This window comes from Micromonospora sp. NPDC005172, from assembly GCF_040608555.1.
Taxonomy (GTDB): Bacteria; Actinomycetota; Actinomycetes; order Mycobacteriales; family Micromonosporaceae; genus Micromonospora.
Window position 1 is genome coordinate 115344 of record NZ_JBEXIL010000003.1, and the last position, 114156, is coordinate 229499.

At 68.5% G+C, this 114156-nt stretch carries 105 protein-coding genes, 1 tRNA gene and 3 pseudogenes (2 of these 109 running past the window's edge); 71 read left to right on the forward strand and 38 right to left on the reverse strand.

Annotated elements, in window-relative coordinates; translation table 11 throughout:
* From ABZV06_RS03230 to ABZV06_RS03280, 11 genes are all read left to right on the forward strand, one after another.
* Window positions 1-1083 carry the 3' portion of a condensation domain-containing protein gene (locus ABZV06_RS03230; RefSeq protein ID WP_355618193.1) on the forward strand. It extends 813 nt beyond the left edge of the window, so 1083 of the gene's 1896 nt are visible here — the last part of the coding sequence; its start codon lies off the left edge, out of view; the stop codon is at window positions 1081-1083.
* A 2-nt stretch (window positions 1084-1085) separates the two neighbouring features.
* Complete coding sequence (locus ABZV06_RS03235) at window positions 1086-2828, forward strand: amino acid adenylation domain-containing protein (RefSeq protein WP_355618196.1); 1743 nt, start codon at window positions 1086-1088, stop codon at window positions 2826-2828.
* A 72-nt stretch (window positions 2829-2900) separates the two neighbouring features.
* A complete protein-coding gene (cmdF, locus tag ABZV06_RS03240; protein WP_355618199.1) occupies window positions 2901-4493 on the forward strand; it encodes a tyrosine 2,3-aminomutase in 1593 nt (530 codons plus the stop codon).
* Between the two features lie 52 nt (window positions 4494-4545).
* Complete coding sequence (locus ABZV06_RS03245) at window positions 4546-5943, forward strand: serine hydrolase domain-containing protein (protein ID WP_355618202.1); 1398 nt, start codon at window positions 4546-4548, stop codon at window positions 5941-5943.
* Window positions 5944-6122: 179 nt separating this feature from the next.
* A complete protein-coding gene (locus ABZV06_RS03250; protein WP_355618205.1) occupies window positions 6123-7109 on the forward strand; it encodes a class I SAM-dependent methyltransferase in 987 nt (328 codons plus the stop codon).
* Window positions 7110-7255: 146 nt separating this feature from the next.
* Complete coding sequence (locus ABZV06_RS03255) at window positions 7256-8149, forward strand: acetaldehyde dehydrogenase (acetylating) (protein WP_355618208.1); 894 nt, start codon at window positions 7256-7258, stop codon at window positions 8147-8149.
* An 11-nt stretch (window positions 8150-8160) separates the two neighbouring features.
* Window positions 8161-9213 (forward strand): 4-hydroxy-2-oxovalerate aldolase, encoded by a 1053-nt coding sequence (gene dmpG, locus ABZV06_RS03260; protein WP_355618405.1) that lies wholly within the window; start codon window positions 8161-8163, stop codon window positions 9211-9213.
* Window positions 9214-9272: 59 nt separating this feature from the next.
* A complete protein-coding gene (locus ABZV06_RS03265) occupies window positions 9273-9515 on the forward strand; it encodes a phosphopantetheine-binding protein (RefSeq protein ID WP_355618408.1) in 243 nt (80 codons plus the stop codon).
* Between the two features lie 106 nt (window positions 9516-9621).
* On the forward strand, window positions 9622-10539 hold the full coding sequence (locus ABZV06_RS03270) for an LnmK family bifunctional acyltransferase/decarboxylase (RefSeq protein ID WP_355618211.1): 918 nt from the start codon (window positions 9622-9624) through the stop codon (window positions 10537-10539).
* Between the two features lie 264 nt (window positions 10540-10803).
* On the forward strand, window positions 10804-12009 hold the full coding sequence (locus ABZV06_RS03275) for an ATP-grasp domain-containing protein (protein WP_355618214.1): 1206 nt from the start codon (window positions 10804-10806) through the stop codon (window positions 12007-12009).
* An 806-nt stretch (window positions 12010-12815) separates the two neighbouring features.
* Entirely contained in the window at window positions 12816-15296 is a 2481-nt protein-coding gene (locus ABZV06_RS03280; protein ID WP_355618217.1) for a hypothetical protein, read from the forward strand.
* 421 nt (window positions 15297-15717) lie between these two features.
* Here the strand turns inward: ABZV06_RS03280 and ABZV06_RS03285 are convergent, their stop codons facing one another.
* Window positions 15718-16545, reverse strand: a complete 828-nt coding sequence (locus ABZV06_RS03285) for a helix-turn-helix transcriptional regulator (protein WP_355618220.1) — start codon at window positions 16543-16545, stop codon at window positions 15718-15720.
* 564 nt (window positions 16546-17109) lie between these two features.
* Here ABZV06_RS03285 and ABZV06_RS03290 point away from each other — a divergent pair.
* Window positions 17110-17370, forward strand: a complete 261-nt coding sequence (locus ABZV06_RS03290; RefSeq protein WP_355618223.1) for a hypothetical protein — start codon at window positions 17110-17112, stop codon at window positions 17368-17370.
* A 716-nt stretch (window positions 17371-18086) separates the two neighbouring features.
* Here ABZV06_RS03290 and ABZV06_RS03295 read toward each other — a convergent pair.
* A complete protein-coding gene (locus ABZV06_RS03295) occupies window positions 18087-19112 on the reverse strand; it encodes a hypothetical protein (protein WP_355618226.1) in 1026 nt (341 codons plus the stop codon).
* A gap of 354 nt (window positions 19113-19466) precedes the next feature.
* Here ABZV06_RS03295 and ABZV06_RS03300 point away from each other — a divergent pair, with 354 nt between their 5' ends.
* The gene (locus ABZV06_RS03300; protein WP_355618229.1) at window positions 19467-19664 is read left to right on the forward strand and encodes a hypothetical protein; all 198 of its coding nucleotides are present in this window, start codon (window positions 19467-19469) and stop codon (window positions 19662-19664) included.
* Window positions 19665-20077: 413 nt separating this feature from the next.
* A complete protein-coding gene (locus ABZV06_RS03305; protein ID WP_355618232.1) occupies window positions 20078-21703 on the forward strand; it encodes a restriction endonuclease in 1626 nt (541 codons plus the stop codon).
* 132 nt (window positions 21704-21835) lie between these two features.
* On the opposite strand, the gene ABZV06_RS03310 is transcribed toward ABZV06_RS03305, so the two are convergent.
* Window positions 21836-22708: a hypothetical protein gene (locus ABZV06_RS03310; RefSeq protein ID WP_355618234.1), complete on the reverse strand. Its 873-nt coding sequence runs from the start codon at window positions 22706-22708 to the stop codon at window positions 21836-21838.
* Window positions 22709-22769: 61 nt separating this feature from the next.
* Here ABZV06_RS03310 and ABZV06_RS03315 point away from each other — a divergent pair.
* The 6 genes and pseudogenes from ABZV06_RS03315 to ABZV06_RS03340 all read left to right on the forward strand — a co-directional run.
* Window positions 22770-23621: pseudogene (locus ABZV06_RS03315) on the forward strand (TadA family conjugal transfer-associated ATPase); the annotation flags it as partial.
* Window positions 23618-24778: a hypothetical protein gene (locus ABZV06_RS03320; RefSeq protein ID WP_355618236.1), complete on the forward strand. Its 1161-nt coding sequence runs from the start codon at window positions 23618-23620 to the stop codon at window positions 24776-24778. The pseudogene ABZV06_RS03315 and the gene ABZV06_RS03320, both read left to right, overlap by 4 nt.
* The gene (locus tag ABZV06_RS03325) at window positions 24778-25416 is read left to right on the forward strand and encodes a type II secretion system F family protein (RefSeq protein WP_355235523.1); all 639 of its coding nucleotides are present in this window, start codon (window positions 24778-24780) and stop codon (window positions 25414-25416) included. The genes ABZV06_RS03320 and ABZV06_RS03325 overlap by 1 nt, the downstream gene beginning before the upstream one ends.
* Window positions 25417-25438: 22 nt before the next feature.
* Window positions 25439-25606 (forward strand): DUF4244 domain-containing protein, encoded by a 168-nt coding sequence (locus ABZV06_RS03330; protein ID WP_234584142.1) that lies wholly within the window; start codon window positions 25439-25441, stop codon window positions 25604-25606.
* A gap of 23 nt (window positions 25607-25629) precedes the next feature.
* A complete protein-coding gene (locus tag ABZV06_RS03335; protein WP_355618238.1) occupies window positions 25630-26034 on the forward strand; it encodes a TadE family type IV pilus minor pilin in 405 nt (134 codons plus the stop codon).
* Complete coding sequence (locus tag ABZV06_RS03340) at window positions 26031-26495, forward strand: Rv3654c family TadE-like protein (protein ID WP_355235518.1); 465 nt, start codon at window positions 26031-26033, stop codon at window positions 26493-26495. The genes ABZV06_RS03335 and ABZV06_RS03340 overlap by 4 nt, the downstream gene beginning before the upstream one ends.
* Window positions 26496-26927: 432 nt before the next feature.
* On the opposite strand, the gene ABZV06_RS03345 is transcribed toward ABZV06_RS03340, so the two are convergent.
* The gene (locus ABZV06_RS03345; RefSeq protein ID WP_355235515.1) at window positions 26928-27125 is read right to left on the reverse strand and encodes a hypothetical protein; all 198 of its coding nucleotides are present in this window, start codon (window positions 27123-27125) and stop codon (window positions 26928-26930) included.
* Between the two features lie 283 nt (window positions 27126-27408).
* On the opposite strand from ABZV06_RS03345, the gene ABZV06_RS03350 reads away from it, so the two are divergent.
* On the forward strand, window positions 27409-27627 hold the full coding sequence (locus ABZV06_RS03350; protein WP_355618240.1) for a hypothetical protein: 219 nt from the start codon (window positions 27409-27411) through the stop codon (window positions 27625-27627).
* A gap of 339 nt (window positions 27628-27966) precedes the next feature.
* Here ABZV06_RS03350 and ABZV06_RS03355 read toward each other — a convergent pair whose 3' ends face one another.
* The 3 genes from ABZV06_RS03355 to ABZV06_RS03365 all read right to left on the reverse strand — a co-directional run bounded on the left by ABZV06_RS03355 (window position 27967) and on the right by ABZV06_RS03365 (window position 31427).
* Window positions 27967-28545 carry a hypothetical protein gene (locus ABZV06_RS03355; RefSeq protein WP_355235511.1) on the reverse strand — a complete coding sequence of 193 codons (579 nt, stop codon included), beginning with the start codon at window positions 28543-28545 and terminating at the stop codon, window positions 27967-27969.
* A gap of 233 nt (window positions 28546-28778) precedes the next feature.
* A complete protein-coding gene (locus ABZV06_RS03360) occupies window positions 28779-28982 on the reverse strand; it encodes a hypothetical protein (protein WP_355235508.1) in 204 nt (67 codons plus the stop codon).
* Window positions 28983-29084: 102 nt separating this feature from the next.
* Window positions 29085-31427, reverse strand: coding sequence for a DEAD/DEAH box helicase (locus ABZV06_RS03365; protein WP_355618243.1), 2343 nt, complete (start codon window positions 31425-31427; stop codon window positions 29085-29087).
* Between the two features lie 131 nt (window positions 31428-31558).
* On the opposite strand from ABZV06_RS03365, the gene ABZV06_RS03370 reads away from it, so the two are divergent.
* From ABZV06_RS03370 to ABZV06_RS03400, 7 genes are all read left to right on the forward strand, one after another.
* Complete coding sequence (locus tag ABZV06_RS03370; protein ID WP_355618246.1) at window positions 31559-31915, forward strand: STAS domain-containing protein; 357 nt, start codon at window positions 31559-31561, stop codon at window positions 31913-31915.
* Window positions 31912-32349, forward strand: coding sequence for an ATP-binding protein (locus ABZV06_RS03375; RefSeq protein ID WP_355235500.1), 438 nt, complete (start codon window positions 31912-31914; stop codon window positions 32347-32349). Before ABZV06_RS03370 ends, ABZV06_RS03375 begins: the two co-directional genes overlap by 4 nt.
* 322 nt (window positions 32350-32671) lie before the next feature.
* Window positions 32672-35020: a sodium-translocating pyrophosphatase gene (locus ABZV06_RS03380; protein WP_355235498.1), complete on the forward strand. Its 2349-nt coding sequence runs from the start codon at window positions 32672-32674 to the stop codon at window positions 35018-35020.
* 101 nt (window positions 35021-35121) lie between these two features.
* A complete protein-coding gene (locus tag ABZV06_RS03385) occupies window positions 35122-35664 on the forward strand; it encodes a hypothetical protein (RefSeq protein WP_355235495.1) in 543 nt (180 codons plus the stop codon).
* A 191-nt stretch (window positions 35665-35855) separates the two neighbouring features.
* The gene (locus tag ABZV06_RS03390; RefSeq protein ID WP_355618411.1) at window positions 35856-36419 is read left to right on the forward strand and encodes a hypothetical protein; all 564 of its coding nucleotides are present in this window, start codon (window positions 35856-35858) and stop codon (window positions 36417-36419) included.
* Between the two features lie 335 nt (window positions 36420-36754).
* A complete protein-coding gene (gene topA, locus ABZV06_RS03395) occupies window positions 36755-39592 on the forward strand; it encodes a type I DNA topoisomerase (RefSeq protein ID WP_355618249.1) in 2838 nt (945 codons plus the stop codon).
* Window positions 39593-39670: 78 nt separating this feature from the next.
* Window positions 39671-40897, forward strand: a complete 1227-nt coding sequence (locus ABZV06_RS03400) for a CapA family protein (protein WP_355618251.1) — start codon at window positions 39671-39673, stop codon at window positions 40895-40897.
* Window positions 40898-40941: 44 nt separating this feature from the next.
* On the opposite strand, the gene ABZV06_RS03405 is transcribed toward ABZV06_RS03400, so the two are convergent.
* On the reverse strand, window positions 40942-42258 hold the full coding sequence (locus ABZV06_RS03405; RefSeq protein ID WP_355235486.1) for a D-arabinono-1,4-lactone oxidase: 1317 nt from the start codon (window positions 42256-42258) through the stop codon (window positions 40942-40944).
* Between the two features lie 226 nt (window positions 42259-42484).
* On the opposite strand from ABZV06_RS03405, the gene ABZV06_RS03410 reads away from it, so the two are divergent.
* A complete protein-coding gene (locus ABZV06_RS03410; protein WP_355235769.1) occupies window positions 42485-43084 on the forward strand; it encodes a TetR family transcriptional regulator in 600 nt (199 codons plus the stop codon).
* A 31-nt stretch (window positions 43085-43115) separates the two neighbouring features.
* On the opposite strand, the gene ABZV06_RS03415 is transcribed toward ABZV06_RS03410, so the two are convergent.
* Window positions 43116-44321 (reverse strand): amino acid deaminase/aldolase, encoded by a 1206-nt coding sequence (locus ABZV06_RS03415; RefSeq protein WP_355618254.1) that lies wholly within the window; start codon window positions 44319-44321, stop codon window positions 43116-43118.
* Window positions 44322-44638: 317 nt separating this feature from the next.
* On the opposite strand from ABZV06_RS03415, the gene tmk reads away from it, so the two are divergent.
* The 6 genes from tmk to ricT all read left to right on the forward strand — a co-directional run bounded on the left by tmk (window position 44639) and on the right by ricT (window position 50623).
* A complete protein-coding gene (tmk, locus tag ABZV06_RS03420; protein WP_355235766.1) occupies window positions 44639-46729 on the forward strand; it encodes a dTMP kinase in 2091 nt (696 codons plus the stop codon).
* A complete protein-coding gene (locus ABZV06_RS03425) occupies window positions 46729-48003 on the forward strand; it encodes a DNA polymerase III subunit delta' (RefSeq protein ID WP_355235480.1) in 1275 nt (424 codons plus the stop codon). Before tmk ends, ABZV06_RS03425 begins: the two co-directional genes overlap by 1 nt.
* A 123-nt stretch (window positions 48004-48126) precedes the next feature.
* Window positions 48127-48456: a YbaB/EbfC family nucleoid-associated protein gene (locus ABZV06_RS03430; protein WP_203122400.1), complete on the forward strand. Its 330-nt coding sequence runs from the start codon at window positions 48127-48129 to the stop codon at window positions 48454-48456.
* A gap of 1 nt (window position 48457) precedes the next feature.
* Window positions 48458-48763, forward strand: a complete 306-nt coding sequence (locus tag ABZV06_RS03435) for a hypothetical protein (RefSeq protein WP_355235477.1) — start codon at window positions 48458-48460, stop codon at window positions 48761-48763.
* Window positions 48763-49443, forward strand: a complete 681-nt coding sequence (locus tag ABZV06_RS03440) for a hypothetical protein (RefSeq protein ID WP_355235475.1) — start codon at window positions 48763-48765, stop codon at window positions 49441-49443. The genes ABZV06_RS03435 and ABZV06_RS03440 overlap by 1 nt, the downstream gene beginning before the upstream one ends.
* 340 nt (window positions 49444-49783) lie before the next feature.
* Window positions 49784-50623, forward strand: a complete 840-nt coding sequence (ricT, locus tag ABZV06_RS03445) for a regulatory iron-sulfur-containing complex subunit RicT (protein WP_355235472.1) — start codon at window positions 49784-49786, stop codon at window positions 50621-50623.
* A 130-nt stretch (window positions 50624-50753) separates the two neighbouring features.
* Here ricT and ABZV06_RS03450 read toward each other — a convergent pair whose 3' ends face one another.
* Entirely contained in the window at window positions 50754-52490 is a 1737-nt protein-coding gene (locus ABZV06_RS03450; protein ID WP_355618257.1) for a metallophosphoesterase, read from the reverse strand.
* Window positions 52491-52636: 146 nt separating this feature from the next.
* Between ABZV06_RS03450 and ABZV06_RS03455 the strand changes: the two genes are divergently transcribed.
* The 11 genes from ABZV06_RS03455 to ABZV06_RS03505 all read left to right on the forward strand — a co-directional run bounded on the left by ABZV06_RS03455 (window position 52637) and on the right by ABZV06_RS03505 (window position 60634).
* A tRNA-Thr gene (locus tag ABZV06_RS03455) sits at window positions 52637-52710 on the forward strand.
* Between the two features lie 148 nt (window positions 52711-52858).
* Entirely contained in the window at window positions 52859-53269 is a 411-nt protein-coding gene (locus ABZV06_RS03460; protein ID WP_355618260.1) for a GntR family transcriptional regulator, read from the forward strand.
* Window positions 53270-53273: 4 nt separating this feature from the next.
* Window positions 53274-54149, forward strand: coding sequence for an ATP-binding cassette domain-containing protein (locus ABZV06_RS03465; protein WP_355618263.1), 876 nt, complete (start codon window positions 53274-53276; stop codon window positions 54147-54149).
* Window positions 54146-55000 carry a hypothetical protein gene (locus tag ABZV06_RS03470; RefSeq protein WP_355618266.1) on the forward strand — a complete coding sequence of 285 codons (855 nt, stop codon included), beginning with the start codon at window positions 54146-54148 and terminating at the stop codon, window positions 54998-55000. Before ABZV06_RS03465 ends, ABZV06_RS03470 begins: the two co-directional genes overlap by 4 nt.
* Window positions 55001-55266: 266 nt before the next feature.
* Window positions 55267-55602: a hypothetical protein gene (locus ABZV06_RS03475; protein ID WP_355235458.1), complete on the forward strand. Its 336-nt coding sequence runs from the start codon at window positions 55267-55269 to the stop codon at window positions 55600-55602.
* Window positions 55603-55619: 17 nt separating this feature from the next.
* Window positions 55620-55922 carry a pore-forming ESAT-6 family protein gene (locus ABZV06_RS03480; protein WP_355049252.1) on the forward strand — a complete coding sequence of 101 codons (303 nt, stop codon included), beginning with the start codon at window positions 55620-55622 and terminating at the stop codon, window positions 55920-55922.
* Window positions 55923-55960: 38 nt separating this feature from the next.
* Window positions 55961-56320, forward strand: a complete 360-nt coding sequence (locus tag ABZV06_RS03485) for a DUF6507 family protein (RefSeq protein ID WP_355235452.1) — start codon at window positions 55961-55963, stop codon at window positions 56318-56320.
* A complete protein-coding gene (locus tag ABZV06_RS03490; RefSeq protein WP_355618269.1) occupies window positions 56317-58713 on the forward strand; it encodes a hypothetical protein in 2397 nt (798 codons plus the stop codon). Before ABZV06_RS03485 ends, ABZV06_RS03490 begins: the two co-directional genes overlap by 4 nt.
* Window positions 58710-59402: a hypothetical protein gene (locus ABZV06_RS03495; RefSeq protein WP_355618272.1), complete on the forward strand. Its 693-nt coding sequence runs from the start codon at window positions 58710-58712 to the stop codon at window positions 59400-59402. Before ABZV06_RS03490 ends, ABZV06_RS03495 begins: the two co-directional genes overlap by 4 nt.
* A 129-nt stretch (window positions 59403-59531) precedes the next feature.
* Window positions 59532-59786 (forward strand): hypothetical protein, encoded by a 255-nt coding sequence (locus tag ABZV06_RS03500; RefSeq protein WP_355618275.1) that lies wholly within the window; start codon window positions 59532-59534, stop codon window positions 59784-59786.
* Between the two features lie 155 nt (window positions 59787-59941).
* Entirely contained in the window at window positions 59942-60634 is a 693-nt protein-coding gene (locus tag ABZV06_RS03505; RefSeq protein ID WP_355618278.1) for a hypothetical protein, read from the forward strand.
* A 153-nt stretch (window positions 60635-60787) separates the two neighbouring features.
* On the opposite strand, the gene ABZV06_RS03510 is transcribed toward ABZV06_RS03505, so the two are convergent.
* The 8 genes from ABZV06_RS03510 to ABZV06_RS03545 all read right to left on the reverse strand — a co-directional run bounded on the left by ABZV06_RS03510 (window position 60788) and on the right by ABZV06_RS03545 (window position 69920).
* The gene (locus ABZV06_RS03510; protein ID WP_355618281.1) at window positions 60788-61741 is read right to left on the reverse strand and encodes a DUF6177 family protein; all 954 of its coding nucleotides are present in this window, start codon (window positions 61739-61741) and stop codon (window positions 60788-60790) included.
* Window positions 61738-62097, reverse strand: a complete 360-nt coding sequence (locus ABZV06_RS03515) for a hypothetical protein (RefSeq protein ID WP_355618283.1) — start codon at window positions 62095-62097, stop codon at window positions 61738-61740. Before ABZV06_RS03515 ends, ABZV06_RS03510 begins: the two co-directional genes overlap by 4 nt.
* Window positions 62097-66053 (reverse strand): type VII secretion protein EccCa, encoded by a 3957-nt coding sequence (eccCa, locus tag ABZV06_RS03520; protein ID WP_355618286.1) that lies wholly within the window; start codon window positions 66051-66053, stop codon window positions 62097-62099. The genes ABZV06_RS03515 and eccCa overlap by 1 nt, the downstream gene beginning before the upstream one ends.
* A 15-nt stretch (window positions 66054-66068) precedes the next feature.
* The gene (locus ABZV06_RS03525; RefSeq protein WP_355235426.1) at window positions 66069-67007 is read right to left on the reverse strand and encodes a hypothetical protein; all 939 of its coding nucleotides are present in this window, start codon (window positions 67005-67007) and stop codon (window positions 66069-66071) included.
* A 13-nt stretch (window positions 67008-67020) separates the two neighbouring features.
* Complete coding sequence (gene eccD, locus ABZV06_RS03530) at window positions 67021-68349, reverse strand: type VII secretion integral membrane protein EccD (RefSeq protein WP_355235424.1); 1329 nt, start codon at window positions 68347-68349, stop codon at window positions 67021-67023.
* A complete protein-coding gene (locus tag ABZV06_RS03535) occupies window positions 68346-68600 on the reverse strand; it encodes a hypothetical protein (RefSeq protein ID WP_355235421.1) in 255 nt (84 codons plus the stop codon). The genes eccD and ABZV06_RS03535 overlap by 4 nt, the downstream gene beginning before the upstream one ends.
* 123 nt (window positions 68601-68723) lie before the next feature.
* Complete coding sequence (locus tag ABZV06_RS03540; RefSeq protein ID WP_355235420.1) at window positions 68724-69581, reverse strand: patatin-like phospholipase family protein; 858 nt, start codon at window positions 69579-69581, stop codon at window positions 68724-68726.
* A gap of 150 nt (window positions 69582-69731) precedes the next feature.
* Complete coding sequence (locus tag ABZV06_RS03545) at window positions 69732-69920, reverse strand: hypothetical protein (RefSeq protein WP_355618289.1); 189 nt, start codon at window positions 69918-69920, stop codon at window positions 69732-69734.
* A 62-nt stretch (window positions 69921-69982) separates the two neighbouring features.
* Between ABZV06_RS03545 and ABZV06_RS03550 the strand changes: the two genes are divergently transcribed.
* Entirely contained in the window at window positions 69983-70540 is a 558-nt protein-coding gene (locus tag ABZV06_RS03550; RefSeq protein WP_355618292.1) for a DUF4240 domain-containing protein, read from the forward strand.
* Window positions 70541-70544: 4 nt separating this feature from the next.
* On the opposite strand, the gene ABZV06_RS03555 is transcribed toward ABZV06_RS03550, so the two are convergent.
* Complete coding sequence (locus ABZV06_RS03555; RefSeq protein ID WP_355235413.1) at window positions 70545-71162, reverse strand: pyridoxamine 5'-phosphate oxidase family protein; 618 nt, start codon at window positions 71160-71162, stop codon at window positions 70545-70547.
* Between the two features lie 166 nt (window positions 71163-71328).
* Here ABZV06_RS03555 and ABZV06_RS03560 point away from each other — a divergent pair, with 166 nt between their 5' ends.
* From ABZV06_RS03560 to ABZV06_RS03570, 3 genes are read left to right on the forward strand one after another with little or no spacing between them, the layout of a single operon-like run.
* Window positions 71329-71829 carry a DUF2231 domain-containing protein gene (locus ABZV06_RS03560; RefSeq protein ID WP_355235410.1) on the forward strand — a complete coding sequence of 167 codons (501 nt, stop codon included), beginning with the start codon at window positions 71329-71331 and terminating at the stop codon, window positions 71827-71829.
* A complete protein-coding gene (locus tag ABZV06_RS03565) occupies window positions 71826-72374 on the forward strand; it encodes an Hsp20/alpha crystallin family protein (protein ID WP_355235407.1) in 549 nt (182 codons plus the stop codon). Before ABZV06_RS03560 ends, ABZV06_RS03565 begins: the two co-directional genes overlap by 4 nt.
* Window positions 72375-72382: 8 nt before the next feature.
* A complete protein-coding gene (locus tag ABZV06_RS03570) occupies window positions 72383-73489 on the forward strand; it encodes a glycosyltransferase family 9 protein (RefSeq protein ID WP_355618295.1) in 1107 nt (368 codons plus the stop codon).
* On the opposite strand, the gene ABZV06_RS03575 is transcribed toward ABZV06_RS03570, so the two are convergent.
* Complete coding sequence (locus tag ABZV06_RS03575) at window positions 73479-74354, reverse strand: glycosyltransferase family A protein (RefSeq protein WP_355235401.1); 876 nt, start codon at window positions 74352-74354, stop codon at window positions 73479-73481. The two genes, ABZV06_RS03570 and ABZV06_RS03575, sit on opposite strands and share 11 nt — an antisense overlap.
* Window positions 74351-76147: a D-glycero-beta-D-manno-heptose 1-phosphate adenylyltransferase gene (gene rfaE2 / locus ABZV06_RS03580; protein WP_355618298.1), complete on the reverse strand. Its 1797-nt coding sequence runs from the start codon at window positions 76145-76147 to the stop codon at window positions 74351-74353. Before rfaE2 ends, ABZV06_RS03575 begins: the two co-directional genes overlap by 4 nt.
* A gap of 127 nt (window positions 76148-76274) precedes the next feature.
* Here rfaE2 and ABZV06_RS03585 point away from each other — a divergent pair.
* A pseudogene (locus tag ABZV06_RS03585) lies at window positions 76275-76667 on the forward strand (DJ-1/PfpI family protein); the annotation flags it as partial.
* Window positions 76668-76842: 175 nt separating this feature from the next.
* Window positions 76843-78519, forward strand: coding sequence for an MDR family MFS transporter (locus tag ABZV06_RS03590; RefSeq protein WP_355235395.1), 1677 nt, complete (start codon window positions 76843-76845; stop codon window positions 78517-78519).
* Between the two features lie 185 nt (window positions 78520-78704).
* Here ABZV06_RS03590 and ABZV06_RS03595 read toward each other — a convergent pair whose 3' ends face one another.
* Window positions 78705-79196: an NUDIX domain-containing protein gene (locus ABZV06_RS03595; protein ID WP_355235393.1), complete on the reverse strand. Its 492-nt coding sequence runs from the start codon at window positions 79194-79196 to the stop codon at window positions 78705-78707.
* 71 nt (window positions 79197-79267) lie between these two features.
* Here ABZV06_RS03595 and ABZV06_RS03600 point away from each other — a divergent pair, with 71 nt between their 5' ends.
* Window positions 79268-80902, forward strand: a complete 1635-nt coding sequence (locus ABZV06_RS03600) for a fatty acid--CoA ligase (protein ID WP_355235764.1) — start codon at window positions 79268-79270, stop codon at window positions 80900-80902.
* A gap of 186 nt (window positions 80903-81088) precedes the next feature.
* On the opposite strand, the gene ABZV06_RS03605 is transcribed toward ABZV06_RS03600, so the two are convergent.
* The 6 genes from ABZV06_RS03605 to ABZV06_RS03630 all read right to left on the reverse strand — a co-directional run bounded on the left by ABZV06_RS03605 (window position 81089) and on the right by ABZV06_RS03630 (window position 86420).
* Window positions 81089-82099 (reverse strand): NADPH:quinone reductase, encoded by a 1011-nt coding sequence (locus ABZV06_RS03605; RefSeq protein ID WP_355618301.1) that lies wholly within the window; start codon window positions 82097-82099, stop codon window positions 81089-81091.
* Between the two features lie 73 nt (window positions 82100-82172).
* Window positions 82173-82826, reverse strand: a complete 654-nt coding sequence (locus ABZV06_RS03610; RefSeq protein ID WP_355235387.1) for an HAD family phosphatase — start codon at window positions 82824-82826, stop codon at window positions 82173-82175.
* 32 nt (window positions 82827-82858) lie between these two features.
* Window positions 82859-83683 carry a hypothetical protein gene (locus ABZV06_RS03615; RefSeq protein ID WP_355618413.1) on the reverse strand — a complete coding sequence of 275 codons (825 nt, stop codon included), beginning with the start codon at window positions 83681-83683 and terminating at the stop codon, window positions 82859-82861.
* Window positions 83684-83873: 190 nt separating this feature from the next.
* Window positions 83874-84587: an FKBP-type peptidyl-prolyl cis-trans isomerase gene (locus tag ABZV06_RS03620; RefSeq protein ID WP_355235758.1), complete on the reverse strand. Its 714-nt coding sequence runs from the start codon at window positions 84585-84587 to the stop codon at window positions 83874-83876.
* Between the two features lie 101 nt (window positions 84588-84688).
* Window positions 84689-85327 (reverse strand): DUF4241 domain-containing protein, encoded by a 639-nt coding sequence (locus ABZV06_RS03625; RefSeq protein ID WP_355235384.1) that lies wholly within the window; start codon window positions 85325-85327, stop codon window positions 84689-84691.
* 70 nt (window positions 85328-85397) lie between these two features.
* On the reverse strand, window positions 85398-86420 hold the full coding sequence (locus ABZV06_RS03630) for a Ku protein (RefSeq protein WP_355618304.1): 1023 nt from the start codon (window positions 86418-86420) through the stop codon (window positions 85398-85400).
* A gap of 85 nt (window positions 86421-86505) precedes the next feature.
* On the opposite strand from ABZV06_RS03630, the gene ligD (ABZV06_RS03635) reads away from it, so the two are divergent.
* Together ligD (ABZV06_RS03635) and ligD (ABZV06_RS03640) are read left to right on the forward strand one after the other, a co-directional pair.
* Window positions 86506-87447, forward strand: coding sequence for a non-homologous end-joining DNA ligase (ligD, locus tag ABZV06_RS03635; protein WP_355618306.1), 942 nt, complete (start codon window positions 86506-86508; stop codon window positions 87445-87447).
* A complete protein-coding gene (gene ligD, locus ABZV06_RS03640) occupies window positions 87437-88354 on the forward strand; it encodes a non-homologous end-joining DNA ligase (protein ID WP_355618309.1) in 918 nt (305 codons plus the stop codon). Before ligD (ABZV06_RS03635) ends, ligD (ABZV06_RS03640) begins: the two co-directional genes overlap by 11 nt.
* A 291-nt stretch (window positions 88355-88645) precedes the next feature.
* Here ligD (ABZV06_RS03640) and ABZV06_RS03645 read toward each other — a convergent pair whose 3' ends face one another.
* On the reverse strand, window positions 88646-89572 hold the full coding sequence (locus tag ABZV06_RS03645) for an NAD(P)-binding domain-containing protein (protein ID WP_355618312.1): 927 nt from the start codon (window positions 89570-89572) through the stop codon (window positions 88646-88648).
* A 58-nt stretch (window positions 89573-89630) separates the two neighbouring features.
* On the opposite strand from ABZV06_RS03645, the gene ABZV06_RS03650 reads away from it, so the two are divergent.
* The 3 genes from ABZV06_RS03650 (at window position 89631) to ABZV06_RS03660 (ending at window position 91469) form a co-directional block, all read left to right on the forward strand.
* Window positions 89631-89999 carry a MerR family transcriptional regulator gene (locus ABZV06_RS03650; RefSeq protein WP_355618315.1) on the forward strand — a complete coding sequence of 123 codons (369 nt, stop codon included), beginning with the start codon at window positions 89631-89633 and terminating at the stop codon, window positions 89997-89999.
* A gap of 88 nt (window positions 90000-90087) precedes the next feature.
* Window positions 90088-90585, forward strand: a complete 498-nt coding sequence (locus ABZV06_RS03655) for a SigE family RNA polymerase sigma factor (RefSeq protein ID WP_355618416.1) — start codon at window positions 90088-90090, stop codon at window positions 90583-90585.
* Between the two features lie 5 nt (window positions 90586-90590).
* Window positions 90591-91469, forward strand: a complete 879-nt coding sequence (locus ABZV06_RS03660; protein ID WP_355618317.1) for a hypothetical protein — start codon at window positions 90591-90593, stop codon at window positions 91467-91469.
* Here the strand turns inward: ABZV06_RS03660 and ABZV06_RS03665 are convergent.
* Complete coding sequence (locus tag ABZV06_RS03665; RefSeq protein WP_355618320.1) at window positions 91453-92556, reverse strand: hypothetical protein; 1104 nt, start codon at window positions 92554-92556, stop codon at window positions 91453-91455. The genes ABZV06_RS03660 and ABZV06_RS03665 overlap by 17 nt on opposite strands.
* Before the next feature lie 145 nt (window positions 92557-92701).
* Between ABZV06_RS03665 and ABZV06_RS03670 the strand changes: the two genes are divergently transcribed.
* Window positions 92702-93454, forward strand: coding sequence for a TIGR03089 family protein (locus tag ABZV06_RS03670; protein ID WP_355618323.1), 753 nt, complete (start codon window positions 92702-92704; stop codon window positions 93452-93454).
* 5 nt (window positions 93455-93459) lie between these two features.
* Here ABZV06_RS03670 and ABZV06_RS03675 read toward each other — a convergent pair whose 3' ends face one another.
* On the reverse strand, window positions 93460-94122 hold the full coding sequence (locus ABZV06_RS03675; RefSeq protein WP_355618326.1) for a tetratricopeptide repeat protein: 663 nt from the start codon (window positions 94120-94122) through the stop codon (window positions 93460-93462).
* A gap of 217 nt (window positions 94123-94339) precedes the next feature.
* Between ABZV06_RS03675 and ABZV06_RS03680 the strand changes: the two genes are divergently transcribed.
* A complete protein-coding gene (locus ABZV06_RS03680) occupies window positions 94340-95209 on the forward strand; it encodes a zinc metalloprotease (RefSeq protein ID WP_355618329.1) in 870 nt (289 codons plus the stop codon).
* A gap of 84 nt (window positions 95210-95293) precedes the next feature.
* Here the strand turns inward: ABZV06_RS03680 and ABZV06_RS03685 are convergent, their stop codons facing one another.
* On the reverse strand, window positions 95294-95569 hold the full coding sequence (locus ABZV06_RS03685) for a hypothetical protein (protein ID WP_355618332.1): 276 nt from the start codon (window positions 95567-95569) through the stop codon (window positions 95294-95296).
* 437 nt (window positions 95570-96006) lie between these two features.
* On the opposite strand from ABZV06_RS03685, the gene ABZV06_RS03690 reads away from it, so the two are divergent.
* Together ABZV06_RS03690 and ABZV06_RS03695 are read left to right on the forward strand one after the other, a co-directional pair.
* Complete coding sequence (locus ABZV06_RS03690; protein ID WP_355618335.1) at window positions 96007-96234, forward strand: winged helix-turn-helix domain-containing protein; 228 nt, start codon at window positions 96007-96009, stop codon at window positions 96232-96234.
* A gap of 239 nt (window positions 96235-96473) precedes the next feature.
* Window positions 96474-96947 (forward strand): annotated as a pseudogene (locus ABZV06_RS03695) (integrase core domain-containing protein); the annotation flags it as partial.
* 120 nt (window positions 96948-97067) lie between these two features.
* Here ABZV06_RS03695 and ABZV06_RS03700 read toward each other — a convergent pair.
* From ABZV06_RS03700 to ABZV06_RS03710, 3 genes are read right to left on the reverse strand one after another with little or no spacing between them, the layout of a single operon-like run.
* Window positions 97068-97796 (reverse strand): MAE_28990/MAE_18760 family HEPN-like nuclease, encoded by a 729-nt coding sequence (locus ABZV06_RS03700; protein ID WP_355618338.1) that lies wholly within the window; start codon window positions 97794-97796, stop codon window positions 97068-97070.
* Window positions 97793-98953 carry a DUF262 domain-containing protein gene (locus tag ABZV06_RS03705; RefSeq protein WP_355618341.1) on the reverse strand — a complete coding sequence of 387 codons (1161 nt, stop codon included), beginning with the start codon at window positions 98951-98953 and terminating at the stop codon, window positions 97793-97795. The genes ABZV06_RS03700 and ABZV06_RS03705 overlap by 4 nt, the downstream gene beginning before the upstream one ends.
* A gap of 2 nt (window positions 98954-98955) precedes the next feature.
* The gene (locus tag ABZV06_RS03710) at window positions 98956-100227 is read right to left on the reverse strand and encodes a DNA methyltransferase (protein ID WP_355618344.1); all 1272 of its coding nucleotides are present in this window, start codon (window positions 100225-100227) and stop codon (window positions 98956-98958) included.
* Between the two features lie 406 nt (window positions 100228-100633).
* Between ABZV06_RS03710 and ABZV06_RS03715 the strand changes: the two genes are divergently transcribed.
* From ABZV06_RS03715 to ABZV06_RS03730, 4 genes are all read left to right on the forward strand, one after another.
* Window positions 100634-100849, forward strand: a complete 216-nt coding sequence (locus ABZV06_RS03715) for a toxin HicA (protein WP_355618347.1) — start codon at window positions 100634-100636, stop codon at window positions 100847-100849.
* Window positions 100849-101193: a type II toxin-antitoxin system HicB family antitoxin gene (locus ABZV06_RS03720; RefSeq protein ID WP_355618350.1), complete on the forward strand. Its 345-nt coding sequence runs from the start codon at window positions 100849-100851 to the stop codon at window positions 101191-101193. Before ABZV06_RS03715 ends, ABZV06_RS03720 begins: the two co-directional genes overlap by 1 nt.
* A 146-nt stretch (window positions 101194-101339) precedes the next feature.
* Window positions 101340-102068: a hypothetical protein gene (locus ABZV06_RS03725; protein ID WP_355618353.1), complete on the forward strand. Its 729-nt coding sequence runs from the start codon at window positions 101340-101342 to the stop codon at window positions 102066-102068.
* 93 nt (window positions 102069-102161) lie between these two features.
* Window positions 102162-107147, forward strand: coding sequence for a carbohydrate-binding protein (locus ABZV06_RS03730; RefSeq protein ID WP_355618355.1), 4986 nt, complete (start codon window positions 102162-102164; stop codon window positions 107145-107147).
* A gap of 180 nt (window positions 107148-107327) precedes the next feature.
* On the opposite strand, the gene ABZV06_RS03735 is transcribed toward ABZV06_RS03730, so the two are convergent.
* Window positions 107328-107699, reverse strand: coding sequence for a DUF4267 domain-containing protein (locus tag ABZV06_RS03735; protein ID WP_355618358.1), 372 nt, complete (start codon window positions 107697-107699; stop codon window positions 107328-107330).
* 88 nt (window positions 107700-107787) lie between these two features.
* Here ABZV06_RS03735 and ABZV06_RS03740 point away from each other — a divergent pair, with 88 nt between their 5' ends.
* Window positions 107788-108360: a TetR/AcrR family transcriptional regulator gene (locus ABZV06_RS03740; protein ID WP_355618361.1), complete on the forward strand. Its 573-nt coding sequence runs from the start codon at window positions 107788-107790 to the stop codon at window positions 108358-108360.
* Between the two features lie 16 nt (window positions 108361-108376).
* On the opposite strand, the gene ABZV06_RS03745 is transcribed toward ABZV06_RS03740, so the two are convergent.
* Complete coding sequence (locus ABZV06_RS03745; protein ID WP_355235330.1) at window positions 108377-110056, reverse strand: DNA repair helicase XPB; 1680 nt, start codon at window positions 110054-110056, stop codon at window positions 108377-108379.
* Between the two features lie 173 nt (window positions 110057-110229).
* Between ABZV06_RS03745 and ABZV06_RS03750 the strand changes: the two genes are divergently transcribed.
* Complete coding sequence (locus tag ABZV06_RS03750; protein ID WP_355235328.1) at window positions 110230-110454, forward strand: hypothetical protein; 225 nt, start codon at window positions 110230-110232, stop codon at window positions 110452-110454.
* A 119-nt stretch (window positions 110455-110573) separates the two neighbouring features.
* Window positions 110574-110810 carry a hypothetical protein gene (locus ABZV06_RS03755; protein WP_355235326.1) on the forward strand — a complete coding sequence of 79 codons (237 nt, stop codon included), beginning with the start codon at window positions 110574-110576 and terminating at the stop codon, window positions 110808-110810.
* A 26-nt stretch (window positions 110811-110836) separates the two neighbouring features.
* Here the strand turns inward: ABZV06_RS03755 and ABZV06_RS03760 are convergent, their stop codons facing one another.
* Window positions 110837-113317 carry a helicase-associated domain-containing protein gene (locus ABZV06_RS03760; RefSeq protein ID WP_355618364.1) on the reverse strand — a complete coding sequence of 827 codons (2481 nt, stop codon included), beginning with the start codon at window positions 113315-113317 and terminating at the stop codon, window positions 110837-110839.
* A gap of 84 nt (window positions 113318-113401) precedes the next feature.
* On the opposite strand from ABZV06_RS03760, the gene ABZV06_RS03765 reads away from it, so the two are divergent.
* The gene (locus ABZV06_RS03765) at window positions 113402-114025 is read left to right on the forward strand and encodes an HAD hydrolase-like protein (protein WP_355618367.1); all 624 of its coding nucleotides are present in this window, start codon (window positions 113402-113404) and stop codon (window positions 114023-114025) included.
* A 27-nt stretch (window positions 114026-114052) separates the two neighbouring features.
* Window positions 114053-114156, forward strand: partial view of a cold shock domain-containing protein gene (locus tag ABZV06_RS03770; protein ID WP_074316242.1) — the beginning only. Its footprint extends 283 nt past the window's final position; only the first 104 of its 387 coding nucleotides appear in the window; its start codon is at window positions 114053-114055; the stop codon falls past the right edge of the window.

Below are 114156 nucleotides of genomic sequence, written 5' to 3' on the forward strand. Positions count from 1 at the left end.
CGCTTTGATCGCCGTTCTGAACTGCCATTGCGTGCGGTGCTGTTCGCGCTGGGCCCGGAAGACCATGTTCTGCTACTTGCGGCGGATCGTAGTGCGTGCGACGAACATTCGATGCGGGTGCTGTGGCGCGATCTCAGCCATGCCTATACGGCTCGTTTGTCAAGCTATCCGCCGGTATGGGAGATCCTACCGGTGCAGTTTTCGGGATACTTGAGATGGCTGGAACAGTTCCTCGCCGCGGATTGCGGCGGCCGAAGTAACGCAGAACGCCAGATGGAGTATTGGCGGCAAGCGTTGAAAGACCTTCCAGAAGGGCTAGCGCTTCCGTTTGACCGACCAAGGCCACAGCGGCCGAGCCACCGTATGGGAAGGGTCACGCTGACGCTTCCAGATGGCCTGAATCTTCGCTTGCATTCTGTTGCCCGAAGGTACCATGCCACTGTTCGGATGGTTCTGCAGGCCGGTCTAGCTGCATTTCTTGCCCGCCTAGGCGCGGGATATGACCTGCCTATAGGCGCCGCCTCCGGCGGGCGACCAGACGCACGTTTGAATACTGTTGTGGGTTCGTTGTGTAATAGTTTGGTGCTGCGCGTCGACGCATTCGGCGATCCGAGCTTCGGTGAATTGATTGGCCGGGTACGAAAGACTGCACTGGCTGCGGATGCGCACCGGGAATTGCCGTTCGCACGAATCGCTGCGGAGCTCGGGCGCGAAAGCGTTAGTTTTGGACATCCCCTCTACCAAGTGTCGATAGAACTTGCGACAGGCCCAGCCGAATGGCTGAGACTTCCTGGCTTGTCAGTCGCGGAAAGTCAGATAGGCGCCGGGTTCGAACTCGATCTTTCTGTCACCTTCCACGAGTCTTTTGACTCCCCAGGCTCGCAAGGCAGCCTCACCGGATTGCTCAGCTACTCAGCTGACCTGTTCAACCACGATACGGCGGGCTGGATTGCTGATGGCCTAGTCCGGCTAATCGAGGCTGCGGTGGCAGGCCCGGAGCAGCCAATCAGCCGGTTGCCACATTTCCGATCCGGCACCGTCGGAGAGCGCCAAATCGAATCACACGCGAGCGTCGAGGAGTAGCCATGACCGGAGGATTACCTGACGTAGTGGTGGGTCGGGAAGAGGCTGCAGTCGGGGCTCAAGAACCGCTGGCCGCAGTGCACGAGCTCGTACGGGAGAGGGCTAGTACCCACCCCAACGCGGTAGCCCTCGACGGACTGTCCTATCAAGAGCTTGACTCATGGGGTGATCGGATCGCGTGGGGGCTGATGCAGAGCGGTGTTCGCCCCGGTACGCCCGTTGCCAGCCGGCAGCCGGCAGGGGCGGACAACGTTGCCTCCCTATTGGGGATCTTCAAAGCGGGATGCTACGTCGTACCGCTCAGCCAGACCGACCCGTTTGAGCGTTGTGTTGAGATATTGCGGGAAATCAAGCCGACCGGTCTGTTAGTGGAGCGCGGCGCCCCGGAAGACGAGCTGATTTCTTGGTACCGGACTGCCGCGTCTGGCCCGGTGCTGCAGGTGCTTGCTCGCGATGACGTCCGTCCGGAGTCTCCGTCGGCACTAGCCGCTTCCGACCATGCCATGGCAGGGCATCCGGAGCGCATTCTAGATGCCCCAGCCTACGTGGTGTACACCTCCGGAACGACTGGTAGGCCCAAAGGTATCGTTCAATCGCACCGTGGCCTAGTGCAATTGGTGCAGTGGCTGGGCGCCGAATTCAGAATGGGGCCCGATCGCCGGACTGCTCAGTGGTCGGCTACAAACTACGACGCCAGTCTTTGCGAAATCTTCGCCACGTTGGTGGCAGGAGGCACTTTGTGCCCGGTACCCGACAGCATCCGGTACGACGCGGGCCTCCTCCTAGACTGGCTGGCAACACAACAGGTAAACGTGCTCCAGACCGTGCCGAGCTTCGGTCGCGAGCTTCTGCACGCGATCGGTACGGGTGTACCAACGCTGGATCTGACGTCATTGGACCACATACTCTTCGCCGGTGAACCGCTCCCCGGTGACCTTGCAACAGGCATGGCCTCTGCGATACCCAGTGTGAGACTCGCAAATCTGTATGGAACAACCGAAATTATCCTAGCGACCTGGATGGAAGTGAGCGAGGGATGGGTGGGCACTGTTCCTGCCGGCTCGCCTATCCCGGGATGTTTGGTCCTGGTCCTAGACTCCGACGACCGCCCCTGCCCGGTTGGCGTCTCCGGTGAGATAGTCGTCTGCAGCCCGTTCCTGGCTCTCGGATACGTAGGTGACGCCCAGGAGTCTGACTCGGGTTTCGGGACGATGATGGTTTCCGTCGCAGACGGGTTAAAATCTGAGGTCCGCTGCTATCGAACGGGGGACCGCGGACATTGGCGCCCCGACGGCCTATTGGAGTTTGAGGGGCGGCGAGACCGACAGGTCAAGTTGCGCGGCGCCCGCGTAGAGCTCGCCGAAATCGAGGCCGCGTTGGTTAGCCACCCGTCCATCATCCAATGTGTTGTCGTGCCGTCCGATAGTGACGATGGATTGGTCCAGCAACTAGTCGCCTATGTCGTGCCCACATCGGGGACAGGCTCTCCGGAGATTTGGCGGGCCCATCTCCGGCGGCGGTTGAACGATCAGATGGTGCCGGACGTTTTCGTGACGTTGGAGACACTTCCACGCAACGCGGGTGGAAAAGTCGACGCGTCAAGACTTCCTGCCCCAGGCCAGGTGAGCCAGGCCGAGAGGAGCCGATCAGGCACGTCTTCCCGGTTGGGACACTTCCGATCATGGTCCGCCGGGCTCGCGCAGGTGTTAGACGAGAGCGGTGAACAAACGCGAAAGGATGAATAATCTCGACCGCTCAAAGACAGACGAGCGCTCGACGAGCGGCTCGGTACTGCACCACCTCACTGAGGAGAAGCTTTGCTGATACGGGGAGAAGGCCTTACCATCGACGACCTTTACGCGGTCGCCGTGAAGGGTGAAGCGGTCGAGCTTGACGCGGACCAGCTGAAAATGGTCGAGGACACATGCGAGCGGCTCCAGCGGTGGGGGGCTGAGGGGTATCCGATCTACGGCGTGACGACCGGGTTCGGCGAGATGGTGTCCATGAGTATCCCGGCGAAGTTCGAGACGACTCTGCAGGAGAACCTGCTGCGATCGCACGCAGCCGGCGGAGGTCCGCTCTTTGCCGACGAGGTGGTTCGCGCGATCCAGGTATCGCGGCTCAACTGTCTCATCAAGGGGTACTCGGGGATCGGACCGGATGCGCTGAAGCTGATGGGAGAGTTCCTCAACCGCGGCATTCATCCCATAGTGCCAGAAAAGGGCTCGCTCGGAGCCAGCGGTGACTTGGCGCCGTTGGCACACATGGCGTTGCCATTGATCGCGGCTGGCCGGGTTCGGTACCGCGGGCGCACTCGTATGTCGACCGAGGTCCTCTCCGAAGAAGGCCTTGCGCCGGTGCGCTTAGGGTACAAGGACGGATTGGCCCTAATCAACGGAACGTCCGGGATGACTGGTGTGGCCGCGTTGGCACTGGTGAAGGCCCGACGATTGCTTCGCCTCGCCTTATGGGCTTCAGCTACCTTTATTCAAGTCATGGGCGGGTCGACCCGGGCGTTTGAACATCGCGGACACGCCCTCAAGAATCACCAGGGGCAGAACTCGGTTGCCCAAGTTATCAGCGAACTGCTAGAGGGCAGCGAACTTACTCGTGAGCATGAAGACGTAATGCGGCTGATCAGGCAGGAGAGCGGTGACACTGGCGAAGTCATCCAGGTCCACGAATACCTGCAGAACGCCTACACGCTGAGGTGCGTTCCGCAGATTCTCGGTCCGGTGCTGGACACCATCACTTACTGCCGCCGTCTGGTGGAGGAGGAATTAAACTCCTGCAACGATAACCCGCTAATCTTCGAAACGCCCGAGACGATTTTCCATGGTGGACATTTCCATGGTCAATATGTCGCGATGGCTAGCGATTTTCTAAATATCGCAATCGCTGAAATCGGAGTGCTTGCCGAGCGGCAGCTAAATCGCATCCTCGATCCCCACTTGAACGCCTCGTACCCCGCCTTCCTCGCGCTTGGGGACGAGGGTTTGTATTCGGGCCTGCAGGGCTCGCAGTACCTGGCGACCAGCATAGCCTCGGAGAACCTGGACTTGGCCGCTCCGGCTTCAATCAAAACTATCCCGTCCAACGGTCAAAACCAGGACGTGGTCAGTATGGGTCTCATCGGTGCGCGGAAGTCTCTTCAGTTGCTCGAGAACGTAAACACCATCGTTTCTGTTCTGATTGCTGCGTGCTATCAGGCTGCGACCATTACAGGAATTCACCGTTTTAGTCCGCCGGTGCGGGGCCTGTTGGAGGAGTTGGCGGCCAAGGTGCCCGGATATCGGGATGACGACGGGATTGCTGCTGATTTCCTCTCGCGCATCCGAGAAACGTTGGATGACGATCGAGTTGAAGCGCTGTTACCCAAGATCGAGGTCGGTACCGAGGCTGCGGTATGACGGGCGGCCTGGGCTGCGGGTTAATAAGCGCCCAAGAGATGGAATTTAAATTTTGAACAGGGAATCAGCAGGATCGGGCAGCGATGTCGAACTGACTCGCGGGAGCGACGAGGAACGCTTTACAGCAGCCAGTCTGGCGCTGAAAGCCTCAGCGCGTGGCGAAGGCGTTCCCGGTGCCTCAGTTGCCGTTCTTATTGGGGATCAGTGGCGCGTGACGCACCACGGCGTTGACGACCTACGCACCGAACGCCCCCGTGACGAATCGTCCCGGCAGCATGTGACTTGCCTGACCAAGGTCCTGATCGCGTATGTTGCGATGATGCTCGTGGACAGAAAGATGATCTCCCTAGATGAGCCGCTTAACGCGTTCCTTCCAGATGCCGTGCGGCGACGAGATGGTCAAGTTGCACAAGTGACCTTGCGGCAGCTGCTGTCCCACACCAGCGGTATCGACGAGTCGTTCGAGGAATGGGCGCTCACCAAGGCTATAGACGCCGACACCGAGAAGCGGAGATTCGAAGAATATCCGCAGATTGCGGAGCCAGGCGAGATCTTCGTCTACTCCGACGCTGGCACTGCGATGGTTGCCCTTCTGATCGAACGGCTCCTTGGCCGATCGTGGCGCAAAGCCGTCAATGAAATGCTCCTGACCCCGTTGGGCATAACATGCATCCCAGAAATCGCCGATCTCGACGAACATTACGGGAGCACAATCGCCTCCGGCCACCTGTTAGACGAAACGTCGGATCAGTTTCAGCCAGTACCGGCTGAAACGCCGTCAGGGCTCGGTGACACGCTGGGCGAATACTCGACCTGCTTCACCATTGCAGACACCATGGCCCTGGCACAGTTTGCTCTGGATGATGGCGTTACACGCCAAGGCAAGCGGCTGCTATCGGTCGACCTGGCACAGCAGATGCGCGCGCGGCAGGTTAGCGTCCCCCGTCACCACTTGATTCATTCATGGGGGCTGGGCTGGTTCCACTTTGATGAAAAATCGTTCGGCTTTGAATCTGCCTGGAACGGTCATCAAAATTTCGTACAAATCTTCCCTGACGAGCGCGTAGTGCTCGTGGTGTCGGCGAACGTATACCCCTCTATCGTTGTCTATTACGACGTGCTACGTGCACTGAATATGAAGCCCTGGCGCGAGTCAGAAATCATGCCGGTCGACCCGGACCTGTGCGTCGGAACATATCTGTCAGACGGCTACCGGCTAGTGATCGCTCCGGGGCACAAGCATTTGCGATACCAATTCTTTCAGCGCGTCACCGAAGCCGAATGGCGCCAGATAGAGACGGGTGACCTCGTACCGTCCCAGTCCGGTGGATTCTCCGGCCGATCCGGAAACAAAATCCTCCGTGGCTCAATCAGCCCGATATGGTCAGGCGCCGAGCTGAGGCCAAAATTCTTTCGGTTTGCTCAGCGCGTGGTTAGGAGAAGCGACTAGGCCGAAGGGCGTCGAGAGAAATCACAAAGCTTGTGTGCGGTCGTTGCCGATTTCCGCTTCACCTCAGCGCCCGCGGCCCGTCTGACGAGCGAGCATGGAAAGGCCTGTTCGCGGCGGGGCAATTATCTTTCGCCGATGCCACCAGGAGGCAGGACGCCTCCGCTAGAGACGGGGTTGATATGCCGAGTACGGAACGTAAAGAGCTTGCCGCGGACATGGCAGCTGTCGCTGCGTTGCTCGAAGTGGCAGAACAGGTAGGAATCTCCGCCCTTCTCGATCGAGCCGAGCCTTTCGGAATCGACGACGTAATGATCACAGCCGACATCCCCCGGCCCGGGGCTGAAACTCTCCTGCAGGCGTTGGCAGCCTCCGGTCTGCTCATCGCATCCGAAAAGCCGGGCGAATTCTCCCCATGTCCCGACATGGCCGATCGCCGCTACGAGTCCGGCTATTTGGCGTGGGCGCTTAATGCCAACAGTCCTTTCATTGAGAATTCCACCGAGTTTCTTCGAGACCCTGCGTCAGCAGGAGCGCATCATCAACGAGATGGCAGGTCGGTGGCAGTTACGTCGAAGTGGATCGGCTCACAAGGCTTCTATCCGGCCGTCATAAAGGAGATCTATGCTCGGAATCCATCCCGTATAGTCGACCTAGGCGCAGGTGCCGGTGGTCTAGTTATCCACTTGTTGCAGATGCTCCCCGATGCGCGGGGGCTGACGCTCGATCTCAGTCATGCCGCCTGCGAGGAAGCAGAAAGTGCTGCTGTGCGGGCAGGTGTGCTCGGCCGAATGGAAATAGTCACTCGGTCCATCGAGTCCCTCGCAAGCGATCCGTCACCAATTCGTGGGGCAGAAGTGATCCACGCAGGATTTGTCATGCACGACATAGGCGCAAAACCGGACGTGCAAGACGCGGTCTTGAGAGCATGTTGGACGGCGATCGAGGACGGAGGAGCGCTCATGATCACGGACGCGGTGCCTTATGTGAGTGGACGTGACGAGCGTGCCTTCAGTGCGCTGTTCACCTATCTACACGCAGCGTCGATGGGGGTACGACTGCCCACCGAAGAACAATGGCGCATGGCTCTTCGGCGTGCCGGATTCAAAAAAGTCGAGTGTCAGACGTTGCCTATGCCAGGAAGTCGGTTGTTCATCGCAACGAAGTGAACTTACGCCGAGTGAAGAGATAGGCGTAATGTCTTGCAGAATGTTGAAGGCTGGCGGAGGGCCCGCTGCAAGGACTCCGCATTGGCGGCGCCGATCCTGTCCCGATAACCATCAGTTGTTATATCGCGAGGAGGTGACTAACACCCGTGAAAGCGGAGAACCGTCTGTCCGTGGCGGTCTTGGGCGCCGGACTCATCGGGGTCGATTTGGCGGCTAGAGTGGGGAGATCGGATGTTCTTGACTGCAAACTCGTTGTGGGTCGTGCCGATAATTCGCAAGGACTTCGACAGGCCCGCTCCCTGGGCATAGCGACGGCCGCAGAGGGAATCGATTCTCTCGTGGACTTCCGTGGTCCTCTAGACCTCGTTTTTGATGCTAGTAACGCGGTGTCCCATGCTGAGCACGCTGCCCGACTGGGCCCACTGGACATCATGGTTGTCGACCTCACGCCTAGCCGCGTCGGCCACATGATCGCTCCGACCGTTAATGGTGCCGACGTCTCGTCGCACCGAAACATCAGCATGGTCACCTGTGGCGGACAGGTAGCCATCCCTATTCTGTATCGTGTCGCTCAAGGTCACCAGGTGGACTACGTGGAAGTGGTGACTACCGCGGCAAGCCTGAGCGTGGGGCACTCTACCCGACTTAACCTAGACGAGTATATTTACACGACACAGGCGGCGATCCGGGCTTTTACCGGAATCGACACGGTCAAGGCAATGCTCAATTTAAGCCCAGCGCGGCCGCCCTCAACGTTTCGCGTGGCGATGTCACTAATCGGACCGAAGCTTACGGAGATCGCAATTCGCCGATCGGTGGACCTGGCCGTGCATGAAATCCAGACCTTCGCCTCAGGCGTTCGGCTAGCTGCCTTCTCCGTCGACGGCAATAGGACATTCATCTCAATCGAGGTAGCTGCCGTCGGTGGACGCATCCCTACGTATGCAGGCAACCTCGACATCATCAACTCAGCCGCGATCCGCGTCGCCGAGGGATACGCAGCGCTGCGGAATTCTATTGCTGGAGCGGAAGGGCCATGACTACAACGAATATGGAAGGTGTTCGCGGGTCGGGATCCGTCCGAATTTACGACTCGACGCTCCGTGATGGCCAGCACGCGGTTAGGCACAGTTTGAATGCACAGCAACTGCGGCGCTACGCCTCTGCGGCTGACACGGCCGGAGTGCCAACTGTCGAGATTGGCCACGGCAATGGACTCGGGGCTTCCTCCCTTCAAGCCGGGCGAGCAACGCTGACCGATGACGAGATGCTGTCAGCGGTGCGTGAGGCAATGCCGAAAAGTGAGATGGCCGTCTTCATGCTGCCCGGGTGGGGGACGGCGAATGATTTGACGATGGCGATTGGACATGGGGCTGACGTAGTGCGCCTGGGCATGCACTGCACAGAGGCCGACATCGCTGAGCGGCATCTAGGGTTCGTTCGCGATGCAGGGGTCAAAGCGCAAGCCGTCCTTCTCATGAGCCACATGGCTTCCCCGCAGCGGCTTGCTGACGAGTGCGCCAAGCTTGCAAAGTTCGGAGCCAACGCGGTGGGCATTCTGGATTCGTCCGGACATTACCTACCGCTCGATGTAATGGAACGGATCAAGACAATTTGCGAGGCGGTCGACGTTCCTGTTCTGTTCCATGGGCACAACAATCTCAGCATGGCACTCGCCAATTCGCTGGCAGCCATCCAATCAGGCGCACGGATAATCGATGCTTGCGCCCGAGGGTTTGGAGCTGGCGCAGGCAACGCGCAGTTGGAAGTACTGGTCCCTGTATTGAGCAGAATGGGATACGAGACTGGGATCGACTTGTACTCCCTGCTCGATGCGGCGGACCTTGCGGAGTCCGAGTTGATGACGGCTCCACCGAAGATTGACTCCGTTTCAGTCGTCAGCGGATTAGCCGGCGTATTTTCTGGCTTTAGACATCGAGTCCAAGACATTTCAAAAGAGTACGGGGTCGATTCGAGAGACATCTTCTTTGAGCTTGGCAGGAGACAAGTCGTGGCCGGACAGGAGGATCTCATTGTAGATGTGGCACTCGAGCTCCGCGGCATGCTCGGGAAAAATTCCGGTCGAGTTGCGCCGACCCAGTGAACGCGGAGAAACCGTTCGGCACAAGAGTTCAATGACGAGTGATAACTGTTGCCTTAACTGTGACTGGGAGGTTTGAATTGTATGAGTCTGTTAAGGCTATCTTGGTGAATGACCTTCAACTTTCTGAGATTGAGGTAACACCAAAAGCTAAGTGTGCGGATATTGGGCTTGACTCGCTCGCGGTGACCGAGTTGGCTGCCGTGCTCTGGACCCGGCTCAAAGTGGAGGTGGCCGACTACGAGCTCCTGGATGCGGCAACTGTTGAGGATGTTGTGAGATTGATTGAGGGTCGAACCAAATAGACGTTCCGCGGGTAATAGCACCATGGTCAGGTGTTAATGCTCGCGGTTATACCTTTTGAGTGGATGACAATGCTCTTTTCTCGCCTGTCAGCGCTAGGTCTCTCTGGTGGTTGAAAGATCAGCGGGTCGTCACGTTGTTGTCGCTCCTGGGATGTGTAGCGGCGGGTCACTGATTTTCGGGACGATTGGTGATTGGACCTGGGAGGCGGTGGCTGCAGCATGTAAGCTTAACGTCTTCAATGCGCGCAATTCGGTAGGGAACCCAGCATACCTCTCGTTTTATTATTATCGCGTCCGAGGTGGAGGCGTTGTTCACCCACACGGTCTTTCTTTTGGCGATGAACTACAAGTTTCGTCTAGGGTATTTGGACTCGGAGTGAGTTCTGTTTTGACCCTGCATCGACTGGCGCCCGCATGGCTGGACGTTGCCGAGACACCCTTTGAGCCGACCGAGTTCTACGATGCGCCTCATCCTGATTGCATGTACGTGGAGAATCTGAACCGCTGGGTTTCGCGATCCGAATCGGACAGTAACAGGCATCTCTATGAGGCTGCCCCGATGGAATTCTCGAATTCGCAGCTTCCAAAGATCCCAAATCAGTATTCGCCCCGCTCTGCCTTGGGACACGCGCGTGAGTACGGTAGCTTCTACGCCTCCGATGCGCCTAACTTGACGGCTGTCGGCGGAACTTTCACCACGACCTATCAGTTGAATATTGTTCGCGATTTTAATGGCGCTGGACTCTTGTACTTTGCGTCCTACTTCTCAATCTTTGATGGTGCTCTATTGGAGCTGTGGCGCTCGATGGGGCGCAGTGATAGGCAGTTTCTGGAGCGCAAGCTACTTGATCAGAGAGTCGGCTTTTTTGGCAATGCCGATTCACGTACCGAGGTCCGGATTAGCATCCGGCTTTGGCGCGACATTCGGAGACCTGCGGTCGAACTTGCTGACATGGCCATGCATGATTTAAAGACCGGCCGTCTGCTCGCGGTATCCGCTACCGATCTGGCAATCATTGGTTAGCCATCCTCACTCCAAGTGAGCGCGGCCGTGCCATGGCGCGTCGGAAGCCGAAGGCGTGAATGTCGACGGTCACAGCGTGTACGCCGTATACGCGGTTGTCTGTGGGGTCTCAGAGCATGTGGCCTGTCGCACGATCAGTTCGACGTGCGCCGGCCGGGGCTAAATTGGGTCCGGATCTGATAGTGATGACTAATTCCTGGGGAAACCATGAGCATTCTACTTATACACAGTGCGAACGTGAGCCGGCGCGGTCATCTTCTGCGGATGGCCAAGTATGCGAAAGATCGCCAAGAGCGTTTCATCCTCATCATGGCCAATCCGACCTGGGAGCAAGGGCTTGTCGACCGGGCCCTCGACGTGAACACTGCGAACCTCGACGAGGTGGTTGCGGCAGTGCGCGAGCTTGCAAGTTCTGAGCGTGACCATATTCGTGCAGTACTGACGTTTTCAGAGCACAGTGTAACGGCGGCCGCTGCGGCCGCTGCCGAACTCGGCCTGTTGTTTGTGAGTCAACAGAGCGCTCGTCTCGCTCGCGACAAGTATGCAATGCGTCGGGCGTTCGAGAACGAAGGACTTGTTCAACCTCTGTACGGCTTGGCTCGCAATATAGCCGAAGCCCGGCAGCAGGCAGAGCGCATAGGATTCCCCCTCGTCTTAAAGCCATTGATCGGTGGCGGGAGTCAGCATGTGCGCCGCATCGACAGTATTTCGGAACTGGACACCCACTTCGAATCATGTCGCATTGAATCCTGGGCTGACCTTTCATACGACCCACTCTGTGGCAGGACTATGACAAACTACGAGGCTGCCCTTCTACTCGAGGGGTTCATACCCGGCCGGGAGGTCAGCGTGGAGTCAATCGTTGACGGCGATAATACAAACGTTGTAGCGGTTCACGATAAACCGTTGCCGCAGGCTGGGCCGTTTTTTGAGGAGTATTTCTACAGCACGCCGTCTCAGCTTTCCCAAGTTGTGATAGATGGCGTCAAGGCATCCACGGCAAGTGCTCACCGGGCCTTGGGGATCACGATTGGTGCAACCCACACGGAATTCCGAATCCTGCCGGACGGCACGCCGGTCATACTCGAGGCAGCCGCTAGGCTAGGGGGTGGGCCTCTCTTTGAATCTGTCCTGCTCAGTACGGGTGTTGACATGATCGCCGCTGCTCTCGATCTTGCCATGGGTGATAAACCGGAACTGACGATGCGCCGACTGCCGACCCCGGCTGGCTTTTGTCAATTCTTCGCGAAAAAGCCGGGGCAGGTTAAGGGGATCCAGGGAGTTACTGAGGCGTTAGAAATTCCGGGCGTGCGGGACGTCGCAATCTATTGCGAGTCCGGCGACGATGTAGGTGTGCCTCCGTATGTGATGCAGGGATACGGCCATGCTGTATTTTCCGCGACAACCTTCGAGGAGTTGACGGCCGTCTTCAACTCTCTTCAGCAGCTCATTCAAGTCGAGGTTGACTGACGTGTCCTCTCGTTAGCTCACTTTATTTTCTGATCGCCGTTTCGAATTAAGCCGGTTCGTAGCGTTGTAAGCCCTTGGTGGCGCTCACAATGGTGGTGCGTTGCCGGGGCATCAGCGGGGTTGGCGAGAATTTGCCGCGCTTGATGGAGGCTAAGTTGCATTCTCCGACAGGGTGAATCTTGGGAGGTACTGCTCGCGGTCTTCTCTCGGTATCACAGGTGGTTCCTGCGCCAAAGATGTTGAACGATTTGCGTTCGTGACGCCCGGGCTTAAGTGGAAATGTCTGCGATGTTGCCACCCTGTTGCTTGGTAAGCGTGCCTTAATGGGTCGGTGGGAGGGGGCGGCTCTAATTGATCGTGGGTGCGTCCGGGAGATTGTGCGAGGCGCAACCGAATTGGCCGGATGGGATTGGAGACGGCTTGAACCTTCACGCGTAGTGGGTTGCGGTTACTGGAGTATTGCGGCTTCATGTTCATGGGTTCGTCGATTGGACTAGCTCGCCACCGAGGATCGAACGTGCGAGGCGGATGTTCGGTTGATTGCTTCTGGCAGTCTAGTTGGCGCGACCTCGAACCTGACAGTCAGTGACATCTCGTCATCACTTCGTTTGCGTCGTTGGATCTCAAAACTAGCTTCGGGATGGGAATCCGCCCTGACTCGACCGTCCTTAATGCCGGGAATCTGCTTACCTGCGTCAATTGAGGGATGTCCGCACGCTGCGGAGCTTCCGGCTGGCTCCATCGTGGCGATAATTCCGGTACCGTCCCGCTATCGTCCTGCACCGTTTGAGTGACGAGCCATCGCCTTGAGTTCCGTCATCGTGGGGTGTGCGGTCGGGTCCGATATCGCGGAAGGGGTGTCCGTGGCGAAAACTAGGCAGCCCAGGGTGGTGCTGGCTTGGGCCGACGTCGCTGCAGCGGCAGAAGATCTTGATGAAGACCTCCGCGGCCTCCTGCGAGCTCTGGTCGATGACCATCTCCTAGATCTGGGTGCGCAGGAGACTCCTGGCCCGCCAGGACCGTGGTTTCTGCGGAGCCTGGAACTTAGGGGACACGTCGGAGTTGGAGAGGTGCCTCTCGTTCTGAAGTTCCCGCCCGCGGCCGGGATTGTCGTGATTTCGGCTCGGAACGGCACCGGTAAAACGAGCGCTGCAGATGGACTCCGGCACGTGCTTAGCGGAGGTGTCTCTCGAAAGTACGAACTTGCCGAGGCGAATTTGCACTTCAGTGACCGTCTGATCAAGGCGGTCGTAAGCAATGGTCCGGACGATGTGACGATCGGCTGTCGTGGCAGCGAGAACGTCCGGTGGCAGATGCCCGACGGCACCGACCAGCCAGTGCCCCGAGACTGGAACGCCGCGTACGCCCAGTTCAACCCGGTGCTGCTCTATCCGGAGATCTCTCCGGTCATCGACAAGCCGGGCCTGCTGCACGAGTTCTTGAAGGGCGGCTTGCCGCTCGACGTGCTGACGGTGCTGTTGGAGTTGGTGGACGAGGTACGAACAGCTGGCCGCGCTGCACAAGTACGAGTCAAGGACGCCTACAACGCGACCCTCGCCCTAACCGAGGGACTCGCGGCAGCCAAGACCCTAGTTGACCTGGCGAAGTTGCATGGTTCGTTGCCGGCACCTGACCAGATCCTCAATCTGAGGTCACTCGCGGCTGCGCTGCCGCGGAGCCAAGCACCGCGCTCGCATCTACCTCGCGAGTGGGTAGTTGACGCTGACGCTGTTGAGCGACTTAGTGGTGCGATCCGCGAGCTCCAGGCTGCGCGGGTTGCGGTAGTGCCCGGTGCTGAGGCGGTACAGGCCGCACTTGCGGGCCTGGTGCACGGCGAAGGCAAGCATCTTGAGGACCTGCGGGCTGGCGATGTCTGTCCTGTCTGTGGCACTCACGCCGCGAGCTGGTTCGAGACTGCCCGCACTGCGGCCGACCGTCTTAAGCTTGAGCTTCAAGCGCTCCGCGAGGCAGAAGGCATCGTACGAGCTCAGTGGCGGCAGTTCTACGCGACCGCATTTCCTAGCCCTCTTGCAGCCGATGCCAGGAAGATGCTTCAGCAGGATTTCCCGAATGAGATCGGCGGGCTGATCAATCGGTGGGACCAACTGGCCTCCCAGGTCGCCACCGTTCAGGCGGAGACCTTGAGCACCGAAGCCCTCACAGCGTTTGCGGTTGAGTCAGCGCTGATCGCCGCTTGGTACGCCGAGGCGAAGGCTAAGGTGATCGCAAACCACGAAGAGTCCGCCGATGAATGGGCTCGGGTTCGTCAGCAGATCGACCAATGGCTTCGGATAGTCGAGCAAGACCGCGTTAGCTATGCCCGCGGATTGCACGCCGAAAGATTGGGCAAGGTCGTCGAGCAGTGGACAAGGGATACACGCAGTGCGCTCTTCGATCCAATCTCGGCGCGGGTAGTTGAGTACTGGGCCGAGTTGAATAATGACAGCGACCTGCAGGTGACGCAGGTGAAGCTAAGTGGCGGGATCCGTCAGGCCCGCAAGGTGGCGATAAGTCTTGCTTTCGGTGATACTAAAGTTGCACCAGGGCCAGATGCCCCGAAGGTCTTGAGCACAGGCCAGCGGAACGCGCTGACACTCGCGACGTACCTTCCGCGTGCGACGCAGCCGGATAGTCCTTTTAGGTTCCTCGTGCTCGACGACCCAATCCACGCTTTCGATGGAGATCGAGTCAGATACCTAGCCCGAGTGCTTGGGACGCTCTCGAAGTCGTACCAGATTATCGTTCTCACCCATGACGAGCGACTGTGGCACGAACTCCGGGCGCTCGGCGAGCACCCGCTCCACATCCGGCTCACCCGTCCTCCAGGCAGCTCGTCGACGGTCCAGGTCAAGGACGTTACCTACCCTGGTATGGGGCTCCTAGAGGACCTGGAGCGGGTGCTCGGCGCCGAGGCCAACAAGCCCCTCGGCACCGAAGCCGCCCAGGTCATCATGATCCTTACGATGTGCAGACAGGCGCTTGATACTGAGGTCGGGACGCAGGTCGAGATTCTTGGGCGAAGGTCGGGGCTTTCTTCGGAGCGGATAGCTGCTGACCGTGAGCAGGCCGGCGATACTCGTAGCCAGCTTGTACTGCTTAATAACTACGCCGCAAAGGTCGGCCTGTCTCCGTTGGTTCTTGATCAGTACGAGTCAACAATCTCTGCTCTGAATAGGGCCGCGCATGGTGGGGCGCCAAGTGCACCTAAAGCTTCTCAGCGGCGCACTTGGATTAACGATACGCGCAAGATGTTGAAAATCATCCGACGGATGGATGTGGGCTCCTAGTGGCTGGAGTCCGATGGCCGATTGCGGCCATAGGTGATCTTGTGGCGGCCTACGAAGCATGGCCAAGTCCTGCTCACGACAAGACTCTGCTGCGTGCACTAATTTTGCGCGTGCAGATTGAGCAGGTTGTAGCTTCCCTCCCGCCTAGCGTAATCGCGGCTCCGCCGGATATCGATAGCGTGGAGCGTCGTCTCATGCTGGCGGTGGGAGAACCAGGGCTTGACCGGAACGACCGGGAGCGGCGCCTTCGAGTCGTCCGTAGTGGCGTAACCAGTTACAAGCAGATCTGCGACGTGCTCCACGGCCGGAATCCAGGCCAACACGTATCTCCACAGCAACTGGAGCTTTGGTCTGCAGCAGCCCGAGACCTGGTCGATGAGTTCGTAAAGGACTGACCGGCCGAGGCTAACGTGTGTGGAAGCTATGTTAAGTCAATGTCAGGGGGCAAACTCGGAACTGCAAGGCCCATAGTCTCCAGCCAAAGCCGGTGACCCCTTAGCATATCGATTGCCCTTGCGAGATCGTTCGCCAGCATGTCTGTGCGAAGTTGGCGCGTCCGTCGCATCTCATCCTCCTGTTCGGGGATTGAAGGCTCGGCCATTCGCTTCAGTTCGGCTACTGTGTCGTCTCGAATAAGCCTGTATCTGCGCACTAGAGCGTCATGTCGTTGATACGCCGTGACTAAATCATGGGCCGACTCCCATTCTCTAGACGCTGTCCTGTAGTCCGTCTCATCGTCGACGCCCACCATGCCAGGTCCTGGGCGTGACTCGCCCACGAACCACTTGGCTGCATTCCATGTAGTGGTGGCTTGTTGCGGAGCTACTCGAGTAGCTGCTTCCTTGCCGACTGGATAGATCAGGAGAGCTGGCGGCACATTCAGGGCCATTGCTAGTACTATGAGTTCCGGCACGGTTACGCTGACTCGCCGGCCAGTCTCGACGTTGGCGATGATGTTTCGAGGGATGGGGTGCCCTACTGCCGTACAGCGGTCCGATAGCTGCTGGGCGCTGAGGCCGCGAGCCTTTCGCCAATCACGGATCTGCGAGGCTATGGTCTGATTGGTTTGTGCGCTCCAGGACTCACTCTCATCTTCATGGAGACCATGAATGCGTGGAGTGACTGCCTCAAAACTGTCCGTATTGTAGTGCGCCGCACCGAGGGGTTGGTGTGTCACGTTGACACAGTAATCGGTTCGGGGTAGTGGATCAACGCAAGAAGTGCGCAGAAATCCTCGAAACCGTTCCACGGTGACGCGAGACGGAGTTGCGCCCGACTTCTGCGGGGTGGAATGATCGGCTGAGGATCCGTGCAGCGGTTCCCGTTTATCTGTTCCGAGGAGGTGGGCCCAGCACGAAGTGGGGCTTGACCAGGAGTTTTCCGGATTCGCCGGTGCCTGGAGGGCTCCGACTGTAGTGCCCGGCGTCCCGCCGGCGTGGACGACCTCGGGTGGCAGATGGTCGATCGCGAAGGGGTGCAGCGGGCCTGGCTGCTCTCAGGCAGCAGTAGAGCGCGAGAAAAACGCGGTGGCGCAGCAGTAAGCTTGCTTACCACCGCGCCACCACCAACAAGATCTAAACCCGTCAGGATCAACTTTTCCACGAGCGGTCCTGCGGGTCCAGACAAGCCCGTTCTACCGGGCATACATGCGAGCGGTTGTCCTCGGTGCACTTCTGCGCACCGGGGCCACCGTGGTGCATGTGTGCACCACCGTACAGCAGTACGCGCGTCCTATGCCACCTTCGAGCGGCTGACCAGGGGCTCGTACGAATGCTGTCGGCCTCGGTAGAGCGGGCAGACAAGGAGTCTGTCCATGACCGTGAACCGAGCCGATGACCAGCAGGTTGCCGAGAATCAGGCAACGCTGCCGCAACCTGTCACGAACGACCTGAACTCGGTCTCCGATCCCGTCTACCTGTGGGGCCGGGCAGCTGCCGAAGACAGCGAGTGCTGGGCCGAGTTCTTCAAGGCCGACCAGGCGTGCTGCGAGCACAACTGGCCGCCGCTGGATGAGGATGACACTCGGTGCTTGATGTGCGGCCTCGACTACTGTGATTGGTCTGTCGACGACTAAAGGCGAGATCAACCGGTGGCCGGCGTGCTCCTGCATGCCGGCCACCCCTTTTGCCCGGCGATCGGTCGAGGTCTACGTGTCGGCAAAGGACACTGAGCCCTGGCCCCACGGCAGCTCAGTCGGCCGCCGGGAAGGCCCGTGGTTGGACTGCCGTCAGTTGGTCACGTTCTCGCCCTGCTCTGCAGCAGTCCTCGAGATGTTTCTCCTGTCGAGGGGTGGTGACGACTGCCCACTGGCTTGGCGGGGGCATTCGCTTCTCCCCCCATCGATCAACACGCTGAGTAGCACCTGAATTTGCCCTGCGCCGCCGCCCGCCCGCCGCAACTGCTGCTGTTAAGTGCATCTATGACCCAAGCCCTCGCTCGCACGTCGACTTGAGGCACGCCCTCCCGGGTCGTTGCCGATCTGGGCGACTTGCCGAGGTTGCCCGACGTAGGCGATCACCTGAACGCTCCCGGCGATCTCTGCGTTTCGCGGTGCGGCTGACCGGTGCGCTCCCGACGTCTAGGCGGCTCGCGCGGCGAGGTTCGGGGCCTTCCTCTGCTTCCCGCGCTCCCAGGTGGACACGCGGGAAGCCCGCGCCTGGCTCGCGAGTCCCTTAGAGACAGTTCCATCGGCGGTAGCGGGCGACATGAAGCCCATCGCATACGCCGTCGCCGCGATGAGGGTGGTCAAGCATGGACTGGGCTTCGTCAGCCCCGTCAGGCCAAGGCGGGCTATGAGTTAACGAGGTCGTCGATCACCCTCGTGACGACCCTCAACCCGTCTCGCTCGAACCCCTCAGGCAGCAGTTGCAGCGTGTGCGGGATGGCTTTGCGGCCCTTGCTGTAGTCGTCGAACGTTCCGTCGTCCCGACGGCCATCGTCCGGGGTCACCGCGTTCAGGCCGAACCGGGTGAACCAGTGGTGTCTCTCGTAGATGTCCGGGCCGATGGCCATGTGTCGGAGCCGGACCCACGCATTGACCCTGAAACCTTCTGGCGGCGCCCCTTTGTGATACCGGCACAGCATCAGCAGGTACCGGAGGTCGCGGTCCTCCAGGGCGTGAATCCAGCCGTGGGTGAACAGGCCGAGGGGCAGCGTGAAGAATTCGTCCTTCTTCTTGGCCGGCACGGTGTACAGGTCGTTGGGGCCGCTGACCCGCTTGCCGCCTTCATCGTTGAGCAGGAAACCTTCGTGCTTCCTCTTCTGGGCATCGGGGTTCGGCACCTGTAACAGGTCCTGAGTCCGCATGAGCTCCAAGGCGCTGAACAGGTGCCGAGCCTTCTTTGCAGGGACGCTCATGACCGTCTTGCCTCCCAAAGCGGGCTTCGCGTCGGTAGCCAGTAGGTCCGCCCAGGCAATCTCATTGCGCCTGCCGTGTAGTGGGCGCGGGTTGTCGGGACGCCTCCCGGGCCGCGTCCGCGTCTGAGCCTCGAACAGCGCGATGAGCATGAGCTTCAGCGCGGCACCTCGCGGGGTGACCAGCCTGCCCGCGGGCGGCCAGAACTCCTTCGGTGGCAGCTTGCGATCAGACGAGTCCTCGGGGGCGGGTTCAGGGCTGAATGCGAACGTCTCGCGGACGCGCACCTCCCCCTTCGCCACTGGGCTGTTAGGAACGCTGCGCTCGGCGAGCGCAGCAAGGTTCGCGATAGCCGTCTTGTAGGACTCCTCGGCATCTTCGAGGCGTCGTAGCCGGACCTTCAGGAGCTTGCGTTCCGCGGGAGGCAGCGGATTGGGGTCGACCGGTTCACTCGTTGCCATGGGTTGATCAGCCCTAGCGGCTCAGACGCCAGAAGTTTAGGCGTTATGTGCTGAACGTTTTGATCCGTCTGAAGCGTCACCTTGGATTTCCATATGAGGATGCGTAGATCAGGCGGATCAGAACGTGTTGACCATCGTACCTGATCCACTTGGCGAACCCCCCCATCGACGCTTTTATGGACATCAGACGGGCGATGACAGCCCGAGCGCGGCGGGATCCCGCAGCCAGTGGGCCCGACCCGCCGCAACCCGCACCGCGACCACCGTCCGCCCTACGGCGGACGGCCCCCGGGTGGCACCCCGGAGGCCGCTGGTGCGGATCAGCCCCGAGCGTTCGAGCAAGGAGAGTTCCGCGTGTCCACACTACGTCCATCCGACCAGCAGATCACCCCGCCAGCGCCGTCCGAGCCGCCCAGGCTGCCGCTCAGGTGGGCCATCATCGCGATGGTCGCTGCCGCCGCTGCCGCAGCTGCCCACTCTGCAGGCGGCCCGGTCGCGGCGATCACCACGGGCATCGCGATGATCGTCGCCGGTCATCAGGTCCTCGACTAATACTGCGCGGCAACAGGCGCGCGCCGAGTTCGGCTCGTGTTCGTTGGCCTGCCTGTGGCGGACGTTGATGTTGCCTGGCGGCACGGGAGCAGGCGGCTCATCACCGTGCCGGCCCAAGCGTGGTGCCGGCTGCCGCCCCGGCACCAACATCAAGCCTGAGCCTGCCACTGCCGGCGACACGACTAACCCTGACCAGCTGCCGTTGTACTAGGCGTGAGCCGTAGCTAGGCACTGCGGATTCGTCGGCGTTCGCGGGGGCCCTCCGAATGTCGAGTAACCGACAGTAGGACGCGAACTGTATTTTGATTTCGAGGTGCGATTGAAGAAGGTGGCGCGCTCAAACTGTCACTATCGTTTCGATCCACTCAAACCGGACGAAGGTGCTCGCGCCGGTCCCGTCTTATAGTGTTCAGGTGAGCAATGTCGAGGTCACCACCTACACTGACGACGAAAAGATTGAGGAACTCTGCAGGCTCTATTGGGCCCAGGGTGCTGACAACGAGTTTTTGCATACCGTGAAGGAGTTGGCTGGCAACTTCGGCATTGCGGCTCATCTCGTGCTTAAGCAAGTAAACGCCAATTCTCTTGCTATTGCCGTATCCAAGGTTTGCCCCCGTTGCGGGTCTGGTTCGTTGGTGCGAAGTCGGTCCGACCTGGCGCTTGTCATGCGGTCTCCAGCAAGGAATTGTGAAGCATGCCAGGGCGAGTTGGCCCGAGAGCGTGCCGAGGCACTCGCTGTAGCTGAAGCCAGCAGGCGAATGATTATCCGCGATCATTGGGCGGTTGCTGAAGGTGATGAAGTTGATCCGGCGGAGCTTGATCTTAGAGGGGCCTTTGCGCTTGCGGCATTGCTTCTCAATGACGAAGAGGCCGACGACGGGATAGTGCCCGCGCTCGACGAAAGAACCGAGCTGCTGGGCCCGACCCTGGCTTTCTCCAGCAAGCTTGTCACGGAACTATACGAGCAAGGCAGAATCGCTATCCATCCCGACAGCCCAATAGCAGCCTTTCAGTGGGACGGTGAAACAGTCCCACGGCGCTACTATTCCAGCAAGGCCCGCTTCTATATTGCTGGTTCTGGTCCTATTGAAGGACGAGCCCGTGCCTACTTGGATAAATTCGACAAAATCATAAGTGTTGGGGCTTGGCCCGAGCACTGGCTCGAGGAGCTTCCCCGCTTCTGGAAAGAGTTGGCGACTGCCGAATGTTCGGCCTACCTCGTCTTCTGTTTGAATCAACATAGTCTCGAATTTTCGCCAGGAGATAAGACTGAGGCGGTACTAGGTCGAGCGCTGGAGTGGTTCACCCTCGGGCAGCTTTTCAGCTTCATCTGGCGTGCCGCGCGTGACGCGGCAGCATATAAGGCGAGGGATCGAGTATCTAAGTCTCAGGCTGCGAATAGCGCGATCACCCGGCTGAGGACTAGTACTGAGAAAGCTTACGCTGAAGGTTGGACGGTGCCCTCGTATAAGAGAGACTCCCGACTCGCTGTGTCGACGCTATCGCATCTTTTGCTCACGCGGGCCCTCAAGATGCCGGACCAGCTTGCGTTCAACCCGCTGCTAACTGAAGGGCGATCAGCGGTTCGGCTCAAGTGGGACAAGCTTGACGCTGAAGGATTCGAGCGGCTCATCTTCAGCCTGGTCTCCGCCGCCGATGGTTACATCGACGTCGACTGGCTGATGAATACGAATGCCCCTGACCATGGGCGTGATCTTGGTGCAACCCGTATCCGCCATGACGCGCTAACGACTCAGGTGAGAGAGCGGATCGTCATTCAGTGTAAGCATTGGCTATCTCGGTCCATTAAGGACGATGACATGTACAAGGAGGTTGCCTCGGTGGAACACTGGGACAATCCGCCGGTCGACGTGCTTATTATGGCAACTAGTGGTCGCTTCACTGCGGGTGGAGTCTCATGGATTGAGCGTCATAACGCCAAGGGTGTGCGACCTCGTATCGAAATGTGGAACGATGCTCGACTCGAGATGCTCTTGGCTGAGCGTCCTCACCTGATACTAGACTTCGAGCTTCGTTAGTAGTTGTACGTCGGAGGCTTGCCTGTGTTGACTCGCTAATCCTAGTGCGGACGCTGCTCTAGCCTGGAATCGTCGCGATTTCTTCCCGCAGGCATCCTGCGCTGAGGTGTCGTAGTCCCTCGCTGATGTGTTTTATATGCGCGGCGAAATGAATCTTGCTAGGCTCTTTAGTGCGGACTTGCGTTCGCCGGGACTGAGGTAGTCGCTGCCTCTCTTGGCTTGCTGTAACAGCCTCGTGAGGTGCTTCGACGCAAGAGGATCGGGATGCCCCGTACGAACTGCAAAGCCAAGGTAGAATGCCGCGTCAAGTAGTTTGAGGATTGAGTCATCGAGAGGCGCTGGAGCAGGCGTGGGCTTGACCTCCGCTCGATGCTGTTCCGGCTTCGTCTTAAGTGCGGCTGCCTCGGCCCATCGAGGACGCGGCCCGAAGTCGTCTTGGCCGACGCAGTAGCTCGTCAGTGCCTCTGACCAGGCGCGGACGTAGGCCGAAGGACTGCGCCAGGTGACGTCGAGTTCGTTGAAGATCCCGTCCCTTATAGTCCCTGTCACGGCAAACTCATGCAACGCGCTCTGGTGCCCTCTGTGCAGGTGTGCGGCGATGAGGCGAGCAGCATCGGCGCTGATTTCGCGGTTGCTGCGGGCGGCTTGGTCGATGCTGCGTTGGATCAGTTGACAGTCGATCTTCGCTGGCTGCCTCGTCTGTAGACGTAAATCCGCGAGGTAGGCACCGGACGCACGGCTTGTGCCCTGGTCATCCTGCCAATCGATCTGCCTTGACGCCCTCGGCGTCGTAAAGCTTGGCCGGGTCGCTGCGACTCTGGCCGGGCCGAGAGCGGGTTCGATGACCAGGTCGCCGCAAGCTAGCTCTCCGACACTCCGCGGTACGAGCACATATCTCGGGCGGAGCTGGCCGGCGGTCGCGCGGGCCAACTCGCCGAACAGGTCGGACAGTTGGGCTGGGAAGGCTTCTGCGGTGTTTTCACTCCTCTGGTTGGCATGCTTCATCGGGGTTGTTCCTGCTTAAGGTTTGTCGAGGTCGGCGAGCGTACATTGGCGTGTCTGTTGCGACGACGGCTCCCCGTACGCGGACGCCCGACTCCCCGACGGCACCCGTTTGCACGCCGTGCTGCCGCCGGTGGCGACGGAAGGCCCCTACCTGTCCCTGCGGACGTTCCGGCACCGCCCGTTCACCCTCGACGAGCTGGTGCGTCAGGGGACGGTGCCGCGGCCGGTGGCACCACTGCTCGCCGCCGTCGTCGCGGCGCGGTTGGCGTACCTGGTCACCGGCGGCACGGGCTCGGGCAAGACCACCCTGCTCAACACGCTGCTCGGGTTGGTGCCCGCCACCGAGCGGATCGTCCTCGTCGAGGACGCGGCGGAGCTGCAACCGGGGCACCCGCACGTGGTCGGGCTCCAGGCGCGTACCGCCAACGTCGAGGGGACGGGCGTGGTCAGCCTCGGCGACCTGGTCCGGCAGGCGCTGCGGATGCGCCCGGACCGCCTGGTCGTCGGGGAGTGCCGGGGCGCGGAGGTGGTCGACCTGCTCGCCGCACTGAACACCGGCCACGACGGCGGTGCCGGCACGCTGCACGCCAACACCCCGTCCGACGTACCGGCCCGGCTGGAGGCGCTCGGCATGCTGGGCGGGCTGCCCCGCGCCGCGCTGCACGCGCAGGTGGTCGCCGCGCTCCAGGTGCTGCTCCAGGTACGTCGCGGTGACCAGGGTCGAGTCCTCGAATCGATCTGTCTGCTGCTGCCCGAGGGGCCGGAGCGGGTGGCCAGTGTGGTGCCTGCCTGGGTACGTGGACGCGGGCTCGGCCTGGCCGCCCGTACGTTCGGTGCGCTGTTGCGGGACCGGGGTGTGGCGGTTCCGCCGATCCTCAGCGAGCCGTGGCCGGGATCGGCGGGTCCGGCATGAACGACACGACGATGCTGATGGCGGCGTTGCCGCTGGTCGCCGCGATCCTGGTGGTCTGGCCGGCGCAGCGCATCCGAGCCCGTCGCCGCCGGGTACTGGGGTCGTCGTCCCGGGGTGCCACCGGCGTCACCCCGGACGACGCCCTGGTCGAGTGGATCAAGGAACTCGCCCGCGGCCAGGACGGGCCGACGGATGAGTTCGGCGGGGTGCCGGTCTCGGCCCACCCGGACGTACTCGCACGCCCCACGGCGGCGTCGGGGATCAGCAGCGGGCGAACCGCTGTCGCCTGGTCCACCCGGGACCTCGACGACAGCCCGGGTCGTTCGCGGGCGACCGGTGGGCCGGAGGGACCCACCCGACCGGCGGGCCCGGCACGTCCACCGGCCCGCCGGGACTCTCGTCGGCCCGCCGCCACCGTCCGACCGGAGACCCTGGCGGCCGTCGAACACCGGGACCACCTGCCGGTCCGCGAAGCCGGCGGGCTGCTCGCGGAGCGGGCGGGCGAGATGCCCGGAAGACCGCTCGCGAACCTTGCCGTACGCGCCCGACGGTCGCCGCGCCGTGTGTTGTTGCTGGTTGCTCTGGTGGGGGCAGGTGTCGGTGCCGTGGTCGCCGGGCCGGTGGCCGCGGTGGCGGTGGCCGGGTACGGCACGCTCGCCACGCGCGCGCTGCTGCGGTGGAGGACGAACCGGCAGGCCGAGCTGATTCGACGGCACTCCCTCGACCTGCTGTGTGGTCTGGCGGCGGACCTCCGGGCGGGCCTGCCCGTGCCGTCGACTCTTGAGATCGCGGCCGTCGAGGCATCGGCCTCGACCAACCGGCTACGCGACCTGACCTCGGCCGCCGTGCGCCTGGCGGATCGGACCGGCGCGCCACTGGCGGAGCTGATCGAGCGGATCGAGGCGGACGCCCGGGCGACCGACCGCGGGCTCGCCGCCGCAGCGGCGCAGGCAGCAGGCGCACGCGCCACGGCCTGGTTGCTGGCGGCACTGCCGGTCGGCGGGATCGGGCTCGGCTACGGGATCGGGGTCGATCCCTTGGCCGTGCTCCTGCACAGCACGGTCGGTGGGGTCTGTGCGGTCCTCGCCGTCGCCCTGCAGGCCGTCGGCCTGTTCTGGGCCGAGCGGCTGAGCACTGCGCCGGCCCGGGCCGCCTGATGTCCCCGGTGCTGCTCGCCGGCGGCGGGACGGACAAACGCCGACGACCGGATGCGATCCGGCTCGCGGCAGGTATGGCCGGGCTCGCCGTGGCCGTGGTGGTCGGAGGCTGGTTCGGGCTGCTCGGCGCGGTCCCGACCGCAGTTGTGCTGGACGTGCTGCTGCGGCGGATCGAGACTCCCGCCGTTCGTAACCTGCGGCTCCGGGAAGCCGCCGACCTGCCACTCGCCGCTGACCTCCTGGCGGCGGCGATGCGGGCGGGTGCCCCGGTGGACCGATCGGTCCTGGCGGTGGCCGAGGCGTTGGACGGCCCGCTGGCCACCCGACTGGCCCGGGTGGGCCGCACGCTGCTTCTCGGTGGCGGCCCGACCGAGGCGTGGTCGGCGTTGGACGGTGTGCCGGGAGCGGATCGGATGGCCGCGGCGGCGTTCCGCTCGGCCAACAGCGGCGCGGCGCTGGCCGGTGCGCTGACCCGTCTCGCCGACGACCTGCGGGCAGACCGGGCCACCGCCGCGGAGGCGTCGGCACGCCGGGCGGGCGTCCTCATCGTGCTGCCACTGGGGCTCTGTTTCCTGCCCGCGTTCATTCTCGCCGGCCTGGTGCCGGTGATCGTCGCCGTCCTCGGCGACGTGCTCTGACCCATCGAGAAAGGGAAGATCCATGCGCAAACTCATCGCCCGGCTGCGCGGCGACGACGGGATGAACACCGCCGAGTACGCCGTCGGCACGCTCGCCGCGGTGGCCTTCGCCGGCATCCTGTTGAAGGTGCTGACCTCCGGCAACGTCCAGTCGGCGCTGACCGCGGTCATCGACCGGGCGCTCAAGTGACCGGGCGCCGGCAGGCCGACCCTATGCGGAACACGGACGCTCCCGGGCGCGCGTCCGACGGCGGCCGGAGGGCCCACATCGTCGGCGGCGAGCGGGGATCCTTCACCGCCGAACTGGCGGCCGGCCTGCCGGCGCTTCTCCTGCTGCTGCTCGCCGGCCTCACGGCGGTGAACGCCGTCAGCACACAGGCGAGTTGCCTGCACACCGCCCGCGAAGCCGCGCTCGCCGCCGCCCGGGGCGCCAGCGCTTCAGCCGAAGAACAGGCCGCGCCACCGGGAACAGAGATATCGGTGTCGGTCGAGGGTGATCGAGTGTGGGCGACAGCCCGTGCCCCCGTCCGTGCGTTGGGCGGCCGGCTGCCACGGATCACGGTGGTGGCCACCGCCGTCGCCGCGATGGAACCAGGCGCTCAGGAGGTGAGCCGGTGATGCTCCGGCCGGCGGTACGGCCACGCGGCGACAGCGACAGCCATGGCATCGCTCCGGGCCGTGGTCGATTCCGTAGCCGCAGACCCGACACCGAGCGACACCGTGACGGCCGAGCAGACGCGCAGCGTGGTGGCGCGACCGTCCTGCTGCTCGCGCTGGGGCTGGTGTTCGTGCTGGTCGGAACATTCGGCGCCGCCGTCGCCGCAACCGGGATGGCGGCCCAGCGGGCATCGGTGGCCGCTGATCTCGGTGCGCTGGCCGGGGCCACCCGGGCGCTCGACGGTGACGCGGTGGCCTGCGCGTCCGCCGCGGACATCGCCCAGCGCAACGCCGGCCGGATGGTGGACTGCGTCGTCGACGGCCTGGACGTGCTGGTGGCCGTCGAGGTGACGTTCACGCCGGTTCCAGGGCTGACCCGGGTCGCGGCGTCGACGGCCCGCGCCGGTCCGGTACGCGGCTGAACGGCTTAGCCCAACTGGCGAGCGTTGGAGTTGGGCCGGTTACGACGATGCGACATCAGCCCCAAAGGGGTGGACCACACCGACCGTGGGGAGAGGGGACGCCAATCTCATCTGGGCACTGCCGCGGCCGCCGCCCGGGTGGTGGCCGTGGACATCGAGCAGGCAGCAGCCATGCTGTGGGCCGCCCCTGACGGCAGCGCTAGCGATAGCAGATTCAGCAACCGGGGGTTACGTGGTAGTCGAGCCGTGGATGCTGCTGGCCTTGGGGCTAGGCGTACCGGCAACCATGAAGCTGCTCATGCTCATTTGGGCCACGCGAGGCGTGAGCCCGAAGGAGCGAGTTGCGTCATCAAGACCCTTGCGGAACTCTTCCGCGCTGGTTCGGCGCAGCATCGGAGCGCGGGCATCGGACGAGTCCGACAGCGGCGTTAGTCAGTCCGGGATGTCGTCGGTCGGGGCTGGCCGGTTCCTGGCGATCCAAGCGCGGACGGCCTTGCCATCCCAGACGCGGCCCATGCTCAAGGTGGCGAGGGGGTCGGGGAAGCCCTTGCGGCCCACGATGATCGTGGCGCGTTGCTTGCTGATGCCTCCAAGCAAGTCGCGGATCTCATCGAGCCCAAGCAACTCCACATCTCGACCGTAGGAGCCCTTGGAGTTGAACCAGACTAAACTGGGTAGTTCAACCCCCCAGGGGGTTGCCCTCATGCAACCCCTTGTGTTGCCATGGGTGAATGACGCGACGCGTTTCTTTTGCCGAGTATCTGACGGCTGTAGCGATGACCCTGGCTCGCAGGCATAGGCCGGTGTGGTCGTGGATTAAGTGGCGGAACGTTTGCAAGTGCGGGAACGAGTTGCCCTGCCGGGCGAGGCACAAGATCCCGATCAACCGGGGTCACTGGCCAGGCGAGACCTGATGACCACGCACGGGCCGGTGCTCCCGTTGTGGCTGTGCGAGGTGTGCGACCGGGCCTGGCCCTGTTCGACGCGCCGCCTGGAACTGCTGGGGGAGTACGCCTCGTCGCCGGTAGCCCTCCGGATCTACACGGGGTCGCACCTCACCGCAGCTGCGCAGGACATGACCTGGGCGCCTGCCGACGCCGTGTGCCGCCGGTTCCTCGGGTGGGTGGCGTGAAGCCGGGAGACGTCGTGTTTATCGGGGCCACCTGTTCGCCGCAGTTCACGGGAGACCGGGCGCTGATGCTGCGCGTGATGTCCGTTGGCGAGTCCGACCTTGTTGAGTGCGGCAGCTAGTCGCCACGCGGCGGTAGCGCAACTCCAGGGAACTCGGCGGACCGGGCCGGCGGATTCGGCTCACCGGCCCGGCGGACCAAGCTGCCTCTGAGTCCCCTTTGCTCTGCTTCACCATAGGCAACACCCGGTGTCCGGATACCGGACGCCAACTGTTTCCTCGGCTGAAGCAGAGCAAAGCGCAGCGGTCGAGGGGTGGGCGGCGAAACGCCAGCAGGATGCGTCAGCGGGACTGGAGCGCGTCCAGGGCGACGGCCATGGCGATGACCAGGCGGCGGTCGATCTGCGGGTTCTGCACCTCGACCACGTACTTGTCGCGCAGGCCCCACTTCTTGATCACCGAGAAGGCGGGCTGGCCGCCGGCGAGGAAGTCGAAGTGGTACGGCAGCCAGGACAGCGAGTCGACGAACCGGCGCAGCAGCGCCACCGGCAGGCTGCGCTCCTGACCCGTCACTTGCGGCAGGCCGGCCTGCTCGACGTGCCAGGTGGAGCGGAGCAGGGACTGGGCGAAGTCCTTGCGGAACAAGCCGATCGGGTTGCCGGCCGCGTCGGTGACGTCGTACGTGGCACCGAGGTCGAGGCGCTGGCGGGCCTTGAAGCCGAGCAGGGGCTGCTGCTTGGAGTCGTCGGTGTAGATCGTCACCTGCTCCTTGAAGGCGAGCCGCTTCTGCTGCGCGAAGGCAAGCAACTCGCCCTCGCTGCCGTCGGGCGCGACCGCCCGGACCTCGTACTGGTTGACCATCATCCGCAGCCGCTGGCGGATGTGGAACTGCTGCAGGGTCTGCAAGTTGTCGAGCTGCATCTAATCTCCTCAAAGGGTGTCGCGCCGGAGTCTCGCACAGCCGGGCAACCACCGTCGGCCCGTGCCCCGACCGACAAATCCGCCGGCCACCCCGACCCTGCCAGCGTCGCTGCGGCTGGCTCACGCTGACCGGCCCGACCCGGCCGGCTCACCCCGACGCGATCGACCCGCCCAGTACACCCTTGATCAGCTGAGCTGACCGGTCCGCCCGGCCGGACCGGTCACACACGGCCTTAGCGGCCGTCCACCGTCGAGCGCAACGACCAGGTGTTGAGCACCTGGTGGATGCCGCGCAGCCGCTCGTTGATCTGCTCCAGCCGCTCTGCCTGAGCCAGCGCGGCCAGCGCGGACCCGAGCGCGATCTGCTGGTCGAGGGTGAGGTGTTCCTGGTCGATGGTGTAGAGCAGGTCGACGGTCTCGGCGATCGTGTCGGCCACGGCTTCTCCTCGGGCACGGGGGCGAACTACTACAACACAAGCATCGATGGAAGCGCTCCCACATCATTGTGCCCAGTGCAGCCGGGATTCATGCAAGATGCCTCAGGCGGGCAGATTTCCCAGCACCACGTCGAGGACCCGGATCGCGTCCGGCTTGGAGAGCGGGTTGTTGCCGTTGCCGCACTTCGGTGACTGCACGCAGGACGGGCAACCGGTGTCGCAGCCGCACTCCGCGATCGCGTCCCGGGTGGCCCGCAGCCACGCCGAAGCCGTCCCGTAGGCCCGCTCCGCAAAGCCCGCGCCGCCCGGGTGCCCGTCGTAGACGAAGACCGTCGGCGCCTCGGTGTCCGGGTGCAGGGCGGTGGAGAGGCCGCCGATGTCCCAGCGGTCGCACGTCGCCATCAGCGGGAGCAGGCCGATCGCGGCGTGCTCGGCGGCGTGCAGCGCACCCGGCACGTCGGCCGTCTGCACCCCGGCGGACGCCAGCGACCGCTCGGACAGCGTGAACCACACGGCGACCGTGCGCAGCTCCCGGGTGGGCAGGTCCAGCGGCCGGGTGTCGATCACCTCGCCGGTGGCGATCCTGCGCCGCTGGTACGACACCACCTGGCTGGTGACGTCCACCTCGCCGAGGAACATCCCGACCGGCCCGGCGTCGACGTAGGAGCGCACCGACACCACGGACAGGTCCGTGACGTCCCGGGCATGGGTTGACCAGTCCGGCTCCTCCACGTGCACCAGCGCGCAGCCGTCGGCGAGATCCAGCTCGTCGACCACGTACGAGACGCCCTGGTGCAGGTAGACCGCGCCGGGGTGGAGCAGGAAGTGGGACGAGCTGCCGTCGACCGTGCCGAGCAACCGGCCGGTGGACGACTCCACCACGCAGACCGGGGCGCCACCCTCGCCGCGCAGGTCCACCTCCGGGCGCTCGCGATGCCGCCAGTACCAGCCGGTGGGCCGCTGCCGCAGCGCGCCGGCCTCGACCAACTGGTCGATGGCCTCCTTCGCCCCGTCGCCGAAGAGCGCCAGGTCGGCCGGGGTGAGCGGTGCCTCGGCGGCGGCGCAGGCCAGTTGCGGGGCCAACACGTACGGGTTGGCCGGGTCGAGCACCGTCGCCTCGACGGGCGCACCGAAGATCGCCTCCGGGTGGTGCACCAGGTAGGTGTCCAGTGGGTCGTCGCGGGCCACCAGCACCGCGAGGGCCTCCTGGCCGGAACGCCCGGCGCGGCCCGCCTGCTGCCACAGCGACGCCCGGGTGCCCGGGTAGCCGCAGATCAGCACCGCGTCCAGCCCCACCAGGTCCACGCCCAGTTCCAGCGCGTTGGTGGAGGCCAGGCCGAGCAGGTCGCCGTGCAGCAGCGCCCGTTCCAGCTCGCGCCGCTCCTCGCGCAGGTAGCCGCCCCGGTAGGCGGCCACCCGGTCGCCGAGCCCGGGCACGGCGTCGTCGAGCGCCCGGCGCGCGTTGGCCGCCACCACCTCGGCGCCCTTGCGGGAACGGACGAACGCGAGCGTGCGTACGCCCTCGGCGACCGTGTCGGCGAGCAGGTCCGCTGTCTCGCGCAGCGCCGAGCGGCGTACCTGCCGGAGGTCGTCGTGGTCGCCTGTCGGCTGCGGGGGGACCGGTGCGGAGGTGCCCGAGTCGGGTGGCAGCAGCGGCGGCTCCCAGAGCGCGAAGGTCACGCCGCCGCGCGGCGAGGTGTCCTCGGTGACGGCGGTCACCGGCAGGCCGGTGAGTCGGCCGGCGGCGGTGGCCGGGTCGCCCGAGGTGGCCGAGGCGAGGACGAACACCGGATCGGCGCCGAAGCGGGCACACTGCCGCCGCAACCTGCGCAGTACGTGCGCCACGTGCGAGCCGAACACGCCCCGGTAGGTGTGGCACTCGTCGAGCACCACGTACGCCAGGCGGCGCAGGAAACCGGACCACTGGGCGTGCCCGGGCAGGATGCCGTGGTGCAGCATGTCCGGGTTGGTCAGCACGAAACGCGAGTGCCGGCGGATCCACTCCCGTTCGGCGCGCGGTGTGTCCCCGTCGTAGCAGGCGGGGCGTACCCCCTCCAGTTCCAGGCCCGCGACGGCCCGCAACTGGTCGGCGGCGAGTGCCTTCGTCGGCGCCAGGTAGAGCACCGTCGCCCGGGGGTCGGCGAGCAGGGTGGCCAGCGCCGGGAGTTGGTACGCCAGGGACTTGCCGGACGCGGTGCCGGTGGCGACGATCACGTGGCCGCCCCCGTACGCCAGGGTGGCCGCCTCGGCCTGGTGCTGCCAGGGCGCGACGACGCCGCGGCGGGCGAACGCCGCCCGTAGTTCCGGCTGTGCCCAGTCCGGCCAGGCGGCGGGCACCCCGACGCGGGCCGGCACCCGCTCGACGTGGGTGACCGGGTCGCCGGCGCCCCGGGCGCGCAAGCGGCGCAGCAGGTCGACCGGCGGGGAGGAAGTCACGTCCTGCACTCTCGCACTGGTGTTCGGAGATGAAAAGTCGGGCCCGGGGGTAAGGGAAAGCCTCCGCCGGTGACCGCAGGGTGTCCCGGCGGTAGTGGTTAGATGCCCAGGAGAGTTTACGGCTCTGGCGAGGAGGACCGATGGAGCTGTCGCTGGCGACGCGCACCGTGGGCGAGCACACGGTGCTCGAGGTCGGCGGTGAGGTGGACGTCTACACCGCGCCCCGGCTCCGCGAACGTCTCCTCGAGCTGATCGACGGGGGTGCCCGGCACGTGGTCGTGGACCTCGGGCGGGTGGACTTCCTCGACTCGACCGGGCTGGGCGTGCTGGTGGGCGCGCACAAGCGGCTGCGCACGGCCGGCGGATCGTTCGCCCTGGTCTGTGACAAGGAGCCGCTACTCAAGATCTTCCGGATCACGGCGCTGGACCAGGTGTTCCCGCTGCACGCCACGGTCGAGGCAGCGGTCGGTGCGGGCCCGAGCGGCGCCAACGCGTGATGGCGACGGTCCGGCTCTCCTTCTCTCCGGCACCGGTGCACGTGCGCACCGCCCGACTGGTCGGCGTGGCCGTCGCGCGGCGGGCCGGTGTCCGCGAGGACCTGCTGGACGAGGTGCGCCTGGCCATCGGTGAGGCGTGCACCCGCGCGGTCGCCCTGCACCGGCAGTACGGCCTGGCCGATCCGGTGCTGGTGGAGATGTCCGACGGCGGCACGTACGCGGTGCGGGTCGTGGACCGGGCGCCGATCGAGGCCGGCATCGGGCTGACGGCACTGCCGCCGGACGAGTTGGCCGACGAGGCGCTGACCGACGAGGCGCTGACCACAGGCGTCGGGTTCGCCCTGCTCGCGGGCTTCGTCGAGGACCTTCAGGTACGTCCGGTCGACGAGGGCATCGGCACCGAGGTGCGGATGGTGTGGCCCGTCGGGCGCTGACCCTGCAACGACTGCGCACAAGGCCGTGTCCCCGTCGGGGATGCGGCCTTGTCGTCATGGATCGGGCCCTATATCAGATTTCGTTTCATAACACAGCGATGAAGATCATCACGACACGGTGCTACCTCGGTGTGACCTCGAACACTGTGGAGGGCTACAGTACCCGGGTTGTCAGCAAGTGATCCAACGCGCAGCCAGCGGGTATGGGTGGTTATCGCTGGTCCGCTGGGGTGGGTTGGCGCGCGCTTGCGAGTCCGCATCCAGGCGTCGACCGGTGCGTCTCCACCCGTCGACGCGAGTGTTCGGTAACAGGAGGACGCAGATGTCCGAGACCTTGGCCGCCGATGGCGGCGGGCTTTCCCTTACCGGAAGCAATGTCACGTACGTCGTCATCGCCGCGGTCATCGCGCTGGTGGCGCTCGTCTTCGCGGCCGCGCTGACGAAGACGGTGCTGGCAGCCGGCAAGGGCACCACCAACATGCAGGAGATCTCGGGGGCGGTCCAGGAGGGCGCCTCGGCCTACCTGCTCCGCCAGTTCCGCACCTTGGCGATCTTCGTCGTCGTCGCCGTGGTGCTGCTCTTCCTGCTGCCGGTGCACGACACCGACGGCAGCGAGATGGCCGTGAAGCTCGGCCGCTCGCTCTTCTTCGTGGTGGGCGCCGTGTTCAGCGCGTCCATCGGTGGCGCCGGCATGTGGCTGGCCACCCGCGCGAACCTGCGCGTGGCCGCCGCCGCCCGGGAGCGACAGGGTGGCCGCGAGGCGGCCATGAAGATCGCCTTCCGGACCGGTGGCGTCGTCGGCTTCCTCACCGTCGGTCTCGGCCTCTTCGGCGCCGCGCTCGTCGTCCTGGTCTACCGGGGCGACGCGCCGACGGTGCTGGAGGGCTTCGGCTTCGGCGCCGCCCTGCTGGCGATGTTCATGCGGGTCGGCGGTGGCATCTTCACCAAGGCCGCCGACGTCGGCGCCGACCTCGTTGGCAAGGTCGAGCAGGGCATCCCCGAGGACGACCCGCGCAACGCCGCCACCATCGCCGACAACGTGGGCGACAACGTCGGTGACTGTGCCGGCATGGCCGCCGACCTCTTCGAGTCGTACGCGGTGACGTTGGTGGCCGCGCTGATCCTCGGACGGGCCGCGTTCGGCGAGGACGGTCTGGTCTTCCCGCTGATCATCTCCACCATCGGCGTGCTGGTCGCCATCGTCGGCGTGTTCATCACCCGGCTGCGCGCCTCCGACCGCAACGGTCTCACCGCGATCAACCGTGCGTTCTACATCTCCGCCGTGATCTCCGCGGTGCTGGTGGCGATCGCCGCGTACACGTATTTGCCGGCGAGCTTCGCCGACCTGGAGGGTGGCCTCACCGACGTCGACCGCAACCCGCGCCTGGTGGCCATCGGCGCGGTGGTGATCGGCATCGTGCTCGCCGCGGCGATCCAGGCGCTGACCGGGTACTTCACCGAGACCAACAAGCGACCCGTGCAGGACATCGGCAAGAGCTCGCAGACCGGTGCGGCCACCGTCATCCTCGCCGGCATCAGCGTCGGCCTGGAGTCGGCGGTCTACTCGGCTCTGCTGATCGGCGCCGGCGTCTTCGGGGCGTTCCTGCTCGGCGGCAGCTCGATCACGCTGTCGCTGTTCGCGGTGGCGCTGGCCGGCACCGGCCTGCTCACCACCGTCGGCGTCATCGTCGCCATGGACACCTTCGGGCCGATCTCCGACAACGCCCAGGGCGTGGCGGAGATGTCCGGCGACATCGACGAGCACGGCGCACGCATCCTCACCGAGCTGGACGCGGTCGGCAACACCACCAAGGCGATCACCAAGGGCATCGCGATCGCCACGGCGGTGCTCGCGGCGACCGCGCTGTTCGGCTCGTACACGGACACCCTGCGCACCGCGTACGCGGACGCCGGTGTGGGCGACGTCGGGACCGAGATCCTCAACTCGCTCAACGTGGCCAACCCGCGCAACCTGGTCGGGTTGATCATCGGTGCGGCCGTCGTCTTCCTCTTCTCCGGGCTGGCCATCAACGCGGTGTCCCGCTCGGCGGGCGCGGTCGTGATGGAGGTTCGCCGGCAGTTCCGTGAGCTGCCCGGCATCATGGACCGCACCCAGCGCCCGGAGTACGGCAAGGTCGTCGACATCTGCACCCGGGACGCACAGCGCGAGCTGATCACCCCCGGCCTGCTCGCCATCCTGGCGCCGATCGCGGTCGGCTTCGGCCTCGGCCCGGGCGCGCTGGCCTCCTACCTGGCCGGCGCGATCGGAGCCGGCACCCTGATGGCGGTGTTCCTGTCCAACTCCGGTGGGGCCTGGGACAACGCCAAGAAGCTGGTCGAGGACGGCGCGTACGGCGGCAAGGGCTCCGAGTCGCACGCCGCCACGGTCATCGGTGACACCGTCGGTGACCCGTTCAAGGACACCGCCGGCCCGGCCATCAACCCGCTGATCAAGGTGATGAACCTGGTCTCGCTGCTGATCGCCCCCGCCGTGGTGGCCTGGAGCGTCGGTGACGACCGCAATGTCGGCCTGCGGGTCGCTATCGCGCTGGTCGCGACGCTGATCATCGTGGCGTCGGTGGTCTTCAGCAAGCGCAAGGGCATCGCGATGGACGACTCCGACACCGGCGCGGGCAGCGCCGACCACCGGTCGGAGACGGTCAACGCCTGACACCAGCGGCACCGTGGTCCCCGCTCGACGCACCCGTCGGGCGGGGACCGTGGCCATCTGGACCGGTGCCACACCTGGCTGAAGGTCGTACGCTGCAACGCATGCGTACGTGCCGGGCGTCTGCCGCCGGAAAGCTCACGGTGGTCCTGGCCACGCTCGTCGTCGTCCTCGCTGGCTGCGGCGGTGGTCCCAGCCCACGGGCCTGGGCGGCGTCGGTCTGCGGCGCGCTCACCCCGTGGCGCTCCGAGATCAGCAAGTTGACCAGCAGCACCGACCAGCAGATGACGGCGCAGACCACTCCGGCACAGGCCAAGGAGAATCTGGTGCGGCTCTTCGGTGGCGCGGAACAGGCCAGCGAGACCGCGCGTCGCAAGGTCGAGCAGGCAGGCGTCCCGGAGACCGACAACGGCGAGGCCATCTCCGCCGGTTTCCGCGGGTCCCTGGAGAAGATGCGGGACGCCTACGGCCGGGCCCGGGCCACCATCGCGGGGTTGGGCACCGGCGAACCCACCGCCTTCTACGACGGCGTGCGGACCGCCGTCGACACCTTGAACAAGGAGTACGACGCCAGCGCGCTGGACACCAGCAAGCTCAACTCCGAGGAGCTGAAGAAGGCCTTCGACGAGGTGCCCGAGTGTCGCTGAACGGGCTCGGTGACACGCCGGCCGCGCAGTCGCTGCCGGCGCTGTTCCCCGTACCCGAGCCCGACCCGTCGCGCGCCGACCCGTCGGACACCCGCCCGGCGACGTCGGGCCCGAGCCGGCGGCGCGGTGATCCTGACCGGTCGGAGTCGAGCCACCCCGCGCCACCCCGGGCCGACGACGCCGGGCGGCAACTGGTCTTCTTCGGCGCGGATGCCGCCGAGCCGGTGGTCGCCGACCTGGCCGGGCTGCTCGCCGGGCCTGGCGAGGTCGTCCGGATGGGCGGCACCGCCCGCCTCGCGGTGCGGGTGGACGCCGCCTGGCGGGTGCACGTGCTCGTCGCCGAGTTGGCGCTGCGCGGGCTGGCGGCGACCTGGGCACCGACCGAGGACCAGCGACACGCCGTGCGTACGTCGTACACCCGGCTGTTGAAGCCGCTCGCGGTCGCCTGGCTGCACGGTCCGGCGAAGCGTCCGCCGGAGGCCTTCCACCTGACCGGCCGACGGCTGCGGCTCTGGGTCGCCGCCGCCGGGACGCCGGAGCCGCCCAGCGGCTTCCTGCTGGGGCTCGGCGCGGGGGACCAGGAGTCGTGGGACGCGATAGGTGCCGCGCTCACCGCCGCCGGCCTGGCCGGCACGCTGCTCGGCCCCGCCGAGGGCGGCCCGGCGTACCGGATCACCGGTCGACGCCGCCTGGCGCGGCTCGCCGAACTGGTCGGGGGACCGCCGACGGCGGCACCGGCGGACGCCTGGCCGTAACCGTCGCCGCGCCGGGCCCGAGGCGTGCGGGGGCGGCGTGGGGTGGGGTGTCCGGTGTTGGACAGCTGGGCTTGGACGGGCTGGTTGAGGGCCCGCCATCGTCACAGTGACCCGCTTCGAGCCCTACCCACGGTGTACCGTGGCGCCGTCTGGCAGTGTCGAGCACGGCGGACGGATTCGACCGTCGCGCCGCAGCGGATTGCCGCCCGCGAAACCCGAAACGCGGACGGCGCGTTACGTTGGACATCCGGATCGCCGGTGCCACGGCGGGGTCGAGAGCGGTCGCTGTCGTAGGCGCCGGCAGGCCACGAGCAGGAGTGAGGTCGGGGAGAAACGTGCCGAGCAACGCTGGAACCACCCGTCTGGTCATCGTCGAGTCACCGGCGAAGGCCAAGACGATCTCGGGCTACCTCGGCCCGGGGTACGTCGTGGAGGCCAGCTTCGGTCACGTCCGCGACCTGCCGCGTAACGCCGCTGACGTCCCGGCCAAGTACAAGGGCGAGTCCTGGGCCCGCCTCGGGGTGGACGTCGACAACGGCTTCCATGCCCTCTACGTCGTCTCCGCCGACCGCCGGCAGCAGATCAGCAAGCTGGTCAAGCTCGCCAAGGAGGTCGACGAGATCTTCCTGGCCACGGATGAGGACCGCGAGGGCGAGGCCATCGCCTGGCACCTGGTCGAGACGCTCAAGCCCAAGGTGCCGGTCAAGCGGATGGTCTTCCACGAGATCACCAAGCCGGCCATCCAGGCTGCCGTGGCCAACCCTCGCGAGATCGACCGCGACCTGGTCGACGCCCAGGAGGCCCGGCGCATCCTCGACCGTCTCTACGGCTACGAGGTCTCCCCGGTGCTGTGGAAGAAGGTCATGCCGAAGCTCTCGGCGGGCCGTGTGCAGTCCGTGGCGACCCGGATCGTGGTCGAGCGGGAGCGGCAGCGGATGGCGTTCCGCACCGCCGAGTACTGGGACATCCTGGCCACGCTCGCCGTGGCGGACGCTGGCGAGGGGCCGCGAAACTTCAACGCCACCCTGATCGCGTTGAACGGCGACCGGATCGCCACCGGTAAGGACTTCGAGCCGACCACCGGCCGCGTCCGTGCCGGCGCGGGGGTCGTGCACCTCGACGAGGGCGGCGCCCGTGGGCTGGCGGCCCGACTCGAAGGTCGGCCGTTCACTGTCACCCGGGTCGAGGAGAAGCCCTACCGGCGCCGCCCGTACGCGCCGTTCATCACCTCGACCCTCCAGCAGGAGGCGGCCCGCAAGCTGCGCCTGTCCTCGCAGCAGACGATGCGCACCGCGCAGCGGCTCTACGAGAACGGCTATATCACCTATATGCGTACCGACTCGGTCAACCTGTCGGAGACCGCCATCTCGGCGGCCCGCCGGCAGATCGTCGAGCTGTACGGCGAGCGCAGCGTCCCGCCGGAGCCCCGCCGCTACACCGGCAAGGTGAAGAACGCGCAGGAGGCGCACGAGGCGATCCGCCCGGCGGGAGACAACTTCCGCACGCCGGGCGAGGTGGCCAAGGAGCTGTCCGCCGAGGAGTTCAAGCTCTACGAGCTGATCTGGCGGCGCACGATCGCCTCGCAGATGACCGATGCGGTCGGCTCCAGCGTGTCGGTGCGCATCCGGGCGGTCTCCACCTCCCAGGAGGAGGCCGACTTCGGCGCGACCGGCAAGACCATCACCGACCCGGGCTTCCTGCGCGCGTACGTCGAGTCCAGCGACGACGAGAACGCCGAGGCCGAGGACGCCGAGCGCCGGCTGCCGACCCTGGTCAAGGACCAGCCGCTGACCGCAGACGAGCTGGCCGCGCAGGGCCACCACACCCAGCCGCCGTCGCGCTACACCGAGGCGTCGCTGGTCAAGGCCCTGGAGGAGCTGGGCATCGGCCGCCCGTCCACCTACGCGTCGATCATGCAGACGATCCAGGACCGGGGGTACGTCACCAAGCGCGGCCAGGCGATGATCCCCACGTTCCTGGCGTTCGCGGTGATCGGGCTGATGGAGCGGCACTACCCCCGCCTCATCGACTACGACTTCACCGCCAGCATGGAGAACGAGCTGGACGAGATCGCCGGTGGTGACCACGCCGCTGTCGACTTCCTCACCGCGTTCTACTTCGGCAGCTCCAACGGTGCCGGTGACCAGGACATCGCCCGTTCCGGTGGGCTCAAGAAGCTGGTCACCGAGGACCTGAGCGAGATCGACGCGCGCAGCGTCAACTCGATCCCGCTCTTCACCGACGAGGACGGCCGGGAGGTCGTCGTCCGGGTCGGCCGGTACGGGCCGTACCTCCAGCGGGCGGTCCCCGGCGAGACGCCGGCCGCTCCGCCCCAGGGCGAGGAGGCCAGCCCGCAGGGTGACAGGGCGCCGATCCCCGAGGGCCTCGCCCCGGACGAGCTGACCCCGGAGAAGGTGCACGAGCTGTTCCTGGGCGGCAGCGGCGAGCGCAAGCTCGGCGACGACCCGGCGACCGGCGAGCCGATCGTGCTCAAGTCCGGCCGCTACGGCCCGTACGTCTCCAGCGGCGAGCGCAAGTCCTCGCTGCTGCGCTCGCAGACGCCGGACTCGCTCTCCCTCGACGAGGCGCTGCGGCTGCTGAGCCTGCCCCGGTTGGTGGGCGTCGCGCCCGACGGCGTCGAGGTGTTCGCCAACAACGGTCGCTACGGCCCGTACGTGAAGCAGGGCGAGGAGTTCCGCTCGCTCGAGTCCGAAGAGCAGATGTTCACGGTCACCCTGGACGAGGCGCTGGCCCTGCTGGCCGCCCCGAAGACCCGTGGCCGGCGGGCCGCCGCACCGCCCCTGCGCGAGATGGGCGTCGACCCGCTCACCGAGAAGCCGCTGGTGATCAAGGACGGGCGTTTCGGCCCGTACGTCACCGATGGCGAGTTCAACGCGTCCCTTCGGCGTGGCCAGACTCCGGAGGCGCTGAGCATCGAGGAAGCATCCGAGATGCTGGCCGACAAGCGTGCCAAGGGTCCGGCGCCGCGCAAGAAGGCGGCGGCGAAGAAGGCACCCGCCAAGAAGGCCACGGCCACCAAGAAGACGGCCGCCGCCAGCAAGTCCACCGCCGCGAAGAAGACCACCACCGCCAAGGCGACGGCGGCCAGGAAGGCGACCCCGGCGAAGAAGGCGGCCCCGAAGAAGGCCGCCGCCAGGCCCGCCCAGGAGTGACGATCGCCACCCCTGTCCCTGTGGGTGAAATGTCCTATTTGGGACAGGCGGTTGGTGGAGGTCCCCTAACGTGAGGGGATGTTCGCCTACACTGCCCCACGTCGCCGGGTTCTCGTCGGCGCCTCGGCGGGAGCGCTGCTGCTCGCCGTGGCCGCAGTCGGCTTCTCGGCGATGGATGCCGGGAGTTCCCAGCCGGCCGGGGCCACCGCCTGGCACAATCCCCCGCAGACCGCCGCCGACGCGCCGTCCACCGGGCCGACCCGGGATCCCGCCGGCCGGCGGACCGTGCGACTCGTCGCCGCGGGTGACGTTCTGATCCATCCAGCGGTGACCGACCAGGCGCGCCGGGACGGTGCCCGTGCCGGGGGCATGGACTTCGCCCCGATGTTCGCCGGGGTCGCCCCGGCGGTCCGCGACGCCGACCTGGCGCTGTGCCACCTTGAGACGCCACTGGCCGATCCCGCCGGCCCGTTCGCCGGCTATCCGTCGTTCAACGTGCCTCCGCAGGTGCTCGACGGGTTGCGCACCACCGGATTCGACGGCTGCTCGACCGCCTCCAACCACACTCTCGACCAGGGCGCCGACGGGGTGGCCCGGACAATCCGCGCACTCGACGCCGCCGGGCTGGGGCACACCGGCAGCGCCCGCAGCGCCGCCGAAGCGGCCAGGCCCCGGATCTACCAGGTCGGCGACGTCCGCGTCGCCCACCTGTCGTACAGCCTGAACTTCAACGGGCTGAGCCGCCCTGCGGGCCAGCCGTGGCTGGCCAACCTGATCGATCCGCCCAAGATCCTCGCCGCCGCCCACAAGGCGCGCGCCGCCGGCGCCGACATCGTCGTGCTCAGCCTGCACTGGGGTACGGAGTATCAGCACCTGCCCGACGCCGACCAGCGGGCCTGGGCCCGGCAGTTGATCTCTTCGCCCGACGTGGACCTCATCCTGGGCCATCACGCCCACGCGGTGCAGCCGTTCCAGCGCTTCGGCGACAAGTGGGTGGTGTTCGGCATGGGCAACGAACTGGCCCGGCACGAGGAGCCGATCGACGACAACCGCGAGGGCGTGATGGTCCGGGCGACCTTCACCGAGACCGCCTCGGGGCGCTGGACGGTGACCCGGATGGAGGCACTGCCAACCTGGACCGACCTGGCACCGGCCCTCCGGCTGGTCGACCTGACCGCAGCGCTTGCCGACCCGGGCACTCCACCAGGTCTGCGGGGCGACTATCGGGCGGCGTACCAGCGGGTGGTCGGCTACGTCCGGGCCCTGGGTGCCGGCCCGGACCAGGTGGTGGTGTCGGGCGGTTGACACCACCGCCGGGGGCGCGGCCCCTCGGGCTCCAGCCCGCGCCGTCAGGCCCCGAGGACGTGGGCCAGGTGCGGGCTGCTGAAGACGCGGTGGGGGTCCAGCCGGTCGCGGACGGCCTGGAAGTCGGCGAAGCGGGGGTACGCCTCGGCGAGTGACGCCGCGTCGCGGTAGTGCAGCTTGCCCCAGTGCGGGCGACCACCCAGTGCCGCGGCGACCCTCTCGAAGGCCTGGAAGTACGGCTCGTACGGCATGCCGACGTACTGGTGCACGGCGACGTACGCGTTGTCCCGGCCGTAGCCGTGGGACAGCCAGATGTCGTCGGCGGCGGTGAACCGCACCTCGACCGGGAAGAGGATCTTGAACGGCAGCCCGTCCACGATCCGCCGCAGCGCGGTCAGCGCCTCGGGCAGGGCCTCGCGGGGGAGGCCGTACTCCATCTCGACGAAGCGCACCCGGCGCGGGGTGCAGAACACCCGGTCGGAGCGTCCGGTGTACCGCCGTTCGGTGAGCGCGCGGGCGGATACGGCACTGATGCCGGGCGCGAGGGCCGGTACGGCGCGGCCGAGACGGCAGGCGCCGGCGAAGACCCTGTTGGCCAGGAAGTCGTCGTCCAGCCAGCCGCGCCAGCGGGACAGCGGACGGTCGTTCGCGGGCGATCGGTCGTTGGCCTTGACCTGGACCCGGGAGGTGTAGGGGAACCAGTAGAACTCGACGTGGTCGTGCCGACCGATCAGCGCGGGAAGGTCGCCGAGCACATCGGTCAGGGCGGCGGGACGTTCGTGGGCGTGCAGGACGAAGGCGTCGACGCAGCGCAGTGTCACCTCGACCAGGACGCCGAGCGCGCCGAGCGAGACCCGGGCGGCGGCGAAGACGTCTGGGTTGTTGTCGGCGGAGCAGCGCAGCACTTCGCCGGTGCCGGTGACCAGGGTGAGAGCCTCGACGAAGGTGGAGAGGCAGCCGTAGCCGGCGCCGGTTCCGTGGGTGCCGGTGGAGATGGCCCCGGCGACGGTCTGCGCGTCGATGTCGCCCAGGTTGGGCAGCGCCAGACCGTGCCGGGCGAGCAGCCCGTTGAGCGTGTGCAGCGTCATTCCCGCCGGTACGGTGACCAGTCGGCGCGCGACATCGACGCTGACGCTGGTCTCCAGCTCGGACAACTCCATCCGCCGGTCGTCGGCGAGGGCGACGGCGGTGAACGAGTGGCCGCTGCCGGCGACGCGAATTCGGCCTCCGGTGGCGGCGGCGTCCCGGACGGCTTCGGCGACGTCGTCCGGCGAGCCGGGGCGCAGGACGGCGGTGGCGCTGCCACTCTGGTTGCCTGCCCAGTTGGACCAGCGAGCGGTGAGCGGTGCGGTGCCGACCATCTGCTCTCCCCATTCATGAATATGAACTGACTTCATATCAGGAACGTTGTCCCTGGTAAATACCGCAATTGCAGTCCGCTCGTTGTACCGGTAGTCACGGACTCGTGACGTGGAGATATGTTCATCCGTCGAAGGGGGGTGGCACCGAGTGTCCACACCAGCCGCCACGACCGGGCCGCTGCGCCGCGTACCGGTGCAGGGTCGAAGTGTCGCGCGGGTACAGCGCATGTTGGACGCCTGCGCCGAACTCGTCGACGAGGTGGGGTACGAGGGGCTGACCACGACCCTGCTCGCGGAGCGCGCCGAAGTGGCGATCGGGTCGGTCTACCAGTTCTTCCCGGACAAGCGGGCGATCGTGCAGGCGTTGACCCTGCGCACGATGGAGTCCTACCTGCAGCGGCTCGACGAGCGATTCGCCTCCGACGAGATGACCCACTGGTGGGACGGCGTCGACGCGGGGATCGACGAGTACATCACGATGCACCGCACCGTTCCCGGCTTTCGTACCCTGCACTTCGGCGACGTGGTCGACCTGCACCTGCTCGACGAGCAGCGCGACAACAACGGCGTCATCGCCGACCAGTTGGCGCGGGTGCTCACCGAGCGGTTCGGCCTGACCGACGTGCCGAAGCTGCGCTTCGTCCTGGAGATCGCGGTGGAGGCCGCCGACGCGTTGATCAAGCTCGCGTTCCGGCGGAAGTCCGACGGCGACGAGCGAGTCCTGCTCGAGGCGAAGGCGCTGATCCGGGAGTACCTGCACCGGCAGGTCGACGGGTGCGACAGCGAGCGGTCCGCCGAGGCCGCCGAGGCCGCCCAGCCCGCCTGACCAAGCGGCGGCGGGCTGGGCGGGCTGGCCCTCAGAGGAACGCGTGGCCCTCGCCCCGGTAGGTGGGCACGGTCGCCACGATCGCGTCCCCCTCGACCAGGTGCAGCTCGTTGACCCGTTCGCACAGCTCGCCCGCCTTGGCGTGCCGGAACCACACCCGGTCACCGACGCGCAGGGTGGCCGCCGCCGCGCCGGAGAGCGGGGTCTGCACCTCGCCGGCACCCTCGGTGCCGACGAGCTTCAGACCGGCCGGCAGCCACGGTCGGGGCAGCCTGCTGTCGGCGGCCTGGCCGGAGGCGATCCAACCGCCGCCGAGCACCGTCGCCAGCTCCGGCGTCGGTCGGCGGACCACCGCGCAGGCGAAGAACGCCGCCGGGGTGGGCCGCCAGGCGCGGTACGCGTCGAACAGCGTCGGCCCGTACAGGCCCGATCCCGCGGTGACCTCGGTGACCGCGGGATCGGCGCTGGTCGCCGCGACGCTGCCGGTGCCGCCGCCGTTGACGAACTCCAGGTCGGCGTGTTCGCGTACCGCCGCCACCGCCGCACCACGGCGGGCCAGCAGCTCGCGGTAGGAGCCTCGCTGGGCCAGCCTGATCGCGCCGGCCAGCAGCGCCCGCCCCGGCGGCGCGTCGCCCAGGCCGGCGATCTGCGCCTCGTACGACATGAGCCCGACCAGCCGGAAGCCGGCGCGGCCGGCGACGGTGGCGGCGAGCGCGCCGGCCGCCCGGGCGCTGTGCACCGGTGAGCGGCGGACGCCGACGTGCACCCCGCGCAGCGGTCGCCAGGAGGCGTCCAGGTCCAGGCAGAGTCGCAGCTCGGCGCGTTGCCCGGGGGCGCGGACGGCGTCGACGAAGTCGAGTTGGCCGGTGCCGTCGATCATCAGGGTGATCGCCTCGGCGAGTGTCGGGTCGGCGGCCAGTTCGGCGAGCGCCGCCCGGTCGGCGCTCGGGTACGCCACCAGCACGTCGTCGCTGAGGCCGGCCCGGACCAGCCAGATCGCCTCGGGCAGGGTGAACGCCATGACACCCCGCCAACCCTCTCGGGCGAGTGCCCGGCCGATCAGGTCCCGGCTGCGCACCGACTTGCTGGCCAGCCGAATCGGCTTGCCGGCGGCGCGGTCGGCCAGGGCCGCCGCGTTGCTGTCGTAGGCGGTGAGATCCACCACGGCGTACGGGGGGTCGAGATGGGCGGTCGCCCGGTCCAGGCGCTCGCGCAGTTTGTCGCTTTCGATGGCCACGTGTGCACGCTAACTGTCCGACGAAGAATGCGAAATACCCTCGCATACGTCCTGGGCTGCGGTCGACGCCTTCGGCAGCCTAGGCTCAGCGAGCAGGAGAATGTCGCCGGTGGGGCGGCCCCCACCGGGTCTAGAGTGTTGCACCGGGGGTGCCCAGCGATGGGCCGGCACGTGGAGGTACGGCCATCGAAAGCCAGAACAGCGGCGAGTCGCCCGGCGTGTCGCGCGCGGGTGACCAGTCGGGCAACGCCGCCAACCAGTCCAGCTCCGGTCAGGTCGACCCGTCCGGCTACGCCGCGATCCGCTCGGTTCTGCGGATCAGGCCGTTCCGGCGGCTCTGGATCGTGCTCGGCGCGGCCTCCTTCGGCGACTGGCTCGGTCTGCTGGCCACCGCCCTGTTCGCCGCCTCCCAGGTGCAGGGCAGCACCGCCCAGGGCGCCGCGTTCGGCGGGGTGACCGCGATCCGGCTGCTGCCCGCGTTGGTGCTCGGCCCGGTGGCCGGCGTCTTCGCCGACCGGTTCGACCGACGCTGGACGATGGTCATCTGCGACCTGCTGCGCTTCGTCCTCTTCGCGTCCATTCCGCTCTACGCCCTCAGCGGTGCCGCGGGCGGCCTGGTGGTCGGCTGGGCGCTGATCGCCACCTTCCTGATCGAGTCGATCACCCTGCTCTGGATCCCGGCCAAGGAGGCCGCGGTCCCGAACCTGATCCCGCGGGCCCGGCTGGAGGCGGCCAACCAGCTCACCCTGATCACCACGTACGGCCTCACCCCGATCGCCGCCGCCGTCGGCCTGGCCGTGCTCGACCGTGGCGTCCGTGGTGCCGTCGGCGGCGACCTGCCCTCCTGGGCCGAGCCGGCCCAGCTCGCGCTCTGGATCAACTCCTTCTCCCGGCTCGCCACCGCGCTTGTGGTGGCGTTCGGGATCAAGGAGATCAGCGAGGCGCAGCGCGGTGAGGTCGAGCGTGCCGAGCAGAGCATGTTCCGGCAGTTCTCCGAGGGCTGGAAGTACATCGGCCAGACCCCGCTCGTCCGCGGCCTGGTGCTCGGCATCTTCGGCGCGTTCGCCGGTGGCGGCATCGTGGTCGGCACGGCCAAGTTCTTCGCCAACTCGCTGGGCGCTGGCGATGCCGCGTTCTCGCTGCTCTTCGGCGCCATGTTCCTCGGGCTGGCCCTCGGCATCGGTCTGGGTCCGATGATCGTCAAGGAGATGTCCCGGCGCCGGTGGTTCGGCATGAGCATCGTGCTCGCCAGCGCCGCCGTGATGACCCTCGCCTTCGCCATCCACCTGTCCATGGCGATCGTCGGCGCGGTGCTGGTCGGCGCCGGTGCCGGCATGGCCTTCCTGGCCGGCACCACGCTGCTCGGCGGCGAGGTGGCCGACGAGGTGCGTGGCCGGGTGTTCGCGGTGGTGCAGATCGGCACCCGGCTGGTGCTCATCCTGGCCATCGGGCTGAGCAGCGTCCTGGTCGGCGTCGGCGGCTCCCGCAAACTGACAATCGCCGACCTCGGCATCTCCGTCTCCTCCACCCGCCTGCTGCTGCTCGCCGCCGGTGCCGCCGGCATCTTCGCCGGGATCAGCGCGTTCGGCCAGATGGACGACAAGAAGGGCGTCCCCGTCCTCGCCGACCTGTGGGGCTCGATCCGGGGTCGCCCGCTGATGCCCTCCGAGCCGTTCGTCTCCGCCGGGCTCTTCGTGGTGTTCGAGGGCGGCGAAGGCGCCGGCAAGTCCACCCAGCTCACCGCGCTCGCCGAGCGGCTGCGCACCGAGGGGCGCGATGTCCTGGTCACCCGCGAACCGGGGGCCACGGCCGTCGGCCAGCGGATCCGGTCGCTGGTGCTGGACACCTCCGGCGACGAGGCGCCCTCCCCGCGCGCCGAGGCGCTGCTCTACGCCGCCGACCGGGCGCACCACGTGGCGGCCGTCGTCCGGCCCGCGCTGGTCCGTGGCGACGTGGTGATCAGTGACCGGTACGTCGACTCGTCGCTCGCGTACCAGGGCGCCGGGCGCACGCTCCCGGTCGACGAGGTCTCCTGGCTCTCCTCCTGGGCCACCGGCGGGCTCAAGCCGGATCTGGTGGTGCTGCTCGACGTCGCGCCGCGGACCGGCCTGTCCCGGGTGGCCTCGCGCAACGCGGGCACCGACCGGCTCGAGGCGGAGTCGATCGCCTTCCACGAGCGCGTCCGCTACGCGTTCCTGGACCTCGCCGCCGCCGATCCGAAGCGCTACCTGGTGCTCGACGCGTCCCAGCCGGTCGACGAGATCACTCAGCTCGTGGTCCGGCGGGTGCGGGAGATGCTCGGCAAGCCGGGCGGCATCGTGCACCCCCGGCCCGCGCAGGGCCCGGACACCTCGGTGCAGCCGGAGTTATCCGACGCGGAGCTGGTGACGATGGAGCACAAGACCTGATGCCGGACGTCTTCGCCGACCTGGTCGGCCAGGACGAGGCGGTCGCCGAACTGCGTCGGGCCGCCGGCGCGGCGGCAGCCGTGCTGGCCGCCGGTGCCGCCGACCGGGCACCCGCGCTGGTCGCTGTCGGCCTTCCCAGCGAGGCTGCTTCCAAGGCCGGTGACGCCGAGCCCGGCGTGCTGGACCCGTCCACCGGGATGACGCACGCCTGGATCTTCACGGGGCCGCCGGGCTCCGGCCGTTCGGTCGCCGCCCGCGCCTTCGCCGCAGCCCTGCAGTGCACGTACGGCACCGGCTGCGGCGAGTGCCCCGGCTGCCACACCACGATGGGCGGGACCAACGCCGACGTCCGGCTGGTGGTGCCGGAGGGGCTCTCCATCGGCGTCGGCGAGATGCGCGCGCTGGTGCTGCGGGCGGCGAGCACCCCGTCCGGCGGGCGCTGGCAGGTGGTGGTCATCGAGGACGCCGACCGGCTCACCGAAGCGGCCGGCAACGCGCTGCTCAAGGCCATCGAGGAGCCGCCACCACGGACTGTCTTCCTGCTCTGCGCCCCGTCCACCCACCCGGACGACATCTCGGTGACCATCCGGTCGCGCTGTCGGGTCGTACCCCTGCGGCAGCCGCCGGCTACCGCGGTGGCCGAGGTGCTGGTCCGTCGGGACGGCATCGCGCCCGACGTGGCGCAGTGGGCGGCGTCGGCCGCGCAGGGCCACGTGGGGCGGGCCCGCCGGCTCGCCCGCGACCCGGAGGCCCGCAAGCGGCGTGAGGCGGTGCTGGCCGTACCGCGCCGGCTGACCGGCGTGGGCGCGGCGTTCGACGCGGCGTCCGCGCTGATCGAGGCCGCCGAGGCGGAGGCCGAGGCGTCGGTCGCCGAGGCCGACACGGCCGAACGGGCCGCGCTGGAGACGGCGCTCGGCGCGGGCGGCACCGGCCGGGGCGCGGCCGGCGCGATCCGGGGTGCCGCCGGGCAGCTCAAGGAACTGGAGAGGCGGCAGAAGTCGCGGGCCACCCGGGCCCAACGCGACGCGCTGGACCGGGCGCTCGTCGACCTGGCCGGCTTCTACCGCGACGCGCTCACCATGGCGCTGCGCGCCCCGGTCGACGCGGTGCACACCGACACCGCCGCGCTCGCTGCCGCCGGAGCCCAGAAGTGGGACGCCGAGGGGTCGCTGCGCCGGTTGGAGGCCGTGCTCGCCTGCCGGGCGGCGATCGAGGCGAACGTCAAGCCGCGCATCGCGGTCGAGGCGATGATGCTGACCCTCTGGAAGGGCTGAGCCGCAGCTCCCGCCCGGTTGTCCACAGCCATCGACACGCGCGATTGGTGTGCGGTACGGTCCGGTGTGCCGTGGTGACGGCGACAGCACGCTCAGTGATGGCCCATCCGGGAGGAGTCGCCGATGCCGCGGGGGGAGATCGACGAGGCCTGGATCGAGGAGGCGGTGCGGCGCTACCGCCGTATCGAGTCGTTGCAGGCCGAGTTCGACCAGGCCGTGTCGACGGTCGAGGTCACCGTCCGATCACCGGACGGGTTGGTCGAGGTGGTGGTCACCGCCGGCGGGCGGATCACCGACGTCCGGTTCCTGGGGCCACTGCACGCCCGCAGCCCGCGCGACGTGGCCGGCTCGGTGCAGGCCGCTGTCACCGCGGCGGCGGACGCCGCCGAGTGGGCCCGGGAGAAGCTGCACAACGAGACGTTCGCCGCCTACCGACCGCTCGCGGGGGCCTGAGATGGACACACTGCGCGCCCTCTCCGCCCGCCTGGACGAGGCGAGCGCCACGCTCACCACCCTGTCCCACACCGTCACCGCCAGCGATCCGGCCCAGACCGCGTTCGGCGCGGACGCCCCGGGTCGCCCCGGCGAGATCGGTCGCGCGCTGTACCGCCAGTGGGCCGCCGCCACCGACGACCGGGCCCGCGAGGCGCGAGCCGCCGCCGGCCGGCTCGCCGCCGCCGCCTCGGCGGTCCGCGAGGCCGCCGACCGCTACGCCGAGGTCGACCGCGCGGCACGACGCCGGATCACCGGAGAGCCGTGATGGATCCACTGGACCGGCTCGCCGAACCCGGCCTCGATCTGCTTCGCCGGGTGGACGCGTTGCTCGCGGCCGGCGTCCCCGAAGGCCACCGGGTCTGGCCGCTGCTACGCCGGATGCAGGTGCTGCCGGGCGACGCCGTCCGGGGCTTCCTCGACCTGCACCCGGCGCCGCTGGCCAGCGCCGGGCACGCCGTGCGCCGGTTGGTCCGGGGGTACGACGATGTCGGCGCCGCGCTCACCGACCCGGTGCTCTGGTCGGGGCCGGCCGCCTCGGCGTACGGGCAGGAGCGTGCCGCGCTGCTGCGCCACCTGGACGAAGGTCCGGAGAGCCTGGTCGGCCGGATGGACTCCACCGCCGGATACGCCGACGCGCTCGCCGACTGGGTGGAGGGCAGCCGCCTTGCCCTCGCCCGGACGGTGGCCGACGTGCTGCGCTCGGCCGAGGCGGTGGCCGTGGTCGCCGCCACCGCGGCAGGTCCACCGACCCGCCTGACGCCGGTCGGGCCGGGCGTCGCCGACGCGGCCGAGATCGCCGCGCGGGTGCTGGCGGTGCTCTGCGTGGCGTACGACGGTGCCGAGACCCTGCTGCGCCAGTGGGCACCGAGCCTGGCCGAGTCCACCTGGCGGCCGACGACCCAGGGCCGCCCCCGCTACGACCAGCCCACCCGGGTCGGCTGGTAGCCAGATCCGGCCACGACGTCGTCGCGCTCCGGCCCTGGTGTGTGGCTCGGTCCGGCCATGGGGCTCGCTCGCGGACAGGCCACGGCGTCGCTCGTGGGCGCCTGAGCAGAGTCGGCGCCCACGGCGACGCCGTGGTCTTCCCCCTGCACCCCCCGCAGGTCTGCCTCCACTCAACGCCGCTCGCGAGCGTTTGTCCCCTCCTGGGGCGCGGATTCAACCGTCTGGGCGAGGGTCATCGGCACGACGGGTGGCTCGGCAATCGGTCGAGTCGACGGTCATGAATGGCGGCCGAGGCATCGGCCGCTGCGTCCTTTGCGGTGATCCGTCGTAGGGTGGGGGGATGGGCATGCTCTGCGCGGTCAGCTTCAACCGGTACGGGCGCCTCTACTACCTCGACCCGGGCGAGTTGCGTCCGCAGGTGGGTGACCGGGTGCTCGTGCCGACCGACGACGGGCCCGAGGTGGCCGAGTGCGTCTGGGCCGCTCAGTGGGTGAGCGAGGAGACCGACGGCTTCCCCCGGCTCGTGGGCGTGGCCGGCGACGACGACCTACGCCGCGACGAGGCACTGCGTCGCCGCAAGGCCGAGGCGAAGGTGGCGGCGAAACGGCTGATCCGCGCGCACGGCCTTCCGATGAAGGTGGTGGCCGTCGACCACGTGCTCGGCTCCGCCGACGGCGGTGGCGAGCGCAGCACCGTCTACTTCACCGCCCCGCACCGGGTGGACTTCCGTTCGTTGGTCCGCGACCTGGGCGCCACCCTGCACTGTCGGGTCGAGCTGCGCCAGCTCTCGGCGCGCGACTCGGCCCGCGTGCAGGGCGGCATCGGGTCGTGCGGCCGGGACCTGTGCTGCGCGACGTTCCTCACCGACTTCGAGCCGGTGACGATCCGGATGGCCAAGGATCAGGACCTGCCGCTGAACCCGCTGCGTATTTCGGGGGCATGCGGTCGGTTGATGTGCTGCCTCAAGTACGAGCACCCGTTGTACCAGCGCTTCCAGGAGACCGCGCCCGCCGTCGGCAGTCGGGTGACGACGCCCGAGGGTGCTGGCCGAGTGGTAGGACACAGCGTGCCCCGTGATGCGGTGACCGTCCGCCTCGACGCCGACGGCTCCCGCTGCTCCTGCTCGCGCGCCTCCGTCTGCGCCCCCCGCCAAGCCCACGACCAGCACTACACCCCCTAACCTCCCCCGCGCCCCCCGCGCCCCCTCCCGGCTCCCCTCCCGCTCCCGGTTGATCATGAAGTTATTGCCACCACTGTCGGCGTGTCGGGGCAATAACTTCATGATCAGCTAGGCGGGACGGCGGAGTGGGTCAGGTGAGGACCACCGGGGGTTCCGTCAGGTGCGGGGTCAGGGCGGTTTTGGGGAGCAGCCAGCTTGCCGTCGGGGACTGGTCGGGATTGACCTGCCAGTCGCGGGAGACCCGGTCGACGCCGATCGCGTACACGGTCAGCGTGCCGTCCGGGTCGATGCGCAGCCGCAGGAACGACTTGGAGTCCTCGATGCCCTGGCCGGCGAACAGCTCGTTGACGTTGACCCCGAACGCACTCGCCACCAGCAGGTACGCCGCCACCAGTTGGCTCGCCACCAGGCCGATGACCGGGCCGTACAGCACCACTGCGGCGACCGCCGGCAGCGGCCACGGCCAGTCGTAGAACGGCAGGGCCAACCAGACCCAGGCGCCGCCGGCGGCGAGGGCGACATGGGCCACACCGTGGCCGACGCCGAGAAGCCAGTGCCGCGCGTGCCGCTTGCCGCTGGCGCTGGGCGGCTTGGCGAACAGGACCGCTGCGATCACCGTCACGAGCACCATCATCACCAGCGGGACGCTGAACAGTCGCTGATCGCTGCTGTCGGCCCAGTTCGCCGTCGCGCCCGCCATCGCGAGCATCAGCAGGGTGTGCAGGGTGCCGAGCAGCGTGGTGAAGCCGGGATTGCGGAACGGCAGTCGAGGAAAAATGCCCCAGCCGTAGCGGCGCGAGCGAGCCACGTCCGGATAGCGGGCCACCAGGTCGTACGCCTGGGTGCGGCTGGCCCGCCGGGCCAGCGTGTCGCGCGGTGGCACCTCGATGCGCTTCGGCAGCTTGTGCGTCGGGTACAGATAGGCCCCGCCGCCACCGCAGGTGATCAGTTGCCGCTCGGGTCCGGTGTAGCGGGCGTAGTGGTGCAGGTCGCCGGAGAGCAGCAGCCGTACCTGTGCACCCGTCGGGTCGATGATCGTGCGGACGAAGTAGTCGATCGAGTCGTACGCCGTCGGACTGTCGGCGGCCTTCACCCACGTCGGCGACGGCGTCGCAATTATTACCTTCGACTCCGGGGTGAGGCGCCGGGCCACCTCGTCGAAGTAGGCCAACTGCGGGTCGTCCAGATACGAGCCGGACTGGTCGTCGACGCCGAGCAGCCACCATCCGGCCGGCAACTCGACGGCGAAGTACGACCGCGACTGCCCGGTACGCCAGCCGGCGAAGTTGCGGTCCCGGGAGCGGACGAACAGCCGCAGGAAGGCGGTCAGGCCGTCGTACCAGTCATGGTTGCCCGGCACCGCGAACAACGTGGGACGGTCGGGCGGCGTCGCCGGCAGCGCGGCCTGGTAGGGGCCCTTGCAGCGGTTCTCGTACTCCGCGTAGGCCGCCGACGGGTACACCTGGTCGCCACCCATCACGAGTGTCTGCGCGCGGGGCAGCCGGTGCCCGTCCACGGTCAGCTCCGGCTGCGCCAGCAGGTACGCGACGGAGTAGGTGGCGTGGAAGCCGTCCCCGAGGTCGGCCACGTAGTCGAGCCAGAGCCCACCGTCCGGTCCGGCCTGCCGGAAGATGTCGTCGCCGAAGGCGTTCTGCAACTCGCGCTTGTCGAGGTACGCGCCGAACAGGATCGCCAGCAGCGTCCGGATGCCGGTGCTGATCAGCAGGAACGGCGCCAGCCACGGCACCGGCTTGCGCGGGGTGAAGCCCAGTTCGAGCGGATCGGTCGAGCGCGGGCGGCGAGGAGCCGGCTCCCCGTCGGGTTGTTCCTCCGCCGGTCCTGGGTGATCGTCGCGTTCGTCAGTCACCCGCCGCAGCGTAGTACCGGTCTGGATGCAGCGCTGTCCGGTAATTAGCCGGATGGGGGTGGTTGTCCGTTTGGTGCTGACCGGAGTGCCGCAGGGGTATCCCGCTCCGCCTGGGGCCTCCGGGTGCCGTACACTTCCTGATCGTTGCCGCCTTAGCTCAGTCGGCTAGAGCGACGCACTCGTAATGCGTAGGTCGACGGTTCGATTCCGTCAGGCGGCTCAGAGGATGCCCCGATCAGCGGAGACGCTGATCGGGGCATTTTTCATCGATGATCAGTCAGCCTCAGCTCACGGTGGGCGGTCCGTCGCGATCTTGACAGGGTCGACCGGTTCGGGGACAGTCAGTCCACTAGTCAATTGATGGATTGGTGGTCACGGTGATCTTCCGGATCGACCGGCGGACCGGGACCGCCGTGTATGTCCAGCTGATGCAGCAGGTCCGCCAGGCGGTCTGGATGGGCCGGCTGGCACCCGGAGATCAGCTGCCGCCCGCCCGGGAGGTCTCGGAGCACACGGGCATCAATCCCAACACCGTTCTCAAGGCGTACCGGGAGCTGGAGATGGCGGGTCTGGTGGAAGCGCGGCAGGGGTCCGGCACGTTCGTGCGGGAGCACCTGACGCCGCTGCCGCAGAACGGGCAGGTGCTGCGTCGCGAGCTGGCCGCCTGGTCTCTTCGCGCCCGAGCGGCGGGTCTGGACGTCTCGGACATGCAGGCTCTGCTCGCCGAGGTGACGGCGGATCCCGAACCGGTCGTGGCGGAGCTTGACCGTGTCGGCTGACCGCGTGCCTCCGGCGCTAGACGTCGCGGGGGTCACCTCCCGCTTCGGCGGGCGGCGCGCCCTCGACGACTGCTCGCTCACCGTGCCGCCTGGTGCCGTCACCGCGATCGTCGGACGCAACGGGGCCGGCAAGAGCACGCTTCTACGCGTCGCCGCTGGGCTGCTGCGGCCGGACCGCGGCGCGGTGCGGGTGTTCGGCGAGCCGACTGGAGACCGCGCACTTCCCTCGATCGGGTATGTGGCCCAGCACGCGCCGCTCTACCCGATGCTGACGGTGGCGCAGACGCTGGTCCTGGGCGGCAGGCTCAATCCGCGCTGGGATCACGCGTACGCACAACAGCTCGCCGACGACGCCGCGTTACCGCCCGCAGCCCGGGTGGGTGACCTCGCCCCGGGGCACCGCACCCGCCTGGCGCTGGTGATGGCGCTGGCCAAGCGCCCCCGGTTGCTGCTGCTCGACGAGCCCTTGGCGCCGCTCGACCCGGTCGCCCGGGCCCAGGTCGCCGGGGTGCTGATGGCGGACGTCGCCGACCGTGGCACGACTGTGGTGCTCTCGTCGCATGTGGTGGCCGATATCGACGGCGTCTGTGATCACCTGGTGGTGCTGGCCGAAGGTCGCACTCGCCTCGCCATCGAGGTGGAACAGGCGCTGGCCGGCCACCTGGTCGCGGTGGGCGCTGGCCGCGAGCTCGGTGCGCTCGACGGCACGGAGGTCATCGAGGTCCGCGCCGCGGGCCGCGACGCCGCTGCCCTGATCCGGTCGGCCGGACCCGTCCCGACGGCTGACCTGGCATGGCACCGCCCGGCGTTGGAGGAACTGATCCTGGGTTACCTGCGGGCGGCCGGCCCGCAGCCGGAGCGAAAGGTGCCCACCGCATGAACTGGCTCGCCCTGCGGCTGCTGCGCCCGTACCTGATCATCGCGGCTGCGCTGAGCGTCGCCTCGGCCGCCTTCGTGCTGGCCGGTGCGTATGTCATCCGGCAGCAGGCCGACGTGCACGGCATCGTGATCGGGGATTACGCGGCTGACCGTACCGGCCTGTGTGAACCGCTCGTCAGCTGCCTGCCCGCCGGTTCGGCGACGAACCTGGCCCAGGCCATCGCACTGGTCGCCGCGTTCGTGCCGTTGCTGCTCGGGCTGATCCTGGGCGTGCCGCTGTTCGCCCGGGAACGGGAGGAGTCGACCGACGACTTCCTGCTCACCCAGTCGGTGCCCCGGCTACGCTGGCTTATCACCAAGCTCCGTTGGGCGTTGGTGGCCGGCGGGATCGGCGCGGTCACGGTAGCCGTTCCGTTCCGCCTGGCGGCTGCCCGGTACACGTTGATCCTTGACGATGCCGGCTTCGCGGTGCTGCGCGAGCTCCACCGGAACAACATCGGCTTCATGGTGATGCAGACCGTGTTCATCACCGCCCTGGCCGGCATCATCGGCCTGGCCGTCGGCCGCACGCTGCGTACCCTGGCTCTCACGGTCGCGGCGTGGCCCGTGGCGCTGGTCGCCGCGCAGATCGGCGGCCTGCTGCTCGGCCTGCTGGCCGTGGTGCTCACGTCGTGGTCCGGACCCCTCTCCATGATGTTCGGCACCCTGACCGAGGACGAGACCGCGACGTTCGCGGCGCTCGCACTTGCCGCCGGCACGGCCGTCACGGTGCTCCTCGGACGGCGGATCATCGCACCGTCTGGTCCGACCCACACCTCTGCGGAGGGCGTCGAGCAATCCCGTGGGTCTTGAGGTCGACGGACAGCGGATCGTGCACCCGAAGGGCCACGGCACATCGTCGTCGGCCGGACCCTCGTGCAGTCCAGGGACGAACCTCGATGATCGATGACAGGTCGGGGAGCGCGACCTTCGAGGCGTAGGTCGACGGTCGGGTTGCCCGTTGGCCTATCCGGCAACCACCCACAGTTATCGACCTGTGTCGAATCAGTTGGCGTAGATGTGGCGCGAACCTCGTAGCATTGATGGCGGACGTTGGACCGATGACCGGGAGGGGTGGCATGAAGTTCGACATGGGGGCGCAGACGCTCGGCAGTCTGACCAAGCAGACGCAGGGGTCATCCGATGATCTCGGTTCTCTGATCAAGCAGTTGATCACCGCGGCGGAGCCGTTGCAGGGCAACTTCAACGGGGCCGGACGTGTGGCGTTCGATTCGTTCAAGGCCAATGCCGATTCGATCACCGCCGAACTCAACTCGGCTCTCGGTGCGATTCTCGGCGGCCAGGGTGGGATGGACTCCTCGTTCGGCCAGGGTGACACCGAAATGTCGGACAACGCCAGGTCGTCCGAGGGCACCGCGAACTTCGACGCCGCCAGGTTCTCCAGCAGCCGCTGACACGGGGAGTGACAGTCATGACAGACCGACGCAGTTTCGACACCGGCACCTCGCAGCAGGTTCAAGGTGACCTCGCCGGCATCATCGGGCGGCTCGAGTCGTTGATCTCGCAGCGCAGCTCCGACGTCGCCGCCGCCATGGCCGACTTCCAGGCTGATGGGGTGTCCGAGGAGTACCGGACAGTCGAGGACCGGTGGAACCGGGCAGCGGGCGAGGTCCGCACGATCATCGACCTGGTCAAGACCACCATGACCAAGAACGACGAGACGGCGAACACCACGCTGTCCCGGGCCCGCTCTGCGGTGCAGTCGATCGGTTGAGTCGTTATCCGACGAGTTGTTGACGAGGGAGCACGAGCGTGAGCGCGTGGGATATCTCCCCCGGTGGAGTGCGCGACGTCCTGACTCGTACACATGCCGCGGCCATGCCCTTCGAGGGGCAGATGACGAGCTTGAACTCGGCGTTGGAGGGATCCGCCACCGAGTCCAGTTCGGAGATCGTGGGCCAGGCGCTTCAGGGCTTCGTCGAGTCGATTCGGACGGATCTCGAGTTCGTGTTCACTCGCACGGGGGCGTGCATGCAGGCAGCGGCGCAGGCGACGAACGCCTACGTCGAAGGTGATCTCGAGATGGCCGCGAACGCGCAGCGCAGCGCCGCGGCGGCACCCGACCCGTCGGCCACGATGCCGGGGCCGGGCCGTGGGGCGGTGCCCCGATGATCAACCCTGGGGAGATTCCGCAGATCCCCGGCAACATGGACACGCTGGCTACCCATGCCCAGACGGTCCGGACCGTCGGCGTGGACTTCGCCAACACCGGCCAGGCGGTCGACAGCACCTGGCAGGGGCTGGCGGCGGTGTACAAGGCGCCGGAGGCGGCGCAGCTCTTCGCCGCCACCGGCCCGGTGCGTACGGTGTCGGCCTCCGTCGGCGAGGACATCCAGGCCGTCGGGGCCGCTCTGGCCACGTACGCCACCGAGGTCAAGGAGATCAAGGCTCAACTCGCCGCGCTGAAGAGCCAGGCGGAGGAGTTCGTCGGCTCGATCAAGGACGACGAGGACTGGCGCGAGGACCAGGGCAAGGTCGACAAGCACAACGGCCTCATCACCGCCGTGGACACGCAGGTGGCCGCGTTCTTCGAGGCGCAGCGCAAGTGCGCCAACACAATCAACGCGCTGTACGGCGGCCGTCAGTATCGGGCCGACAACGCCGACGGCCAGGCCGAGGACGGCGAGTACGGCTTCACCGCCGACACGCTGAACGCCGCCGCCGGTGAGGACGGCGCTCTGCCGTGGGGCAGCACCGAGGAGCACGACCGCGGCTTCTTCGGCGACGTGGGGGCGTACTTCGTCGGCATGGGCATCAGTTTTGTCACCATGCTTCAAGACCTGGGCGGGCTGATCGGCCGCGATCCCACCACCGGCGACTGGAGCTGGGGCACCGCCGGTCAGTCGTGGCTGGGGCTCGGCAAGTTCGTGTGGGCGGTCTCCATCTACGTCAACCCGGTGACGATCGTGATCGACCAGACGGTCGGCATGCCGTTCATGGAGCAGCGTGAGGCGGGCAATCTCCTGCTCAACGCGGGAAAGACCATCATCGCGTACGACACGTGGGGCGAGGACAAGTCGAAGGCGGCCGGCATGGCCACCTTCAATATCGTCTCGGCGATCGTGGGTACCAAGGGTGCCGCCTCCGGGCTGCGTGGCGCGGGCGCTGCGGTCAACACCATTCGGGGCAGCGCCACCGCCGCACGGATCAGCGCCGCGCTGGTCCGCACCGGTAACTGGATCGACAAGCTGCCCACCGTCGGCGAGGTGGCGATCAACTTCGCCAGGAAGTTCGACATCAAGATCCCGCAGCTCGGGCTGGTTCCGGCGATCGCCGGCGACGTGCCGATCGCGCGTGGCTTCGATGTCGAGATGCCCCACGTCCGCGGTGGCGACGCGATGCACATGGACGGCGGTAACGGCCCAGGCGGCCACCTGCCTGGCGGGAACACGCCAGGCGGTCACGTCCCAGGTGACCTGACGCCCGGTGGGCACATCCCGGACGGCAACGCCCCCGGTGGGCACATCCCGGAAGGCAACACCCCGGGCGGCAACCTGCCGGAGGGCAACACCCCTGGTGGCAACCTCCCAGACGGCAACGGGCCTGGTGGCAACCTGCCGGACGGCAACGGGCCTGGTGGCAACCTGCCGGACGGCAACGGGCCTGGTGGCAACCTGCCGGACGGCAACGCCCCCGACGGGAACCCGCAGGGCGGAGGCAACCCCGATCGCGGGCGGGATCTCACGCCGGATGAGCAGCAGCGCTTCGTTGATCAGGCCGAGCGGCTCGATCCCGCAGCGCGGGCTCAAGTGCAAGATTTGCTCTCTCGTACCGACCTGCCGGACGGCATGGCCAACCAGGCGGCGCGGGACTTCATGGACCTCCAGGACTCCGGGCGGCTGGCGGGAGGCGTCGACCGGCAGGGAGACATTTTCCGCGACGTGCTCAACAACCTCAGCGGGGACCGGTCTGCCTTCGAGGGGGCGGCGACGGAGCTGCGTGCCGCAAACGAGGTGCTGCAGAGCGGCGATCTGGCGCCCGGCAGCAGAATCGGTCTGAACGTCGTCGCCGGTGAACGAGTCAACCTGGGCAACGGCACGGTCGTCGACACCGGGCGTATCCCCGAAAGCGATCTCGTCTACCAAACCGCTGACGGCAACGTTCACGTGACGGAGGTCAAGGCCACCGCACAGACCGTGGCCAACAAGTTCCGATCCGATCCCGCTCAGTTGGAACGCATGCTCGACTGGCGTGACGGTGCCCCGGGACGTGAGGTGAGCGTTCGGGTCGGCACCGATGAGGGCTGGACGGGGCTCTTCAGCCGCGCTGGTAACGATCCTCCACAAATGGCGATTGAACGGCTCGCCGATCAGAACGTACCGATTACCATCGGTGGACGTACCTTGACCCCGCAGCAGTTGACCGCGCTGCAGGAGGCGGTGGAGCGGGCCGCAGCCGACCCGGCGCATCCGATGCGCAAGCCGGGCGCCTGGTTCGGCGAGCACCTGCCGAATCTCGACGCGGCACGTGACTTCCTCAGGCCCTACGGAGTTGATTTCCTGTGACCGATCCCTGGGTTGCCCCCGAAATGCTGGCCGCCGTGCCAGTCCCATGGCGGCTGGCGGATCCCGTCGAGCGTGGAAAGGCGACGCGGGAGCTGCCGCCCAACCCACCGCAGCGGGCCGAAGCCCTACGGGCGTTGGAGACGTGCCTCGCCTATCTGGTGGACGTCCGGGACCGTTACGGCGACGAGACCGATTGGGGGCTTCCCAAGGAGTTCTTCGACGACTACTGGTTCATTCTCTACACGCGGCTGAAGCAGTCGATGCCGACTCTCGCCGACGTCACGCCCGAGAACGTGCGCGCCTGGGCCGACGCGTACCTGGACTCGGAGGACGTCTTCGGCGTCACGTGGACGACGCCACCGGACGAGGTCATCGACAGCATTGGTCGATCATGGGCCTTCTTCATCCTGCAGGGAGCGACAGAAAGCCTGGTCCGCTGGTTCCGCGGTGTGGGGCCTGACCAGCTGGACGATTCGGAACGAGCCCGGGTGGTCAACCTTCTCAAGGAGGCCACACCTCGTCTGCAGTGGCGTCTGACGATCGTCACCATGCCGGCGATTCTCGATCTCGACGACTCGGAGGAGAAGGGCTACTTCGATCGTCTGGCGAACGATCCGGGCCTCCACGAGAAGACCCGCGCCGAGGCGGAGAGTGTGAGCGCGTTCATCGGCCGCCGCGAGCCGAGCTAGTGGGGGAGCTCCTGGAGGTTTCGGCGCAGCCAGTCGCCGGCTCGCCGGAGAAGTGCAGCTGGGACGCCGAGCCTGCCGCCTCGGCGGTGATCGATCGACGACCGTCTCGGGCGCAGGTTGGGGAGGGTCATGAGTATTTCGAGCTACCTGGTCTGCCCGTCTCGCAAGTTGATCATCGGGCTTGGTAAGCGGCTCAGAGACGAGAGTGGCGCGGTCAAAGGATTCTCTGTCGGCGGGAAGTTTCTCGCCGAGACCGCCGGTGCCGAGTTGGTCATCAAGTTCAGCGACGACCCGGAGTTCGACGAGATCGCGGGCTACCGCGAGATCGGCGGGGACGAGTATGGCGACATCACGTTCGACGAATGCATGCGCGCAGAGGTCTAGGGTCGGCCCGCCGCGCGAAGTAGAAGTGGCTCCTTAGGTCGTCGCCGAGTTCCCGACCGCCGTCGCCAGTTAACTCGCGGCTGGCGAAGACGGCGTGCATGCATACGTCACCCGTGGCACGCCAATCCCTCAAGCCCTATGGAGTTGATCTTTCCGTGAGTGATGCTCTGATAGAGCCCGAACTGTTGGCCAGCCTGCCGCCCTCGTGGCAGGCGGCGGAATCAGGTCGACGTCACCCCGTGATCAGGGACCTGCCGGCTGATCCTGAGCAGCGGGCGCTGGCACTCTCGGCCCTGGAAGCGTGTCTGGCGTTCCAGGTGAATTCGGCCGCTCGTTATGGCGAGGACCCGACCTGGGGGCTGCCCGAGGCGTTCTTCGACGACGACTGGTTCCTGCTGCAGGTGAGGCTCATGCGGCGGCTGCCGACCCTCGCCGACGTGACGCGCGCGAACGTGCGTGACTGGCTGCAGGAGGGGGACGTGGCGGAGATCCTCGACGTCACGTGGACCGAGCCCTCGGATGAGTTCATCGAGGCGGTAGGGCAGATGTGGGCGACTTTCATCGTCAATGGTCTGACCCTGGATCTGCTCCGTTGGCTTAGTTGGGTCGCACGGGATCATCTGGATGTCGTAGAGCGCGCCAGGGCGCTCGATCTCCTCAAGGCGGCCACGCGGCGCCTGCCGTGGCGTCACACGATCGACACAATTCCGGTGATTCTGAGTCTCGGCGGGTCGGATGAGCGTGACTATTTTGACCAGTTGGCGAATGATCCGGACCTGCACGAGAAGGCGCGTGCCGAGGCGGCAAGCAAGCGGTGGCTCATCGACAGCGAGCGCGCGCGAGCCTAGGCCGTCACTGCTTTGAGGCTACTTCCGCCGAGGCCAGTCGGACGAACCAGCCGCGCGGAAGATGGTCGCTGAGCTGGAAGGGCTGGGCTACCGGCCCAGGTACCTCGTCCGGGGCCTTCAGCGGATCCTCGAGTCCGTCGACCGAGCCGACGGTCAGCGGGGGACGTTCAGACCGTAGCGGCGCACCACCGCGCCGAGCGTCTCGTACGGCGCACCAGGACCACCGTCGAGTCGATACCACCACGCGCGCCGAGCACCCCTCCCGAGGGCGCGGCCCACGACGAGTTCCTGTTCGGACTCGACGGGCCTCTCCTGATGGCCGACCAGAATTCCCCACGGCAGCGCCGGCATGCTCGGCGTGCTGGAGCGCAGCCCACCGGACCGGCCCGGATGCACGGACACGATCATGCTGCGGGCGGTACCGGCCAGTTTCTCGGCGAGCCCTTCGATCGTCGTCGCGTCGACGACCGACAGTGGTGGGCCGGCCAGTCGGAGCTGTTCGCGGACACCGACGTCGACCCGCTCGACCGTCAGAACTCCGAGCGTCGCCGACTCGCGCTCGCCGCCGACGATGGTCAGGCTGGTGGGTGCCGGCGCGCGGGTACGACAGAACGCCGTCAGCTCGTGGCGTGACCACGGCTCGGTGACGGGTTCCGCGACGCCCCAGCCGGCCGGATCGCCGCCGGTGAGGGCGCGGACGGCGGCTTCCGTGCTGGCACCCAGCCGGAGGGCCTCGGTGGCCGGGTGCACGGTGACGATCTGGACTTCCAGGCCGCCCGTCCACGGTTCGTCGGTGGGCAACGGATCGGCGGGCTGCGCGGCGTCTGACCTGGCGAAGCGTTGGCCGTCCCACTGCAACGGCAGCCCGGTCAGCCCGTCGCGGTACTGGTCGCCCGCCCGCACGATCCACTGCCCCTGTGCCTGGGCGAGCATCGTCTCGAACGGGTACGTGATGACGCCGTCAGCCGGCGTGACGACCTGGAGCAGCAGACCGTCGCGTACCGCGTCGACGGCGGCCTGCGCGAGCCACGGCGCAAGGCCGACCACGGCACGGTCCTGGTGCAGGACGACCGCACGATCGGTGATCGTGTCGGTCGTACCGTTCATCGGCTCTCCCATGTCAGCCCTCCCGTGCTCTCGACCAGCGCGGCGGTGAAGCGACGGGCGACCTCCGCCGCCTGCGGGTCCGCGCCCGGCGCCCGGCTCTCCACCCACCAGATCGGCTGGGGTACGTCGTCGGTGGCGGCCAGGCCCAGTAGCCGCTGTGCCTCGCCGGGTACGCGCACCAGACGCGCGGCCTCGACGCTCAGCAGCAGCCGGCCGTCGACAGGGTCGAACAGTTGCACCAGTCCGGCCGCCTCGACGGTGTCCATCTTCAGCTCGGAGCCGGCCGCGAGCAGGGCACCGAGCATCGTTGCGGCATCGGGCTCGGCCCGGCACAACGCCACCGTGTCGAATGTCATCAGTGCTCCTTGGTCTCGCCGGTGTAGGCGGTCTGCACCACGCGGGGGTTGTCGCCGGGACGGATCAGTTGCGCGCGGCCGGTCGGCAGGACCATGGGCCGCACGCCGGAGAACAGTTGGCCCTCCGTCCGGTCGCCCGACATGAGCAGGCTGAGGCAGCCGGCCTCCCGTACGGCCAGCGGGAAGGGTTCGAACAGGCCGCGTGAGGCGCCGGCCACCCGTCGGGCCATCACGACGTGCAGACCGGTGTCGCGCCCGGCCGCCACGTACGGGACCAGTGCGCCGAGCGGCTGCGTGGCCGAGGCGGCGAGGATGTCGTAGTCGTCGATGAGCAGCACGATCCGGGTACGCGCCGCCTCGGGCGACTGCCGTTTCGCCAGTTCGTCGGTGACGGCTCGGGACAGTTGCTGGGCGAGCGCCGGGTTCGTGGCGTACCCACCGCAGTAGGAGTCGGGCACGACCTCGGCGAGGGCGCGGCGGGGGTCGAACACGGCGAAGACCAGTTCCTCGGAGTCGTACTGACTCATCAGCTCCTCGGCGACGAGCCGCAGCAGGTTCGTCTTGCCCGTCCGGGGGTCCCCGAGAACGAGGAGGTGCTGGTCGCGGCCGAAGAGGTCGAGGGCTGCGGGGGAGAAGTCGTGCTCGTAGCGCCCGAGCGGGACCACTCCGTGGCCGGAGGGGGTACCGGCCAGGTCGGCCACCGGGAGCACGGCGGGTAGGACCCGCACAGGCGGCGGTAGCGCGCCGGTCCAGGCTTCCCGCACCGATCGGGCGGCCGCGACCAGACCGGCGTTGGCCGGGTCGGCGACTCCGTCCAGGCGGGGTAGCGCGACCTGCGCGAACAGCTTCTCGCTGGTCAGCGCCCGGCCGGGCTGATCCTTGGGGACGGCGCGAGCCTGCCTGCCGTCGATGCTCGACTCGGCGGGGTCCGTGAGCCGCAGCTCGACCCGGTTGGCGAAGGCGACCTGCTGCGCCGCGCGGACCTCGCTCCACCGTCGGGCCGTGCCGATCACGTGGATGCCGTAACGGCCGCCTCGGGCGAGCAGGGCGTGCACCTTGGTCTCGAGGCTCTCGAACTCCGCGTTGAGCTGGCCGTACCCGTCGATCAGCAACACCACGTCGACGCAGCCGACCTCGGTCCGCACGCTCTCGTCGGCCCCGCGCAGGTCCTCGACCGTGTCGAACTGGTGCCGGTTGAAGATGCGCTGTCGCTGGGCGAGCATCGCGTGTACCTCGTCGACGACACGGCGGACGCGTTCACGGTCCTCGCGGCTGGCGACGCCGCCGACGTGGGGCAGTTCGGTGAGCCCGGACAGACCGTTCCCCAGCAGGTCGATGCCGTAGATCCCGACGTCGGTGGGGCGGTGGGTGGTGGCCAGGCCGAGCGCGAGGGTCCGCAGCGCCGTCGTCTTGCCGCTGCCGGGCCCGCCGAGGATGAGCAGGTTGCCGCCGCTCCCCGCCAGGTTCAACACCCAGGGCCCCTGCCACTGGCGGGCCGGATCGTCGAGACGGCCCAGTGGAACCGGCAGGCCACCGCCGGACGCAACGGCGACTTCCAGACGTACGCCGTCCGGTGTGGTGATCACTCCACCGCCAACCTCGTCGAGGGTGAGCAGGGGCGGCAGGGGCGGAAGCCAGATCGCCGCCACGCTCTGCCCGCTCGCCGCCATCTGGCGTACCACAGTGGACAGCAGAGTCGGCCCGGTGGTACGTCGGGTGGCCCTGGGCTCGTCCGGCACGTCCTCGACGTCGGTCAACGCGGTGCCGAACATCGGCATCGGCTTCGCCAGCGGCCCGACGATCGGGGCGAGTTCGTCATTCGCGCCGTCGTCGAGTGGCCCGGACACGTAGGCGGCCTTGAACCGCTGGTAGATCGACACGTCGACCTTCAGGTAGCCGTTACCGGGCAGCGGCGGCAGGTGGAACGCGTCGACCGTGTCGAGCACCGTGCGCGACTCGATCTCGGTGAGCGTACGCAGGCCGATCCGGTAGGCGAGGTAGTTCTCCAGGCCGCGCATCTTGCCCTGTTCGACGCGCTGGCTGGACAGCAGCAGGTGGACACCGATGGACCGACCGATCCGGCCGATCCGCAGGAACAGGTCGATGAACTCCGACTTGGCGGCGAGCAGTTCACCGAACTCGTCGATGAGCACCAGCAGGTGGGGCAGCGGGGGCAGGTCGGTCTGCTCGCCCTGCGCCGCGCGGAGCATGTGGTACTCGGTGATGTCGGTGACCTTGCCCGCGTCGGCGAGCATCTGCTGGCGGCGCTGCACCTCGCCGTCGAGGCTGGTGTACATCCGTTCCACCAGCGCCGCGTCGGCGGCCAGGTTGGTGATCAGCCCGGCCAGGTGCGGCAACTCGCCGAACGGTGCGAAGGTGGCACCACCCTTGTAGTCCACGAGGACCATCGCCATCCGCTCCGGCGGATGACTCGCCGCCAGGGCGAGCACGAGCGTACGCAGCAGTTCGCTCTTGCCCGAACCGGTCGCTCCGACGCACAGTCCGTGCGGCCCCATGCCGAGCTGCGCGGGCTCCTTGAGGTCGAGCAGCACCGGACGCCCCGCGGGATCGACCCCGATCGGGACGCGGAGGAAGTCCCGCTCGCCGCGGGGCCGCCAGAGGCTGACCAGATCCAGGTCGGCGAGGTCGGACAGGCCCAGCAGTTCCTGGAAGTCGGCCGGTGGTGTGCCGGTGCCGTCGTCGTAGGAATCGGCGGACAACCGCAGTGGGGCGATGCTGCGGGCCAGTCCCTCCACGAGCGGACCCGGTGCCTCGTCGAGGGTGCCGCGTACGGTCACCGCCGGGGACGCGCTCAGGTCTTCCAGGGTGACCGAGTCGCCGTCAACGGTGATCCGGCGGGAGACGTCGCCGGGTTCGTGCAGCCGGTCGGAGAGCAGGTGTACCACGGTGACACCGAGGCTGGCCAGACCGACCGTCGGGTCGGGGCTGGCCAGTACGCGGGCCAGCTCGCCGTGCGCGTCGTCGATGACCAGCAGGCGCGGCCGGGCCTTCGCCTCCGTGCGTCCGACACCGTGGCGGAACGACTTGAGGGCGCTCGTGGTCCGCTCCTCCAGGTCCTCGCGGAGCAGTTCGGCGAGCGTCTGTGCCGTGGTGACCAGCAGCGGCGTCGGGCCGGACGGGCCGATCGAGGTCCGGTCGAGCAGGTGTGGCAGCCACCGGGCCCACCGCCAGTCCCGGGCACGCTCCGGAGTGGTGATGATCGCGAGGGTCACGTCGTCCGGCGCGTGGAACGTGGCGACCTGCACGAGGATCGCCCTGGCGAGGGCGACGGCCTCGGCGTGGTTCGGCGCGATCACGCTGACATCCCCGGCACAGTCGAGGTTCGCCCGCAGTGGTAGCCCCGGTGTCAGCGCGAAGCGGCGCATCAGCGAACGCGCCTCGTGGCGCATGAAGGGATCGAGCGGATTGGTGGGAGTGCTCTGCTCGCGCAGCTCGATCGGCCGTACGGGCAGCGCGCCCATGCCCAGTCGTACGTGCAGGAAGTCGATGTCGGCGCGTCGGCGCTCCCACAGCCGGGCCGGGCTGCGGATCACGTCGAGCAGGCGGTTCACCGGCGGGTCGAGGAGGTTCGCCTCATCGCGGAGACGCTGTTCGGTCTCGCGCAACTGGTCGCGCAGTTCCTCCAGATAATCCTGGTAGCGCTCACGCTGCGCCCGGCGCTGTCGGCCTGCCTTGCCCAACTGGGTGAGGTACATCGCCCCGGCCGCGCCCAGCGCCGCCACCATGACCACAGCGCCCAGCGCCGCGAACCCGGAGCCGCGCAGGAACATCATCATGCTCATGGCCACACCCGCACCGGCCATCGGCAGCAGCGCCTGGATCCCCATCGCGGATTTGCCGTCGGGCAGTTGCGGGGGCGGGTCCAGGACGAGCGGGTCCATGGTGGACATCGGGCGGGCCATCCGGGCGGGGCGATGAACCATGCGCGTCGACATACAGGGGTCCTCCGGTCACATCTGCCGAGCGCGGGTCAGGGCCAACGCGGCGGCGCGGGTCACCTCCACGAGCGTCGCCTCGCCGATCCGCGACGGTGTGATGAGCGCGCCGGCGGCCAGGTGACGGTCGTAGGGCAGGACCACCACCGGCACGCCGGTCTGCCCGATCAGCTCACGTGCCGCACCGTGGATCAACGTCGAGCGGCCGTGCGGGTTGCCCGCGCCCAGTACGACGACCACCCGCTCCAGCCACGTCCCGTACCCGTCGTCGACGATCCGGCGCAGCGCCTGGTAGGTGCCCCGAACCCCGTCGGGTGTCGCGGCCGCGACGAGCACCACCGCGTGCGCGTCGGCCATCACCCCCGCCGGGGTGCGGGCCTCCAGGCCGGGCGGGCAGTCGGTGACGGTGACGGCGAAGAGGCGCGACAGCGCCCGCGTGACAGCGGTGCACAGGTTGGGGTTGGTGGTGCCGCCGGGCAGCACCCACAGACCCGTACCGGTGCGGGGGAGGAGTGGTTCGAGCGCGCGCAGGTCGCTACCCCGCGCCGCGAGCAGGCCGGGTGCGAGCTGCTGTAGGGACGGGTCGCTCGGCACCCCGAGCCGCCAGGTCAGCGAGCCCTCGTACGGGTCGGCGTCCGCGGCGAGCACCGGATCGGCGCGTCGCGCCGCGAACACCGTTGCCAGCAGCGCCGCAACCGTGGACTTCCCCGCGCCGCCCTGGACGGAGGCCACCGCGATGCGCCGGCCGGTGTGTACGGGCGCCTGCACCTCGGCGGCGAGATCGGCGAGTTCCCGGGTCTGCTGCCCGCTGGTGAACATCTGGCTGGCGCTGCGCCACGTACGCCGTAGCGCGGAGTCGCCGGAGGGCGGCCTGCGCGAGATCGGCAGGTCGTCCGGCTCCGCCGTCGAGGGGCCGGTCGGCGGCGCAGTGCGCGGCACCGGTGGAGCGCTCATGCCACCGCCTCCGTCAGAAGGTGTCGAGAAGTCGCGAGTAGAGCCCGAACACCCCGACGGCGACGGGCACCAGTGCCATCACGGTCAGGGCCTCGACGCGGTCGGCGATCTGCCGGCCTCGCGCCAGGACGTGTGGCGGCGGCCGGTACGCCAGGATCGCCAGGGTCACCGCGCAGACACCGAGGGCCGCTACGGCGGTGGCCCACCAGGTGTCGGGCCGCTGGCGTATCCAGCACAGCAGCAGGCCGCCCACGACGGCCAGCGCGCCGGTCACCAGCGCCACCACCTCGGCCGCCAGCGGGAAGGCGCGCATTCGCAGCAGTAGGGCGGCGGCCACCAGAACTGCCAGCGCCAGCCGCCACGGGCCGGGCGTCGACGCCAGGGCGAGCCCGGCGAGTGTTGCCGATGTCGCCGCCGCGATCGCCGCGACGGCCAGGCCTCGATGCGCGGAGTCGACGGCGGCCTGTACCGATACGCGGCTCACCGGCTCGTCGTTGCTGCGTCGGTCGTCGAGACGGGTGAGGCCCGACGCGATCATCGCGAACCGGGGTAGCAGCCCCAGCACGCCCACCGACACGATCGCCATCACCGCCGCGGCCCGCTCGGCGGACATGCCGAGCAGTAGGGCGATGCTCCAGCCCGCGACCAGGACCACTGCCGTCCCGCCTCCGAGGACGCCGGCACGCCCATTGCCCGTCGCCGTGCCCACGGCCAGGACCGTGCAGCCGATCACCACGGCCCACAGAGCCCAGCGGGCGGTGCGGTCGTCGGTCCAGCCGGGCACGGCGGTCATCACCATCGCGGCACCGCTGAGCAGCACCGCCACCCCGACGGTCCGTCGCCCGAGCATCGAGACGAGGAGGCCGGACAGGGCGACCACGCCGCCGACGAGGCCGATCACCGCGGGGCCGAGCCGTGGGCCGGAGAGCAGTGCCGCCATCGTGGCGGCCACCACGCAGGCGGTGGTGGCGGTCCACGTTCGCGGGACGTCGCCCCACCGGCCGTGTCGACGGGTGAGGTCGTCGCCGACCTCGTCGGAGACGTCGTGGACGATCGCCGCCGGCGGCGCCTCGGAGATCGGGTCGACCCGTAACAGCGAGCCGTCGGGGACGGCCGCCTGTCGCAGGCTGCCGGCCGGGTCGAGCACCGTACCGTCGAGGGTGCTGATCTGGTAGCCGCGCGAATCGTCCGTCGGCGGGTGGCCGACGAGGACGACGACCTCGGGCAGCAGCAGGCCGAGCGGCTCGTCGGCGGGCAGCACGAGGTCGATGCGGCGGTGCGGCCCGGCGAGGGTCACCCGACTGAGGTGACCGGCGGATGCGAGGGTCTGCGGGCCGGTCATCGCTGGCCCGTCGGCTGGACCGCTGGCGGGTTGCGTGCCTTCTGCTGCTCGGCGACCACGTTCTGCAGGAAGGACCAGCCCACGCACACCGCGCAGGCCACCGCCGACAACACGAGACCGGTGCGCAGCCACCGGAAACCGTCGCCGGTGGCGCGGACCCGGCGCTGCCTGCCCCACAGCAGCAGCTCACGCATGCGGGCGCGGCGAACCGCGACCGACTCGATGAGCTGAGTGTCGAATTCCCGAGCCACGGCTAGATTCTATCCACGATCGCTAATCCGGTCGGGGGCGGCGATCACGCGCCGCCGGGTGCGCCCGCCACGCCGGTACGTCGATGGCGATCGTCGCCTGGAAGCGGGCACCTGCCCCGCTGCCTACGGTTGGTTGGTCGTGGCGAGGGCGGCGGCCACGCGGGGCGCCTCGCGCCGGCCCTGGTCCCGTCCGGCGGCCACGAGGGCGGGGACGACGGACCGGTCCATCACGCTCGTGCCCTGCGCCCGCTTGGACGCGGTGTCGCGGAGCAGCAGCTCGACCCGGCGACCCGTGCCCAGGGTGGCCCGCTGTTTCTCGACGCGGGCCCACGGCCCGATGGCGGCGGTGCTCGGCACGAGGGCGATCACCGGGCCGTTCCCGGGTGCGAGGTCCAAGTTGAGGGCCGACCGCATGCCGCCGTCCATGTACCGACGCCCGTCGACCGTCACCGGAGCCGCGGACAGCGGCATGGCGCAGCTCGCGGCGACGGCGTCCACGAGGGGCACGCCGTCGTGCCGCGTGAAGACGCGGAGGGTGCCCGACTCGACGTCGACGGCGGTGACGCGGAGATCGGCGTCCTTCCAGGTGTGGTCCGGCAGTCGGGCCTCGGCGATCCGGCGCTGCCGCGACGGGTCGTCGATGTGCACCGAGAGGGCGAGTCGGCCGAGGCGGCGGGCGGCCTGCTCGGGGCTGCGGGCGAACATCTGTGCCCGGGCGAGCCGCAGGAGGCTGAGCAGGCCCAGCGCGGGTGCGGTCTCGTGGGGCACGCCCTGTCGCTGGCGCTCGTACAGCTCGGGCAGGGGTGTTCCGCTGGCGATCTGGGCGCCCACCACGGCGCCGGCGCTCGTGCCGAGGAGCACCGCGTCCGCGTCCACGGTCAGCCCCTCGTCGGCGAGACCGGCGAGGACACCGACCTCCCAGGCGATGCCGACGACCCCGCCACCACCGAGAACCCAGACCGGCCGCGTCTCGTCCGTCATCGCTTCCCCAATCCCCGTTCCGTTATTGCTAACGGTGTTCGCAGTTTCAAGGTAGCAGGGGCCGCGGAGGGCTGCCAACGGGTGTGTCGGCTCAGGGCTTCCGCCGGCCGAAGGTGATCCCGCCGAGCTTGCTCTCGGGCGAGGTCACGGTCATCTCGGCCTCGACCGCGAACCCGTTGTCGGACCGTCGCCCGCGACGCGCACGAGGTCGGCGAACAACGCCAGCGCCGCCCGCTCGTAGGGCGCGGTCGCCAGGAAGTCGCGGACGAGGTCCGCGTAACTGACCGCTACCGTGTCGTACGACGTGCGCGTGTCTGCCAGCCAGTCGTCAGCGTCCACCAGGGAAGGTTAGACGCTCCACAGTGAGCGGATCTGTCGGTGGTGCGACGTACGGTCCGCGCGTGACTGTGACCACCGATGCCACCGGGACGTTGCCGACCTCCGCCGACGAGGCCCGACTGTGGGCGCTCATCGAGTCCGCCTGGGCGGAGCTGGGCGCGGAGCCGCAGGCGCTGCGGCGAGCCCTGGTCGAGCGCGATCCGGCCGACGATGACGACGAGCCCGACGACGATGAGCGGTCCTCGGCGATCGACCGGTGGCTGTCCCCCTTCCTGGACCGCCTCACGCACCTTTCCGCCGGACTGTCCAGGCAGGAGTTGACCGACCTCGACCGGGTGGTGGAGCGCAAGCTGCACGACATCGACCGCGACGACATCCACGAGGTGACCGACGGCTCGGACGACGGCTTCCTCTATTGCCGGGGCTTCATCGTCGCTCTCGGCCGTGACTACTACGAGGCGGTCCGGGCCACGCCCGCCCTCGCCGTGTTCGACGCCGAGTGCGAGAGCATGTGCTACTTCTTCGCCCACCTGCACAACGACCGGTTCGGGTCGTGGCCGGAGACCGGCTCCGGCATCTCCCGTGAGTCGTTCGGCAATCCGGCCGGCTGGTCGAGCTGACCGCCTAGACGTAGATCTTCTTGGCGTACTCCGGGCCGTAGTGGCTCTCCAGCTCCTCCAGGCTCTCGACGGGCGCCTCGACCTCCTTGATCAGGCGGGCGCGGGACGGCAGGACGTCAGGCTGCCAGGTCTCGGGCTGCCACAGCGCGGACCGCAGGAACGCCTTCGCGCAGTGGTAGAAGATCTGCTCGATCTCCACCACGACGGCCAGCACCGGCCGGTGGCCCTTGACCACCATGTCGTCGAACCAGGGCGCGTCGCGGACCAGGCGGGCCCGTCCGTTGATGCGCAGCGTGTCGGTGCGGCCCGGGATCAGGAAGAGCAGCCCGACATGCGGGTTGTCCAGGATGTTCTGGTAGCCGTCCGCGCGCTTGTTTCCCGGCCGCTCCGGCAGCGCGATGGTCGTGTCGTCGAGCACCAGCGCGAACCCGGCCGGGTCGCCCTTGGGCGAGACGTCGCAACTGCCGTCCGCGCCGGCCGTGGCCAGCAGGCAGAACGGCGCGGCGGCGAGCCACTGCCGGTCCCGCTCGTGCAGGCGGGGGCGGTCCTTGTTGGCGGCCCGGGAGTGCGGTGTCCCGAGCAGCTCGCGCAGTTCCTCGTGCGTGGTGATCTCCACCGTCACGTGATCCTCCCTGAGCCGTTGACCAGGGTGGCGGGCGCGCCACCATCGCCAGCCTAGGCCCGCGTGGCCATCGAGGTTTGCCCCCCGACCGCCGGGGGTACGGCCTCACGCGACACGCCCGCCGCACGTACCGTTCGCGAAAGCGCCCACCAGTGGAGGCCGGGACATGGAGAGCCGACTCAAGGTGCTGGGTCACCCAGTCCATCCGATGCTTGTCATGTTCCCGGTCGCGTTGCTGGTCACGGCGGTGCTCTTCGACATCATCGACACCGTTGGCGGGCCCGACTTCCTCGGCGAGGTCGCGTACTGGAACATCACCGTCGGGTTGATCGGCGGCCTGCTCGCCGCGGCGGCCGGCTCGTTCGACCTGCTGGCGATTCCGACCGGCACCCGTGCGAAGCGGGTGGGTCTGCTGCACGCGGGCGCGAACGTCGCGGTGATCCTGCTCTTCGCCGCCGTCTGGGCGGTGCGGCTCAACGCCGACTCGCGGGCCGCCGGTGGCGCGCTCATCGCCATCGAGATCGTCGCGGTGGCGATTCTCGGCATCAGCGCCTGGCTCGGTGGCGAGCTGGTCGACCGGCTCGGTGTGGGCGTCGACCGCGACGCCGATCTGAACGCGCCCAGCTCACTGCGACCCACCACCCAGCGGATCGGAGACGCGCGATGAGCGAGCAGCAGGCCGGTGGTTTCGGCCGGGGATGGCGCAGCCGGCAGCAGGGCTGGGACCCGATGGGCGAGTTGCAGTCGCTGCGTGCCGAGCTGAGCCGGTTGGTCGGCGGCCGGGCCGGGGCGTCCGACGTCGAGCTGACCGAGACCGCCGACGGCTGGCAGGTCGTCGTGCGGCTGCCCGGCGTCGCGCCCGAGGAGGTCGCCGTCGAGCTGGACGACCGTGAGCTGTGCGTGCGGGCCCGCTCCGAGGCGGAGGTCAACGCCGACCAGGGCATCCCCGGCGGTTTCGAGACGCGCGGTTTCGAGTACCGCGTCGACCTGCCGTCGCGGGTCGACCCGGAGGGCATCGACGCGGTGATGGACCATGGACTGCTGCGGGTCCACCTGCCCCGGGCGGCGCGACCGACGCCGCGCACCATCACCGTCGGCCGCACCGGGCCGCGCTCCGGCGGCCTGTCCGGGGGTACGCCGGTGCCGGCCGACCCCGCTGCGGACCGGGAGCTGCACCACCCGGACACCGCCGGCGAGATCGACCGGCCGTAGCGGGCCGCGTGGTCACCCCGTCCCTGCTCGGCCCGACGGCCGGGCGAGTCGACAACGTGCGGCGGATCGCGGTGCTGCGCGCCAACGCCCTTGGCGACTTCATCTTCGTGCTACCGGCGTTGGACGCGCTGCGTGCCGCGTACCCCTCGGCGGAGATCGTGTTGCTCGGTGCGCCGTGGCACGCGAAGCTCTGGCGCGACCGGCCCGGCCCGGTGGACCGGGTGCTGGTGGTGCCGCCGGGCCCGGGCATCCGCGAGCCGGAGGCGGACGAGTCGCCGTCGACGATGGACGACTTCGTGGCGGCGGCCCGTGCCGAGGGCTTCGACCTGGCGGTGCAGATCCACGGCGGGGGCGCCAACTCGAACCCGTTGATCAGCCGCCTCGGTGCCCGGGTGACCGTGGGGCTGCGCGCCGAGGACGCGCCGCCGTTGGACCGGTGGGTCCGCTACGTGTACTACCAGCACGAGGTGATCCGTTACCTGGAGACGGTGGCCCTGGTGGGCGCTCCGGCGACCACGATCGTGCCGACGCTGGCGGTCACCGACGCCGACCGGGCGGAGGCGGAGCGGGTGCTCGGTCCGCCTGACCGACCCCGGGTGGCGTTGCATCCCGGTGCCAGCGACACCCGGCGACGCTGGCCGGCCGAACGGTTCGCCGAGGTGGCGGACGCCTTGCACGACGACGGCTACGAGGTGCTGGTGACCGGTACGCCGTCGGAGCGGGAGGTGGTGGACCGGGTGGTCGCGGCGGCCGGAGTGCCGGTACGGCCGCAGGTGGGCACGCTCAGCCTCGGCGCGTTGGCCGGCTGCTACGCCGACTGTGCGCTCGTCGTCTCGAACGACACCGGTCCGCTGCACCTGGCCGCCGCGGTGGGCGCTCCCACGGTGGGCATCTTCTGGGTCGGCAACCTGATCAACACGGCGAACCCGCTGCGGGGCCGGCACCGGCCGATCGCTTCCTGGATGGTGCACTGCCCGGTCTGCGGCGTGGACTGCACGCCGGGCATCTACCCGCACCGGCCGGGCGACGGCGAGTGCCCGCACCGCGACTCGTTCGTCACGGACGTCCCCGTGGCCGAGGTGCGGGAAGCGGCCCGCGAACTGCTCAACCCGTAGTCAGGCCCTCGTCGGCGAGGACGACCTCCCACGCCTCCACGTCCCGCTCGGTGACCGTGGTGGGCGTCTCCAGGTGGTACGCGCCGCTGGGCAGGATGCCCGCCCCGCCGTGCCGGGCCAGCACCGCGAGCTGGGCGGCCACGTCCTCACCCTGGTGTCTCTCCTGCACCCGACGCCAGAAGTCGAACCCGCCGGAGTCGAGGAGCTTGGCACGGTCGTAGAGCACACACCCGCCGATCCAGGACACCTTGTACGCCCGCCACCCGCCCGGCGGAAGCCCCACGGCGGACGTGACGTGCAGCAGGTTGGCCGCCGAGTGGATCCGGGCGCGGTCCCATTCGAGGGTGCCCGGACGCACCCGCTCCGGGACGGGCGGCCCGGTCCACTCCTCGTAGTGCCCGTGCGTGTCCGGCCGTACGTCGTCGGTGTACGACAGGCCGTGCACACCGTTGCCGACGAACCCGCAGCCCAGCTCCCCGATCGCGGTGACCAGCCGGCGCAGCGCCCCGGGCTCGAGCCAGACGTCGTCGTCGAGGTTGAGCACGTACCGGGCGGCCGACGCGGCGAGCAGGTACGCGCGGTGCTCGGCCAGGCCCCGGCGGGGCAGCCGACGGGTCAGCAGCACCGGGTGGCCGCCGTGCCGCAGCGCCCGGACCATGGTGGCCGCCGCGGGGTGGGCGTACGCCGGCTCGGAGTCGGACTGGTCACTGACCACCACGCCGAAGCCGGGCACCCCCTCCTGCGCGGCGAGCCCGGCCAGGGTGACCGCCAGTTCGGTGGGCCGGTTACGGGTCGGGATCAGCACGTCGACCAGCCGGTCGGCGCGGAACTCCGCCGGGGTGCCGAGGTCGAGGGGCCGGTTCACGACGACTGGGTGCGGGTGCTCAGCGACGGGTCGGAGGCGTACGACGACGGGTCCTGACCGTGTGACCGGATTCGCTCGATGATCGCGGAGGTGGACCGGTCCGGCACGTACCCGAGGGTGCGCACCTGGCCGCCCAGCCGCCGCACCAGCGGCGCTTCCGGGACCAGCTCCGGTGGGTAGTCCCCGCCCTTGACGTAGACGTCCGGCCGGACCGCCTCGATCAGCGCGGCGGGCGAGTCCTCCTCGAACACCACCACGTGGTCCACGCAGGACAGCGCCGCCAGGAGGGTGCCACGGTCCTCGACCGGGTTGACCGGCCGGTCCGGACCCTTGAGCCGGCGGACGCTGCCGTCCGAGTTGACCGCCACGATGAGCAGGTCACCCAGGGCGCGAGCCTGCTCCAGGTAGCGCACGTGCCCGGGGTGCAGCACGTCGAAGCAGCCGTTGGTGAACACCACCGACCGTCCCGCCTCGCGGTGTTCGGCGACGATCGCGTCCAACTCGTCGGTGCCGACCACGGCCGGGTGCCCGGTGGCCTCCGGCGGCATGTCGAGGGCGGCGAGCAGGTCCTCGCGCAGGCATACGCAGGTGCCGGTGTCGGAGACCGTGATGGTGGCCGCGAGCTGGGCGAGCTGCGCGGCGGTGGGCAGGGGCGCGGCGGCGGCCAGGGCCAGGGTCATCGCCGCCAGGTACGCGTCTCCCGCCCCCACGGCGTGACTCGCCGGCACCGGCGTGCTGTGGCTGCGCCGCCGCTCGCCGTCCGCGCCGCCGACCACCGCACCGTCGGTGTCCAGGGTCACCGCGACGACGTCGGCGCCCGTGTGGGCGTGCAGTTCGGCCAGGCGCGACTCGGCCAGCACGGCCCGGTCCACGCCCGCGCCGGCCTCGGTGTTCACGGTGACGCCGGTGCCGGTGACGCTGAGACCGTCGCCGGTGAGGGCCACCCGACTCTCGCCCGGCGTGGGCTCGCCGACCGGACCGGGTCGGTCGTCGGCGCGGGCCCCGCCCGGGGCTGCCCCGACGCTCAGCTCGGACGGCCCGTCGGCCGGATCGTTGTCGGGGTGTTCCAGGTGCAGGTCGGCACCGGACGTCGGACGGGTCGCGCCACCGGCGCGGGCCAGCAGCCGGGTGGCCTCGGCGAAACTCGGGGTGACGACTGTCGGCGCGAGCCCCCGCCAGTCGGCGAGGTCGTGGGCGTCCAGCGCCACCGTGGCGTACCGCTCGCGGTGCTCGACCAGCCACGCGCGGACCGGCGCGGGCAGTGCTCCCAGACCGTAGTCGCAGACCACCAGCGTGGGCGCCTCGCCGCCGGCGGCGGCGCGCAGCTCCTCGGTGGCGCAGTCCAGCGCCGTGAGCAGCCGGGTCACGCCCTCCGGGTCGAGCGCGTCGTCCGGGTCGCCGGAGTCCTCCCGGAGCAGGATCTGGTTGCCGGCCAGCATCCGCCGCTTCACGGGGGTGGGCCTGCCGGGTTGGTTGACGGTACGGTCCCAGACGCCCGCCCGGTCCAGACAGTCGTGCAGTTCGTCTCCGGCCACGTCGGCGCCGACCGGCGCGACCAGGACGGCCCGACCGCCGAGGGTGGCGACGTTGACCGCGGTGTTCGCGGCCCCGCCGGCTGCGGAGATCCGCCGGCGCAGGGTCAGGACCGGGGCGGGCGCCTCCCGGCAGAGCCGGTCGGAATCGGCGAACCGCCACTCGTCCAGCATGGCGTCACCGACGATCAGGACGGGACGCCCGAGCCAGCTCTCCACGACGGTGGCGAGCCTGCGCTGTTCCGCTGCTGCTCCTGCCATGCCTCCCCGGGTCCCCAGCGGCCCTCGGGACAAACCTGGGCCGCTGGCGTGATGCCCGTCGTGGGGTGTTTCGGTCGGTAGGGCGCGGGAAGGACATTGACGTACCTCCGAGAGGAGATGTACCGAGATGGCAGCGACATTGCAGGGCAAGAGGATCGCCTTCCTGGCCGCCGACGGCGTCGAGGAGGTCGAGTACGTCCAGCCGCGCGAGGCGGTCGAGAACGCTGGCGCGACGGCCGAGCTGGTTTCGCTCAAGCCCGGTTCCATCCAGTCCTTCAACCACCTCGACCAGTCCAAGACGTACGACGTCGACGTCACCGCGGACAAGGCGGACGCCGCCGGATACGACGCGCTGGTGCTCCCCGGCGGTGTGGCGAACCCGGACTTCCTGCGGTCGGACCCGGACGCGGTGCGGTTCGTGAAGGCGTTCTTCGACGCTGGCAAGCCGGTCGGGGTGATCTGCCACGGCCCGTGGACGCTGATCGAGGCGGACGTGGTCCGAGGCCGACGGATCACCTCCTAACCCCTCCCCCCACGCCCCCTCCCCCTCCCCTCCCCTCCCGACCCCGCTTCACCCCGTTGATCATGAAGTTATTGCCGTCGAGTTCGGCGTGTCAGGGCAATAACTTCATGATCAACGCCGATATGGGCGCGGGTTGCGTGCATGTTCTGGGGTGTGGCGGATAGAAGGACGTATGACTGCCGACGCCTCCGCTGCACCGGTGTTGAACCGCCAGCAGATCAGACTCCTCATGCTGGGCCTGATGACCGGCATGCTGCTCGCCGCCCTCGACCAGACGATCGTCGGTACGGCCCTGCCGACGATCGTCGGTGAGCTGGGCGGCATCAACCACTATTCGTGGGTGGTCACGGCGTACCTGCTCGCCTCGACCGCCTCGACGCCCCTGTACGGCAAGATGGCCGACCTGTACGGGCGTCGCCCGGTCTTCCTCTTCTCGATCGGCACGTTCCTGCTCGGGTCGCTGCTCGCCGGGCTGTCGCAGAACATGACCCAGCTGATCATCACGCGAGGTATCCAGGGTCTCGGTGCCGGCGGCCTGCTGACGCTGGCGTTCACGATCATCTCGGACGTGGTCTCACCCCGGGAGAGAGGCCGCTACCAGGGCCTCTTCGGGGCGGTGTTCGGCATCGCGTCGGTGGCCGGCCCGCTGGTCGGTGGATACTTCGCCGAGACCGACTGGCGATGGATCTTCTACATCAACGTGCCGCTGGCGATCCTGGCCATCGTGGTCTGCTACCACGTGATGCGGCTGATCCCGTTCGAGCGCCGGGACCACGCGATCGACTGGCTCGGCGCCGGCCTGCTGGTGGCCGGGGTGAGCAGCCTCCTGCTCGCGCTGAGCTGGGGCGGCAACGAGTACCCGTGGGGTTCCGGGTTGATCATCGGTCTCTTCGTCGCCGGTGCGGTGCTGGCCGCGCTCTTCGTGCTCCAGGAGGCGCGGGTCGCCGAGCCGATCCTGCCGCTGCGGCTGTTTCGCAGCGCCACCTTCGCCCTGGCCAACTCGGCCGGCTTCGTGCTCGGTCTGGTGATGTTCGGGTCGATCATCTTCATCCCGCTGTACCTCCAGATCGTCAAGGGCGCCTCGCCGACCCGCAGCGGTCTGCTGATGCTGCCGATGATGGCGGGCATCATCGTCACCTCGATCGTCACCGGTCGGGCGATGAGCCGGATCGGCCGCTACAAGTGGTTCCCGGTGGCCGGGGCGGCGACCCTGCTGGTCGGCATGCTGCTGTTCACCCGGTTGCAGGTGGGTACGTCGCTCTGGGTGGCGTTCGGTTTCATGGTGGTGATCGGCGTCGGCCTCGGCCTGTGCATGCAGTCGCTCGTCCTCGCGGTGCAGAACGCGGTCTCCGTCCGGGACCTGGGTGCCGGCACCTCGTCGGCGACGTTCTTCCGGTCGCTGGGTGGTTCGTTCGGGGTGGCGATCCTCGGCACGGTGCTCTCGTCGCGGCTCAACTCGCAGCTCGCCGACCGGCTGCCCGGTGCGATCGCCCAGCTCCCACCGGAGCAGCGGGCCGCGGTGGCGGCGAGTGGCGGCACGAACATCTCGATCAACGACCCCGCGACGATCATGGCGCTGCCCGGTGCCGTCCGGGCCGCCATCCAGGCGTCGTTCGTGGAGTCGCTGCACCTGGTCTTCCTGACCGCAGGGCTCGTCGCCATCGTGGCGGTGCTGGTGACCCTGGCGATGCCCAACAGCGAGTTGCGGGGTGCCGGCCCGCAGGGTGCCAAGGGCGGGGCCGACCCGCTCGGCGGCGAGGCGCCGGCACCGGGCGGCAAGCCGCTGACCCGCGAGTCCAAGGAAGAGGCCGCCGCCGACATGGAGGCCAAGTCCCAGACGATGATCTGACCGCGCGTTCGCCCGGGCCTCTCCGCCAGGGCGGGCAACTCCCGAATGAGCGTGATGCCTCTCAGTCATCTTGATGACTGAGAGGCATCACGCTCATCAGCAGATCCGCACCCGATTCAGCCGTATCAGAGCTACTTCTTGAACATCACCGAAGCGGCGTCCGCCAGCAGGACGCCACCGCCGCGCTACTTGAGGATCAGCCGGTTCGTCTTCTCGAAGACGTCCAGATCGGCAAGGGTCTCCAGGACCGATGCGGAGAGTGGGGCGGGGAAGCGGTCGCGGGCGAAGAAGCCCGCGTCGGTGGTCTCGTCGGTGACCCGGGTGAGCTGCCCGTCCCAGTCCTCCACCTTGAACGCCGTGGTGAAGACCTGGTACGTGTGCCCGTACATGTTGGTGCTGGTCCGGTCCGGGCCGGTGTAGAGGGCGAACGCGCAGACCCGTAGCGCCCGCAGTCCGGTCTCCTCGCGGACCTCGCGTACCGCGCAGTCGGCGATGGACTCGCCCAACTCCATCGCCCCGGCGGGCATGGCCCACTGGCCGTTGTCGGAGCGCTGGATCAGCAGGATGCGCCCCACGTTGTCACTGACCACGGCACGGGCGCCGACGAACATCAGCGTCCGGTCCCCAGCCAGCGCGCGTAACTGCCCCACGTACGAGTCGGCCCAAGAGATGCTCACCCGCGACAATTTACGGGGGTTCCCAACGTGTGACCGCCGACACTAGCTTGTTACCCATGCGTAGCACGATGATGGACGCCCCCCTGCAGGTCTCGCGGATCCTCGATCACGGCGCAGGGGTGCATGGCACGGCCGAGGTGGTCACCTGGACGGGCGCCGAGCCCCGCCGGATGACGTACGCCGAGGTGGGCCGAGTGGCGGCCCGGCTGGCCCACGCGCTGCGCGACGAGTGCGGGGTGACCGGCGACGAGCGCGTCGCCACCTTCATGTGGAACAACAACGAGCATCTGGTGGCCTACTTCGCGGTGCCGAGCATGGGCGCGGTACTGCACACGCTCAACATCCGGCTCTTCCCCGACCAGGTCGTGTACATCGCCAACCACGCGCAGGACCGGGTGGTGCTCGTCGACAGCACGCTCATACCGCTGCTGGCCCGGGTGATCGGCGAGTTGGCCACCGTGCGGCACGTGGTGGTGGTCGGCGGTGGCGATCCGACGCCGCTGGAGGAGGCGGCCGGCGACCGGATCACCGTGCACCACTGGGACGCGCTGCTCGCCGACCGGCCCGACGTGTACGACTGGCCGGAGGTGGACGAGCGGGATGCCGCGGCGCTCTGCTACACGTCCGGCACCACCGGCAACCCCAAGGGTGTCGCCTACTCGCACCGGTCCATCTACCTGCACTCGTTGCAGGTCTGCATGCCGGAGGGCTTCGGTCTCGGACCGACCGACCGGGAGCTGGCCATCGTGCCGATGTTCCACGCCATGTCGTGGGGTCTGCCGTACGCGGCGTTCCTCTCCGGCGCGTCACTGATCATGCCGGACCGGTTCCTCCAGGCCGCGCCGATCGCCGAGATGATCGCCGCCGAGCAGCCCACCCTGGCCGGCGCGGTGCCGACCATCTGGACCGACCTGCTGGCCTACCTGGACGGCCACGACGTGGACACCTCGTCGCTCACCGAGGTGATCGTCGGCGGGTCGGCCTGTCCGCCGGCGCTGATGCACGCGTTCGACGAGCGGCACGGGATCGACGTCATCCACGCCTGGGGGATGACGGAGATGTCGCCGCTGGGGTCGGTTTCGCGTCCGCCCGCCGGGGTGTCCGGCGACGAGGCGTGGCGCTACCGCTACACGCAGGGCCGCGTGCCGGCCGGCGTGCAGGCGCGGATCGTCGGGCCGTCGGGCGAGCCGCTGCCCGCCGACGGCACGGCCGTGGGCGAGCTGGAGGTCCGTGGGCCGTGGGTGACCGCCCGGTACGTCGGTGAGGACGCCCCTGATCCGGAGAAGTTCCGCGACGGCTGGCTGCGCACCGGCGACGTGGGCACGCTCTCCACCGACGGGTACATCACGCTGACCGACCGCGCGAAGGACGTGATCAAGTCCGGCGGGGAGTGGATCTCGTCGGTGGAGCTGGAGAACGCGCTGATGGGTCACCCGGCCGTACTGGAGGCCTGCGTGGTGGGCGTACCGGACGAGCGGTGGGACGAGCGGCCACTGGCGACCGTGGTGGTCCGGGAGGGCGCCTCGGTGACCGCCGAGGAGCTGCGGGACTTCCTGGCCGGCTCGGTGGCACGCTGGCAGTTGCCCGAGCGGTGGGCGTTCATCGACACGGTGCCGAAGACCAGCGTGGGCAAGTTCGACAAGAAAGTCGTCCGTTCGCGGTACGCCGAAGGTGAGCTCAGTGTCCGGGAGCTGACAGCACCGTAACGTTTCAACGGGCACCGTCGCCTATGGGCAGAGGAGTACTCCTGACATTCCTCCCCAGAGGGCGGCCCCGGCGTTCGCACCGCGCCGGGGCCGCCCGCTCCATGCGGGTGACCCCGCACCGTCATTGTTGCGAAAATTGTTCGCCTCTGTCCCGGTGACGGGGAAATCGGGTGTCCGTCGACCCGTTCAGGCGTCGCTGGTGGAGATCAGCACCTTGCCGACCGCCGAGTCCTCGACCGCCTGGTGCGCCGCAGCGGTGTCGGCGAGCGGGTAGCGGTGCAGCGGCAGGCCGGCATCCGCGCCCACCCGGATGCCGCCCTGGTTGGCGGCCGCCGCCACGTCGACCACGCCCTGCGCCTTGGCCGCCTTCGGCTCGGTGTAGACCAGCACGAACTGCCACCGGGCGTTCACCACGTACAGCGGTCGGATCGGGAGCGTCATCTCGGTTCCGCCGTTGTCGGCGTACACGCAGACCGCCCCGCCGTTGCGGATCATCTGCGCGTCCATCGCCGAGTTCTTCGCCGGGGCGACCTCCACGATCGTGTGGACCCCGTCGGGGGCGATCTTGCCGACCTCCTCGACCACGTCCTGCTCGCGATAGTTGATCACGTACGAGGCGCCGGCCGCCGCCGCTAGCTGCGCCTTCTCGGCACTGCTCACCGTGGCGATCACCGTGGCGTCGGCCCAGCGGGCGAGCTGGATCGCCGCGTTGCCGACCGCGCCCGCGCCGCCCTGCACCAGCACGACGTGGTCGGCCAGCGCGCCGACGCGCAACGCGTCCGGCATGAACTCGCCGGCCGTCAGACAGCGGTGTGCGGTGAGGAACGGAATGCCCAGGCTGGCACCCAGCTCGAACGAGGCGTCGCCCAGCGGCACCGCCTGCCGGACCGGCACCAGCGTGTACTCCGCGCTGGTGCCCCACTGCCGCTGCCAGGCCGCCTCCCAGATCCAGACCCGCTCGCCGATCAGCTCACGGTCGACGCCCTCGCCGACCGCCTCGACGACGCCCGCGCCGTCCTGCCCCGGGATCTGCCACCCGTCCGGCGGGAAGGCCCGCCGCGACTTCCAGTCCGTCGGGTTTACGCCCGACACCGCCATCCGGACCAGCACCTCGCCCGCACCCGGCTCGGGCACCGGCCGATCCACCAGCCCCAGCACCGACGGGTCGCCGGTGCGCTCGTACACGATGGCCTTCATCAGTGATCCCCTCGCTGGCCGGCGCGGCACGCCGCCGGCGTGCCGTCTGCTGCGGTACCCCGCACCGTTCCCGTCATGCCAAACCGTCCACCAGCTCGGGGGTCAACTCACCGACCGACCCGAGCGTCACGGCCGCGAGCCCGGCGGCGTCCGGATCGAGGGGGTACGACCCGTGCGGCACCGCCACCACCCGCATCCCCGCCGCCGCGGCGGAACGCACGCCGTTGGACGAGTCCTCCACGGCCGCGCAGCGGGCCGGGTCGACGCCGAGGCGCTGCGCCACGCTCAGGTACACGTCCGGTGCCGGCTTTCCCCGCTCGGTCTCCTCGGTGGACAGGGTCGCGCCGAACGCGTCGGTCAGGCCGGTGGCGTCCAGCGCCGCCGCGATCAGCCGCGTCGGCGACGAACTGGCCAACCCGAGCGGCCACCGCGCGGCCAACCGGCGCACCACGGCGTCGGCGCCGTCGATCAGCGGCACGTGCTCCCGGTAGCGCTGCGCCATCTCCCGCACCACCTCGTGGGCGACCTGCTCGGCGGTGCGCCGCACGCCCAACTCGCCGCTGAGGTAGTGCGCCCACTCGCCGGTGCTCATGCCCATCAACCGGCGCTGGGTGTCGGGCTGCCACGTGCCACCGTGTGCCGCCACGTACGCCCGCCGGACCTCCTCCCACACCGGTTCGGAATCCACGATCACGCCGTCCAGGTCGAAGACCACCGCATCCACCACGCGCCCATCCTGCCCGACGGAGGGGCCGCCGGTCAGGCGGCCAGCGCGGGCAGCCCGATCGGGCTGTCGGGCGGGATCACCCCGTGGCAGGCCCGGGCCATCGGCTCCAGCAGGTCACGCAGGCGTCCGGTGTCGTCCGGGCCGAGCGCCCGCCACGGATGCCCGGCGGCCAGGTCGGTGGCGTCCTCGATCGCCTGGAACCCGGCACGGCCGGCTTCGGTGGGCGTGCCGTCCCCGGCCAGCCAGCCGCGCCGCGTCAGCCGTTCCCGGGCGGCCCGCCACTGCTCCTCGGACCAGCCCCGCCCGAGCAGGCTCTGGGCCGACATGTCCCCCGCCACGCGCCAGGCCAGCGTCTCCACCGGGTCCAGGCCGGCGGCCACCAGGGCGGCGATGTGCCCGTCACCCCGTAGTTCGCGCAGCGTGGTGGCGGCCTGCCAGAGCCGGGCCAGGGGGTACTCCCCGACCGGCAGCGCCGCGTTGGCCGCGCCGAGCACCCGACCGGCGGTCTGCGCTGCCGAGGCGGCCCGCTCCAACAGGTCGGCGGCCTCGGCCAGGTGCCCCTCGGGCAGTTCGTAGGTCAGCTCCGCGAGGGCCTGCACCGCGCCGGTGAGCCGGGCGCGCAGCGCCTCCTGCGGAGCGGCGAGCTGCCAGATCGCCGGCAGCGCCCGGCTCACCATCGGCGGTGCGAAGCTGAAGAACGCGGCGATCACCGGAGGCGCCTCGGCGGCGCCCAGCGGCGCGGTACGGCCGGCGAAGTAGCCCCGCCAGTAGCCGCGTAACCCGACAGCCTCGTACGCGGCGCGGGCCCGGGGGTGAAAGTAGGTGACCGCGTGCACCGGCTCGAAGTACGTCCACATCACCCGGGCGGTCCGCCCCGGCTCGTCCAGCGCCGTCACACGCACCTCCGCCGTTCCGCGTCCGCATGGTCACCCCGGACGGCGGGCCGTCCGGGGTGACGCCGAACCTACTGCCGGAGGGTGACGGGCAGGAAGCCCCATGTGAACAACACCATCGCGCCGCGGCGACAAGCGGGACGATCCGGGCGGGTCACTGGGCGGCGAGCACGTCCACCACGAAGCGCAGCGGACCGGTCGGACGACCGCCGGCCTTGGCCTCGTCGTTGCCGTACGCCAGCTCGCCCGGGATGTCGAGCTGCACACGGCTGCCCACGGTCACGCCCACCAGACCCTGGTCCCAGCCGGGGATGACCTGGCCCACACCGATCGGGAAGGTGGCCGGCTGACCGGCGTTCCAGGACGAGTCGAACTCCTTGCCGTCCTTGTAGAAGACGCCCACGTAGTTGGTGGTGATGTTCTGCCCCTTCTTGACCGCCGGGCCGGTGCCCTTGATCACCGGGGTGACCGTGAGCTTCTTGAGCTCGCCGGTGCCCGCCTTCACCGTCGGCTTGGTGCCCAGCGCCGGGTCGGAGCCCTCGGGCAGCTGCGGTGCGGGCGGCGCGGTGGGGGCGTCCGGGGCCGCGGCGGAGGCGGACGGGCTGGCGCCGGAGGCGGTGGAGGGCTTGTCGTCCCGGTTGCTGTCGATCCAGACGAAACCGCCGATCAGCAGCGCCATCACGGCGACACCGGCGAGCCCACCGGCCCACGCCTGGCGGCGGCGCTTGGCCTCGGCCGCCTTCTGCGCCGCCAGTTGGGCGGCCAGCCGCCGCCCCGCCTTCGTCGCCGGGCTCTGGCCCTCCGACCGGTTCTCCTGCGTGCGCTCGCTCACGTCGTCGACTCCCTGCTGCGAAGGTGTGGCCGGCACCCGGTGCCGGGGGGAAAGCCGACGCACACGGTACCCGCCCAGCGGCCCGCCGTGCCCGCCCCGGACGCCTCGGATCGCCCAGGAGCACCTTCGCCGGGGCGTTACTCCGGGATGACCATGAAGTCGGTCACGAACGAGGTGGGCCGCCCGTCGGCGGTCCGGCCGATCCAGGTGCCGTAGCAGCCGTCCCCCCAACCCGTGGACACGGTGACGACGTTCGCGCCGGTGGCCTCGTCGAGGACGGCCGTGATCAGCCCCGGAACCGGTGACGACGGCAGCTCGGCGGGGATGAAGACGTCCTCGATCCGCTCCTCGTCCCAGTTCTCCAGGGCGGCGAGCGCGGTCGGGTCGGCCAGGGTGCCGGCTCCGGCGTCCACGCCGTACCCGAAGTAGTCGTCGGCACCGAGCGCGGCGACGTCCTGGTCGCCCACGATGGCGGGCTCCCAGCGGGTCGTCGGCTCGTCCGAGATCACCAGTTCCAGCGCGGCGACCCGCCGGTCCACCTCGGCGTCCTCCCGCAGCACCACGGCCACCCAGGCGCGGGCGCGGTACCGCCCCGGCGTCACCTCGACCGTGTACGGCTCGGCCTCCGGGCAGACCAGCGGATCGCATCCGACGACCCGCCCGGTCGGCAGGACGACGTCGCCCACCGGGTGGGGCTCGACGAGGTACGCGCCGTGCTGGTCGGTGAAGCGCGCCCCGGGCGTCAACAACCGGTCCAGGTCAGGGGTGTACGGCATGGGTCTCCTCCGGTGGCCGACGGCCGGCGGAGCGTACCCGGTGCGGCGGACACCGGCGGTGCCGCGTACCTCAGGCGCTCTTGCGGGGTGTGGTCTTGCGCGCTGCGGTCTTCTTCGCGGGCTCGGCCTTCTTCGCGGGGGTCTTCTTGGCGGCGGTCTTCTTCGCCGGCTCGGCCGCCTTCTTCTCGGCGGTCTTCTTCGTCGCGGCCTGCTTCGCGGGCGCCTTGGCGGCCTTCTTCTCGGCGGCCTTCTGCGCCGAGCGGGCTGACGAGATGGGCGTCGGTTCGCCGCTGCCCCCTCGGGAGGGCTGCTCGCCGCGGGCCGCCCGGGCTCGGTCGACCGATGCCTTCAGCGCGGCCATCAGATCCACTGCCGCGGCCGGGGCCTGCTCGGCCTCCTCCGGCTGTACGACCTCCCGACCCTCCACCTTGGCGTCGATGACCTCCTGCAACGCGGCCCGGTAGTCGTCGGTGAAGACGTCCGGCTCGAACTCGCCGGTCATCGAGTCGATCAGGGAGCTGGCCATCGCCAGCTCCGGGGGACGGACCTTCAGGTCCTCGTCGAGGAATCCGAAGTCGGGGTTACGGATCTCGTCCGGCCAGAGCATGGTGTTGAGCAGCAGCACACCCTCGCGGACCCGCAGCGTGGCGAGTTGCTCGCGCTGGCGCAGCGCCACCTTGACGATGGCCACCCGCTCCGAGTCGAGAAGCGCGTCGCGCAGCAGCACGTACGGCTTGGTGGCGGTGCCCTCCGGCTCCAGGAAGTACGCCTTGTTGTAGAGGATCGGGTCGACCTGCTCGGCGGGGACGAACTCCAGCACGTCGATCGCCCGGGAGCTGGTCAGCGGCAGGTCGGCGAAGTCCTCGTCGGTGAGGATCACCATCTCGCCGCCGCCGATGTCGTAGCCCTTGGCGATGTCGTCGTAGGTGACCTCCTCGCCGCAGACCGAGCAGGTGCGCTTGTAGCGGATGCGCCCGCCGTCCTCGCGGTGCACCTGGTGGAACCGAATGTCCTTCTCCTCGGTGGCGGAGTAGAGCTTCACCCCGATCGAGACGAGCCCGAACGACACGGCTCCCTTCCAGATGGCACGCATCCTGCGCTCCCTTCCCCGGTATCGACCATGCTCGCATCCGGAAGAACCTGACGCGAGGTGTTCGGCCTGCTACTACAGTCGGGTCGTGCCCGGCGCGCCGCTCAAGCCGATGCTCGCGATGACCGGGCCGCTCCCGGCGGGTGACGGCTGGGCGTACGAGTTCAAGTGGGACGGCGTCCGTGCGCTCGCCGACATCTCCGGCGGAGCCCAGCACCTGTATGCCCGCTCCGGCGTGGAGATCACCGCCGCCTACCCGGAGCTGGCCACCCTGCCCGAGCAGGTCGACGACGCGCTGCTCGACGGCGAGGTGGTGCTGCTCGGCGAGGGTGGGCAGCCGTCGTTCACGGCGCTGGCCGAGCGGATGCACGTGCGGGACCGCAACAAGGCGGCCCGGCTGGCGGCGGTCATGCCGGTCACGTACATGATCTTCGACCTGCTGCGGCTGAACGGCGACGACCTGACGGGTTGGCCGTACGAGCGCCGCCGGGAGGCCCTGGACGCGCTCGCGCTCGGCGGCGCGCGGTGGGCGGTGCCGCCGATGTTCGCCGACGGTCCGGCGACGTACGAGGCGGCCGGCGAGCACGGCCTGGAGGGGGTGATGGCCAAGCGTGTCGGCGCGGTCTACCGCCCCGGGGTGCGTTCCTCCGACTGGGTGAAGGTCAAGCTGGAGGTGACCGGCGACTTCGTGATCGGGGGCTGGCGGCCGGGCGCGCGGCGCATCGGCGGGCTCCTGGTCGGGGTGCCCGGCGCGGACGGTCGGCTGATCTACCGAGGTCGGGTCGGTGGCGGGATCGGGGCGGCCATCGAACGGCAGCTCCTCGCCGAGTTGGAGCCACTGCGCTCGGGCGCGTCACCGTTCGCGCCCGGGGTGCCGCGCGAGGATGCCCGGGGCGCCATCTGGGTAGAACCACGGGTGGTGGTGGAGGTGAAGTACGGCCAGCGCACTCCCGACGGCCGGCTGCGCTTCCCCCGGGTGCTGCGCCTGCGCCCGGACAAGCCGCCGGAGGAGGTCGACGATGCCGGCTGAGAAGCTGCGGGTGGACGTCGAGGGCCGCGCGCTTGAGCTGTCCAACCTGGACAAGGTGCTCTATCCGGCGGTCGGCTTCACCAAGGGCGAGGTGATCGACTACTACACCCGGATCTCGCCGGTGCTGCTGCCGCACCTGGCCGACCGGCCGGTCACCCGCATCCGCTTTCCCAACGGGGTCGACGACAAGTCCTTCTTCGAGAAGAACAAACCGGCCGCGACCCCGGACTGGGTACGCGTCGAGACGCTGCCCGCGCCCGGGTCGACCAAGGGCCGGGAGACCATCGACTACGTGGTCGCCGACGACCTGCCCACCCTGGTCTGGCTGGCCAACCTCGCCGCGCTGGAACTGCACACGCCCCAGTGGAAGGTCGACGAGAACCCGGACATGATGGTGGTCGACCTGGACCCGGGGCCGCCAGCCGGGCTCGCCGAGTGCTGCCCGGTCGCCGTGCTGATGCGTGACCGGCTCGCCGACGACGGCATCGACTCGTACCCGAAGACGTCCGGCAAGAAGGGCATGCAGCTCTGCTGCCCGATCGCCGGCACCCAGTCCGCCGACGACGTGTCCGCCTACGCGCGTCGGGTCGCCCAGGAGCTGGAGAAGGCCCACCCGAAGCTGATCGTGTCGAAGATGGCGAAGAACCTCCGCCCCGGCAAGGTCTTCATCGACTGGAGCCAGAACAACGCGGCGAAGACCACCGTCGCGCCGTACTCTCTGCGCGCCCAGCGGACGCCGTCGGTCTCGACGCCGCTGACGTGGGACGAGGTCGAGGCCGGCGCGCGCGGCCGGAAACCAGCCGTCCGCCAGTTCACCGCCGCCGAGGTCTTGGACCGGGTCGAGGAGTACGGCGACCTGCTGGCCGCGCTCCTCGATGGCGGCCCGGAACTGCCCGGCGGACGCTAGCCCAGCCCGGTCATTCGGGTCGCCCACAGGTGCGCGACCGGCACCGTCGCCACCTGTCGCTCAGTGTGATCGCCTCCGCTGCCCCCGCCCACCTTGCTCGACCCCTTTGCTCTGCTTCAACCGAGGAAACACCGGCGTCTACCTGCTGTTCCGCATCTTTGGCGAGAATGAGCGCCCAGGTGTGCCCGCACGGAGCGTGTGTGTTTCCTTGGCTGAAGCAGAGCAAAGGACGCGAAGGTGGGGCGGCCCCGCACGTGCAAGTCGCGGTATGCGGCCCACCGCCGACCGAGATCAGCGTGCCGCCTCCGCCGCCCCTGCCGCCCCTGCCGGATGGGCTGGGACGAGCGACCGGGCCAGCCTGGCGTAGCTGTCGCCTCCGTGGCCCGCCGCGATGGCCCGTTCGATGATCGATTGCACGGCCTGTAGTGGCGCGGGGTCGACACCGCGCACGGCTGCGGCGTCGCGGACGTGCGCGACCGCTGAGCCCGCCGACGCGATGCTGGAGATGTCGGCGGCAAAGGACCCGGACGTGAGTTGATCGGCGAACCGGTCGGCCATGTCGGGCAACAAGCCACCGATTCCTCTGGCGAAGCGAGCCAACGCGGTCGGGGCAATCCCTTCGGTCATGGCCAGGGCGAAGGCGTGCGCGAGCCCGCCGACGGACATGGTGAACAGGTCGAGCAGAGCCATCTCGTACGCTGCTGCCGTCCCGGCATCCGCGCCGAGGTAGGCGTTGGTGCCACCGAAGCTCTCCAGCCAGGGAAGGCTCTCGTCGAAAAGGGTTCGCGAACCGCTGTAGAGGATTGTCGCGGCCGCTGTCCCGATGGTCGGCGCGGGCGTCAGGATGGCGCCGTCCAGGTAGTTGACATTCCGCTGCGCCGCCCAGCCCGCCATGTCCCGCGCCTCGGCGGCGTGCCCGCTGCTGAGATTGACGAACGTCCCGCTCGGCGGTCGTTCGAGCCCCGACAGGATGGCGCGGACCGCCTCGTAGTTGATGACGCAGGCGATGACGACAGATGCCCGGTCTGCGGCTTCGGCCACCGTCGGAGCGAATATCGTCCCCTGGGCCACCAACGCGGCCGCCTTGGCGGGTGAGCGGTTCCAGAGCACGGTGGGGTGGCCGGCGGCGAGCGACGCAGCGGCCAGCGCCCGGCCCATCGGGCCGAGCCCCAGGACGGCGACGGCGGCGGATTGATCGTCCAGGTTGCGGTGTGTCACAGCGACGACGCTAAACCTTTACGTTGACGTGAAGGTCAAGCCCTGATCTGCTGTCGGTGTGCGGATCAGCGAACTGGCGCGGGAGGCCGGCACCACCCCACGCGCCCTGCGCTACTACGAGGAGCAGGGCCTGTTGCGACCGGTCCGTCTCGCCAGCGGCTACCGTCACTACGACCCCCAGGCGCTGCGGGTGGTGCGGCACATCCAACTGTTGTTATCCGCCGGCTTGAACACCGCAGCGATCGCGGAGATCCTTCCCTGCATCCCGGATGACGCCACCGTGTTGGCTCCCACCTGCCCCGAGCTCCTCGACGCTCTCGCGGTGGAGCGCGATCGGATCACCACGTCCATCGACCAGCTTGCCGGTGCTCGCGCGGTTCTGGACCGGCTCATCCAGGCCGGCGCCCGGGCCCGCGACCAGTTCTGAACACCGTCCGGCCTGTGAAGGGTGGCCGCCGCGACAACCTTCTGCGGGGTCGCCGCGTGGTAGGGGCGTGACCGACCAACAGAAACCCCTGTCCGCGACGGACCGGTCCTACGTCGCGTTCGTCGAGGTGGCGTGGGAGCGACATATCCGGCTGGCCATGCTGCTCTGCGGCGACCGGTGGCGGGCCGAGGAGTTGCTCCAGGACAGCCTGGTCCGGGTCTACGAGCGGTGGCGGCGGCTGTCCCGGCTCGACGACCCGCACGCCTATCTGCGCCGGGCGCTGGTCAACAACCACACCTCGGTCTGGCGGCGACGCCGACGCGAGAGCCTCGTCGCGGACGTCCCCGACCGGGCCGCCCCGGGCGACGGTGGCGACCCCGACGCCGACGTCCTGCGCCGGGCGCTGCTGGCGCTGCCGGCGAAGCAACGCGCGGTGGTGGTGCTGCGCCACTACGAGGACCTGAGTGAGCGCGAGGTCGCCCAGGTGCTGGGCTGCTCGCTGGGGACGGTCAAGAGCCAGAACGCCCGCGCACTGGGCACGTTGCGACACCTCCTGGACAACTCCTTCGACTCGGTGAGCAGGTGACAGTCATGAACGACATCGACGACCGTCTGGTACGCGGACTGCACGACCTCGTGGACGGCGAACCGGATTCCGCCCCGGACGTGCGGGCGCTGATCGAGCGCGGCCGGCAGGGTCGCCGCCGCCGGGCCACCGCATTGGCCGGTACGACCTGCGCACTGCTGGCGTTGGGCGTCGGCACCGCCGTCACCGTGACGACGAACGCCCCACCCGAGCGCCCCGGCGTCACCGCCCAGGCCGCACAGCCGGTCCCGCCGGCGCTGCGCCTGGTCTCGGCGGCCACCGCCAGCGAGAACATCAGCTACCGGATGCGCCTCACCAACTCGGGCCCGGGTGGGCTGACGTACGAGGGTGCGTTCGACCCGAGGACCGCCACCGGGTACGTCCGCGTGCCGCACGACGACTCCATCCAGGTCGAGCTGCTGATCGACGGCACCCGCTACGAGGGCGCGGAACGGCCGCAGGGCGAGCTGCCGCCCGAGAAGGGGCCGGGCGAGACGTACGGCCGCTACGGGCAGTACCCCGGTAGGTACGACCGCCTCTCGCTGCAGGGCGACGGGAATGCCGTGCTGGGCGCCGCCGCACCCGACCCGGCCGCCCTGTTCGCGGCGCTGAGGAGCGCGAACGCGACGGTCACCGAGAACCCGGACGGCACCCTGCACTTCGCGTACACGACGGCGGATCGGGACGGGTCGACCAGCACGGCCGGGGACGTCACGCTGGACCGCGACAGCCGGATCGCGATGGTGGCGCTCACCTTCAGCTGGCAGTCGACGGCGAAGGGTCGACTGGACCAGGGGACGAGCACCTCGACGCTTCAACTGTTCGACTACGGCGTCCCGGTGCAGGTCGAACGCCCGACCGACATCGTCATGATGTCGAAGTAGCGGCGGTTGGCCCGGCGTCCACGCTTGTGGACGCCGGGCCGGACGTGGCAGGGCGCAGCCGCCACCACGCGCCGCAGACCAGGGCCACGGTGACGACGGTGACCGCGACGTCGCCGGCCAGGGCCGCCGCCGGGCTCGCCGGGGAGTAGGGCGGCACCAGGTACGCGAAGGCGGCGGCGCTGACCACGTTCGCCGAGGCGGCGGCGAGTACGTGCCGCTGCCCCCAGCGCGCGCCCCTCGACCAGTACGCGACAAGTGCGCCGACCGCCGCCGCGAGTGCCAGCGCGACGAGCACCCCTGCCCAGCCGGGCGTCACGTCGGTGAAGAAATGGGCGAGGAACACCAGCAGGCCGACCCAGAGCGGGTGCGGCACCCGGCGGGCGCGGCGGGGGTGGGTACGACGCCAGCGGGGCAGTAGGGCCGCCGCGACCAGGGCGAGGACGACCGCCGTGGCGAAGGCCAGTTGCAGGGGGCTGGCCAGGAAGTTCTTGCGACCCTCGGGCGAGGCGAAGACCAGCAGGCTGCCGAGCAGGTAGAGCACCCCGACCACGGCCAGCCCGGGTCGCCCGAGCCACGGCTGGCGTCGCCGCTTCGCGCCGAGGAACGACTCGACGAACACGATCGGCGCGCAGATAGTCAGCAGGATGTGGTTGCCCACGTAGTCGTACGCCTGCCGGAGGCTGAACCCGAGCCCCGGCACCAGCGACGCCTCGGCGGCGGCTCGGGTGTCGGCGTACTGCGTGTCGTCGAGGTAGCCGGGGTTGAACAGCGACTGGTCCACCAGACCGGCCTGGAGAACCCCGAACGCGGCGGCGAGCAGCACGATCGTCGGCCATCCCGCGCCGAGGCGTCGGGCGGTCTCCCGGATCAGGATCGCGGCCCCGCCGTACATCGGGCCCAAGGCGATGATCACCGGGAGGAAGTCGTCGATGGCGAAGCCGCCCCACGAGCACTCGGCCGCCCAGGGCGCGAGCAGCAGCAACGCCACCACCGGCACGAGCCGTCGGCGCAGCGGCGGACGGTCGGCGAGGTCGGGGGCGGCCTGCGGCGCGCCGGAGTTGTCGGCGGAATCGTGTTCGGTCGGCACGGACGCTCCTCGGCGGCTCGGTCGGGGGTCACCCGTACCGTGCGTGGGCCACCCGGCCAGGCGCTACGGCCATCGGCCGACGACGACGGCGACCAAAGTCGTTGCGTAGGGTGGTGCGGACGTCGTCACCACCGGGAGCACGCGGATGCAGCCACACGCCACGGCCGAGGAGTCGGTCCCGCCCACCGCCACCGAGATCCCGCTGCTCAGCTACCGCGACGAGGCGACCGGTGAACGCGTGGACCTCACGACACAGCAGGTCGGCGCCTGGTCCGCGCGCAGCGCGAGCCTGCTGCGGGACGGCTGTGGGCTTGGTCCCGGCAGCCGCGTAGCGGTGTTACTGCCGCCGCACTGGCGTACCGCCGCGGTGTTGTTGGGCGCGTGGGCGTGCGGCCTGGCGGTGTCGTTCCGGCCGCGCGCCACGGCGGGCCTGCCGGTGCTGGAGCCCGGCGGCGACCGGCCGTTCGACGCGGTCTTCGTGACGCCCGAACGCCAGAACGACTGGTTGGAGGACGTGCCGGACGCGCCGCACCGCTACCTGGTCGGCACCGGACCGGGCCGGCTCGCCGACGTGCCGCTGGGCTGGCTGGACTGGTCCGCCGAGGTGCTTCGCCACCCGGACGTCACGCCCGACCACACCGCGATCCGCCCGTCGGACCCGGCGAGCGCGGACGGCACGACCTACGGGCAGTGGGGAGCGCTCGCCCGGGAGGTAGCCGGGATGCTCGACCTGCGCGCCGGTGACCGGCTGCTGGTGGATGCCGACGAGCACGAGCAGCCGTTGAAGTGGCTGCTCGCGCCGCTCTCGGCCGGCGCGTCGGTGGTCATCAGCGCCAACCTCGACCCCGCGCGCCGGGACGCGGTCGTCGCCGCCGAGCAGGTCACCCGAATCCTCTGACCCGCCTAGATGTGGGATCTCGCCTCTTCGACCTGTCGAACGATGACGTGGGCGCCGTGCGCCTGGGCGATGGCGGCCGCCTCGTCGAGGGTCGCGAGCGCGTCCGCGTGGCGGTCCTGGGCGGCGGCGACGTAGGCCAGCCCGACCATGTTGGCGGCCACGCCCGGCAGTGCTCCCACCTCCCGGCGCAGCCGCGACGACTCCTCCAGCCGCTCGCGCGCCTCCTCCAGCCGACCGGCCATGTGCGCCGCGATGCCCAGGTGACGCAGTGCCTCGGCCTGGGTCGACCGGTCGCCGACCTGCGCGGCCAACCGACGGGACCGATCCAGGTACGGGATGGCGGTCTCGTTGTCGCGCCGGACGATCTGGTGCAGGCAGCCGATCCAGAACAGCGCCTCGGCCTGGCCGCGGGTGTCGGCGAGCGACTGGTACAGCTCGCTCGCACGCTCGAACAGCGGCAGTTCGGCCGGGTCCTCGACGGGTGAGGTGCCGCTCCGGGCGCGTTCGTCGAGAAAACGGGCATGCAGGATCCGCCCACGGGCCAGCGCGGCGTCGGCCTCCACCGCGTCCAGGTCCCGTTCGGCGTCCGCCAGTACGCGGGCATCGCCGCTGTACACGGCCCGTTCGTAGAGCGTCCTGGCCCGTTCGATGCGATCTTCGGCGTTCATTCGCCGCCCCCGTCCTGGCATCGCCACTGTGTGCCGGGTCAGCAGCCTAGTGGTCCGCAGCCGCGCGGAGTGCCCCCATCAGCGCTGGCGGATTCTGTTCCGTTACATCGCCATCTGCCCTGCTCAGAGGGTCTTTTGTGGAGGTCGTCGACGTGTTCTCGCGGTCCTCACCGCTACCGCCGCGACGTTCCTGGCGTCCGGCGGCGCCTCCGGCGCGTTGGCCACCGCCACTCCCGCGACCGCCTCCCCGGGCGTCGCCGCCTGTGCCGGCGAGCAGAGCGCCGCCCGGGTCACCGAGGGCGCGACGGCCCACGAACCGGCGCTGTACTCGAAGAACGAGGCCAACGCCTACGGCGTGATCAAGGACGTCCCGCGCCTGCCCAACGGCAGCGTCACCGTGCCGACGGTCTTCCACATGGTCTCCGACCACCCCTTCAGCGCTGCCGAGACGGCCCGCTGGAAGACCCTGATCGCGGCACAGATGACGGTGCTCGACGACTCGTACGCTGGCCGCACGGCTGCGGACGCCTCCGACACCCCGTTCCGGTTCCCGCTCGTCGACACGACGTGGACGGTGAACAGCGCCTGGTACACGGTTGAGCCGGGCAAGAACGAGCGGGACATGAAGAAGGCGCTCTACACCGGAGACCCGGAGACCCTCAACGTGTATGCGGCCAACATCGGCGGCGGGCTCCTCGGCTGGGCGTACTTCCCGAAGGGCTACAACAACGGCCGCGACTACATCGACGGCGTGGTGATGCTCGACGAGTCGATGCCGGGCGGCACGGCCGGCAAGTACGCCCTCGGCGACACGCTGACCCACGAGGTCGGGCACTGGCTGATGCTGGAGCACACCCTCGCGCACGGCTGCTCGGCGTCCGGCGACTTCGTGGCGGACACCCCGCGCGAGGCGGCCCCGCAGTTCGACTGCCCGGTCGGCGCGGACTCCTGCACCGCGCCCGGGCTGGACCCGATCCACAACTTCATGGACTACACGCAGGACTCCTGCATGGACATGTTCACCGCCGGCCAGGCCGACCGGATGAGCGACGCCTGGGTAGCGTTCCGCGCGGGCGGTGCCGGCTGACGCGTCCCCGCCGGGCAGCTCGTGTGCGTTGATCAAGAGGTTTGCGTCACCGGAGTGCGTGATTCGGTGACGCAAACCTCTTGGTCATCTCCGGGAGGGTGCGTAGCGCCGGGGCGCGCGCCGCGAGCAGGGCGCGGTGTGGTCGGGCGGCAGGGCACAGCGGCCGCCGCCGGGTAGTCGCTGATCGCAGAAAACCCAGTGGCGTACGCACTGCTGGTCCTCGGCCGACACGGTCACCCCGCCCGGCTCGACACGGGCGGTGAGCCGGGCCAGCACGCGGGCGGCGGTCCGGGCGAGAATCCGGGCCCGGAGCAGGTCGGGCGCGGTCACCGGCAGGTGGATCACCCAGCGCTCGGTCATCGGTCATGGCTTTCTGCCGTCGGTGGTCGATCCTCGCGTCGGCTCACCGGCCGGCGGATCAGGTCGCGCACGGGGGACCGCCCTTCGTCGGGTTGCGTCGAAGTGGAGGGGGCGGCCTCCGCCGGTTGCGGGCGGCGGAGACCGCCCCACCCTGCGACCGCAGCCTCGATCGGCGGTACGGCAGCAGGGCCGCGCCGGGGGAGCGCGGAGAGTGGGGTCTCGGCGGCGATGCGAGACCGGTACGAGAGGCGCCAACCGACCGCAGCAGCACCGCATCACCGAGGGTGACGCTACCGATACCTGTCACCTCTGTCAACGCTCTCTTACCTGTCGAATCTGGCTGTCGCCGCCGGCCTACTTCTCCTGCGTCAGTTATTGCCGCTCTTTCACCTGTTGCTCGATACTGGCAGGGCCAACCGACTGCAAGGGGCCTTCGCGTGCCGATTCCGCCGACCATGGACGAGTTGATCAACGATCTGCTGAGGCGGATCGAGGTGGGCGAGTTCCAGCCCGGGTCAAAAATCCCGTCCACTCAGCAGTTGTCCGACCACTACGACGTGTCGGTGTCGACGATCCACCGGGCGGTGGCGGTCCTGCGGGAGCAGGGCGTGTTGGTTGGCCGACCGGGGCGCGGCGTCTTCGTTTCCGAGTCCGCTCGGAGCTGAACAGACGTGGTTGTCTGATGGGAAAGCGCCTCGGCGATGGTCCAAGGCTCCTGTACACGTCTCAAGGCGGCCCTGACGGGGTGCACGCGCCGTGAATTGGGCGTTTGAGCTGCCCAGCGGGCAGCCCAGAGCTGCGCAGCATGCCCAGACCCACCGGCTGGCGCAGATAACGGGAGCCGGGCCGCCGCAGAGGGCAGCGCCAAGTGTGTTTGGAGTCCACCGCCGTGCGCACCGGAAACCGCGGCAAGAACTGGGCACCGAAAGTCGGAACCGCGTTCGTGCACACCGTCATCGACGATCATTCCCGCATCGCCTACGCCGAGATCCGCGACGACGAGAAAGCCACCACCGCCGTCGACGTGCTCCGCAACGCCGTCGCCTGGTTCACCGCACGTGGCGTCACCATCGAGCGGGTGCTGTCGGACAACGGCTCGGCCTACAAATCCTTCGCCTGGCGCGACGCCTGCCACGAACTCGGCATCACCATGAAGAAGACCCGCCCCTACCGACCCCAAACCAACGGCAAGGTCGAGCGTTTCCACCGCACCCTCACCGACGGCTGGGCCCTGGCCCGCTTCTACAACTCCGAACAAGCCCGCAGAAAGGCCTTACCGGCCTTCCGGCATCACTACAATCACCACCGACCCCACCCCGCCACCGGCGGCCTACCACCCATCACCAGGTTGACCAACGTCCCTGGACAGCACAACTAGGCGCTGCTGATGCAGCCTCGGCCCTTCCCGCAGCCTATGCGTCCCCACTCTTTATCCCTTCAGATCAAGAGACCCATCGACGGGGATCGCCCCCAGTGAGCAGCAGGGTGCAACGCCCGTTCAGGCGTCCACCGGCGTTCGAGGCTCCGGAATTCCCTGCATGGGAAAAGGTCGATACCACTCACGGCTGACGGCCGAAGTGATTAGTCTCGCTAAATCATTCATAAACTGCTCGCACTTTCGTCTATGAACATTGAAAAGTCGAACATCGATGCGTGACTTGCGGCTGCCGTGCGCGATATCGTTTCGGGTGCGTCTCACGAATTCCAGCGAGTGGAAGTAGCTACGGCTGACTTCCGACTCTGGGATTCCCAATCGGTACAGCGTCCGACGCAACACGTCGGTCCCGAAGTTCATCTCCATGGAGGCTGCCACCTGTGGATCGATAGTAATCGTTGCTTCGTTGAGCTCTCTCACGCGCTGAACAAAATTGACCTGTCGTACAGCGCGCCGCGTCAAGATACCATCTTCCGCAGATCCATCGTCGCTTTGGCCGGCGCCCGTTCGTAACGCCTCGAATTCGGCGATACACGCAGCCGCGAAGAGATGAGGCTTAAGCTCAATGGCCTTCAGGCCTTTCGCATTGATGGCATCGATGTACAAGCTGAAGGCGTGCCTGGCGAAGCCTTCGAGATGTGCGTATTGCATCACGAGAATGGCTCTTAGCGCGGAGACAGGCCAGGATTCGGGGTCCGCGTCCGCCAGCAGTTTATTGCGGAGATGTCGCAGTTCGTCGAGTCGCCAAGACAGGTCCTCTTCCAGTTCTAGTCTGAGATCCGAGAGTTTCAACTTATCGCCGCCCTGAAGGCGTCGGAAAAGTATTTGACCCTGGCATTCAACTCGTTTCGCGAATTCTTTCCTCCTCCACAGTGATCGAGAAACTTCCGGTCAAACTTCCCCCGCATCACGGCCTGGCCAAGGCGTTCGACTTGGGCCGCGTCCTCAGGATCGGTCTTGTCAAGAACTTGCTGCAGGCCGAGTACGATGCCCTCGTAGTGGTAGACCGAGAACTGACTTCTGGGTTCAGGATAGCGTTGGTCCACTGTGCCGAAGATCTTCGAGTCGATGCCGAGATGATCGGATACAACCCGGAGGATCCGAAAGGTCTTCTCGAATACTGCCCGCTCTTGATTGTAGTCAAATTCAGTCGGGTCGACCGGATCCGAGACCGCTTCCATGTAATCGGTAAGGAAATTTGCGACGTCGTGGCGATAGCGAGCGCCGTCATTCTTGTAGGAGAAAAACCTTAGAACGAGTTCTTGATCGAACTTCTGCTTTTTCTGGTTGTACGAAATGATATCAATGCAGTAAGCGAAGTCAATTCCCTTGCTCAGCTGCGAGATGAAACTGTTGAAGTCATTGGACAGGAGGCGAATCGTGGCATTTCTCACCTCTTGCGCTTCCAGCGTCTCACCGCCGGTATTAAGTCTCTTGAACATGTAGTAGCGTAAGCGAGGATCGCTTTCTTTCCGGAGAATCTCTGCCCGGATGTAGCTGCGCTTAAGCTTGATTTCCATGGCTCTTGGCAAGTCTTGGTACGTTAAGCCGTTTAATTCTTTGACGATGTCACAGTCGGCAAGTACGAGGGGAGGCTGCAATTTACCATCGATCTTCAACTGCCCGCGGAAGTTGAGGTACGACGATATTCGTTGGAGTCCGTCGATTAGTTCATAAACCCGATCTTCGCGCTCGATAAGGAAGATTGGGGGCACAGGCAGTTCCAGTAGTAGAGATTCGATGAATCTTGCCTGTGAACCCTCTGGCCACCGGAACATGCGCTGAAACTCAGGATCAATAATCAGTTCCTGATCGTTATACATGTCCGCGAGTTCGTTGAAAGAGAAGTCGATACTCTGTGTGCGAACGGCGTTGACTTTTGAGTCAACCGAAGTGATTAGCTGGTCTGGGTCCAGAAGCATGGTTTGATTAGCCTTGCGCCTCGCCATAATCAGCCCTTCTTCAGAGTGACTACCGTTTCATTGACTTTGCCTTTGGGATACTTGCGAGCGGCTGTATTCACGGCAGTAAGAAGGCGGGTGACCTCCTTTGGGCTCGCCGCATGGAGCTTCCACCCACGCGCCTCTGCTTCTTCGATGCAGATTTCCGCTAGTCTGATATGGATGTCTTTGTAGTAAGAATCCTGAACGACTAGGGTTAGTGTTGCCTCGTCTTTGGTCACGCGCGTAATCTCGTCAAAGCTTGAGGATAAGTCGTCGAGATACTGCCGAACCTGCTTCAGATAGTAGCCTGCCGACGCCTTGCTCTTATGCTTGGAGACGTCATCGACGAGGCTGCTTGCAAGTGTCCGGTACCTGGGGGCACTCGTTGTCTGCCCAGGTCTAATTAGGGTTGTTCCCATTAGGCTCGATCTAAGCGACCGATCCTTGGCGATGTCGACTCCCACGACCGCAAGCTCCCGAGCATACGCGACCGCATAATCGATCCGGGTTAGGTAGGGAGGAGATGTGAGTACGACGTCAACTGAGCGATTTGCCAGTGGTAAGCTGTTCGCCGACGCCGTAATTAAGGTGGCTTGTACTCCGCTGAGTTCATTACTGCTGCGAAGGCGATCGAGGATGTACTGCTGATCCGCAACTAACAGCACATCTAGTTGATCGCTTTCTACATCCACCAATTGGTCGGGCGACGCTGCCCGCTTAACCCATGTCGGGTTGCTGCCCTCGAAGCGTTCTGTGAGGCTGCGCACGACCCGGAAAAGTGAGACGTAACCCAGCGCCGATACGGGCTTTGCTTGGGATTGCAGATGATTGGTCCACTGGCGAACACGAAACACGGTCCGGGGGGACAACCAAGAGAGAAGCGGATCTGTTGCCGTCGAAAATGATCCCGATGGGTTAGGGGGTGGGTCCGATGCTTCGGTGACGGCGTGGACACCTCCACGTAGGCTTGCCACTAAGTTGGCGATCGGGTTGAGGTCTATGCCTACGGATCGGTGCCCATTCGAAGTCGCTGCCAGCGTGGTTGTGCCACTGCCGTTCCAGGGATCAAGGACCACGTCGTCGTCGTTAGGCGCGATGACGCTTAGTTGATCCCGTGCCCATTCGAATGAGAACCCCGCATAGTAGGGGAAAACATCTGCCAAGCCTGCGGTCTCCTCGCGTGGCCGCTTCGGAGATCCCTTCGGTCCGAATGCCGAAGGGATCTTCAGGCTTGGCAGGGCCGGCTGGTGTGTGAGCTGACCGGCTCTGGTACCCGTCACCCGGTCTCCCCGCCACGTGTTGGCCAAAGTCTGCGTACGACCACCCTTGTCGAGGAGACAGCCACGACGATCGAGCGAAGCAGCCCTCTGCTGCTGGTGGTGCAAGTAGTGCAGGTTAACAGCAGCACATGTTGGCGGGTAGATCAACCTCTTGGGAACTTGCTGACTTCGCTGCCTGGCTCGTCCGCGTCCCCGGGTGGGGGTCAACTCTCCTAGGAGGTGCTGGCGGAACGCTGTTGACACCAAGGCCGACAGCAACCGCACCGGACTGCCCTCGCCTCATCGGGCCGCCCGGCCGTCCTCGCAGACGAGCCTGGCGATCAGGCCGCCGGGCGGCGAAGTTCGGCATATGGTACCGCGTGCAGTACCATCAGTGTTGACGTCCATAGAGAAGCTCGTTGAAGCGATGCGGAAGAGCCAGCAGAACATCGCCTACAACGATCTCTATGGGGTGCGCGAGCACTACTTCGGGAAGCCGCGACCGGCCGGCACCTCCCACGCGGTGTTCAAGATGCCCTGGCCGGGCGACCCACGCGTCAACATCCAGAACGACCACGGGAAGGCCAAGGCGTACCAGGTACGGCAGGTGCTCAAGGCGATCGACAAGAAGGAGGCCATGTGATGCAGACCGATCCCCATCCTGACGTGTCCCACTACACCTACCGCGTCACGTGGTCGGTCCAGGACCGCGAGTTCGTCGCCACCTGCGCTGAGTTCCCGTCCCTCTCCTGGCTGGCCCCTTCCCAGATCGAGGCTCTGCAAGGTCTCCAGGACCTACTGCGTGAAGTCATCGCGGACATGGAGGAGCAGGGCGAGGCGGTGCCGCAGCCGTTCGCCGAGCGCATTTACTCGGGCAAGTTCAACCTGCGCGTCGGCGAGAGCCTGCACCGCGAGCTGGCCATCCATGCCGCCGAGGATGGCATGAGCCTCAACCAATACGTCCTACGGAAGCTCAGCGCCGCCTGAGCAGAGTTCAGTTGATCAACTAACTGTTCACCCCCGCTGCGCCCGTTTCTCATCAAGCTCGCCTGGCGAGTTCGCCAACGCCCGGCAGGGTCACTGAACGGCCGCGCCCACCGGCGTGCCACAGCCCTGTAGACCGGAGCGCTGGCATGCCCGAAACCGCTCGGTGGCCCCGCCGCGTCGTGATGTCGGCGGCGGCCACCCTCGCCCTGCTCGCCCCGGCGGTCCCCGCCGCAGCCCACCCGTACGGCTATCCGCAGACCGTGACCATCGCGGCGGACGCGGCCCGCCCCGACGTGGTGCACCTGAGGTGGAAGCCGGGCGGTGTCGACGAAATAACCCTCCTCGGCGTACACCTCGGCCTGTTGCCGCAGGACCGCGTCCTGCTCGACGGTGCCGTCGACACTCGGGAGAAGGACGCGACGATCCTCGCCGGATCTAAGCCGTTCACCGACTACCTGCTCAAGCAGATGACCGTCAGCAACGCCGGTCAGGCGTGCGCCGGCACCGTCAAAAGGGCGAGCGACCTCGCCGCCTCCGGTGTGGACGTCGACTACACCTGCTGGGGTGCCGTCGGCATCGCCCGCGTCGAGGTCCGGATGCTGACCGACCTCGACCCCGCGTACCGCACGGTGGCGACCGGGCCCGAGGGCAAACGCCAGGTGTACGGCCCTGACGGATACGCCCACGACTGGGTGCTGGGCGACGCGCCCCCAACAACCGCGGCGACTCCGACGAGCGCGGCTGATCACGGTCCCACCACCGCCTGGAAGGCCGCCAGAAGCGTCGGTCCGCTGCTGCTCGTCGCGGCCGCTGTCTCGATCCTGCGACGCCAGGTACGTCGCCGACGGGTCACCCGCGTCCGACCGTCGTCCTGAGACCGGCCGCCACCAGGGCGGCCCCCTCTGCCCGCCGCAGTCGGCATCACGGCGTCGGCGGTTCTTCGCACCCAACAAAGGAGATGCCCCGCCATGACGCACGAACAACGTGCGCGCCGGAAGCGAACACGCGGACTCCTGTCCGCGATGGCGCTCGTCCTCATCGCCGGACCGGCGACGACTCTGCATCCGGCGCTGGCCGAAGCGGACGCCGTGCCGGCCAGCGCCACCACCCCGCTGATCAACCTGAGCGCCGGGCAGAACGTCGAGGGCAAGGTGCCCGTCGTCGTCGAGCCCGTCACCGAGAACGACTCCGTGACCACGCTCGCGGTCGACGGCGACAAGATCAGCGCCGAGAAGACCGCAGGCACCGCCCACTTCGCGTTCGAGATGGGTGGCAACGGCACCGAGGCCCGCTACCGTAACTACCTCACCGTCAACGGACACACGGCCGAGGCCGACCGGGTCTACTTCCCGGACGTCCCGGGTGGACGGGTCGGCACCCTCGACTTCCCGGGCGACTGGTTGAAGCCCGGCCCGAACACCGTCTCGGTCCACGCCGGTGCGAACTGGGTCGACACCACCACGAAGACCGCGGTTGGCTACGAGGAACTGCCAAACGGCGAGGGTGGCCGCTGCCCCAACTACGACGACTACGCGCTGAGCAGCATCAGCCTCAGCCTGCTCGGCGTGGTCGCCGACGGTGAGCAGAACCTGTTCAGCTACAACTTCGGTGACGGCACCTGCGGCAGCTCGGCGAAGCTGCTCAACCAGGACCTGACCTTCGTCATCTCCGGCACACCGGGCAGCACGTCCGGCCTGCGTACCGACCTCGACACCACGAAGCTGACCAACGGTACGCACACCGTCAGCGCGACGAGCCTGTCGGGCGCGAAGACGAGCGTCACGGTCGACGTCAACAACGCCCCGGCGGGCGCTGCCGTCGTCACGCCCGGTGACGGCGCTCGCGTACGCGGAACCCAGCCGGTCATCGCGGCGCTCGCGACGGACGGCAAGGACCGCGTCGAGTCGCTCGCCATCGACGACAAGCCGGCCGAGAACGCGGAGACGCTGGCTGCCGGCACCGCCACTCTCGGCCTCACCGTGGAGGCGGGCAACTCGATCGAGGCCCGCTACCAGAACTACGCGCTGGTCAACGGCCACCGGGTCGACCTCGGCGGTGACTACGGCGCGCTCGGCGCGGAGGCCGTGAGGCTGGCGTTCCCGAACCGGTTCCTGCACCTCGGCGACAACGTCGTACAGGTGCGCACCGGCGACTACAACGGCACGCTCAACGGCGCTACCTGTGCCAACCACGACGACTTCACGCTCATGCGGGAGGCCACCAACCTCACGCTGAGCACGGCGGGCACGGTGACGGCAGGCACCACGTACCTGGTCACCACCAGCGGCACGACCGTGACGAAGGCGGAGACGACCGCCGCGTCCCTGGCGCTGGGCGACGGCACCTGCGGCGCCAACAAGGACGCCGAGTTCCACTTCACCGTCGCGGACGCGCCGACGACCCGCACCGTCGACACCCTCGCCAGCGGCGGCGACGCGCACCTGAAGGCGTTCGTCGGTGGCAACGGCAGCGACAACGGGTACGACAACAAGGTGCTGGTCAACGGCATCCCGCTGGAGATCGGGATGTGGGAGAAGGAGGTCGCCGACCTCGCCTTCCCGAACGAGTGGCTGGTGCCCGGCGTCAACGCCTTGGAGTTCGTCGCGGGCAGCGACCACGGCAGTGCCAAGCCGGGTGGCTGCGACAACTACGACGACTTCACGCTGCGGGACTTCGAGCTGCTGCCCAGCGGCGCGAAGGCCACCCGGTTGACCCGCTCGGTCGCGCAGACGACCGTCACCATCGGCTCGGCCACCTACCCGGCCGGCTCGCCGGTGACCACGTACGTCGGTGACGGCACCTGCGGCAGCAGCTTCAACGGTGGCCTCACCACGATGGTCCTGTTCGACGTCACCGCCCAGGACGGCTCGGCGCTGCCGGCGCTGGGCAAGCGCGCCGACGTGGACACCACGACCATCGCGGACGGCGTTCACACCATCAAGGCGGTCGTCGGCGACAGGACGTCCACGCGGCGGTTCACCACCGACAACACCGCTCCGGAGATCGCCAGCAGCGTCCCGGCGGCCGGTCAGCGGCTGACGTCGACGGTGGCGCTCGACGTCAGCGTCAAGGACGCCAGCGGCGTGGTCGGCACGCCGGCCATCACGCTCGACGGCGCGGTCGTCAAGCAGGGCGACCAGATCGGTCACGGCCTGCCGGCCGGCGAACACGTTATCGCGATGACGGCGACCGACGCGCTCGGCAACACCGCGACCCGCGAGGTGCGCTTCAGCAGCGCGAGCATCCCGGACGTCCCGACCGAGCTGAACGCCACGGTCCGGAACACCGACCCGCTCTCGGCGGAGCTGTCCGCCCGGATTCCTGGTGCCGGGGGTGTCGGTCTGACCGCGACCTTCACCAAGGCCGACGTCGTCCTGCCGACCAAGGGTTACCAGGGCGAGGCGGCCGACGTGCCGACCACGCTCGACGTCCAGCACGACCGGAGCGTGGACGTCACGTCGCTGCGTCCGCTCGACGGCTCGACAATCGACAGCCCGTCCGGCCGTGGGGTGGTCTTCCAGCGGTACGACCTGCCGCTGGGCGCCACCAAGCAGGAGCCGACGTTGCGCTGGTCGGGCAGCATCGACCCGGCGCGAATCGTGGCGCTGCGCGCCTGGAACCCGGCCACCGGGAAGTGGGTCGTGCTCACCAGCTCGCGTGGCAAGGCCGGTCAGGACACCGTCCTGACCGCGTCGGTCGAGGCCGGCTACCGCGACGGCGGTGTCGTGCACGTGCTGGTCACCGGCGAGGACCCGTTCGCCGACGATCTGTCGCCGCGCGACTCGACGGCGCAGAACGACAAGGACCGCTTCGAGGACCCCGCGTCGTACGACTTCTCGTTGGCGCACTTCACCGACACCCAGTACGTCACCGAGGGCGCGGCCGGCGGCACGTACGACGACTTCGACGGCAACGCCGAGCCCTCGGACGTCGAGACCGCCGAGGAGCAGGCGATCTGGTCGGCCGCGTACCGCGACCAGATGCAGTGGATCGCCGACAACGCGGACAGCCGCAAGATCGCGTACACCGCGCACACCGGCGATGTCATCGAGAACGACTACTACGACCCGCTGGCCAAGAACCCGGACGGCTCGCTGAAGCGGCCCGGCCTGAACGAGCAGGTGGAGAAGGAACTCGCCACCGCCTCGGGCTTTCAGAAGATCCTCGACGACAACGGTGTCGTCAACCAGGTCATCGCGGGCAACCACGACGACCAACTGGGCGCCGAGACCGGCCCCACCTCCCGGTTCAGTCGGACCTTCAGCGCCGACCGGTACTACGGGACGGCGAAGGCCTGGCCGAAGGGCACCGAATACCACGCCTGGGACGAGAGGACGAACGCCGACGGCTCGGTCACGCCGGGCAAGGACAACCAGAACAACTACCTGCTGTTCTCCGCCGGTGGCCTGGACTTCGTGGCGGTCGGTCTGTCGTACGGCGTCACGCCGGCCGAGGCCAAGTGGGCCGACTCGATCTTCAAGCGGTACAAGGACCGCAACGGGATCCTGCTCTCGCACGACTACCTGAAGCCGTCGGCCAACCCCGACGGTCGCGGCGCGGACTTCTCCGCTCCGGACGGCTCGCCGTTGTTCAAGCAGGTCGTCGAGACCAACCCGAACGTCTTCCTGGTGCTCGCCGGACACGAGCACGGCGTCGGCACCAACCTGAAGTCGAAGATCGGCGTGACGGTCAGCCACGACGTCGTCGAACTGCTGGCCGACTACCAGTTCTACACGGTCACCGCCGCCGAGCTGTGGCCGAACCAGGTCGCCGCCGACGGCACCATCGACGTCAACGGCGACGGCACACCGGACCACAAGGCGACCGACCGGTTGCAGTTCGGGGCGAGCTTCCTGCGGCTGCTCCAGTTCGACGTGGACCGGGCCGAGATGCACATCGACACGTACTCGCCGTTCCTCAAGAACTTCGGGGCGACCGAGTACGACATCCGCCAGGACGGCAGCCAGCCCAAGCCGCGCTACAACGGCTCGGAGGACAACCTGACCCTGCCGGTGGACCTCACCACCCGCAAGACGTCGTTCACCACCGACTCGCTCGCCGCGTACGTGCCGGCCGGCACGATCGGCACCGACGAGGTCACCTCGAACGACGTGGCCACGACGACGTGGGACAAGCTCCAGCCGGGCACCTCGTACGGCTGGATCGTTTCGGCGAAGAGCGCCGACGGCGGCGAGGCGGTGGCCCAGCCGGCGGTGTTCACGACCGCCAAGAGGGTCCCGACGATGACCGTCACCACCACCCCGACCGCCTGGGGCACGGCGGCGACGGTGACAGTGCAGGTCGCCGCCGGCAGCACGCCGGTCACCGGCGCGGTGGAGTTGCGCGAGGGCACGACAGTGCGCGGCTCGGCCACGCTGACCAACGGCACGGCGACGTTCACCCTGCCGGTGGGCCTGGCCGGAGGCCAGCACGCGCTGACCGCCTCGTACCCGGGTGACGACCACCTCACCGCGGTCGAGGCCACCGCCACCCTGGCGGTGAACCTGCCACCACAGTGGAGTTCGTCGACGGTCTACAACGACGGTGACCGGGTGACCTACCAGGGTCGGGTGTTCCGGGCCTCCTGGTACACGAGGAACCAGAAGCCGGGCGCGGACGCCAACGGCGCGTGGCAGGAAATCGCCATGACCGAGGACGGTACGGCGATCTGGACCGCGTCGCGGATCTTCAACTCGGGCGACGTCGCGATGTACGACGGTAAGAAGTGGCGGGCCCAGTGGTACACCCGCAACCAGAAGCCGGGTGACCGCAACGGGTCGTGGGAGGAGATCGCCCCGACCCCGCCGGACAACAGCCCGGCCGCCTGGGCGCTGACAAAGGTGTACAACGCCGGCGACCGGGTGTCCTTCAAGGGACACGCCTACGAGGCGAAGTGGTGGACGCGCGGCCAGCAGCCGGGCGACCCGAACGGCCCCTGGAAGCTGATCAAGTAGTCAGATCCGCGTGAGTGCCGGCCCGGGACCGATGCTGGTCCCGGGCCGGTGCGCTCTTCACCCTTGATCGACTCTCTCGCCAAACCCGGGGCATCAACGTGCCCCGGATGCCGCGACTTGCAAGAAGCCGAGTCGATCAGGGCCGCGCGAACCTCTTGATCACTAGGGAAGCGCGGGGCGTTACAGGGCGAACAGGAGGGCGGCGTCGAGGAGGACTACTGCGGCCGTCGCGAAGTGGATGCCGAACGCTACGGCCTTCGTGCCGCCGTTGCGCAGCACGATGAGGGTGTCGCCCAGGGGGACGAGCGCGACGATCAGCATGAACCACGCGACCGCGTCGGCAGTGGTGAAGACGATCAGGGCGAGGCCGATCAGCCCGAAGGTGAGGTCCTTCAGTCCTTTGACGGTGAGGTAGGCGGGATCGCCGTCCGGTCGGGCCGGTACGCCGTACCCGGCTGCTGCGGCCTGCGGCACCAGCAGGAACCGCGCGCCGATGAAGACGACGAAGAGGCTGAGCACGATGGCGAGTCCGTAGGCCAGGGGTGACAACATGGTCCGCTCCAATTGCTAGCGTCGCTAGATGTGGGAGCAACGCTAGCAGAGCAATGACAGTGACGCTAGCGGTGCTAGGGTTGTTGTCATGTCGACTCAGACGCGCCGGGAGCGCGAGCGGGCGGAACGGGAACGCGCCATCATCGCCGCCGCCCGCGACCTCGCCCTGGCGGAAGGCTGGGACGCGGTGACCACCCGGCGGCTAGCCGCCGAGATCGAGTACAGCCAGCCCGTCCTCTACAGCCACTTCAAGGGCAAGGACGCCATCATGGCGGCGGTCGCCGTCGAGGGCTTCGCCGAACTGGCGACCACGCTGGTGACCGCCCGCGCGTCCGCCGCCGACCCGCGACAGGCGGTCGCCGACGTCGCGGCCGCGTACGTCAGGTTCGCCGAGCAGCGGCCCGCGCTCTACGACGCGATGTTCACCCTCGCCGTGGACCTGCCGTTCGCCAGCTCGGACGTGCCGACCGACCTCGCCCGCGGCTTCGCCGAGCTGGCCGAGACGGTGCGCCCGTCCGCCGGAGACGGTGACCTCGAGGTCCTCACCGAGACGTTCTGGAGTGGCCTGCACGGTCTGGTCACGCTCATGCGCAGCGGCAGGCTTCGCCGGGAAGGCCACGACCGCCGGCTCGCGGTGCTGGTCGACCGCTTCTCCCGCTGACCGAGGCCTGAGCGCGTCAATCGAAGGACGGCAGGGACGGGCCGAGGACGTCGTCGGCGTCGACGATCGTGTACGCGTACCCCTGCTCGGCGAGGAAGCGCTGCCGGTGTGCCGCGTACTCGGTGTCGATCGTGTCCCGGGAGACGACCGTGTAGAAGTGCGCCTGCCGGCCGTCGGCCTTCGGGCGCAGCACCCGACCCAGTCGCTGGGCCTCCTCCTGGCGTGACCCGAACGTGCCGGACACCTGGATCGCCACCGCCGCCTCGGGCAGGTCGATGGAGAAGTTGCCGACCTTGGAGATCACCAGGGTCCGCAGCTCGCCGGTGCGGAACGCGTCGAACAGCCGTTCCCGTTCCTTGTTTGTGGTGGAGCCCTGCACGATCGGGGCGTCCAGGTATTCGCCGATCTGGTGCAACTGGTCGATGTACGCGCCGATCACCAGCACCTGGTCGTTGGGGTGCCGGTCGACGAGCGCCTTGACCACCGGCAGCTTGGTGCGCGCGGTCGCCGCCATCCGGTAACGCTCCTCGGCCTCCGCCGTCGCGTACGACATGCGCTCCGCATCGGTGAGCGTCACCCGGACCTCGACACACTCGGCCGGGGCGATCCAGCCCTGCGACTCGATGTCCTTCCACGGCGCGTCGTACCGCTTCGGCCCGATCAGGCTGAAGACGTCGCCCTCGCGGCCGTCCTCGCGTACCAGAGTCGCCGTCAGGCCCAGCCGACGGCGGGCCTGGAGGTCCGCCGTGAAGCGGAAGATCGGCGCGGGCAGCAGGTGCACCTCGTCGTAGACGACCAGGCCCCAGTCGCGGGCCCCGAACAGGTCCAGGTGGGTGAACGCGCCTCCCTTGCGGGAGGTGAGCACCTGGTACGTCGCGATGGTGACCGGGCGGATCTCCTTGCGCTCGCCCGAGTACTCGCCGATCTCCTCCTCGGTCAGCGACGTGCGGGCGATCAGCTCCCGCTTCCACTGCCGGCCGGCGACCGTGTTGGTGACCAGGATGAGTGTGGTCGCCTTCGCCTCGGCCATCGCCGCAGCACCGACGAGGGTCTTGCCGGCGCCGCAGGGCAGCACCACCACGCCCGACCCGCCGGCCCAGAACGCCTCGACGGCCTCGCGCTGGTACGACCGCAGCGTCCACGGCTTGCGTCCGTCCTTGCCGGCCTCGGCCAGCTCGATCGGGTGCGCCTCACCGTCGACGTACCCGGCCAGGTCCTCCGCCGGCCAGCCCAGCTTGAGCAGCGCCTGCTTGAGTCGGCCACGCTCGGACGGGTGCACCCGGATCGTGTCGTCGTCGATCTTGTCGCCGAGCATGCCGGCGAGCTTCTTGCTCTTGGCCACCTCGATCAGCACCAGCCGGTCGAGCGCCCGCAGCACCAGCCCGTACGCGGGATCGTTGGCGAGCTGGAGCCGGCCGTACCGGTCCATCGTCTCGGCCACGTCGACAAGCAGCGCGTGCGGTACCGGATAGCGCGAGTACTTGATCAGCGAGTCGACCACGCCCTCGGCGTCGTGGCCCGCGGCCCGCGCGTTCCACAGCCCGAGCGGCGTCAGCCGGTACGTGTGCACGTGCTCCGGAGAGCGCTCCAACTCGGCGAACGGCGCGATCGCCATCCGGCAGGCCTGCGCATCGGGGTGGTCGATCTCCAGCAGCAGGGTCTTGTCCGACTGCACGATCAGGGGTCCACCACTCACGCCAGCGTCCTCTCCTCGGTTGGCCGTCGGGGCTGCGGCGGTCACTTACCCACCGCTGGCCGACCAACCAGTGTTACACGACGGAGGACGTGGAAAGAAAGATGCTCACCGGACGCAACCAGGACGGCACTCACGAACGTCTAGTAGTGGGACAACTGTCCAGGGGAGGTGCCATGAGGCGTGTCCGGAGCATTCCCCGACTTGTTGCCCTGGTGGTGGTCGTGCTGGTCGGCGCCGGCGCGTGCACGTTCGATCCGCAGTCCGGCGGGAGTGGTGGCGGGGGAGCCGCCCCGGTCGGTGCGGCGGAGCAGGCATCGGGGGCGAGCGGCACGTCCGGGCCGGCCCAGCACGGCCGGCCCACACCGGCGTCGCCCGCCCCACGCCCGGTGACACCCTGATCGGCCGCCGCCCCGGCACCTGAGCGACACGCCCCCTCTCCGGGTTTTATCCCCTGTCACACCGGTCGCAGGAGTGTCACGCTGGGAGTCCAGGGCCGTACCGGGCGGGGAGGCTGGGCATGACGGTCGACCGTGACGTGATCGCAGAACATGACCAGGCACCACCCGACGAGGTGTCCCGCGCGACCGTGTTCGCGTACGCCTTCGCGGCGACGCTCCTCCTCGGATGGTTCCTCTTCGGCTGGCTGGTGCTGCGGCAGGGCTTCGTCGACTCGGTCGGCGAGTCGGCGGGTGCCGGATTCGCCCTGCTGCTGATCGTGTCGGTGGTCGGCACCGTACGGCGCAGCCGCCGCTGAGCGACCGCGCCGGCGCGTCACTCGGCTCAGTCCGCCAGCACCGCCGCGGTGATCCGGTGCAGCGCGAAGGTGTGCAGCATCTCCGTCCGCTCGTCCTCGGCCCGCAGGTAGCCCGCACCGATCGAGACCGGCTTGACCAGCCGTGACGCGGTCGCCCCGTGCGCGTCCACGTACCCGACCCAGACCAGTGCCCGATCGCGGACCGCCTGCTGGAGCACGGCGAGCGCCTCGCTGTGCGTGTGCGCGGGCGCCGGGCCTCCGCCCAGCCCCGCCGCACCACCCCGGACGACTGCCGGAGCCCGGCGGGCCGCCCGCGCCGCCGCCTCACCCCGCCGGATGTGGTCCACCACGCCGAGCAGCCGGGGCATCGGCAGCTTCGGTGCGGCCAGCGGGTCGAGCGACCTCGTGGTCACCGCGACCCGCGCCGGAGCACGCCGGACCCGTGGCCGCGTCAGCACCGTGCTGCCCGTGCCGTCCTCCTGTACCGGCGCGTACCCGGCGTCCCGCAGCGCGCCGAGCATCCGGCTGACCTGGTACGGGGTGGTCAACACGGTCGGCGCGAGCCGGCGCAGCGTCAACGACTCCAGCCGGCGGTCGGCCAGCACCTCGGTGAGGAGCGCCTCGTCGTCGCTGCGCAGATACGCCCCGGCCCCGCCGGCCCGGAGCCCACCGTGCTTACGGGCGACGTCGTCCACCAGATAGCTGAGCCCCTGCGGAATCGGGGTACGTGACCGTCGACGGAACAATTCGTGCAGGTCGTCGGCCGTGTAACCGGCGTCCAGCGCCCGCCGCACGCTCGCCGTGGTGACCCGGTGCACACTCGCGCCGCCGGCCGACTCGGGTTCGGTCGTCGCCTCCAACTCGGCGGCCAACGCCGGCTCGGGTGGCCCCGGCACCACCACCGTCAGGTCGGCCTGCACCAGGAAATGGTCGACCGGGGCGGGCAGCAGCGCGTCCAACGCCCGAGCGGCACTGGACGGGTCGCCGCTCTCCGCGTCCGCGTGCAACCCCAGCGGATCGCCCGGCTCATCGGTCGACGTCAGCTCGGTCAACAACAACCGCCCGTACGAGGTGAGCGCCCCCAGCCCGGTCATGCCGAGCTGCGCCGCCTCGGCAAGCACCTCCCGGTGGGCGGCCTCCCGACCCCGGCTGCGCCGTGGTGCCCGCCAGTCCAGCAGTGCCTGTAGCTCCTCCGGAGTGGGCGCGGTCGCCGGCTCCAGATCGGCGAGCACCGCGAGCACCGCCCGCCGGGTCGCCGGCGCACCGGCCCGCTCGGCCTCCGCGGAGAGCGCGGTGATCGGCCGGTCCCGGTCGTCGCGTCGTCCGACCAACCCCACCTGCCGGGTCATGCTCATCCAGGCGCGGGCCAGGTGCTCCCACCGTTGGGCCAGGGAGCCGGCCCGCCACACCTCGTACCCGCCGGTCGGTAGCACCTGCTGGTCCGCCCCGTACCGGCCGGTGACCGAGCCGGACAGCTCCATCTCACCGGCGAGCCCGGCCGCGTACGCGACCTCCAGCAGCAACGCGGCGGTCAGCTCGTCCAGGCCGGCGGTACGCGCCAGCCGGCGCAGGTCCCGAACCCCGATACCGCCCGAACGCAGCACCGGGGCGGGCTCGACGCCGAGCTGTTCCAGCAGCCCCTCGGTGTGCCGCACCACCTCCATGGTCTGCCCGGCGCCGGCCGAGTCGACAGCCTTCGGTTCGCGCGGGGCGGCAACCACCGACGGCGGGCTGGTCTGCAACGGCCCGAGCGGGCCGCTGTCGCGCCGCAGCAGGAGACCGACCTCGCGGGGCAACTCGACGGTGCCGCCGGCCGTCGACGAGCCGGCGGAGACGGTCACCAGCAGCCGGTTGTCGACCAGCCAGCGCACCGGCGAGCCGGTAGGCGCGCCACCGTTGGTCGGGTCGGCGAGAGCGGCGTCCTGCGCGCCGATCGGCGGTGCCTGCAACGCGCCCGGGGGCACGCTGCCGACCGGCGGCCCGGCCGCCAACCGGTCCAGGATCGCCCGGGCCGACGGGGGCGCGGCGAGCAGCGTGCGGCGGAGTTTCGCGGCGTCCGCGCAGAGGGCGGCCGTGCGGTGGTCCAGGTCCGCGGCAGGTCGGCCGAGCCCAGCGGGGTACGGGGACACTTCGTCGACGGCTGCTGCCACGTGCAGCGCGTGCTCCGGCCCGTACAGCAGGAACAGCGCCCTGAGCCGGTCCACGGCGGCCCGGACGGCGGTCGGGGCTGGTGGATGCGGCCCGGCGGTCGCCATGGCGAGCACCGCGTCGGTGGCCGTGGTGCCGTCGTCCGGGCCCCGGGTGAGTCGGGCGGCGTCGAGAATCAGCAGGGTGAACTGGTCCAGCCCGTCCAGCGCGCGGGCCACCGAGACCCGGGACTGGGCACGGATGGCCAGCGCGGAGATGTCGGCCGGAACGGGCACGACGAGGTCCGGCCGCAGTTGCAGGAGTGCGGCCAGTGACTCGTCGGGCAGCGACCGAAGGTGGTCGGCGAGTGAGGTGGTCATCGTCTTTCCACGCTAGCCCGGTATCGGGCCGTCGCGCCCCTCGGACGTCCGGTCGGCTGGGCGTCGGCGGGTACGTTTCTCGGCATGTCTGCACTGACCGTCGGATTCGATCTCGACATGACCCTGGTCGACTCCCGCCCCGGCATCGCCGCGGCCTACCGGGCACTGACCGCCAGGACGGGCGTACCTGTCGACGCCGACCTGGCGGTCTCCCGGCTCGGTCCGCCGCTGCGCACCGAGATCGCGCACTGGTTCCCGCCGGAGCAGGTCGAGTCGGCCGTGCAGGTGTATCGGGAGCTGTATCCGGCGTACGCCATCACACCGACGGTCGCGATGCCCGGCGCGCGGGAGGCGATCGACGCGATCCGTGCCCGGGGCGGAAGGGTGCTCGTCGTCACGTCCAAGATCGGTCGACTGGCCCGGCTGCACCTGGATCACCTCGGCCTCGCGGTCGACGAGCTGGCCGGTGACCTGTTCGCCGAGCAGAAGGCGACCGCCCTGCGGGAGCACGGCGCGACCCACTACGTCGGCGATCACGTTGCGGACATGGTCGCTGCGGGCGCCGCCGGCCTGCCCGGTATCGCCGTGGCGACCGGCCCCTGCTCCCCTGATGAGCTGCGCGCGGCGGGGGCGAGCGTCGTGCTGGACGATCTCACCGGATTCCCAGCGGCGCTCGACGGCATGATCCAGCTAGCCTTGGAGCAGTAGCGGCTCAAGTGAAGCAGGGGTTTTCAGGTGCCTACGGGTCGAGTGAAGTGGTACGACACGGCCAAGGGATACGGCTTCGTCACCAGCGACGAGGGCGGTGACGTGTTCCTGCCCAAGGGCGCGTTGCCGGC

What these genes read in the sequence shown, in the direction of transcription:
- ABZV06_RS03760 (WP_355618364.1), bottom strand. Translation starts at nt 113,317, where the DNA reads ATGACCACCTCACTCGCCGACCACCTTCGGTCGCTGCCCGACGAGTCA.
- ABZV06_RS03370 (WP_355618246.1), top strand. Translation starts at nt 31,559, where the DNA reads ATGGAGCTGTCGCTGGCGACGCGCACCGTGGGCGAGCACACGGTGCTC.
- ABZV06_RS03630 (WP_355618304.1), bottom strand. Translation starts at nt 86,420, where the DNA reads ATGCGTGCCATCTGGAAGGGAGCCGTGTCGTTCGGGCTCGTCTCGATC.
- ABZV06_RS03540 (WP_355235420.1), bottom strand. Translation starts at nt 69,581, where the DNA reads ATGACGGACGAGACGCGGCCGGTCTGGGTTCTCGGTGGTGGCGGGGTC.
- ABZV06_RS03705 (WP_355618341.1), bottom strand. Translation starts at nt 98,953, where the DNA reads ATGGCGAGGCGCAAGGCTAATCAAACCATGCTTCTGGACCCAGACCAG.
- ABZV06_RS03385 (WP_355235495.1), top strand. Translation starts at nt 35,122, where the DNA reads ATGCGTACGTGCCGGGCGTCTGCCGCCGGAAAGCTCACGGTGGTCCTG.
- ligD (WP_355618309.1), top strand. Translation starts at nt 87,437, where the DNA reads ATGCCGGCTGAGAAGCTGCGGGTGGACGTCGAGGGCCGCGCGCTTGAG.
- ABZV06_RS03660 (WP_355618317.1), top strand. Translation starts at nt 90,591, where the DNA reads ATGAACGACATCGACGACCGTCTGGTACGCGGACTGCACGACCTCGTG.
- ABZV06_RS03670 (WP_355618323.1), top strand. Translation starts at nt 92,702, where the DNA reads ATGCAGCCACACGCCACGGCCGAGGAGTCGGTCCCGCCCACCGCCACC.
- ABZV06_RS03310 (WP_355618234.1), bottom strand. Translation starts at nt 22,708, where the DNA reads ATGAAGCATGCCAACCAGAGGAGTGAAAACACCGCAGAAGCCTTCCCA.
- ABZV06_RS03750 (WP_355235328.1), top strand. Translation starts at nt 110,230, where the DNA reads ATGAGGCGTGTCCGGAGCATTCCCCGACTTGTTGCCCTGGTGGTGGTC.
- ABZV06_RS03720 (WP_355618350.1), top strand. Translation starts at nt 100,849, where the DNA reads ATGCAGACCGATCCCCATCCTGACGTGTCCCACTACACCTACCGCGTC.
- ABZV06_RS03525 (WP_355235426.1), bottom strand. Translation starts at nt 67,007, where the DNA reads ATGAGCGCTCCACCGGTGCCGCGCACTGCGCCGCCGACCGGCCCCTCG.
- ABZV06_RS03435 (WP_355235477.1), top strand. Translation starts at nt 48,458, where the DNA reads ATGGACACACTGCGCGCCCTCTCCGCCCGCCTGGACGAGGCGAGCGCC.
- ABZV06_RS03515 (WP_355618283.1), bottom strand. Translation starts at nt 62,097, where the DNA reads ATGACATTCGACACGGTGGCGTTGTGCCGGGCCGAGCCCGATGCCGCA.
- ABZV06_RS03615 (WP_355618413.1), bottom strand. Translation starts at nt 83,683, where the DNA reads ATGTGGACGTACTTCGAGCCGGTGCACGCGGTCACCTACTTTCACCCC.
- ABZV06_RS03325 (WP_355235523.1), top strand. Translation starts at nt 24,778, where the DNA reads ATGTCCCCGGTGCTGCTCGCCGGCGGCGGGACGGACAAACGCCGACGA.
- ricT (WP_355235472.1), top strand. Translation starts at nt 49,784, where the DNA reads ATGGGCATGCTCTGCGCGGTCAGCTTCAACCGGTACGGGCGCCTCTAC.
- eccD (WP_355235424.1), bottom strand. Translation starts at nt 68,349, where the DNA reads ATGACCGGCCCGCAGACCCTCGCATCCGCCGGTCACCTCAGTCGGGTG.
- ABZV06_RS03675 (WP_355618326.1), bottom strand. Translation starts at nt 94,122, where the DNA reads ATGAACGCCGAAGATCGCATCGAACGGGCCAGGACGCTCTACGAACGG.
- ABZV06_RS03350 (WP_355618240.1), top strand. Translation starts at nt 27,409, where the DNA reads ATGACCACGCACGGGCCGGTGCTCCCGTTGTGGCTGTGCGAGGTGTGC.
- ABZV06_RS03410 (WP_355235769.1), top strand. Translation starts at nt 42,485, where the DNA reads ATGTTGGACGCCTGCGCCGAACTCGTCGACGAGGTGGGGTACGAGGGG.
- dmpG (WP_355618405.1), top strand. Translation starts at nt 8,161, where the DNA reads ATGGAAGGTGTTCGCGGGTCGGGATCCGTCCGAATTTACGACTCGACG.
- ABZV06_RS03590 (WP_355235395.1), top strand. Translation starts at nt 76,843, where the DNA reads ATGACTGCCGACGCCTCCGCTGCACCGGTGTTGAACCGCCAGCAGATC.
- ABZV06_RS03730 (WP_355618355.1), top strand. Translation starts at nt 102,162, where the DNA reads ATGACGCACGAACAACGTGCGCGCCGGAAGCGAACACGCGGACTCCTG.
- ABZV06_RS03275 (WP_355618214.1), top strand. Translation starts at nt 10,804, where the DNA reads ATGGCCAAGTATGCGAAAGATCGCCAAGAGCGTTTCATCCTCATCATG.
- ABZV06_RS03600 (WP_355235764.1), top strand. Translation starts at nt 79,268, where the DNA reads ATGGACGCCCCCCTGCAGGTCTCGCGGATCCTCGATCACGGCGCAGGG.
- ABZV06_RS03380 (WP_355235498.1), top strand. Translation starts at nt 32,672, where the DNA reads ATGTCCGAGACCTTGGCCGCCGATGGCGGCGGGCTTTCCCTTACCGGA.
- ABZV06_RS03320 (WP_355618236.1), top strand. Translation starts at nt 23,618, where the DNA reads ATGAACGACACGACGATGCTGATGGCGGCGTTGCCGCTGGTCGCCGCG.
- ABZV06_RS03715 (WP_355618347.1), top strand. Translation starts at nt 100,634, where the DNA reads ATGCGGAAGAGCCAGCAGAACATCGCCTACAACGATCTCTATGGGGTG.
- ABZV06_RS03560 (WP_355235410.1), top strand. Translation starts at nt 71,329, where the DNA reads ATGGAGAGCCGACTCAAGGTGCTGGGTCACCCAGTCCATCCGATGCTT.
- ABZV06_RS03250 (WP_355618205.1), top strand. Translation starts at nt 6,123, where the DNA reads ATGCCGAGTACGGAACGTAAAGAGCTTGCCGCGGACATGGCAGCTGTC.
- ABZV06_RS03330 (WP_234584142.1), top strand. Translation starts at nt 25,439, where the DNA reads ATGCGCAAACTCATCGCCCGGCTGCGCGGCGACGACGGGATGAACACC.
- ABZV06_RS03510 (WP_355618281.1), bottom strand. Translation starts at nt 61,741, where the DNA reads ATGAACGGTACGACCGACACGATCACCGATCGTGCGGTCGTCCTGCAC.
- ABZV06_RS03735 (WP_355618358.1), bottom strand. Translation starts at nt 107,699, where the DNA reads ATGTTGTCACCCCTGGCCTACGGACTCGCCATCGTGCTCAGCCTCTTC.
- ABZV06_RS03500 (WP_355618275.1), top strand. Translation starts at nt 59,532, where the DNA reads ATGAGTATTTCGAGCTACCTGGTCTGCCCGTCTCGCAAGTTGATCATC.
- ABZV06_RS03725 (WP_355618353.1), top strand. Translation starts at nt 101,340, where the DNA reads ATGCCCGAAACCGCTCGGTGGCCCCGCCGCGTCGTGATGTCGGCGGCG.
- ABZV06_RS03290 (WP_355618223.1), top strand. Translation starts at nt 17,110, where the DNA reads ATGACCGTGAACCGAGCCGATGACCAGCAGGTTGCCGAGAATCAGGCA.
- rfaE2 (WP_355618298.1), bottom strand. Translation starts at nt 76,147, where the DNA reads ATGGCAGGAGCAGCAGCGGAACAGCGCAGGCTCGCCACCGTCGTGGAG.
- eccCa (WP_355618286.1), bottom strand. Translation starts at nt 66,053, where the DNA reads ATGTCGACGCGCATGGTTCATCGCCCCGCCCGGATGGCCCGCCCGATG.
- ABZV06_RS03765 (WP_355618367.1), top strand. Translation starts at nt 113,402, where the DNA reads ATGTCTGCACTGACCGTCGGATTCGATCTCGACATGACCCTGGTCGAC.
- ABZV06_RS03235 (WP_355618196.1), top strand. Translation starts at nt 1,086, where the DNA reads ATGACCGGAGGATTACCTGACGTAGTGGTGGGTCGGGAAGAGGCTGCA.
- ABZV06_RS03430 (WP_203122400.1), top strand. Translation starts at nt 48,127, where the DNA reads ATGCCGCGGGGGGAGATCGACGAGGCCTGGATCGAGGAGGCGGTGCGG.
- ABZV06_RS03475 (WP_355235458.1), top strand. Translation starts at nt 55,267, where the DNA reads ATGAAGTTCGACATGGGGGCGCAGACGCTCGGCAGTCTGACCAAGCAG.
- ABZV06_RS03605 (WP_355618301.1), bottom strand. Translation starts at nt 82,099, where the DNA reads ATGAAGGCCATCGTGTACGAGCGCACCGGCGACCCGTCGGTGCTGGGG.
- ABZV06_RS03490 (WP_355618269.1), top strand. Translation starts at nt 56,317, where the DNA reads ATGATCAACCCTGGGGAGATTCCGCAGATCCCCGGCAACATGGACACG.
- ABZV06_RS03740 (WP_355618361.1), top strand. Translation starts at nt 107,788, where the DNA reads ATGTCGACTCAGACGCGCCGGGAGCGCGAGCGGGCGGAACGGGAACGC.
- ABZV06_RS03480 (WP_355049252.1), top strand. Translation starts at nt 55,620, where the DNA reads ATGACAGACCGACGCAGTTTCGACACCGGCACCTCGCAGCAGGTTCAA.
- ABZV06_RS03625 (WP_355235384.1), bottom strand. Translation starts at nt 85,327, where the DNA reads ATGCCGTACACCCCTGACCTGGACCGGTTGTTGACGCCCGGGGCGCGC.
- ABZV06_RS03355 (WP_355235511.1), bottom strand. Translation starts at nt 28,545, where the DNA reads ATGCAGCTCGACAACTTGCAGACCCTGCAGCAGTTCCACATCCGCCAG.
- ABZV06_RS03425 (WP_355235480.1), top strand. Translation starts at nt 46,729, where the DNA reads ATGCCGGACGTCTTCGCCGACCTGGTCGGCCAGGACGAGGCGGTCGCC.
- ABZV06_RS03565 (WP_355235407.1), top strand. Translation starts at nt 71,826, where the DNA reads ATGAGCGAGCAGCAGGCCGGTGGTTTCGGCCGGGGATGGCGCAGCCGG.
- ABZV06_RS03440 (WP_355235475.1), top strand. Translation starts at nt 48,763, where the DNA reads ATGGATCCACTGGACCGGCTCGCCGAACCCGGCCTCGATCTGCTTCGC.
- ABZV06_RS03470 (WP_355618266.1), top strand. Translation starts at nt 54,146, where the DNA reads ATGAACTGGCTCGCCCTGCGGCTGCTGCGCCCGTACCTGATCATCGCG.
- ABZV06_RS03335 (WP_355618238.1), top strand. Translation starts at nt 25,630, where the DNA reads ATGCGGAACACGGACGCTCCCGGGCGCGCGTCCGACGGCGGCCGGAGG.
- ABZV06_RS03295 (WP_355618226.1), bottom strand. Translation starts at nt 19,112, where the DNA reads ATGGCAACGAGTGAACCGGTCGACCCCAATCCGCTGCCTCCCGCGGAA.
- ABZV06_RS03400 (WP_355618251.1), top strand. Translation starts at nt 39,671, where the DNA reads ATGTTCGCCTACACTGCCCCACGTCGCCGGGTTCTCGTCGGCGCCTCG.
- ABZV06_RS03685 (WP_355618332.1), bottom strand. Translation starts at nt 95,569, where the DNA reads ATGACCGAGCGCTGGGTGATCCACCTGCCGGTGACCGCGCCCGACCTG.
- ABZV06_RS03405 (WP_355235486.1), bottom strand. Translation starts at nt 42,258, where the DNA reads ATGGTCGGCACCGCACCGCTCACCGCTCGCTGGTCCAACTGGGCAGGC.
- ABZV06_RS03755 (WP_355235326.1), top strand. Translation starts at nt 110,574, where the DNA reads ATGACGGTCGACCGTGACGTGATCGCAGAACATGACCAGGCACCACCC.